This is a genomic window from Rheinheimera tangshanensis (genome assembly GCF_014645135.1).
GTDB classification, from domain to species: Bacteria; Pseudomonadota; Gammaproteobacteria; order Enterobacterales; family Alteromonadaceae; genus Pararheinheimera; species Pararheinheimera tangshanensis.
Genome location: NZ_BMLH01000001.1, coordinates 804,812 through 920,154 on the forward strand (window position 1 = coordinate 804,812; position 115,343 = coordinate 920,154).

Sequence of the window (115,343 nt, forward strand, 5' to 3'; positions counted from 1 at the left end):
ATGAAATAGGTAACTTGTCGTTATCAGGCCAGATGAAATTACTGCGTGTTTTACAAACCGGTGAGTTCGAACGTTTAGGCTCAAGCCAAACCCGCAAAGTGGATGTGCGTATTATCAGCGCCACCAATGCAGATTTAACCAAAGCCATCAGTCTTGGTCAGTTCCGGCAGGATTTGTATTACCGCATCAACGTAGTGCAATTGCATTTGCCATCGCTGAAAGACAGAGTGGATGACATAGTGCCTTTGGCACGGCATTTTTTAGCAGGACAAAAAAGCCTGACCAAAGCTGCAGAGCAGGCACTGCAAAGTTATCACTGGCCTGGCAATGTGCGTGAGCTGCAAAATTTATGTCAGCGCGCCTTATTACTGACTTTGGCTGATGAAATTGATGCGGCCGATTTAGCTTTGCCGCAAGAGCAATCTACAGCAAAAAAAGCTTTAGATGATTTGGACAAACAACAGATAGAACTGGCGTTGCAACAAGCTCAGGGCGTGGTTGCACGAGCCGCCAAACAATTGGGTATAAGCCGCCAGGCCTTGTACCGGCGGATGGAGTTTTATGGCATCGAACCTGCGTAAGAGCTTATGCAACTGATCCGGCATTTGTATCTATGGGTGCTGGCGTTGCTGATCCCCGCTTTTTTGCTATTGCGCTATCTGGATGCGCAGCCGCTCTGGTATGTGGTTTTTGTCGGCTTTGATGCTCTGGTGTTACTGGTGCTGCGCTTTATGTTAAGACCATTGCAGCAGGAAATTGAAGCGCTGAATTTACATGCTCAAAATTTGCAGGATGGCAGTTTTAATGTCGATGCCAACAGGCAACTGTTGCGGGAACTTAGGCCTTTAGCTGAAGTGTTGCAGCACATGTCGGCGCAATTAAGGCAAGAGCGTGCCACTTTGTATCAACGTGAATTACTGCTCGATACTGTGCTGCAATCCAGCCCAAGCGCTATGGTGTTAACGGATCAGACAGGTCGGGTGCTGATGACCAACCCGGCTGCCCGGGTTTTATTGCATCAGGGGCAGAAGTTTGAAGGACTGCTGTTTTCAGATTTAACGGCAAAACTACCTGAACTGTCCATGGCTATTCAAAGCGGACAACAAGGCTTACTGCATTTGGGTGAGCCAGTGTCGATTTGGCATTTGTCGGTGAGTTCATTTTCGCTGAATCAAAAACCACATCAGCTGTACTTACTTAAACCTATGACCCGCGAAATTCATCGCGAAGAAGTCAAAGCCTGGAAAAAACTGCTGCGGGTGATAGGGCATGAGCTGAATAATACGCTGGCACCTCTGTCCTCTTTGGCGTACTCAGGCCAGTTGGTAGCCACAGAGCTGCAGCATAAACAGCTGCAACAAATTTTTCAGACCATCAGTGAACGCCAACAGCATTTAAATCAGTTTTTACAGTCTTATATTCAGTTTGCCAAATTACCCAAACCTGCCTTAGCTCCTGTGCCGTGGGCGCGGTTGATTAATCAGCTACAGGATCAATACGACTTTGAACTGCTAGGCGATTTGCCGCGCCGAGTCTGGCAAGCCGACTCGCTGCAGCTATCGCAGTTGCTATTAAACCTGTTAAAAAACGCCCACGAATCCGGCTCTGCCCCGGAGTACATTCAGTTGAGTTTTAACGAATTGCCTGAGCACTTGCTTATTCGTTTGCAGGACGCTGGCGGTGGTATGAGTAGTGAAGCTTTAGCCCATGCCATGGTGCCTTTTTACACCAGCAAGGAAAATGGCTCTGGCATAGGTTTAACTTTATGCCGCGATATAGCCGAAGCGCATGGCGGCAGTTTAAGCCTGCAAAATCAGGGCGCCGGGCTTTTAGTCATCCTTACATTACCAGATGTAGATACTGGCAATTCTGTGGCTGAACAGGCATGATAAAGCCTGAACTAAAACAGGGTGTTATGGCTGTGTCGGCAACTGAAAAACCAAAAAAACTGAATTTAAAAACTGTCGCTTCCTACCTGGGGGTTTCAGTTGCTACCGTCTCCAATGCCTACAACAGACCCGATCAACTTTCCCCAGAATTACGCCAACGTATTTTGTTGCAATGCGCTGAGTTGGGTTATGACGGCCCAAACGCAGCTGCTCGTAGTTTGCGTACTGGCCGCTCCGGCATAGTGGCGGTGTTATTGTCGGACACTTTAGAGTATTCAGTCAGCGACCCTGTTGCCAACCAGTTTATTAAAGGTGTCGCCGAAGTGCTGCAGGAGCACGGCATGGATATGTTGTTGTTATCTGGCCGCCATAACACCAGCAGCAGCAGTGCTGAAGCTGTTCCGGATGCCTTTATCCTGTATGGTGCGCCCAGCAACCCTGAGCAGTTACAACGTATTATTAAAAGCGGTAAGCCGTTGATCACAGTGGATTGTAATCTGGATACTGTGATGTCGGTCAACGTCGATAACTACGCCGCAGCACAGCGTATTGCTGAACATGCCTTTAAAAAAATGCCGGGCAAAGTGGCAGTGCTGGGCTTGCGTTTAATTGAATCGGATAGGGTTTGCCGTATTCAGCCGCATGAGCTGTACAGCACAGAACAAGCTATTTCCCGTCGCCGTTTAGATGGTTATTTAGCCGCGGCGCAGGAGCAAGGCCGCGAGCTGCCAGCCAATGCGGTCTGGCATATTCCGCTGAATACCCATCATTTTGCTTTAGTGGCCGCCCGGGAAGCTCTGACTCAATACCCAAGACCCAGCGTGCTGCTGTGTATGAGTGACCGTATTGCTCTGGCCGCCATGGCGGTAGCGCGTGAACTAGGGATCAACATACCAGACGATTTAGTCGTAGTTGGCTTCGACGGTATTGAAGAAGCCGAACGTTTTTACCCCAGCCTGACGACTATTGCCCAACATAGTGATGAAAAAGGTCGCACTGCAGCCCGTATTTTATTATCGGGCGATTTAGGCACTGATTTGGTGATGCCTTCCGAATTAATAATCCGGCAAAGTTGTTAAGTTAACCTCGTCGCTTCTTTTCAATCGAACAGGCTAAGTTTATGAAATTTTTACTGATTATTTTGTCGTTGTCACTGTTGCCGCAACTGGCGTTTGCCGAATCACTCAAACTCATGAGCTATAACATTAGGTGTGGCTTCTGTGAAGCTGAAGGTACGCCGCAGTATTGGCCTGAGCGTAAGTTTCTGCTGGCGCATTTAATTCAAACCCAACAACCGGACTTAATTGGTTTACAGGAAGCCGAACTGTTTCAGGTGCATGATTTAGTGGCGATGTTGCCGCAGTATTTATGGTTTGGTGAAGGCCGTGATGATGGTAAAGCCAAAGGCGAAAGCACAGCCGTTTTGTATCGCAAAGACAAACTTCAGCTGTTGTCGGCCAAAACCTTATGGCTGTCAGAAACTCCGGAAAAAATATCCAAAGGCTGGGATGCAAACCTGAACCGCACTTTTACCAAAACCCAGTTTAAAGCGCTGAAATCCGGCCAAAGCTTTTACTTTTTTAATACCCATTTTGACCATATGGGCCAGCAAGCTCAGTTACAAAGTGCCTTGTTGCTAAAAGCTGAAGTGGAAACTTTACCTGAAAATGGTAAAGTGCTGCTGACTGGCGATTTTAATGTTGAGCCCAGCAGCGAGCCCTACAAGGCTTTGAGTAAAAGCTTAAACGACAGTGCCTTAGTGGCGGCACAGAAGCTTTCGCAAAACGCTGGTACTTTTAACGGTTTTGGTCGCGACCCCACTAGCCCAAGCCAAACCATTGATTTTATTTTTGTAAGTAAAAACCTGCAGGTCAGCAGTTATCAGGTGGATAACAGAAGATACAACGGCTTGTATCCTTCTGATCATGAAGCGCTGGTGGCTGTGGTGGAGCTAAACTGAAGGTGGACAATCCGGCACAGTATCTCTTAAAGACAGAGCATGCCGTTATCAATAGAGAAGGCAGAGTGAGCTATGAACAGAGCTTGGGTATTGGTGTTATTTTTGCTTTGCGGCGTTTTATCTTCAGCTCTTTATGCTCAAAGCCTGGATATTGAGCTACCTGATCAGAAGCTGAGCTGGACATCGGCCGAGATCAAACAGCAAGTACCAGTGCAGCGCATTAAGCTATTTGACCCAGTTTATAACAGTGAAAAAAGCTTTGAAGGCGTGTCTTTACTGCAGCTGTTAAAAGCTGCGGGTTATAAACCCGGTCAGGCAGCCGATGAAGTGGTGCTGACTGCCTCTGATGGCTATGCCCCCAGTATGCCGCTTGAGTATTTACTGGATGATCAGGCTGTACTGGTGTTTGCCGAAAGCGGCAAAAAGGATTTTGACTTTGAGCCAGTACAGCAAGGCAAAGCTATGGTATCGCCCGCACCATTTTATCTGGTGTGGAAACAAGGCAAAGCAGTCGAAAAAACCAGACCCTGGCCTTATCAGCTAGTAAAGCTGGAGCTGGTCAGTTTCCAGCAACGTTACCCCAAACTTTACCCAACCAATGCGCCACAAAACTCAGCTGCTTATCTGGGCTTTTTGCTGTTTAAACAAAGCTGCATCAGTTGTCATTCGATTAACCTGCAAGGCGGCGAACTAGGCCCTGAGCTGAACGCACCAAAAAACGTCACCGAATACTGGACAGAAGCTCATTTAAAAGCCTTTATCCCGAATGCCTCCGGCTACAGATACAAAAGCAAAATGCCCACTTTTCCGCAGTTTAGCGCTGAGGATATTGATCACTTAGTGACTTATTTAAAGCATATGAAGGAGTATAAAATTCAGGCGCCTTAGGGCGGGCCACAGAAGTTAAAGGACTAACCATAATGAAAATTCAACACCTGATAGCCTACATTGGCCTCATCTGCTTCATTAATGCTACCGCTCCACTGCAGGCGGCAGAACCTTTGAGGCATATGACGCTGCAGCAATTATGTCAGCCTTTGCCTGTGCAACCCACTTATGAACAATTTCAGGCTTATGAGCACTGCACAAAAGAGCAGGGGCCTGAACAAATAGCTCGCTATTTTGCGCAGATCTACCAAAAAAAACAGGGTAAAGCGATATTGGCTTACCTGGATGGCAGCGAGCTTAGGCTGCAAGACGTTATTGTGGATGACGCAGAGCATTATCAAAATTTCTTTTTGTGGGGTTGTGATCACAGCAAAAGGTACTGCGTGATCTTTAAAGCGGGTTGGGAATGGTGGAGTTATCTACTCATTGATCGTAAAACAAAACTCACCACAGAGTTAACTGGTGCTCCGGTGTTTTCACCCGATAGTCAGTTGGTGTTTGAATATCTGGACAGCCGGAACTCAGACACTTTTGATCGTAATATAGTAAAACTCTAACGTTTAAAGGATGACAAGATCACATTGTTATTGGAGAGGAATGACTCAGATTTTGGGGTTCATAGTGCAAAGTGGCTCGGTCCTTCAACCCTTGAAGCCAGCTTGCAGCACTTTGCGCCAGAGGATTATTCCCGGTATGTCGAAGTTGGACGGATGAGGTTGGTTGTCAGTGGGGATGAAGTGAACCTGATTATTGAAAAATAACAGCGATGCAGTAAGGCGGTTTAGGGCAGGTGCAAGAAATCAAACAACCAGAATAGATTAGTGCATCTGTAACGTTTAAGTTTTGTCTTGTTTTCCTGCATTTTTGTATAATAATATAGCAACTTAATTGATTCATCTTTATGTTAAGCGGTGCAGTTTTGCGGTAACAGCGCACTCTATTGTCATCCAAGAGTGTCTTGGGTATGAGGTGTGAAATAATCAATAGGGCATACTATGAATAAAAGTGGTTATTTAGCTCAGTACAAAAAAAAGCAGCAACCTTTTGTCTTTGGTCTGTGCTTTTTGTGTACCGGGTTCTTTGCTGTTCTGCCAGATCTTGCTTTCGCTCGTTTACAGAATGAAGCCGCATTAGAGTTGCTGCATCCTGATTACCGCAATCAGTTGACTGAAGTTTCGCAGCTCGTAGATAAAATTGGTTTTGCTGACATCACCGCTGAAAATTATAAAAAAGTGCGTATTGCTGAGGCTGCACAAATTAAAAAGCCAGCGCCAATTCCTGTTGTGAGTCAGAAAACCATCCCTGGTGCTGAAGGGGAACCTGATGTATCGATTCGCCTGATTAATTCCCTGGCTGGAGATGCTAAGCCCGTAATACTTTATATGCATGGCGGTGGTTTTGTCTTAGGTAGTGCGGCACTTTACCTGCCAAATATGCAGAAAATAGCAGAAAAGTATAACTGTACTGTTGTAATGGTCGAGTACCGTTTAGCTCCGGAAACTCCGTTTCCTGGTGCGCTCGAAGATAATTATGCGGCCCTCAAATACCTGTATAACAACGCAAGTGAGCTTGGGATTGATAAAGACCATATTGTACTGATGGGGCATAGTGCTGGAGGTGGTCATGCCGCTATGCTGGCTATTGCAGCCAGGGACAGAGCTGAAATCCCTGTAAAGCATCAAGTCCTGATCTTTCCTATGCTCGATGATCGGACTGGCAGTAGCAGGACAGTGCCTGCTCACATAGGTCAGTTGTTATGGACTCCGACTTCGAATGCGTTTGGATGGTCTGCTTTATTAGGGCAAAAAGCGGGTATGTCAGAAGTTCCTTATGGTTCAGTGCCTGCTCGTGTTACTGATTTATCGAAGTTACCTCCGACAGATATAGTGGTGGGCGCTATCGATCTTTTTGTCGAAGAGGATATGGAATACGCGAAAAGATTAATACTATCTGGCGTACCGACTGAGATCCATGTTTTACCAGGTATGTTCCATGCCTCCGAGACTATTTATCCTGATGCTGCTATATCAAAGCGATTTAGTGAATTAGAGAGCGAAGCTATAGCAAGGGCTCTGCGGAGATAACGCACTGATTTGTTGTGACTCCGTCTGCATAAGTGCCTAAACATCAGAGCCGAAAACCTGACAGCATAGCTAAGTGCTTTGTTGTTATTTATAGTGGGGTGAAACACAAAGCTCAGCCTGAGAGTGGGACTTATAAAAATGACCATCAGTACTGTAGTATCCCGCTTCTCGTCGCCCTGGTTTCTGCTGGCTGTAACAGCTTTGACTATGCTGGCTTTTGCGGCCAACTCCTTGTTAACCCGGATGGCATTGCTAGAAACCAGCATCGACCCCGCAAGTTTTAGCTCCATTAGGTTGATAGCGGGGGCTGTCACTTTAGCCTGTATTCTTGCAATCAAAGGTATTAAACCTTCAGTGACTCCAACGGGTTTATTGTCTGCAGCATTACTTTTTACCTACGCTGTTGCCTTTTCTTTTGCTTACCGCGGTCTGGATACAGGTGCCGGCGCTTTGGTTTTATTTGCTTCCTCGCAGTTATTGATGATGAGCTTTGGTCTTGTTCGTGGTGAAAAAACCAGCCTGTGGGGAATAGTGCTGGCGCTCGGCGGACTGATTGTATTTCTCCTGCCTTCAGATACGTCGGCTCCACTTCGTTACTCTGCCATGATGTTGGTCGCGGGTATCGCCTGGGGAAGCTTTTCATTGCTTGGCCGCGCCGGTGGTTCTGCGCTTAATAGTACTGCAAGCAGTTTTATCCTGGCCGTGCCCTTGAGCCTTGCATTGTTGTGGTTTCTGCGTGATCAGTTAGACATCAACCCTGTTGGAGCTTATTACGCTCTGTTATCCGGCTCTGTGACATCGGCTTTGGGTTATGTGGTGTGGTATTGGGTGCGCACCCAAATGGCGGCTATCACTGCAGGTACAGTGCAGCTGTCAGTTCCGGTGTTAAGTGCCATACTTGGCGTGTTACTGCTTGATGAGACATTATCTTTAAGAGATATTCTGGCTGCTGGCGTTGTGTTGCTGGGTGTTGCCTTAACCAGCTGGACCACTCGTATGGCAGACAAAGCCGCTAAATGATGCTCGTTCAATGGGTTTGCTTATCCCGGGTTCAGGTTATTTATAGAACAACCATTCTGTTGAAATAAATTTACTCTATAGATGAAGTTTTTTGTTGCCACTTAAACGATTAAGTTGTAGCTTTAAAGCATAATCAGATGCAAATAATCTGACCAACCGGATGCGTTGTTAGTGCCCTGGGGAGGGTGAACGCGCCGGATTTTATGGAGCTTGCTGCACAAACCGCTAAGGTAAGTGAAGATATCGCTCCTGATAAAACCAGCGCAGCCAAAAAGCGCACCTTGACAGGGTAGAACCATGCAACAAATTCACTCTTTAAATAGCAGTGCACCTGCCTCATCTGCAGCGCCACTGTCGTCCAGTGCTTTTACTCAGGTGAAGTGGATGACTTGCCTGATGTTTTTTGTCTTTGCTATGACCACAGACGCTGTGGGCGTGATTATTCCGCAAGTTGTAGCGCAGTTTCAGCTCAGCCTGACCGAAGCTGCCGCTTTTCACTACGTGCCAATGTTGTTTATTGGTTTATCCGGTTTGTTTTTGGGCCGTTATGCCGATAAGTTTGGCCGTAAAAAGGTGATACTGGCGGGTTTGGCTCTGTACGCCATAGCTTGTGTGGCTTTTATTTTTGGTGAAAGTTTTATCTTTTATCTGTTGCTGTTAGGTGTCAGTGGTTTAAGCATTGGTTTATTCAAAACCGGCGCTTTGGCTTTAGTGGGCGATGTCAGCCCTGATGCTGACAGCCACACCAGACTGATGAACAGAGTTGAAGGTTTTTTTGGTCTGGGCGCTATTTTTGGCCCGGCTTTAGTAGGTTTATTAATTGCTGCGTCGATCAACTGGACTCAGTTGTATTTATTAGCCGGGCTGATTTGTGCTGTGCTGTTGATTATGGCATCCCGACTGGATTACCCGGCTTATCAGCCACAACAACACACATCGGTCTGGCAAAGTCTGGCGCTGGTAAAAGATAAACATGCACTGGGATTTTCGCTGGCCATCGCCTGTTATGTGGCCACCGAAGTCGCGATTTTTGTTTGGTTGCCTACCTTACTGCAAAGTTACGATGGCAACTTCACTGTACTGGCCGCCCACGCTATTACAGTGTTTTTTATTCTGCGCACCGCAGGCCGCTTTTTAGCCGAGTGGTTACTGCTGCGTTTTAATTGGACTGCGTTATTGGCCTGGTTTGGCAGCGCTATTTTTATCTGTTTTGCGCTGAGCATGTATTTTGGTGTCGCGGCAGCTTTATGGCTGATGCCGCTGTCAGGCCTTTTTATGTCGATGATGTACCCCACGTTAAATTCCAAAGGCATCAGCTGTTTTCCACGTCAGCAGCATGGCGCAGCGGCTGGTCTAATTTTAGCTTTTACCGCCTTAGCAGCGGCTTTAGGGCCTTTACTGATGGGCCTGGTTGGTGATGCGATGGGAGATGTGCGTTATGGTTTTTATCTGGCAACAGGTTTTGCTTTGCTGCTGATGCTGGGGCTGTGGTGGAATCATTTTGTCCAACCTGCGGCCAGACGGCTTGCACTTGGGCATGATTAAGTTTTAGCTGGTTTTAAAACAAAGGCAGCCTTGGCTGCCTTTGTTGTTTTTAGTTTAAAGCGAAGCAGCTTTACAATGCTGGTCTATATACTGTTGATGGGTAGGCAAAGATAAAGCTGCAGCCTGCAGTGCCTGACTGAGTTTAGCCAAGCGCTCTGCGCCTTCAATGCTGCGATAGGCCAGCACAGCGTCGGTTTTTTGTGGCGTATTCAACTGGCCTATATGCACGGCTAGCCAACTGGTGTTGCCAAATAAATCCATTTCGCCCGGTATTAAGCGGCCCTGACGTTTAAATTGTTCTATCCGGTAAGTCAGTGGATCTGGTACTGGCATGGCGGCGCAGTAACGCCACATTTCGCTGTCATCCCGCTCTGTCAGTTTGTAATGCAGAATAATAAAATCGCGGATATTTTCTATTTCGCGAATGGCGACTCTGTTGTATTCCTCTGTCAGCAGCGGGTCAAAATCTCTATCCGGAAACAGCGCTAACAGCTTGGCTATACCGGCCTGAATTAAATGAATACTGGTAGATTCCAGCGGTTCTAAAAAGCCACTGGCAAGGCCTATAGCCACCACGTTTTTGTTCCAGAATAAGTTTCGTCGCCCTGTGACAAACTGCAACATACGGGGTTCTGCCAAAGCTTTGGCTCCGAGGTTTTGCAGCAGAACATCCTGCGCCTGTTGCTCGCTGATAAAGTGGTTACTAAAGACATGGCCATTGCCAGTGCGATGTTGCAGGGGGATGCGCCATTGCCAGCCTGCCTGATGAGCTGTGGATTTGGTGTATGGGGTAAATTCACCGCGTTCACTGGGCACAGCCCAGGCTCTGTTGCAGGGCAGCCAGTGTGACCAGTCCTGATAGCCGGTTTTTAATGTGTCTTCAATCAACAAACCGCGAAAGCCGGAGCAATCGATAAAAAGCTCGCCTTCCAGCAACTGACCATTATCCAGCTGCACAGCTTCAATAAAACCTGAAATAGAGTGTTGTTTTACCGCGCTGATTTTCCCTTCGATACGCAGCACGCCTTTGGCTTCGGAGTACTGGCGCAGATAGCTGGCATAAAGGCCTGCGTCAAAATGGTAGGCATAATCATGAGTCGATAATACATGGCGAGGATCTGTGACTGGTGGCGCAAAACGGCCTTGCTGTGCCGCTACCCAGGCCATGCAGTAGCTATCTAACGAGTCGGCTTTGCCTTGCGCTTTTGCGGCTAGCCAGTGATGGTGCAAGCTCACCAGGTCAAACTGACGGCCATAGCTGCCAAAAGGGTGAAAATAACTGTGGTTTTGCCGTCCCCAGTTGATGAATTCAATGCCCAGTTTAAAAGAGCCCTGAGTGGCGCGGATAAAGTCATTTTCGTTGATGCCAAGGCTTTGGTTAAATAAGCGGATCGGCGGTATAGTGGCTTCGCCCACTCCAACTGTGCCTATTTGCTCCGATTCAATCAGTGTAATATGACAGCCTTGTTGTAAGGCGTTGCTTAAGGCTGCAGCTGTCATCCAGCCTGCTGTGCCACCACCCACTATCACTATCTTTTTGATGCTATTGTTTGCTGCATAGCTCATCCAGGCTCTCCGCTAATAAAAGGCTGAGGTTCAATATCAAAGGCCAGAGTTAAACGTTCACCCGACTCAAAAGGCACAGTGTTGTGCCATAAAGTGGATGGAAATAACACCAGGGTACCAGCCTGGGGTTGATGCTGAAGTTGAGGATCTAATGGCAGCTGAAGCTCAGCCGGTGGCGCGCCAAATTGCAGCCAGCCGGCGGGTGCTCGCCCCAATTGTTCTGCCGCTGGGATCTCAAGGTGCAAAGCTGCGCTGAGCCAACCTGATGGATGGGTATGGCTGACATTAAAACCCTGAGTTTTCAGTAAAGTAGACCAACTACCGCTAAAACGACAGCGGCCTTGCAAAGCCCGGTCCCGTGTTCGCCCTAATAAGGGGTGCGCAGCGACTGCAGCTGGTAGTTGCTCGACATAACTTTTTACTGCAGTTTTTAATTTGTGTTTTAACTGCTGCAGCGGCTTTTCATGACGCAGCAGAATATGTTGATCGGTTTGAGTGCCTCCCCGCACCGATTGCTCGGCAAAAGGTGCTTTGGCTGTATGTAAAGAACGTATCACAGCGCATAACAGATTTAATTCGTTGCTACTTAACTGCAAATCAAAGGCTTTCACCTGCATAGATTCTGTGTCCAGCCACTTGGCTCTGCGATCCCCCAACAGACGCCAAATTAAACAAAGATAAGGCCAAAACACTGTGGCTGATGTAGTCTGAAGCCAGGGCAGGGCACTTTGCTCCGCCGCTTTTACATCGCCATGGCGCAGCTGAAACCGGGTGAGTGCCATAGCCCGCACCGGATCTTGTACCCTGGTTGTCTCTGTAAATAACAAGGCCGCTTTTGCATGGTCGCCTGATTCTGCAGCCACAAAAAGCCGGGCTAAGGTCAGTTGCAATTGCCCACCACAATGCTGTTCGGCTAACGCTAAAATGCGCTCACAGTGTGACCATTGTTTTAACTGAGCGTGGCAGCGAAACCAGTCCAGCCACAGCTTGAGATTTGTCGGTTGTTGTGCGCATGCCTGTTGATAGTTATCGGAAAAGTGGCTGCTATCCCCTGATGTAAAACGCATGCTGCTTAATAACTTGTGGCCGTCCAGCCACAGCGGATGAGCCGCCAGATTCTGCACTAATAGCTGCTCAGCCAGGCTGTATTCACCGTCAGCGGCTAAAGCCAAAGCTAAACCACGGTAGGCATTCAAATCGTCAGGAGTCAAAGTGGTGAGTTGATAAAACTGATCGACAGCAGAGTAACCTGCCAAAAAGCGGCTTTGCGCCAGTGCCATCAGGGTTGAGGCATCGGAGTCTTGCAGTACAAAAGCCTGACTAAAGGCATGCACAGCTTCCGTTTCATATTGTTCTTCATGCCAGGCAAAACCTGCTAGCTTCCAGGCCATGGCATCCTGCGGTGCCTGTTCAAGCTGTTGACGCAGCAGCGGGATCGCCAAATCGGCGCGGCCTTGTTGCAAATGCTGTTGTGCCAGCTGAACTCTGGTCATGCAGTGTCCTTGAAGCAATTACACCAATACGCATCAAACGGAAAAAGCTGGTAAAGCAGAGTGCACTTTACCAGCCTGTTTTTTCGCTATGCCTGAATGACAGTTTAGAACGTCACTGTCACTGAAGCTGTTGCTGTGCGGCCAATCACAGGATTTCCTGAAATTACGGTCGGCGTGACTGTGGCGTCTGCTAAACCGCCGCTGCCACGGATATCAAATTCATCCGTCAGGTTATACACCTGAAAGCCAAATTCCAGATTATCAGTTGGGCTGTATCTCAGGCTACCACCTAAGGTGTAGTTATCCGGATATTCATTGCCAGCACCGTCAATAGCTGCGGTCTGGCCTGTAATATTTAAGCCTGTTACCCATTGATCATTAATATGATAGTTGGACGACAGAGTGTAAATTAAATCCGGAATACCATCAGCGCGGGTCCAGTTGGTGGCTCCAGCTGATAGTTTTTCTGCATCTGAATAGGTAGCGTTACCCACCAGCGAGAAGTCGCCTATCCGCACTGTACCAAGAATTTCAGCACCCTGAGATTTGTATTCAGCGTCAATCACACAGCCACCAGCCACGCCACCACAACGGGTTGCAGATAACTCATAGGTGCTTTGTTTGAAGTCACCTTTGAGTAAGGTCAGTTCAAAAGTATAAAAACCATCCAGCACTTCACCACGGCGTTTCACCCCCAGCTCGTACTGATTAACAAAGTCGACGGCTGAAGTTAAGCCTTGCTGATTTAACGAACCATCGGCATTAATTTTACCGCTGACGGTTTGGCGGTCACCATTAAAACGGCCACCTTTAGAAGCCCGGGTAAAGAGGCTGGTGTCTTCGTTGAGTTTATACAAACCACCGACAGTCCAGGAGGTGTAGCTGACAGAGTAGTTCAGGTTTTCGCGCGCACCATTAGGGATCAGCGTTGGAATAGCTACGCCATCCACTACAGTGTTAAAGACTTCTCCACCAGCTGCAGTCCAACCTGAAGCATCCACAGTGTCACGACGTACACTGGCGTCCAGCGTAAACAGATCCGTATCAAAATCCAGCGCCAGGTAAGGGGCTGTATCTGTGTAGGCTAAATCATAATCACGGGCGTTACCTGCACCCCAGTTGTCATTAAAACCTGCAATACCGTTTGCAGTTAACTGGTTGCCTGCGTCATCAAATAAATCCAACATAGCCGGGTTATCGCCGCTGAGTTCAGAATAGGTTCTGTTGGTATGCCAGTCCGCTGCCACATTCTGGTTCATGTAAAAATAACCAGCGCGAGCGGTAAAAGTGTTGTCGTCTATAGCAAATTCTTTCGATACAGCTAAGTCGTTTACAAAGCTGCCAACGTCACGAATATTAGTATTCACGTTGGTGTTGTTATTCAGATAGGCAGAATCGTATAACTCACCGGCCTGAGGGCCATTGGCATAACGAATACTGTTTACTACAGCACCATTGACTGTTGAACCCAATACACTGGCTGTGGTGGCTGCATTGAAGAAGGGCGAAGTAAAGCCGCCGCTCATATCAGTCCAGCGCATTTTATTGTCCAGAACTATGTCGTTCTTGAATTCGTAATGCAGCTCGTTACCTAAAGAAAATGCTTCAGTGGTAATGCCTGACATCTCAACCCGCTCTGTTACACCTTCGCGGTTGACGATCAGAAACTCCTGATTATGGATAGAGTAGTTGGACTGATTACGGCCATCAAAACCAGGGTAAGGACGTAAATCGCTGAAACTGTTACCGTCGTAGTTAGCAAGAGCTGGCGCACCTGTATAGTTAGGTTCCTGAGTATCCGCTACTTTGACCAGTACGCGGAAATAACTGACATCGTCTGCAAGGAATTTGGTGACGTTGGCTTTTACCTGCGCGCTTTCGCTGACATTAAACGCAGCATCTAACGGGCCTTTACCTTGTTTGACATAACCACCGACATGGAAATTCACACTGTCGCTGGCCGAACCACCATAACGGAAATCAACTTTTTTCTCGTCATGACCAACACCAGTGTTCAGACGAAGTAAACCACCTTCAACTTCACCGTAGTTGCTGATGTAGTTGATAATAGCGCCAGGGGATTGAGAAGAGAAAGTTCCTGCTGTACCACCGCGAACACCTTCTACTCTGTCCACGCTTGAATCAAAACGGGTCCAGTAGTCGTTGTTACCAAACTGCAGATCACCAAATAATACCGTAGGTAAACCGTCTTCCTGAATTTGTACAAAAGGCGAGCCGCCAGTTGCCACAGGTAAACCCCTGACTGCAATATTGGAGTTACCGCCAGGACCTGCAGTACCTGCCACCTGAATGCCTGGTATCATACGAAACACTTCAGCTTCGGAGCTAGGCTGGAAATCTTTGATCATCTCTGCATCTACGCTGGTAACCGCAATAGCAGATTCAATCTGGGTACGGCCCGGCACACTGCCTGTAACCACTATAGTTTCAAAGGCTTCAGTTTCAGCTTTTTCTGTACTTGCTGCTTCTGTAGCTGCTGTGCTTTGCGCCCAGACAGGACCAGTTGCGATCAGTGTGGATGCGAATAAAACCTGCCGTACTGCGATTGAAACTTTCTGTTGCTTGAACATTGTATTTGCCCCCTGTCGGGTAGTTACTTAATCGATTAAGTTATTTTTTTATAAAAAAGCAACTGCCAGCTTTTTGCCATAGAGTCGCTTTATTGAATCATTGGATGAAGTTTTTTAATTCATCTCTTAATCGTTTTACTTCTGAATTTAACCGCTGTCAAGTCTGTCCAGAAAATAATCAATCCAAATGATGCTATCGCTGTGTAAATTTTAATCACTGAAAAAATAAGCCGGGCTAAAAAGTCCGGCTTATTTTTAAATGAATGATAGAGAAATCATTAGCTTAATAAACGACTTAATGCACTAAAACCCTGACGTATGGTTTCAACTCTGTTGTCGGTCTGATCGCGTTCAACAAAAGCATGATGTAAACCTGCGGCCTCTGCTTTGGCGAATATAGGTTTGAAATCTATCACCCCTTTGCCAACATCAGCAAAACCACCCGCTTTGTCCATGTCTTTCACGTGCCACAGTGGGAAACGACCTGGTTGGCGCGCGAATAATTCCAGCGGGCTCAAGCCTGCTTTGACCACCCAGTACAAGTCCAGCTCCATTTGTACCAGTTTGGCGTCCGTTTCATTCAACAGCACATCGTAAGGCACCTGGCCTGATAGCTTCACAAACTCAAAGTCGTGGTTGTGATACGCCAATTGCATGCCTGCAGAGTGAATTTTTTCGCCGGCTTTATTTAAAAACTCTGCCAGGGCTTTGTATTGATCAATAGTTTTACGGTCTGTGTCCATCAGATAGGGTAACACCAGGTATTTGTGGCCCACCACTACAGCTTGTTCAATGACTTTATCCAGATCCTTTTGCATCACATCCAGAGGGATGTGGGCAGATGGAGCGCTCAGACCTTCGCTGTCCATAATGTTCTTTAACGCGGCCGGACTTTGATCATAGTAACCGGCAAATTCAAGCTGGGTATAACCTACTCCAGCTACCAGTTTTAGGGTGTCGGCCACGCTTTGTGCCATCAGATCGCGTAGGGTATAAAGCTGTAAACCTGGTACCACTTTGGCTGTAGTGACCACAGTTTTGGTGTCTGCAGATAATGGCAGAGATGCTATACCTAAACCTGCAACACCTAAACCCAGAGCACTGAGTTTTAGAAATTGTCGACGTTGTTGATCCAGCAACTCCGGCTTTTGTTTCTTGGTCGAATGATCGTATGGCATGGTTTGCTCCTGCTATGGCTCGGTGATGAAGTCAGCCTAACCCTGCCGGAGCAGGACCTGTGCTGGCACGTTGAATAAGGTCAAAAGGTAAAATGACTTTAGGTGCTTTACCCAGACGACCTTCGATTAAATCTATGAGTAAACTGACCGCTGTGCTGCCAAATTCTTCCGCAGGCTGAGCTATAGTGGTCAGCGGTGGATCAGCAAAAGCGGCAAAAGAAATATCATCAAAACCAGCCACAGATATATCTCCTGGTACAGACCGACTAGCTTGTTTAATCCCTTGAATAGCACCTATGGCCATTTCGTCATTTTCGCAAAAGATGGCGGTAGGTGGATTGGGCAAAGCCAATAATTCGGTGGCGGCCTTGTGGCCAGACTGCAAGGTAAAATCACCCGGCAACAATAAACTTTCATCAAAAGCCACACCTGCTGCATTTAACGCATCTCTATAGCCCGCCACCCTGTCCCGGGTTAACGGACTACGTGCAGGGCCCTTGATCATCGCTATACGTCTATGACCCAGTTCCAGTAAATGTTCTGTCATAGCGCAGGCCGCTGCTCTGTTATCTAAAAGCACAGTAGGGCAGGCGATACGGTCTAACACCTCACAGGCATTGACCATAGGCAGCATAGAGTCTGATTTCATATCCAGCTGAGCAAAAGGATTGTGAGCGCGCAACTGGATTAAGCCATCGGCTTGAGAGGTATGCACCATACGGGCATAACTTTGTTCCATTTCCTCATCGGCCAGTGTGTTGCACAGTAGCAATGAATAGCCTTTATCATGCGCCGCTTGTTGCATACCACTGATCACCCGCGCAAAAAATACGTTGGCGACAGTAGGCACCAGTACCACCAGATTTCGGGTTTTACCTGAGCGAAATTTGACCGCCATTAGGTTTGGCTTGTAGCCAAGCTGTTTGACGGCAGTCAGTACTTTAGTTCGGGTCTTCAGTGACACCAAATCAGGTTGCTGCAAAGCACGCGAGACTGTGGCTACTGAGACTCCAGCTAGTTGTGCTACATCACGAATAGTGGACATGGGCTTGTTTCACTTTGAGAGTTTGCTCCGGATTTTATCTGGATATTCAATGCTATGCATCTGTTTAGTCCGGTATAAGCCCGCTAAACGCCATAGATGTAACCGATATCATTTATAAAGCACTTTTTTATAAATGGGAAGCGAGTTGTTTCGAAAGTCTTAGGCTTGATTAGTGCAAATGCTCTTATTTGGTGCGGCTTTTTTTCATCTTTGTACATTTAAAGTGCGTGATTTGCGACAAACAACGGATTTTCTATTGACGACACAAAATGTAATCCGTTACATTTTTTACAGTTTCAAAATTTGATCTACAGTCATGTTGCGTTTGTGTCTGTAAACCACAGGGAAAAAACCATGCAAGTCCCAGCTAAACAAAAAATTCGTATGGGTATGATAGGTGGCGGCGAAGGTGCTTTTATCGGCGCTGTGCATCGTCATGCTGCAGCTTTAGACGGTCAGATTGAATTAGTCTGCGGCGCTTTTAGCCGCGATGCTGGTAACAACCAGCGCACAGGGCAAGACTTGTGTCTTGAGCCAACCCGTCTGTACAGCAGTTGGCAGGAATTACTGCAAAAAGAAGCGGCGTTACCAGAAGACAAACGCATGCAGCTGTTAGTCATAGTCACACCTAATCAGCTGCATGTGCCTATCAGCCGCGCTGCCATCGCTGCAGGTTTTCATGTGTTTTGTGAAAAACCTGCTGGTGTCACGCTCGCTGAAACTCAGCAATTGGCTGTGGATCTGAAAGCCAGTAATAGCCTCTATGGCCTGGCTCACACTTATCTTGGTTATCCAATGGTATGGCAAGCCAAGGAGCTGGTGCAAAACGGTACTTTGGGTACTATCCGTAAAATCTTTGTTGAATACCCACAAGGCTGGCTGACTGAAGATTTAGAAAGCAGTCAAAACAAACAAGCCAGCTGGCGCACTGATCCGGCTCAGGCCGGTGCCAGTGGTTGTATGGCCGATATTGGTACTCATGCTTTTGGTATGGCTGAATTTATCAGCGGCCAGCAGATCACCGAACTTTGTGCCGAACTGAAAAGCCATGTCGCAGGCCGTCGTCTTGATGATGATGGTGCAGCTTTATTCCGCACCAACGGCGGTGCCAGCGGTGTGCTGATGGCAAGTCAGATTTGTGCCGGTGAAGAAAACGCGCTGAAAATCCGTATTTATGGCGATAAGGCGGGTCTGGAATGGCATCAGATGGAACCGAACACGCTCTTAGTGAAACCTCATGGTGCTCCTGTTCAGGTATTGCGGGCCGGTGCTGGTCAGGCTGGTTTAGGCGCTGAAGCCTCCCGTCGTTGTCGTTTGCCTGCAGGTCACCCGGAAGGTTATCTGGAAGCTATGGGGAATTTATACCGCGATTTTGCTGCGGCGATCCGCAAAGGCGAAAAAGGTACTCCCACTGGTGTACCAGGCATTAAAGCCGGGATGCGGGGTATGGCATTTATTGAAACTGTCAGCAGCAGTCAGCACAGCAATGAAAAATGGCTGTCTGTGCCTGCTGTTGAATAAAGCTGCGGCATTGAATTTTTTGATTAGCCAGAACGCTGGCTCAAGGATCACAGATGAGTAAAATCAAAGGGCCAGCCATATTTCTGGCTCAGTTTATGGGTGATGAAGCACCTTTTAACCACGTAGTCAGTATGGCCAAATGGGCGGCTGATTTAGGTTACAAAGGCATTCAGGTGCCCACCAACAATCCGGCTTTTTTTGATCTGGAATTAGCCGCAACCAGTCAGGCTTATTGTGATGACATACAGGCTAAATGCCGCGCTGCAGGTGTTGAAATCACCGAGCTGTCGACTCACTTGCAAGGCCAGCTTGTCGCTGTGCATCCAGCTTATGATGAGCTGTTTGATAACTTCGCTCCGGAGGCTTTACGGGGTAAACCAGCAGAGCGCACCGAATGGGCGATTAAGCAGTTAAAACTGGCCGCTAAAGCCAGTCAGAATTTGGGTTTAACAGCTCATGTGACTTTTTCCGGCGCTTTGCTGTGGCATTTAGTCTATCCGTGGCCACAACGCCCGGCAGGTTTAGTGGAGCAGGGCTTTGCTGAATTAGCTAAACGCTGGTTGCCAATTCTTGATGCCTTTGACGAAGCGGGAGTGGATTTGTGTTACGAAATCCATCCGGGCGAAGATTTACATGACGGCGCTACCTTTGAGCTGTTTTTAGAAGCTACCAATCACCATCCACGCGCCAATATTTTGTTTGACCCAAGTCACTTTGTGCTGCAACAGCTGGATTATTTAGATTTTATTGACCGCTACCACAGCAGAATCAAAATGTTTCATGTCAAAGATGCTGAGTTCCGGCCAAACGGTCGCAGTGGTGTCTATGGCGGTTATCAGAATTGGGTCCAAAGGCCAGGGCGTTTCCGTTCTTTAGGCGATGGTCAGGTTGATTTTAAAGGTATTTTCAGCAAGTTAACTCAGTACGACTTCGATGGCTGGGCCGTGCTGGAGTGGGAATGTTGTTTAAAAGATTCAAGCCAGGGCGCACGCGAGGGAGCTCCATTTATCGCGTCTCACCTGATTGAAAAAGCGGGCAGAGCCTTTGATGACTTTGCCGGAGCAAAAACAGACGAAGCGCGTAACCGCCGGATTTTGGGGTTAAAACCTTAGTCGCATAAAAATAATAGTTCAATTACCCACAATCATTGATGATGCAGGCAAGAACTGAGCAGCTTTAAGGATTAAGGGTAAAATCAACGGGGAATACGAATAGAATGAACAGCATAAAAATACGCTTATGCAGCATGATGTTTTTGCAGTTTTTTATCTGGGGTGGCTGGTTTGTCACTTTGGGGACTTTTTTAAGCCAGAACCTGCAGGCCACTGGCCCACAAACAGGCATGGCGTTTTCAACTCAATCCTGGGGCGCCATCATTGCGCCATTTATCGTCGGCTTAATAGCCGACCGTTTTTTTAACGCTGAACGTTTATTGGGTCTTTTGCATTTAGTGGGCGCTGTGCTGATGTACTTTATGTATCAGGCCACTGATTTTACTACCTTTTATCCGCTGGTTTTAGGCTACATGCTGGCTTATATGCCAACGCTGGCGTTGGTAAACTCTGTATCTTTTGGCCAGTTAAAACAACCAGAACTGGAGTTTGGTCAAATCCGGGTTTGGGGCACAATCGGCTGGATAGCTGCAGGTTTAGTCATCAGTTATGCCTTTGGTTGGGATGCGCAGCAGGCCATCGCAGATGGCGCGTTGAAAAATACTTTCCTGATGTGTGCTGCAGCCTCTCTGGCTTTAGGTGTATATAGCTTTACCTTACCTGCTACTCCTCCGGCTGGTCGTGGTCAGCAATTAAAATTAGGCGAGTTGCTGGGGCTGGACGCTTTAGCACTTTTGAAAGATCGTAACTTCGCTCTATTCTTTTTAGCTTCAGTGCTGATTTGTATTCCACTAGCCTTTTATTACCAGAATGCCAACCCTTTCCTGACCGGTATAGGTGTTGAAAATGCCACAGGAAAAATGACCTTAGGCCAGGTGTCTGAAGTGTTATTTATGCTGGCTTTACCGCTATTTCTGAATCGTTTTGGTATTCGCTGGACCTTGTTGTTAGGTATGGCCGCCTGGGTGTTACGTTATGTTCTGTTTGCCTACGGCGATGCAGGTCAGGGTTTGTGGTTACTGGTGATTGGTATAGCGCTGCACGGTATTTGTTATGACTTCTTCTTCGTGTCAGGTCAGATTTACACCAATAGCAAAGCTGGTGTGAAAATCCGCAGCGCTGCTCAGGGGCTGATCACGCTGGCCACTTACGGTATAGGTATGCTGATTGGATTTAGCGTAGCAGGCCAAATCACTCAGGCTTACAGCACAGCTGAAGCGACAGACTGGACATCGATCTGGTTATTCCCTGCGGTATTTGCTGGTGTTGTGCTGGTGCTGTTTGCCGTTATCTTTAAAAACGAGCCACTGCAACAAGCCGAGGACAAGCAGCCATGAGACAACAACTGCCCCGTCGTGAATTATTAAAGCAACTGGCCGCTGGCGCTATCGGTGCCTCGGTCTTGGGTTCAGGTTTATTGCTGTCAGGTGCGGCGTCTGCGGCACCATCAACTACTGGTGCACTCAAAGGTAATATCCGCCATTCGGTCAGTCGCTGGACTTATGGTGATTTATCCATGGAAGAGCTGTGCCTGTTGGTCAAATCATTAGGTTTCAGTGCCATCGACTTAGTGGGCCCTGAAGACTGGCCTGTACTGAAAAAGCATGGCGTGGATAGCTCTATGTGCAATGGCGCAGAACTGAATCTGACGGATGGCTGGTCTGATCCTAAGTTCCATCCAGAGCTGATAAAACGCTACTTACATCACATAGATTTAGTGGCAGAGGCTGGTTATAAAAACCTGATCTGTTTTAGCGGCAATGCCCGTGGTATGGACAGAGAAATAGCACTGCAAAATGCGGTGACTGGTTTGAAACAGATTTTGCCTCATGCCGAAAAACGAGGGGTGGTGCTGCAGATGGAGTTGTTTAACAGCAAAGTCGATCACCCGGATTATCTGGCCGATGGCTCTGCCTGGGCTATTGAGCTATGCAAGCGACTGAACTCGCAGAACTTTAAACTGTTATACGACATCTACCATATGCAGATTATGGAAGGTGACATTATTCGTACTATCAAAGACAACCATCAGTATTTTGGCCACTATCACACTGCAGGCGTGCCGGGCCGCCATGAAATTGATGACTCGCAGGAGCTGAACTACGCCGCTATAGCTAAAGCTATTCGAGATATAGGTTTTACCGGCTATCTGGCGCAGGAATTTGTACCAACACCCAAAACCAAAGAAGGCAGAGCGCAGTCATTGGCTCAGGCTATTCGTATTTGTGATGTTTAAACCGGGACAAAGCGGCCAGACTGCTTTGCCATACATAATGAAAACAGGGCATGTAGCCAAAGTCATTCCGATATGACTGGTACAAAACCCGCCCAACAGGGGACAACAAGATGACAGTTGCGCAGAATCATTACGACGCCATAGTGGTGGGGTCTGGCATCAGCGGTGGCTGGGCTGCTAAAGAGCTGACCGAAAAAGGCCTGAAAGTGCTGATGTTGGAACGAGGTCGGCCTATCGAACACATTAAAGATTATCCGAATGCTTTTAAAGAAGCCTGGGATTATCCACACCGCGACAAGCCAACCAATCAGATGAAAAAAGATTATCCGGTGTTGTCGCGCGATTATCCGTTAAATGAAAGCACTTTTGGTATGTGGGCCAATGAACAAGAGTCGCCTTACACCGAAGTCAAACGTTATGACTGGTTCCGTGGTTACCACTTAGGCGGGCGTTCCTTATTATGGGGACGTCAGAGCTACCGTTTTAACGAGCTGGATTTTGAAGCTAACCTCAAAGATGGTATTGCGGTCGATTGGCCTATCCGTTACAAGGATTTAGCCCCCTGGTACGATTATGCTGAGAGTTTTGCTGGTATTGCTGGTGTTCGCGATGGTCTGGATGTATTACCTGATGGCCAGTATTTACCTCCGGTGCCGCTGAATATTGTCGAGCAAAGTGTGGCGGCCCGGCTGAAAAAGGCCTTTGGTGGCAGTCGACACATGATCCATGGCCGTTGCGCCAATATCACACAACCTAAACCGGAGCAAAACCGGGTGGGTTGTCAGTACCGTAATAAGTGCTGGTTGGGCTGCCCTTTTGGTGGTTATTTCAGCACCCAGTCAGCCACTTTACCTGTGGCGATGAAAACCGGCAACTTAACGGTGCGGCCTTTTTCTATTGTTACCCAGGTGTTGTACGACAAAAACACTAAAAAAGCTCGTGGTGTCGAAGTACTGGATAGCGAAACCAACATGACCTATGAGTTCACAAGTAACATTGTGTTCCTCAACGCGTCGTCCTTTAACTCCACCTGGATTTTGATGAACTCCGCCACCGATATCTGGCAAGGTGGCTTAGGCAGCAGCAGCGGTGAACTTGGTCACAACGTGATGGACCACCACTTAGGCGTTGGCGCTTTTGGTGAAGTGGAAGGCTTTGATGACAAATACTATTTTGGCCGTCGTCCTTCTGGTTTCTATATTCCGCGTTTCCGCAACTGGGGTAGTGATAAGCGCGATTATCTGCGTGGTTTTGGTTACCAGGGGTCGGCCAGTCGTCAGGGCTGGAGCCGCGATGTGGCAGAACTGAGCATTGGAGCCGACTTTAAAGACGCCTTAACTCAGCCTGGTCCATGGAGCATAGGTATGGGCGGCTTTGGTGAAATACTGCCTGATCACAGCAACCGTATTTTCCTCGACAAAAACCGCAAAGATAAATGGGGTTTGCCTGTGCTGGCGATGGATGTCGAGCTCAAAGCCAATGAACTGAAAATGCGTGAAGACATGAAGCAGGACGCTATTGATATTCTGCAAGCCGCAGGCGTGAAAAATGTGCAGGGTTATGCCGGAGACTATGGTCCGGGTATGGGCATTCATGAAATGGGCACAGCCCGGATGGGGCGTGATCCGAAAACCTCAGTTCTGAACGGAAATAATCAGGTGTGGGATGCACCTAATGTGTTTGTAACCGATGGTGCTTGTATGACCTCCGCATCCTGCGTCAATCCGTCACTGACCTATATGGCACTAACAGCACGGGCCGCCAATTTCGCGGTTGAGCAGCTGAAAAAAGGGGAGCTGTAAGATGAACAGACGTGACCTGTTAAAGATGATTGCTGCGGCCACAGGGATGGCCATGGTGGGCGGAGAACTCTGGGCTGCAGGCATGAAGTCACCGGATGCCGGTAAAACCCTGTATACCGCTGACGACGTGGCGATGCTGGATGAAATTGCCGACACCATTCTGCCGCAAACCAGCAGCCCTGGTGCGAAAGCGGCAGGTTGTGGTGCTGTGATGGCCGTGCTGGTCAATGACTGCTATAGCCTGGAGCATCAGACCTTATTTTTTGCCGGTTTAAAGCACATCAAAAGCTTAAGTAAACAACAGTTTAAGCAAGATTTTATGGCCCTTAAACCTGAACAGAAGCTAGCGCTGTTGAGTCAGCTGGACCAGGAAGCCAAAAAAGGCGGCACCAGTGGTCTGGAAGGTAGCAGTTCTCTGGCCAGCTCCAAGTCGTCTGATCGTAAGGGCGAGTTGCATTACTTCACTTTATTAAAACAGCTGAGTTTATTCACTTTCTTCACCTCACAGGTGGGTGGCACTGAAGCACTGCGTTACGTAGCAGTGCCGGGTAAATACGATGGCGATCTTCCTTATAAAAAAGGTGATAAGGCCTGGGCCACCTAAGCTGGCTATTTTCATTAACAGGCGGCTCAGTCCGCCTTTTTTAAGGTATTTATAATGAACTATGTATGGATTGGCGTTGCGCTGTCATTCAGCGCTGCAGCTCTGGCCGCTACTGATATCAGCACATTAACTGATGCAGAGCGTCATGCCTTAGCGGCTAAGACTGAAGTCTGGACTCCGGTGCCGCCAGTGGTAACTGCAGTCAAAGGACAGGCGCCTTCAGATGCGATACAGCTATTGGACCAAAATCTGTCGCAGTGGACGTCGGTGAATACGGGCGCCGAAGCGCAGTGGACTATGAAAGATGCTGTACTGACGGTCAAACCTGGCACGGGCGATATCCGCAGTAAAGAGTCGTTTTGCGATATTCAGCTGCATCTGGAATGGCGTGTTGGTAAAGATCGAATGGATAAAGAAGGCCAGCTGCGTAACAACAGCGGCATCTTTTTACAGGACATGTACGAAATCCAGATTTTAGATTCGTACCAAAATAAGACCTATCCAAATGGTCAGGCTGGTGCTGTGTATAAACAGACTATTCCGCTGGCGAACGCAACCCGTCCGACAGGGGAGTGGCAAGAATACGACATCATCTACAAAGCGCCACGTTTTGACGGTGAAAAGCGCTTGTCGCCAGGTTATGTCACAGTGCTGCACAATGGTGTGTTGTTGCAAAACCATACTGAAATTGCTGGCACTACGGAATGGATAGGAGCACCTCAAGTGAAAGCGCACGGCTGCCTACCACTGAAATTACAGGATCACGGCGACAGCGTCAGTTTCCGCAATATCTGGGTTCGTAAGCTATAAAAAATTGGGGTCAGATCACACTAGTTATGCGTAACTAATGTGATCTGACCCCGTTTTTACTACTTCATCTCAGCAATAATGGCCTGTAAGCCTTTGAGCGAGGCTTCCACACTTTGCATTGGTGTCATACCAGCAGGGTAAGATTCCTGTTCTACCACCAGCCATTGCGTGCCGCCTATGGTTTTATTGGCGCTGATCAAGGCTTTCCAGTCGGTGGTGTCTTTACCAATAATAGGATCTTCAGTATTACCAGGCTCTGGCGCCGACGCTTTGTAGTGCGTGGTAATAGTGCGGCCCGGATACGCTTTAACAAAATCGACCGGATCTTTGCCCGCCACTTCAGTCCAGCCGACATCTTGCTGCAATATCACTTTGCTGTTGGTATTTTTACCTATCACATCCCATGGGGTTTTGCCCATTTCGCCCAGCATTTCTGGTTTGTGGTTGTGATAACCGACCTGCATACCTAAAGGGGTCAGTTTTTCTTGTACTGCGGCTAAATCAGCGGCTACGGCTTTTGCACCTTCAACGGTAAAAGCACGCTGATCCATTGGAATAATTAAATAATGGCAGTCTATCGCTTTATAAAAAGCGACTGTGGTTTCGAGTTGTTCAGGGCTAAGTTTCTCAAAAGGCACATGAGCACCTGAAGCTTTTAAACCAAGTTTATCTAAAAATGCTTTTAAACCAGCAGGGTCATTGGCGTAGTTGCCAAAAAATCCGGCAAACTCAATTCCATCAAAACCCATAGCGGCAAGTTTAGTGAGCGTGCCTTCAAAGTCGGCCTGCATCGCGTCTTTGACTGACCACAACTGCACACTCAATTGAGGTGTTGTCCCTGCAACTGCTGTTGTATCGGCATAGCTGAAACCAGCAGCAGTGCTGGCTAAAACCAGACTCAGTATTTGCGCAGTTTTTGTTAGTTTTTTCTTTAAAAAAAGCATAACCCTGTCCTTTTTGATGGTATTGAAAGCGGTTTCAGGGTGCTTTATTTTGGCTTACAGATCAATGCTAAATGCGTTAGTTGGCGGATTCTTGATGGATAAAGTAAGGTCAATACAGTGTCGGACTACTAAGCTTGCCTATTCTTTAAAAAATAGCCCCTTTGCAGGGGCTTCTAAAGTCAAACACCAGGGCTATCCACCACCTGGTGTTATCAGGGAAGAGGCTATCAAAGAGCCGGAGTTAACCACAGCACCTGATAAGGTAAAAGTTGTAATGGTCCAGCTGGCAGTTTCTGAGCTGTCAGTTCGTCGAACCATAATTGGCCAGATAAAGAATCGCAGTGCTGTGGGTGTTCAGAGAAGTTCACTACAGCCACCAGACGTTTGCCGTCCAGTTGGCGTTGGTATGAAAATAAATGTGGATTGTTATCCTGCAAAATCTCTGTCGTGCCTGAACCTAAGACAGGCAATAAGGCTCTGGTTTGGATCAACTGCTGTAACTGTTGGTAAATCTGGCCTGATAAGGTATCGGTGTTAGTCGCCTGCGCTAATTGTTTATCTGTCACTGCCACTCTGTTGACCCAGCGGCTGTCGTCTTTTTTCGCAGGGTCCAGCACATAGCTGTAATCATTTTTTAAACCCAGCTCGTCACCCATATAGAGCAGCGGCAAACCGCCAATACTTAATATGACAGCATTGAGCAGATAAATCCGCTGCAGTGCGTGCTGCAGATGTGTTGGATTTTTGTCGATTTCAGCTTTTTCTACCCCAGCCAAAGACGCCAACATGCCCGCTACACGGCAATCGCCTGTCACAGGGTTTTGCTGAAAGGGCACGCCAGAGGCAAAACTGCCTTCAAACTGCCCGGTATAAAACTGATTTAAGAACTGACGGTGATGGTCCGGATTCATGCCCAGTTGCCAGGCAATGTTGTCATCAAAAGTCCAACCAATATCGTCATGGCAACGGATGTAATTGACCCAGCTGCAGTGGGGGTTGATGGCAAAACGCTTACGCAAGGACTCGGTCAATAAACTGGTTTTACGGGTGGCTAAACTTTCCCACAGTAATGCCATCAACAGCGGGTTATAGGATAACTGGCATTCTTCCGGCGCTATGTATTTCACCACTTCATCCGGGTGCACTATAGCTTCTGATTTAAACTGCAAAGCCGGAGCCGCGATGCGGGCTACCGCATTAAAGGCTTTGATTAAAGTGTGCGCCTTGGGCAGATTTTCGCAGTTGGTTCCTGCTTGTTTCCAGACGAAAGCTAAAGCATCTAAACGCAGCACCGAAGCGCCCTGATTGGCCAAAAACAACATTTCTTCTGCCATGGCATTAAAGACAGCCGGATTGGCATAATTTAAGTCCCACTGGAAGCTGTTAAAGGTGGTCCAGATCCATAAACCTGAAGTGTTGTCCTGAGTAAAACAGCCACGGCGAATTTCCGGGAAAATCTCCCGCAGGCTGGGTGCAAACTGGTCACGCTCTTGTTCAGTCAGGAAAAAATAGAAGTCACGATACTCGGCATCACCTGCTTTGGCTTTTTCCGCCCAGCGGTGTTCGTCGGAGGTGTGGTTAAACACAAAATCCAGCACCGGCTTAATACCTTGTTGATGCAACTGCTGCATTAAATCGGCAAGCTGTTGCATGGAGCCCAGTTGTGGCATTGTGCTGCGATAATCAGAGACGGCATAACCACCATCGCTGTTTGGCTCTGGCGCTTTAAACAATGGCATCAGGTGCAGATAATTAATACCACTTTGTTTTAAGTAGGGAATGCGCTGTGCCAGGCCCTGAAAGTCTTTGGCAAACAGGTCGACATAACAGGCTGCACCCAAAGCATCGGGAGTTTTGTGCCAGTTTTGTGGCTTGTTATCTTGCTGACGTAAATAAGCTGGGCGCTGAGCAGAACTTCTTGCCAGTATTTTTAGCAACTGTTCCAGATGGTAATAGCAGTCATAATGATCGCCATACAAACTCAAATACAGCTCAAGCAGAACGGGTAACTGTTGCTCCAGCTTTAGCTGCAGCTCGTTCCAACTGTCTTTTGCTGTAGTTTTTAAAGATGAACTTAATCGTTTAAGTGTTTTTTGGCTTTCTACGCCTAACAGTTCTGGATTTTCCAGTAACTGTGTTGTGGTTTTCTGCATCTGCCCCGATCCGTGCCTGCACTATACTGTGCTTAATAGAACTTCATTTTCTCTGTTTTGGCAAGGCTTTTAATGATGAAATGTTTAAATAATACGCTGAATATTTACAGCTGGCCTTCAATTCGCTAAAGTGAATCTGAAACGTTTTAGTTCTGGTGCTGGTTTTAGCACCTCACTTCAGGAGAATACAATAAATGAATCCGACTCCGGTTTGCTGTTTTGGTGAGGTGTTGATTGATTTTCTGCAGGACAAAACACAGCCTGGGCTGTTTCAGCGTTTTGCCGGAGGTGCTCCTGCCAATGTGGCTGTGGCTGTTGCCCGGTTAGGTGGACAGAGCAAGTTTATTGGCATGTTGGGTAAAGACATGTTTGGTGATTTTTTACTGCAGGAATTACAAAGTTACGGTGTTGATTGCAGCGCTGTGCGTCAGACGCTGGATGCGAAAACCGCTCTTGCTTTTGTCGCGCTGAATGAAGAGGGCGACCGCAGTTTCTCTTTTTACCGGCCACCTGCTGCTGATCTGCTGTACAAAGCGGAGCATTGTCCGACTGAGCTTTGGCAACAAAAAGGTATTTTGCACTTATGCTCCAATAGCTTAACTGAGCCTGAGATAGCTCAAACCAGTTTTGCTTTAGTAAGGCTGGCGCAGCAACAGGGCTGGTTAGTGTCAGTGGATGCTAATTTACGTCATAACTTATGGAGTGAAGGCAAAGCCAGCAGAGAGTTAGTGATCCAGTTACTGGAAATGGCCGATTTGGTCAAACTCAGTGAAGACGAGCTGGATTATCTTGCAGATGGTCAAAGCTCAGCAAGTTGGTTGCAGCATATTCTTGCTTTCAGACCCGCCTGGCTGGTGGTCACAGCTGGTGCAGCACAAGTACAAAGTTATAGCAAAGCGGACTCGTTTTCTGTGCCAGTAACCGCCGTACCTGTTGTGGATACTACAGCGGCAGGTGACGCTTTTGTTGGAGCCTGGTTACATCAGATAGCACAGCAGTTAACCCAAGGAACTAGCTTTGCTGAGTTGTTGTCTGATCGAAGCGCCCAGCAGCAAATGATTGAAAAAGCTATAAAGGCGGGGTCGTTAACCTGTCAGAAATTTGGTGCTTTTGCAGCTTTACCCACAGCACAAGAGTGGGGCTAATCATGTGTCCTTCGAAAATAAAAAGGGCTAACTTGCGTTAGCCCTTTTTTACTTATACCGAGATGTCAATATTCTGACCCAGGTTGCCGACAGGAACCGGACTTGGCGACTGCAATGCCGAAGACGAATTTACAGCGCTTTCCAGCAACTGCAAGGTTTGTCTCCCTTCCTGTTTTTGCTGGGTTTTTGCCAGACTGGCACCCAACAGTTCATAGCTCTGGCTAACTGCAGCTGAGCCTACGGATTGTGTCATAGTCACTCCCATGCCATATTTCCAACCATCATATCGGCAAAAGGATCGCGGACTTTAGAATTATTTTCAGGATCTGGAAAAAAGTGAAGCCGCTCGTTGCAGCGAGCGGCTTCGGTCTTTAGGCGTGCGGAGTGACTTATGTTCCAAATGCCTGAAGCTGTTGAACTATTTCTAATAGTTCATAAATAAGTAGCAGATCTGCTAATGGATCATAGCCGTGGACTGAGAACGAATGCTGCGTTCCGGAATGATGCTGGGTAAAGCATTGGTCTGAACCGCTGGTTCCAGTGGGCGTATCGGCCGGGTAGGGCTTTTCTTCACTGTACCTTTTAACAAAGGCTCTGGCTTTAATGTATGTTGACCAATTTTAGCAGCTAAACCTTGTTGAATATCAGCGATAGTATAGCCAGTTTTGATTTTCATCCGTACATAAGGAATGCCTGCGGCTTCAAAAGCACCACTGACAAACCAGTCCGGTACAGCTTTATGGCCGTCTTTACTTGTGTTGTTGACCAGATCAACCACAGCAACAATGCTCATATCCGTCGGATCGCACAGAACAAAATCCAGATACTTGGCATTGAGTTTAACCGACGCTGCGATTCGTGATTTGGCATCTACATTGCTTTTTAATTCAAGAATGTCAGCCATTTTCACTCTGTTCATCACTTTGTACTTTCCTTTGACTGCCTGCTCCAGCATGTTCAGGTAAGAACGCTCGACCTGAGTAAAAAGACTGCTTTTCTTACTAAATGGAAAAGGATTGCCATGGCTCATAAAACGGCTGGCTAAAAAAGCTGCCACCACAACCAACACGGCTAATACTAAAATTAAAACTTCCATTAATGACCTCCGACAAACTTTTGACTCCGCAGCTTAAATAAGTTGGCTGCGCAGGGTATAAAGCATAAGGCGTGCCAATAAATTAGAATTAATGCTCTAATTTGTATAAGTTTGCTGAATGTCTGGCATATAGCCTATTGATGGCTGAAATGGTGGGGATCTGGCTGGGTTCGGCTTATAGTGAGGGGAACTCCTATTGCTACAGACAAGGATCACCAGAATGACAAGCAGCAACATTGCAGGATTAGAGATCAAAGGCCGCCTGCCGGCTGAATTTCAAAGCATATTAACGCCAGAGGCTTGCCGTCTGGTTGTTGAACTTACCCGCGAGTTTCGCGCGCCTTTAAAGCTATTATTGCAGCAACGCACTGTTGATCAGGCGCGTTATGACGCTGGCGCTTTGCCGGATTTTCGCGCTGAAACTGCGGATATTCGTTCTGGCGACTGGAAAGTAGCAGCTATTCCGGCTGATTTGCAGGACAGAAGAGTAGAAATTACTGGTCCAGTCGATCGAAAAATGATCATTAACGCCTTAAATGCTGATGTAAAAGTCTTTATGGCCGACTTTGAAGACTCGCAAGCGCCGAGCTGGGATGGCGTGATAGAAGGTCAGATCAACTTACGTGATGCCAATTTAGGCAGCATCAGCTACAGCGATCCCCAGTCCGGTAAACAATATGCGCTGCGCGACAAACAGGCCTTGTTAATAGCCCGGGTGCGGGGTTTACATCTGTGGGAGAAACATTTAGAAGTGGATGGCGAGGCAGTTCCTGGTTCACTGGTGGACTTTGCCTTGTACTTTTTCCATAACTACCAGACCCGTTTAGCTAAAGGCTCAGGTGTGTATTACTACCTGCCGAAGCTACAGAGCTATAAAGAAGCCGCCTGGTGGGACTCAGTGTTCCGCTTTACTCAAACCAGGTTTAACCAGCCAGTGGGCACCATTCGCGCTACTGTGTTGATTGAAACCTTGCCAGCAGTGTTTGAGATGGACGAAATTCTGCATGCACTGCGTGAGCATATAGTGGCGTTGAACTGTGGCCGTTGGGACTATATTTTCAGCTATATCAAAACCTTAAAGAACCATGCTGACCGTGTTTTACCAGACCGTCAGGTGGTGACTATGGATCAGCCGTTTTTGTCGGCTTACTCAAAGTTACTGATCAAAACCTGTCATAAACGCGGTGCTTTGGCGATGGGCGGCATGGCGGCTTTTATACCAGCCAAAGATCCAGTCGCCAATGAAGCGATCTTAACTAAAGTAACGGCAGATAAAGAACGTGAAGCCAGTAACGGTCACGACGGTACCTGGGTGGCGCACCCTGGTTTAGCCGCGACGGCCAATGCGGTATTTAACAACTACCTGAAAGATGGCAAAACCAATCAGCTGCATATCAGCCGCTCCGACGATGCGCCTGTCACTGCCGCCGATTTATTGGCACCAAGCGCTGGTGAGCGCACCGAAGCTGGCATGCGCATCAATATCCGCGTGGCTTTGCAATACATAGCGGCCTGGATCAGTGGCAAGGGCTGTGTGCCTATTTATGGTCTGATGGAAGATGCGGCTACAGCAGAAATCTGTCGTACCTCGATTTGGCAGTGGATTAAACACGGCAAGACTTTGAATAACGGCCAGTTGGTCACCAAAGAGCTATTTGCGCAGATGTTGCAGCAGGAAGCTGCTGTAGTGCGCGAAGAAGTAGGCGAAGAGTTGTGGCAACAGCAACAGTTTGAGCGTGCTCAGGCTCTGCTGCTGCAAATTACCACAGCGGATCAATTGGTCGATTTCCTGACCTTACCGGCTTACGAGCTGTTAACCGCCTAATAAAAATGGGGTCAGATCACATTAGTTATGCGTAACTAATGTGATCTGACCCCAATTTAAAGATGCAGCTCGTCTGCTACTTCTGTGATTAACCGCCGTAACCAGATATGACTGGCATCCTGATGCAATAACGGACTCCAGATCATTTTCAGCTCAATGGATGGAATAGGAAAAGGCGGATCCAGCACTTTCATCGTCGCGTCATTCTGATACAAAAGCGCAGCACGCAAAGGTAAAGTTGCAATCAAATCGGTTTCCACCGCCAAATGCATAGCCACATGATAGTTTCGGGTAAATACACTGATATTACGCTGTTTGCCAAACTTGGCTAAAGCTTCATCCACCCAACCGAGTTTTTGCACATCAGCCGGATCCATACCCACACCGACACCAAAACCAGTTTTACTGACCCAGATATGTTGGGCCTTTAAGTAAGAGTCTAAGTTAAAATTGCCAAGAATTGGGTTTAAGCTATTGACCAAACAGGCAAAACTGTCGCGCCAAATGGTCTTTTGATGAAATGACTGGGGTAATTGATCAAAGCGGTTAATCGCCATATCCACTTTGCCGTTTTCAACATCATGAAAGGTGACGTCGGACGGCGTCATAATATCCAGCGAAGTAGCTGGCGCCTGAGTCCTCAGCTTTTTCAGCAGCGCCGGAATAAGAGTGGAGGCCGCATAATCACTGGCCATAATACGAAATACTCTGTGGCTGTGCTCTGGTTCAAAATCTTTATTCGGTTGTAAGGTTTCTTCCAGGGTAAGCAAAATTCCCCGTACCACAGGTGCCAATTCCTTGGCGCGTTCTGTAGGCACCATACCGTCTGAGGTACGCACCAGAATAGGGTCGTTCAGCAAATCCCTCAATCGTTTCAGGCCATTACTCATGGCGGGCTGCGTGATATTCAGCCGATTGGCTGCACGGGTGACATTTTTTTCCCGCAGCAATACATCCAGATACACCAACAAATTCAGGTCAATTTTACTGATATTCATCTGCTTTCACTTCTTTATGATTATTTGCTGTCAATTTGATGCTTTGTATATTCACACAATGAATGATGGGAATCAAAAAAATCAGCTACATGAATTCGAATATTGAAACCTATAGTGGATGTCAACAGCGGCAACTACTAAATGCCGGTCAAACAAAAGACAACACCACAGAGGATGCACCATGTCAGCTTATCAACAGACGATTCAACAACTGGAACAAAGCTGCAAAGCACAAGGAACAGGCTGGGCCGCTATCAATGCCGAGTCTGCAGCCCGGATGCAGCTGCAAAACCGTTTTAAAACAGGTTTAGACATAGCGCAGTACACCGCCGACATTATGCGCGCAGATATGGCCGCTTATGATGCGGACAGCAGCCAGTACACTCAGTCTTTAGGCTGCTGGCATGGCTTTATCGGTCAACAAAAACTGATCGCTATCAAGAAACATTTCGGCACGACCAAACGTAAATACCTGTATTTATCAGGCTGGATGATTGCCGCACTGCGTTCTGAGTTTGGTCCTCAGCCTGATCAATCTATGCACGAAAAAACCGCTGTGCCTGCGTTAATCGAAGAGTTGTATACCTTCTTAAAGCAAGCCGATGCCCGCGAGTTGGGTGGTTTATTCCGTGAATTGGATGACGCCCGTGCTAAAGATGATCAAGCCAAAGCAGCCGAAGTGCTGGCTAAAATCGATAACTTCGAAACTCATGTCGTGCCTATTATTGCCGACATAGATGCGGGTTTTGGTAATGCCGAAGCTACTTACTTACTGGCAAAAAAAATGATCGAAGCCGGTGCCTGCGCCATTCAGATTGAAAATCAGGTGTCGGATGAAAAACAATGTGGTCACCAGGACGGTAAAGTCACAGTGCCCCACGCCGATTTCCTGGCCAAAATTAATGCGGTGCGTTACGCCTTTTTAGAATTAGGCATCGAAAACGGCATTATTGTCGCCCGCACTGACTCCTTAGGCGCTGGTTTAACTAAGCAAATTGCGGTGACCAACGAGCCAGGTGATCTGGGCGATTTATACAACAGCTTTTTAGACGGAGATTACATTCAAAGCGCCTCTGACATCCAAAACGGCGATGTAGTGGTCAAAGCCAATGGCAAGCTGTTAAAACCAAAACGTCTGCAAAGTGGCTTGTTCCAGTTTAAAGCAGGCAGCGGTGTGGATCGTGTGGTACTGGACTGTATTACGTCTTTGCAACACGGCGCAGATTTGCTGTGGATTGAAACCGAGAAACCTCATGTCGGCCAAATCGCTGAAATGGTCAATCGTATTCGTGAAGTCGTACCTAATGCCAAGCTGGTGTACAACAACAGCCCATCCTTTAACTGGACACTGAACTTCCGTCAGCAAGTGTTTGATGCATGGAAAACAGCAGGTAAAGATGTCTCTGCCTATGACAGAGCCAAGCTGATGAGTGCCGATTACGACACGACAGAGCTGGCGCAGGAAGCTGACAACCGTATTCAGACCTTCCAGGCGGATGCGGCACGTGAAGCAGGTATTTTCCACCACCTGATCACTTTACCTACTTACCACACAGCGGCCTTGTCGACTGACAATCTGGCGAAAGAGTACTTTGGTGCTGCAGGTATGCTGGGTTATGTGGCTGGCGTACAACGCAAAGAAATTCGTCAGGGCATCGCCTGTGTTAAGCACCAGAATATGTCTGGATCTGACATTGGTGATGATCACAAAGAGTATTTCTCTGGAGAAGCTGCGCTGAAGGCTTCAGGGAAAGACAACACCATGAATCAGTTCTCCTAACCTCTGGTTTATGGCTAAGTAATTGCTGAAAGACGGGTAGCTACTCAAAGTAATTGATGGTGCAGTCAACAACGCTGCAACTTCAAGTACGAAGAGTAAACTCAAAGTAATTGATGGTGCAGCCAGGCGACAAGTGCGGCATCCCCATGAGCATAGTTGTCCTATGTGATTGGGGTGAGCGCACGCAGTCAACAACGCTGCAACTTCAAGTACCAAGAGAAATTTGATTTACGTGGTCGGGTTACACTGACATTGGCAGCCGCGAGGCTGCCTTTTTTATGTACTTGGTGTTGTCATTGCCATGATTTAAAAAGACCAGACATCTTATCGTGGAACTCATTTAAAGCATAAGCCCTTTGCCGTACTAATCAGGGGGCGACGATATCAGAAATAGATACTTTACCTTTTGAGCGTTGCTCGTAGGGTTCCAACATGGCGACCACTTTATCCGCGTTGGCGCTTCGGGCGAAGTTGACTAAGGTTTTGCCATTACAGACGACTTTATCGACGGCATTCTGTTTAGATAAGCGATTAGCTCTGAGCGTTTTATTCAGGCTGAGGCGGTCGTCATTCTGAGCATGGGTGCAGCTTTCAATCAAGATATTCTTGATGAGCGGATCCATAGAATTCTGAGCACTGGCTGTGGTGGATAGAATTAAGGTTGCTACAGCAAAGATGAGTTTGGTGTTCATTTGATAGCCCTCTGTATTGATATATGGCTCTTGCCACCCCTGTATTCTGGCGCCCAAAGCCTTAATTTTCCTGCCTGCTGTGACTAAAGGATCAGCAAAGGTGACCAGAGGTAAGGTGTTACTTTTGCTTACGTTCGGCGTGAAAAAGACAAAAAAAAGCCCGGCAAGTTTTGACTTTTCCGGGCTTTCTGCCATCAGAAACAGGCTACTTTGTTGGTAGTAGTTGAGATGACCAATCGGCTTTAAAGCGTCTGGACGCTGCCACCGTCTGGCCGTTGGAAAGTAATAACTGATAGTCGTTATTATGAGGCTGCACTTTGTGTACATGGTGCAAATTCACTATGGTGGAGCGATGCACCTGAGCAAATTGCGCCGGCAGGCGCTGCATCAGCTCTTTTATTGTCTCGCGGATAATCAGGTTTTCACCCAAGGTGTAGACACACATATAATTGCCTGCCGCTTCAATCATCAGAATATCAATATCATCGAGCAGTAAAGTTGAAGCGCCGGTTTTAAAAGTGAGTTTGCTTTGGGCCGCGGCAACAGGCAGGTCCTGTTGTTTGTCCAGAGCTGTTTTGGCATCCAGCAGGGTTTGAGCCAGGCGTTGGCGTGATACAGGTTTGAGCAGGTAATCGAACGCAAAGTGCTCGTAGGCTGAAAAAGCATAATTGTCATAGGCGGTCACCAGAATAATCAACGGCGCTGCCATGGCTGAGGATTTATTCAGCTGCTTTAGCACCTCAATACCTTTAATTCCCGGCATCTGAATATCTAAAAACACCAGATCGACAGTGTTGTGCTGTAAATAAGCCAGAACCTCGTCACCGTTATCAAAACAAGCCTCGATCTGAATATTCGGATAAGTTGCCAGCTTGGCTTTTAAATTACTGATGGCTAACGGCTCATCGTCGGCTATGACAGTTTTAATCTGCTGCATGCAGTAACTCCAAAGGTAAAGAAATTTGTCCGGTAAATTTATGCTGTTCCTGATGGAAACTTAAGCTGGCTTTGCCATGAAACAGTAAGCTCAGGCGTTCAGCCAGATTATGCAGACTGCCAAAACTAGCCTGTTGTGGCCAACCTGCAGCGAGCAGAGTTCCGGGGCCATTGTCTGACAGTTTTAACACTAAAGCCGATGCCTGTTGGCTAACCTCTATATCTATACTGGCATGGCCTTTTAGCTCAGATACGGCATATTTAATAGCGTTCTCAGCCAAAGGTTGTAGTAGTAAAGGTGGCACTTTTTGCTGCAAGGCTTGCTCATCTAATTGCCAGTTAATCTCCAGACGCTCACCAAAACGAACTTGTTGAATGGCCAGATAAGCAGCCAAAGCGTCCAGCTCTTCTTTTAACGGTATTAAATGCTCCGTATGATTTTTTAGCGAATGGCGCAGAAAGCTGGACAGTTGCAGGATCAGATTTTCAGCGTCCAGACCTTTGTGCTGCACTATCAAAGAGTTCAGCGCATTGAGTGTATTAAACATAAAATGAGGGTTCAGTTGATACCTTAGTACTTTTAAGCGGGCAATGCGGGCCTGACGAGCCAGCTCCTGCTGTTGCCGGAATTCCGCTCTGTTAAACAGGTTGGCTTTGTAGACTAAAAACAGTGCAAACCAGCCTGCGATGGGCAATAACACCAGATTAAAAGCCAAAGCGTACTGTAGTATCGAATCAGTTTCAGAGGGCATCAGGGCATAATTCATCATCAGATACTGGCGCACAGGAGTTAACAGCAGCCAGAGTGGAATAAGCCAACGCGCCAGCCGCAAGGCTTGCTGTTTACTACTGATATTCCTCGCCAGCTCTTTTTGCCCCAGGTAACCTGTGACGATAAAGTTCACTGTGCTGATCAGGAAGTAAATCACCAGATAAGGGAAAACGTCTCTGTCATCCAGTGGAACCAACACCGCCAGATGGATAAATTTGATCAGCAGATAGCTTAACCAGAATACTAAATGCCAGTACCAGAACCTTTCTTTATTCACCTCAAAATTGACAGTCGCATTCATGTCGCCACTCCTTGCAGAGGCAGTTGAATGGACACCAGAAATCCCTGTTGTCTGGCCTGCACTACCAGACTTGCTGCCGTGCCAAAGTGTTGACTTAAACGGTTCTGAATATTGGTTAAACCCACGCCTGAACTTTGCCCCAGTTGTTTAACAGCCCGCTCACCGGGGCCATCATCTTCTACTTGCAGACAAAGTTGGCCATCCTGTTGCTGTCCGGCAATGGTAATAGTGGCCCCTTGTTGCTGGGTGGCGACGGCATATTTAATAGCGTTTTCAACCAGCGGTTGCAGTAGCAGGGCGGGGATCAGATGTTGACGCACATTCTGATCAATCCTCCAGTCGACTTTGAGTTTGTTGCCGAAGCGGGTTTTTTGTAAGGCCAGATAGGCTTCTATAGCGGCAAGCTCGTCGGCCAGTTTTACCAGACTATCGGGTGAGCTGCTTAAGGAATAGCGTAAAAAGGACGCCAGTTGTTCTGACATCAGCTCAGCGTCATCAAATCGTTCGGCTTCAATCAGCGCACAGACCGAGTTTAAGGCGTTAAAAGTAAAGTGTGGATTGAGTTGATGGCGCAAGGCCTGCAATTCAAGTTGTTGTATTTTCTGACTTAAACGTGCGGATTCTGCAAGGCGGAAATGACGTTGCTGGTTCAGAATATAAGCCAGATAAAGTGCGGTCCAGACAAAAAATGCCAGTGTATTGCTGTCGAGGTTACTTAATAAAAAACGCGGATCAAATTTGTCTTCTTTCATCGGGATCAGCCAAAAAGCATTTTCCGCAGGCACGTAGATACAGGTTAATAACAAAGCAGCCAGAACTAAGTGCCAGACCGCAAAATTATGCTGATTAATTTTGTACTGAGACCAGATCAGCAAAGCCCCTGTCACCAGCATAGCTGCAGCGTCACTGACAAAACTGATGGCTAAATACTGCAACGCTTCAGCTTTGTCCCACAGCAGATAATCCAGGCACCAGCTAAACACACTTAGGGTGAAAATAATGCTCCAGAACAGGCAGTGGTAGCGCAGTAAAGGTGTGAGTTCAGAATTAAACACCGGGTTATTCCTGTCAGGGTTGATGTAGCCAGTATAACCAAAGACTTACCGAAATCGACCAGTGCAATGGTTCACTGGACGTAAAGGTGTGACCAGCGGGTTTTGAGCCAAATTACTTTTTAATCTCTGGTTTTGTTGTCAGTGACTAGTGAAAAAATAACAATAGTAGTCCTCTGATAGCTGCGTTATGGTAGCCGCGTGCACTAAGTGCCGGATCTTGCTGTCATGACGCGACTTAACGCAGAAGTCAGGCAAATTATCCGGCTGCGTAGCTATTCTGCTTTTGATATGGCAAATTAGCGACGTTTGAAAAAATTAAGTTCAGAATAATTATAAGGAAGGGAAATGGAAGGCTTTATTAGTACGCTAAACAGCATAGTCTGGAGCCCGGCGCTGATTTACCTCTGTCTTGGTGCAGGGTTGTTTTACTCTCTACTCACCCGTTTTGCTCAGGTGCGTCATTTCAAAGAAATGTGCAAACTGATGCTCAATAACAGTGAATCCGAAAAAGGTATCTCGTCATTTCAGGCTTTGGCTGTGTCTTTATCCGGTCGGGTTGGGGTAGGTAACATCGCTGGTGTTGCCGCTGCTATAGGTTTTGGCGGACCAGGTGCTGTGTTTTGGATGTGGGTTGTGGCCTTTTTAGGTGCCAGCACCGCTTATGTTGAATCGACCTTAGGCCAAATTTATAAAGTCGAAGAAAATGGTCAATACCGCGGTGGTCCAGCTTATTATTTTGAGCGTTGTCTGGGCTGGCGCTGGTTAGGTATTCTGTTTGCTATTTCTGCCATTGTTGGCTGCGGTATCTTTTTACCCGGCGTGCAAGCCAATGCCGTTGGTAATGCGATCACCCAGGTTTTTGGTGAAGGCACAGCTGTGGTGACCAGCTTTGGTGAAGTGGGTAGTAACAAACTGATTGGCCTGGCTTTTATTCTGATTATTTTGGCCTTCATCATTTTTGGCGGTATTAAACGTATCGCAAACTTTACCCAAATCGTGGTGCCGTTTATGGCTTTGGGTTACATCATTCTTGCTTTGATCGTTGTGTTTTTAAATCTTGATAAAGTACCAGCTATTTTCAGCCTGATTTTCACTGATGCTTTTACGGCTCAGGCTGGTTTTGGTGCAGCTATAGGCTGGGGGGTGAAGCGTGGTATTTATTCCAATGAAGCAGGCCAGGGCACAGGTCCGCATGCGGCGGCCGCTGCAGAAGTTGAACACCCGGCTCAGCAAGGTTTAGTGCAGGCTTTTTCTGTGTATGTAGACACTTTATTTGTCTGTACCGCAACAGCTTTAATGATCCTGATCACCCAGCAATACAACGTGCAAACCGAAGACTTTAATGCTGTTGCTGGCACAGGCACTATGATAGTGCAGAATATTGATGCAGCGACTGAGGTTGCCTCTCCGGCCTTTACTCAGTTAGCTTTATTAAGTGTGTTTGGTCAGTTTGGTCAGGTGTTTGCCGGGCTTGCGATCTTCTTCTTTGCTTTTACTACAATTCTGGCCTATTACTACATCACTGAAACTAACGTCGCCTACTTAAATCGTATATTTAACAACAAGTTGCCAAGTCTTGTTTTCAAACTGTTATTAATGTTTATGGTCGCCTACGGCACAGTGAACAGCGCAGGTTACATCTGGAACATTGGTGATTTGGGAGTCGGCATCATGGCCTGGGTGAACGTTCTGGGTATTTTGCTGATTTTCTTTATGTACAAGCCAACCATGCGCTGCCTGCGTGATTACGAAGAGCAGAAAAAGAATGGTGGCCCTGTGACTTTTGACCCTGTGAAGTTAGGCATTAAAAACGCCACTTTCTGGGAAAAACGTCTGGAAAAACAGCAGCAAGAGAACAAGTAACTCTTGGATTATTCTGCAAAAGGAGCTGATCACCAGCTCCTTTTTTTATCAACACAGGAGTCTGGGGTGATTGCTAAAACCAACCGCTTAACTTTACGGGAACTTCAGCTTGCCGATGCTGCTTTTGCTTTGCGTTTATATAACGAGCCCAGCTTTTTACAGCATATAGGTGACAAAGGGGTTCGTACTCTGGCTGATGCCGAAAAGAACCTGCAGCAAGGCGCTATCGCCAGTTATGCACAGCATGGTTATGGTATGTGGCTGGTAGAAAATCAGCAGGGCCAGGCCATAGGATTATGTGGTCTGATAAAACGTGATTTTTTAACCGAAACTGACTTAGGTTATGCCTATCTGCCACAATATTTTGGTTTGGGATATGCGTATGAAGCGGCAAGCGCAGTATTGGCTTATGCCGCAGCGCAGACAGAGCTTAAAACACTGGTGGCTATAGTGTCACCGGCCAATCTGGCGTCTAAGGCTTTATTGCAGAAATTGGGATTTGTGCAGCATGGTCAGGTATTGGTGCCGGATAAAAATGAAATGGTTGATTTTTATCGTGTTCAGCTCGAAAAAAACTAACTGAGCCTGAACTCAATTGCTGTCCTGCTGCCTGGCCTTTTGTTGTTTCAGATAATCTTCATAGCTGCCATTTTGCCGCTCCAGACATTGAGCTTTTACCTGAGGTGGAAGCTGATTGCACTGGGCTCTGTGGTCACGCTGCATTCTGTTGAACCACCATTCATCTGAGCCGACTTTGCTATAAGCACAGGCACTTTGTAGTAATACCAGCAGCAGTACTAGGGCGCAACGCATATTTGTCTCCTTCTGTGGCTTACTAAAAGTATGCTCTGCAACAGTTTGTATTACCAGACTTTTATCCGGGTTTGTTCAGGCCATAGTTGTCACTAAAAGTTCATCAAAAAAAATCAAACAAGCAGTGCCTAAACTTTTATGCTGTTGAAAACTCAATTCACCGGCTGAGACTGTGCAAAGCAAACGATCCCGCCTGCTGTTACCTGAACTGATCCGCCTGGAAGCACTGATAGAGACTTTCCCCACCAGGGTAAAAGCGACGGAGCTGGCCCGTTTTCAGTCTGGAACTCATGCTTATCCCAGTTATTTAATTGAACTGGCAGAGTTTGATCCAGCTAAACCATCACTGCTGTTAACCGGAGGTGTGCACGGTCTGGAGCGTATTGGTTCAGCGGTGCTGATCGCGTTTTTAGAAAGTGTGCTACAACGGCTGGAGTGGGATCATGGTTTGCAGCACCAGTTAAGTCAGCTGAATCTTTTAGTTTTACCTATGGTAAACCCTGTCGGTATGGCCAATCACAGCAGAAGTAATGGTAATGGTGTGGATTTAATGCGCAATGCTCCTGTCAATTGCGAAGAGAAAGCCGCATTTTTAGTGGGGGGGCAAGGTTATTCACCGCGTTTACCCTGGTTCAGAGGCAACCCACAACAACCCGAAGCTGAAAGTCAGGTGCTGTTCGAACTGGTGCGGCAAAAGCTGTTTCAAAGCCCATTTAGTCTGGTGCTGGACTGCCATTCAGGGTTTGGGCAGGTCGACCGGATCTGGTTTCCTTATGCCAAAAGCCGCAAACCTGTGCCACATCTGGCCGAGCTATACCGGCTGCGCCAGTTGTTATTTGACTGCTATCCGCATCAGGCTTACGCCTTTGAACCTCAATCCTTACATTATTTATGTCATGGTGATGTCTGGGATTATCTGTATGACGAGTCGTTGCACGGCACTACGCTGTTTTTACCCCTGACTTTGGAGATGGGATCCTGGAACTGGGTGCGGAAAAATCCGTTTCAGTTGTTATCCAGTTTAGGTTTATTCCATCCGGTGAAACCTCACAGAGTCAAAAGGGTATTGCGCACTCATTTAACCCTGTTTCATTTTCTGATTGCAGCTACTGCCTCGCATCAGGAGTGGCGACGTGCACTTTACCCCCGTATGCTCAGGCAGGAGGCGATGGAGTTATGGTATTGAAACCGGAGCAAAAACCTGTGCTGTTATTGCGTGGTTTATTGCGTGAAAGCCGGCATTGGCTCGACTTTCCGTCTTTACTCAGTGCGAAGTTACAACGTCCTGTATTGACTTTGGATTTACCAGGCTGTGGTGCCTTGTATCAACAGTCATCAGCCAGCTCCATTCCGGCGTTGCGCTCGCAATTGCAACAACAATGGGCTGAACTTTACCCTGAGGAGCAAGGCAAAGCCTTCGATCTGGTTGCCATTTCTATGGGGGGAATGCTGGCGCTGGATTGGGCGCTGAACGCACCAGAGCGGGTGAAATCTGTGACCTTAATCAATAGCAGCAGTGCAGGGTTAAGCCCGTTTTGGCAGCGATTACACCCCCGTAACTACCTGAAAATATTACTCTGTGTCGTAGCAGGGCCATTAAAACGCGAAGAGCTGATCTGGCAAATGACAGTGAATTCGCCACTCCAATCTGATGTTTTAAAGTTGTGGCAGCACTGGGCCATTGAACATCCGGTTAGCCGCAGCAACGCGTTGCGCCAGCTTTGGGCCGCCAGCCGTTTTCAACTGACAGCGCGGCCTGCTTGTCCTGTCTTTGTGGTCTCTGGTTTGGCCGATCAACTGGTATCGCCGCTTTGCAGTCAGGCGCTGGCACATAAGCTAAATGCAGCTTTACTGACCCATGCAGAGGCAGGGCATGATCTACCGCTGGAAGCCGGGCCCTGGCTGGCCGATGTTATAGATCAAAATTTAAATGAGGTTTACCGGCAATATAGTTGCGTCTGAAGGTGGTGAAATAAGTGGCTAAATCAGCACTTGCCTGATGATCTCCGGCCATTTCCAGCACAGCTATACCCACTTCTGCAGTACAAAGCTGATGATCATGCGCAGCTTCACGCAGCTGATACAAAGAGCTCTTCTCCGGTTGAATACCCAGCACAGGAAAGCCATCTAAATAGGGGCTTTTACTGAACATCTTTTTTGCTTCACGCCAGGTGCCATCCAGCATGACAAACAGCGGGATTTTATCGCCTGTTTTTACTTCGTTGATACAACGTTCTGCTGCCGCGTATTGCTGCGGAAACACCACTATAGGGGCGTATTTGGGGTTTTTCAGTAAGGCTAAAAGCTGCGGATCAGGCATTGTTCTGTCCCAGACAAAAGCAAAGTTTTCCGGCGCCACATCGGCAATTAACCGCCCGGTATTGGTCGGTTTATAGGCTTCACCTTTATACATAACAAAACAAAAAGCGCTGCGGCTTGAGGCTTTAGGTTTAGCAGCACAAATACAGTCAGGCACAGGCAATAAACACAAAGGGCAGCGAATAACACGGCTACCGCGGGCATTAAAGACCCGGACTGTTTTTTGCAGTTCGCGCTCACGCAGCGCCATCACCGAATTGATATGAGACACACCACTTTTCCTTGATTGCCGCAAACACTATGTCTGCTCAGGCGGCGGCATTGTACTCAAGCTTAGCTTGCTTTGATACCGCTTAATCCATACCCTAAGTAATTTGAGTTGCAGCTAGGCGACAAGTGCTCAAGACCCCAGGAGCATAGTTAACCTATGTGACTGGGGCGAGGGCGCGCAGTCAACAACGCTGCGGCTTAAAGTACGACGGGTACAATGTGTGGAAGCGCTGGCTTTGAGGATAAGGAAACACATCTTCTACTATGCCATCACGAATGCGTTGCTGTTTTTGCTGCCAATACCCGGCGTCCATCAGTTCAGGATGGCTCTGAATAAGCATCTGGCGAATGTCGTTTTGTGCTGTGACATAAGTGGTAATTTGTTCCGGGAATACATCGCCGGGGCCGACTGAATACCAGGGCTCGTTACTTAACATATCGTCGTAGTTGTCGGTTTTTGGAATAAAGCGGAAATTCACATCTAAAAGGTACTGTACTTCGTCATAGTCATAAAAAATCACCCGGCCGTGGCGGGTTACACCAAAGTTTTTCAGCAGCATATCGCCGGGAAAAATATTGGCAGCAATCATATCTTTTAGCGCCTGACCATAATCGGCCATCATTTTTACTTTTTGCTCATAGCTTGCCTGCTCCAGATACAAGTTCAGCGGCAGCATGCGGCGCTCTATATACAAATGCTTGATAATCACCCTGTCATCTTCAATCTGCATCGAACCCGCTATGCTTTGTTGCAGCTCCTGCAGCAATTCGGGGCTGAACCTGTCAAGCGGCAAGGCAACATCTGAATACTCCATGGTATCTGCCATACGGCCCACCCTGTCATGTTTTTTCACCAACAGATAACGGGCTTTGACGGTATCGCGGCCAAATTCTTTGGTAGGGGCAAACTTATCGCGAATGACCTTAAACACATAAGGAAAAGAGGGCAGAGTAAACACCATCATCACCATACCGCGAATACCTGGTGCTGCGACAAACTGATCGCTGGATTTATCCAGATGAATGAGTAGCTCACGGTAAAACTCGGTTTTGCCTTGTTTGTGCAGGCCCACAGAGGAATACAGCTCGGCTAGCGTTTTATGCGGTAGCAACTCTTTTAGAAAATGCACCAAAGCCGAAGGTACTGTCATTTCCACCATAAAATAAGCGCGGGAAAAACCAAAAATAATGGTCATTTGTTGTGGATCAGTGATCAGCGTATCAACATAAATGCCTTGCTCCTCATCATGCAGCAGCGGAATAATAAAAGGCTGCTGACCGTCTGGCGTGACCACTCGCCCTACGATATAAGCCGCTTTGTTGCGGAAAAACAGCGATTTTAAAATATCAAAGCGCACCAGATGCACAGGAAAATGACCATGGCTGGACTGGCCGATAAAAGTGCGGACCAACAAGCGAATATCCCGCTCTAAATCGACAAAGGGCGCCTGCAGATGAAAACTGGCGACAATGGCTCTGATACTTTGTTTTAAACCATACTGGGCAGGGAAATAGCTTTCATACACCGAAGCCACAGGCGCAGGTAAACGTTGTTTACTTAAGGTGGACTCGACAAAAATATTCTGATTATGAAAATACTTACGCTCGTATAAACGGCAAAACACAGAATTATAAAAGGTTTCAGCCAGCTCAGCCTGAGGGTGAAATAACAGATACTGCTGGTATTGCTGCTTCACCTGTTGCCACAGGCATTCATTTAATTCTGTGCCTGTCAGCTTTTGTTGCAGCAAGGCCAGGGTTTCATTCACCCGCAAGTCGTAATAAGAAATCCGCTCCGAGCTGATGCGTTGCAATTCCAGCCAGTTTCTCTGCGCAAACCCCTGTTGTGCTAATGCGGTGATTTTTTGAAATAAAGCAAAATGGCGGCGAAAGCCTTTTAAAATCAGATCAGCTATTTCTGTAGCTTGCAGCATAACCACATACCCATGAAGAACCCTGTAGTTCAGAAATAACTGAAATCCGACCAGATATCAATTGTTGGTTGGGGAGGAGCCCTTGCCCCGCTCTTTGAGGGATAAACTTGTTAGCTGTTTTCTATAGTTTTTTTCTGTTGTTTTTCCATTAAACTCACTGAAATTAAATCAAAAAATTGCTTTGGGGCAATGGGCAAGACCTGAGCTCAAAGGTTTGTTTGTGGATCAGAAAGTTACGAATTTAGAAAATCAAGGGGGGACAGTAGTCCCTGATGGCTCAATTACAGGAAGTTGTGGCACCACTTGTAAGCCTGACATTTTCCATATCAGTCCCAATGGTCAGGTTGAGTTTATTGAGGTTAAAACAGGTAACGCGGGTTTAAGTGAGAACCAGGCTAAGGTATTTAGGCAAATTGGTGTTGATGCAAGTGGTCGACCACAGTACATTATCCCGCCTGATGCAGTACCTAGCGGTGATTTAATGAACGAGTTAAAAATGAAACCAGGCCAAACTTTGGCTGAGGCGGGTTACATTCATGGTATTCCTGTGAAAATTCAGCGAGAGCCTGGGGGGTGAGATTAGAGTATGAAAAAAGCAGAAATTATTAAGTATCTGAAAAGTAAATATAAAGCCCAGAAATTTGATAGTGCGTGGGAGTTTATTCTCAAAGATGATGATGAAGGTGAACTCGCCATTATACCGAACTTAAGCGGCACGCCTAAACGGCAACAACTGCTGGCTCTACCTTCTTTAAATTTACCGTGGCATAAACAACTGGACCTTCAGTTGTTTCAAGGTAAAGATGGGTTTGTCAGGCCGTTTTTTGTGGGAAAGCAGTATCGCTATTACTCAGAAAGCGGCATTGTGGAAGAAGAGCATATTGATATGATGATTGAGTACTGCTTCGAATGGTTTAAGCAGCAAATTCAGCCTGAACCTGTGGCTCTGGATATGAAAAAGCATTACGAACAGATCACAGGTTTTCCTCCGGCAGGTTGGCAACCCAAACATATTCTTGCCTGCGTCTTAAAAGGCGACGTAGAAAAACTACAAAGCTACCTTGATGCGTTTAAGCGAGGAGATCGGATGGAGTTTATTCCTATGATCCAGCAGGAGTATTTTGAGCGGGCGATTCCGCTGGCAGAGAAATACCGTTCAGGTGAGTTAGTATCACCAGTCCGTTTTTAATTGTGTTTAACTTAATGTCCCGTTCATACCGTTCACACGATCTGGGCTTTTAAATTCAACAGGTTTTTGTTTAAAACTTAGCCATAAACCTGTTGTAACTACTAAAGAATCCGGCCACTTCGCCGGATTTTTTTATGCCTGCTGCTTCTGGTTTGCCGCTTTTGTGTGTTTCATGCAGGGCAAGGCCGCATTCTGTATTAACGCTGTTTTTTCCTTGCCGAAAAAACCACCTTTGGGGTCAGGTCTTGCCCCTTGCCCCGTTCGTTGTGTTTGTCTTTTGTTAGGTGGAGGGTGAGGTTTAGCCTGCATCCTGCTTGCCATCATTGATAATGCAATTGCCTGCCTCCAAACCTCTTGCCCGAGCAAAGTAGGTTAACTATGGTTAATTGAAATGATCTGTTATGGGGGCAGGGATGAGCCGTCCACTGCGATTGGAGTTTGCCGGAGCTTTGTATCATGTGACATCGCGTGGTAATGAGCGAAAGGCTATTTATCTGAATGAAACGGATAGTCAGGCTTTTCTTGACCTGATAGCGCAGGTGTGTGAACGCTTTAATTGGGTTATTCACGCTTATTGCCTGATGACCAACCACTACCACCTTTTAGTTGAAACTCCTGATGCGAATTTAAGTGCTGGTATGCGCCAGTTGAATGGCGTGTATACCCAACTATTTAACCGGACCCATAAAAGAGTGGGACACCTGTTTCAGGGGCGTTATAAAGCGATACTGGTGCAAAAAGACAGTTATTTGCTGGAGGTTAGCCGTTACATTGTGTTGAACCCAGTGCGGGCAGCCATGGTAGACAGTTGCGAAGAATGGCCCTGGAGCAGTTATTGCTTTACTTGTCATCTTCAAAAACCGCCGCCATGGTTAGCTGTGGACCAATTATTGTCACTATTTGGTACTGAGCGCACGCAGGCGATTCTTGGTTATCAGGACTTTGTACTACGCGGTGTCGGAAAAAGCTTATGGCCAGATGTTAAACAGTTGATGTATTTAGGCTCAGATAGTTTTGTCAGCGAGATGCAAAGTAAGATATCGCATCCTGAGCTGTTATCTGAAGTACCTGCGAAGCAAAAACGCCTGCCAGCCAAGTCTCTGGAGTGGTATGTAAAGCAAGCTCTGGGAGATAGAAACAAAGCTATTCGGTTGGCTCACGCCAGCGGCGGGTATAATCAAGCAGAGCTAAGTCATTATTTTGGCTTACATTACGGCACAGTGAGTCGTATTATTTCGGGGAAAAGCCACAAAATCCAAACGGGGGCAAGGGGCAAGACCTGACCCTAAAGGCTCTGCTAATGTTGTGAGTGATGCGGTTAGTGCGATTAACCAAGGCAAGCTTAATTCTCAGCTTATCGCTGACGAGGTAACAAGCGGACATGCATTTACTAAGCATGTCCTGGAGCGCAAAGAATTCGCCGATTTAGGAATTGAAACTAAAGAACAGTTTTTTTCTTTTATAGAAAATATTGTTGCTAATCCAGCTGTTATTCGACGTGAAGCAACAGCATTTAGACCTGATCAAGGCGGTATTGGATGGGAGAATTATATTAAAACTCAAGTACCTAAGAACTGATGGATGAAATTATGAGTTCAAAAAAAATTAGTATCGAGTTAACGGAACAAGAATTAAGCTATTTAATTTCCTGTGGAGCTGCATTACTGCAGAATATTCCCGAAGAATCTCTACAAACATATTGTTCTTTCTCAAAAGAGCAAATTATTGAATTTATAGTTCGGCTTAGAGGGGTAGCTGAAGAACACGGCATGTAGTTGGACCAAAAAATAGGGTCAGGTCTTGCCCCTTGCCCCGATTTTAAGGGATAAACTTGTTAGCTGTTTTCTATAGTTTTTTTCTGTTGTTTTTCCATTAAACTCACTGAAATTAAATCAAAAAATTGCTTTGGGGCAAGGGGCAAGACCTGACCCCAAAGGCTCTACGCAGACTAACAATATAGAACCTTTACCTGAAGGCGTTAAAATCCATCAAGACCATATATACCCCAAAAATGCAATAGAAAAACTAGATGGTTTTGATATGTTAACTCCAGCACAGCAAAGATTGTTATTAAATGATCCTGAGAATTTACAACCTTTACCAGCATCATTAAACTGTTCAAAAGGTTGCACGATAGAAGGCACTGAAAAATCATGGAATCCTAGTGAAAAAGTCGCGCCTGATGGGTTAGATCCAAATCATAGAGAGTGGTTGAAATCGGAACAGGAATCGAATAGAGCCAGATTGCAGAAGAAAATCAATGATATGATGTATCGAAATGGTGGTGGGTGATGACGATTGATGATGTAAAAAACTATTCTGATTTTTTTGCAGAAAACATATCTGACTTGCCAGAAAATGTTTTTGGATTATTAGAAAATAGTAATAATGGAGTTTCCGACTATTTGACACCTATGGAGCTAGGCGCTCAATGGTTATTTGAATTTACGAAAGATTCTCAACCGTTAACTGGTTCTTTACTCCAATCCTCAGAATTATTTATTTATGGACGTCAGTCTGAACGTTGGGATGGAACAACCCCCAATAATGAGTATCACATACACTTGGGGGCTGAAATAAATAATCAGATTGTCATTATTGGTCGCAAATCTTTAGGGTGGAACCCAGATGATGGTACTTACTCAGAAACTATTGCTCGGATTAATGCTAATTTGACCAAAACCTGGGGTAGGCCAATCTCTAAAGTGGAAAGGCATTTAAGTCTTCCTACACCAATTTCTAAGGCGTATTATCATCGGTTAGATGGATTAGATATTCCATTGTCTCCTGCTGTTGGCATTTACTCGAGGCTTCTTCCTTTTCCGATTAATCGGCCTTGGGAGACAATAGACTCCTATTTGGCAAGTTTAAAATTAAAATCGAAACTTGATTTAATTCACGACTGGTTTCCTAGATGCAAACCAGAACGTAAATCGGCACCTTACACTAATCTGATGATATTTTTAGATACTCGTCCAGCTTTGAGTGGTAAAGAAGGCGATGTTTTCTTTGTAAAAAATCATATTCAGGATGGAACTATCTATTATATTCGCGATGGTAATATTGATAATTTAATGGTTTTAAATGAACCAGTCGAAGCTATTGATAAATATTGTCATCATGTACTGATGCGCGATGAAAGACGATTTGATTTTATGCCTTACGTCAGTAAGTTTTCAATCTAGGAATACGTAGTCCCGTTCATACCGTTCACACGATCTGGGCTCTTAAATTCAACAGGTTTTTGCTTAAAACTTAGCCATTAACCTGTTGTAACTACTAAAAAATCTGGCCACTTTGCCGGATTTTTTTATGCCTGTGAAAAAATAGGGTCAGGTCTTGCCCCTTGCCCCGATTTTAAGGGATAAACTTGTTAGCTGTTTTCTATAGTTTTTTTCTGTTGTTTTTCCATTAAACTCACTGAAATTAAATCAAAAAATTGCTTTGGGGCAAGGGGCAAGACCTGACCCCAAAGGCTATTCACCACCCAGCAAATATTGGATACATTACGTCATGCCAATATAGAAGGTGACAATGCATGGGTTGTGGATACAGCGCTAGCCTCTGCAGCGACTCTGCACAATATGGATGGTACTGAAGGACGATTAATAGTCACTCAGGATGAGCATGGTCAGGCGCGCTATATAGTACAAAACATGAGTCAAATCCCACTGAATGAGGATGCGAAGGCCTACATTCAGCAGCAAGGGCTGGGATATAGTTTTACGGAACAATACCAGTCGCAAGCTACGCAAGGCGGTTTTGGATATGACCTGTTCTCGGGCAAGCCTCTGGACGAAACTGGCCGTTATAGCGTTGGTTATATGGTAGAAGACAAAATATTCTCAGTGCCGCATTTTGCGTGTGGTACTGCAGAATGTGTGGCGCAAAAACAAAACATTGATTGGTCTGCACCTTCTGCGCAGGCTTATCATACGGCTCTGAGTGCTAAAGCCTTGGATGATACATCGACTATTGCTACGGGAGTGTCACTGTTTACCCCGCTAGGCATTCTGACTAAAGGGCTTCATTATTATTCTCTGGGTTCATCAATGACATCAGGTTATCTTAAAGATGAGTTCTTGAAAACTTCAGTCTCAGAAGCGTCATCTTACTTATACGGCAAAGGGTTGGAAGAGAAGTTCGGTAAGGGGCTCGGTGGGCATATTAATTCCGGACTGTCTCTTATTGGTGTTCATGATGGTATTGGTGGTTTTGTTTCGGATACATATAAAATTATTTCTGAGGAACCTAATAAAAATGTTGGAGAGTCAGATAATAGAGATGATAAATAAAATGATAGAAAAAATATTGTGGCCTACCGAAAGTTTTTCACGAAAAAGTCGTATTTATGTACTTGTATTTTTCGCTCTTTTTTTCGGTTTCTTATTTTTATTAAAGACCAGAGAGGTCGTTTGGGATCGCGATGTATCTTTGCATCTTTTTGTTCTAATTTATGCCACCGTGTCCTGCTATGGGTTTCTATTTGATAGTGATATACCAGCGCCACCATCGTCTGGTAGCTTTGATAGGTCGGATACGCCTTCACAGCGCCTTAGATTAATTGTGTTTTTATTTAGCAGCATATTGCTATGTTATTTGACATTTAGCGGGGGGTGGTTGACATCTCCAGATTAGATGTCGTTTTTTATTTGTCCTGTTGTGTCCCGTTCATACCGTTCACACGATCTGGGCTCTTAAATTCAACAGGTTTTTGTTTAAAATTTAGTCATTAACCTGTTGTAACTGCTAAAGAATCCGGCCACTTCGCCAGATTTTTTTATGCCTGTAGCTTTAGACTTTTAGCTTTTCTGTTTTTCAGGCAGGGCAAAGCTGCATTCTATGTGAACGCTGTTTTTTCCTTGCCGAAAAAACGACCTCCCAGTTATTCCGGAACATCATAGCCACCTACATGGGCGTAGACCCAACGCAGGCGAAAGTGCTGATGGCCAGTGATCCACAATTTGCCGGAGCCTATTCAAGAGATACCGGCATTATTTATGTCAACGATGCAGCGCATGACGATGCGACAGCGGCAGTGACCACAGTGGGGCATGAAACGCAGCATTATTTGGATAACCAACAAAACCCGGATGCAGTGCAGAGCCCGCAGTACCAAAGCAACAGGGAAGAGTATGCTGGTATTATGGGTAATGCTACGGCGGATTATCTGAACTTTAACTTTGCGCAGAATAACTATGCGTTGGCGGGAAGTAATACACATAGTATTGGGGGAACATCCTCAGAGATTGAGCGTAACCTGAATTTACTTTTGGATAATCGTGTCCTACTGGGGCAGGAAAATCCGGATTCGCTGGATTCATGCGGCCCGCTCTGCATAGCCAGATTACAAGCTGCGACGCCTGTAACGACGAGTCCAGCTATTCCGGGAGTGGGTCAAAACGATGCACTGAACCAGAACGAAGCTGCGGCACTTGCATTAGAGCGGGGGTTAAAAGACTTTGCCGGAACTTTAGGGAATTTAGGTTCAGGAGGCACTGCGGTTGCAACACTGACTGAGACGGAGGTGTTTGGTAAGCAACTGGACTCTTTTGAAGTCTTTGATATGTTGGAGGTTGGACAAGCCTATCAGATGCCTGATGGCAATGTTGTAGTCAAACGTGGCATCACCGATGTTTCTTTGGAGCAACCAGGTAGTGCGCTGCTCAATAGTTATGAGATGGTTACTCCAACGCAACTGGGGCAGCAGGGCGGTTTCCTTGCCCCGGATGAACCAGTCGTTACGGCATTACCTAATCCAGCCCCTATAAATCCGGGACTCATTGTTCTGGATAATACACCGCCTGAAATTCCGGGGCAGATAGGCGGTTTTGAAATCGGTGAAAGTTTACCGAGTCTGACGGGAACTCCGGTGCATGAAGGGCATTGGAGTGATAGTATTTATTTGAGTGAGAGTGGTAATTTTGATAGTAAGTTTAATAAAAATGATCTGACTTCTGCCGCAAATAAACCTATCAATGATCAAGGGCTATCTGAAGCTGCTCGAGCGTGGGAAAAACATGCGGGAAGAGCCGGTGGAGTATTCGAACCGTTGAAAGGAAATCCAGCTCAAAAAAATGAAGCTGCCAGTCAATTTGTTAATAAAGTCTTGAACAATACAAATACTGTCAGGACTAATCTTTCTAGAGGCGGAGTAGAATACCGTTTACCTGATGGTAGTGGTATTCGCTATGACTCAGATGGCTCATTCTCAGGTTTTCTAGATCCGAAGAGGTAAGATGTATGAAAAGTGATTTTAGTGTGGACTTTTTTAGTGACTCTCGTTACGAGCAGCTGACCGCAGAGATATCATATAAAGGGCAAATACTTTGTCAGCTTAATAAAGATAAAGGTGCTAATTTGGTTGAGGTTGATTTTTTTATTGATAGTCGATTATTGTCAGAGTCAGTAGAAATGAAATTCTCATTAGATGAATTTATAGCTATCTTGAATGAAACAAAATTAGAATTACTTGCTTGAATTGTCCCGTTCATACCGTTCATACCGTTCACACGATATGGGCTTATAAATTCAACAGGTTTTTGTTTGAAACTTAGCCATTAACCTGTTGGAACTACAAAAAATCTGGCGATTCTGCCAGATTTTTTTATGCCTGTAGCTTTAGATTTTCTGTCCCGTTCATACCGTTCACATGATTTGGGCTCTTAAATTCAACAGGTTTTTGTTCAAAACTTAGTCATCAACCTGTTGTAGCTACTAAAAAATCTGGCAACTTCGCCGGATTTTTTTATGCCTGTAGCTTTTAGTATTTTGCTTTTCTGTATTTCAGGCAGAGCAAAGCTGCATTCGGTGTGAACGCTGTTTTTGCCTTGCCGAAAAAACTACCTGCCAGCTATTCCGGAACATAATACCCACACAAAACCCCATGCCATGCGCTCACCCACTGCGCTTTTTCTGCGTTTTTGTTTTGTCTGCCACGCCAGGCTTCGGCTGGCGTTAGCTCGTCTAAATTCTGGTACGTACGGATGTGGTTGCAGGGCAAGGCTGTAACTTGAGTGCTAAATTGTTAATGGATTGAATATTGTTTTTAAATTAAAAGGAATATCCGTTAAGCTAAGCGGCAATTTAAATAGTAACTTCTTAAGGATAAGTGATGGTAGAAACGAATTTAATAGTCACTGCGGCATTGGTGTTGGCTGTGCTGATCCTGATTGGCAAAACCGTAGTGATAGTGCCACAGAATATGACCTACATAGTGGAGCGACTGGGCAAATACTACAACACCCAAACCGCGGGTTTGCAATTTGTGATCCCTTTTATTGACCGTATCGCCTACCGCGTGTCATTGAAAGAGAGCGCTATTGATATTCCCAGTCAGTCGGCTATTACCAAAGACAACATCAGCCTGACGATAGACGGTGTGTTGTATATCAAAGTGATGGAACCTTACAAAGCTTCTTATGGCATTGATAACTATGTGTATGCCGTGATCCAGCTGGCGCAAACCTCGATGCGTTCTGAAATTGGTAAGCTGGATTTAGATAAAACCTTTGAAGAACGTGACAGCCTGAATATAAAAATTATTCATGCCATTAATCAGGCCTCTGCCGCCTGGGGTGTGCAGGTGATGCGTTATGAAATTAAAGACATTAACCCGCCGGCTTCGGTGTTAGATGCGATGGAAAAACAGATGCGTGCCGAGCGGGAAAAACGCGCTTCTATTTTAGATTCCGAAGGTAAGCGTCAGGCTGCTATCAACATAGCCGAAGGTGATAAACAAGCTACTGTATTAGCGGCCGAAGCTGAGCGTGAGCAGCAGGTGCTGAAAGCTGAAGGTGAAGCCCGTTCTATTGAACTGGTGGCTGAAGCTAAGGCGAAGGCATTAACTATGATAGGTCAGGCGGCTGCTACCTCTGAAGGTCAGGCTGCTGTGTTACTGGACCTGGCGACTGAAGCTATAGCGGCGAAAAAAGCCATAGCCCGCGAGTCGACTGTGGTACTGATGGATAACGACAAATCCTCAGCGGGTAATACGGTAGCTGAAGCTTTGGGTGTAGTGGCGGCAATTCAAAAGTCAGGAACTTTATCCTAAGGAGTGTTGATGGAGCTGAATCTGCTATCAGGCTTGTTGTTATTGGCTTTGTTATGTCTGGCTATGCTGCCTTTTGCTATTCCTGGTGTATTGGAAGTGCTACTGGCTCTGGCTATAGGAGCTTTTGTTACTGCTGCTTTGATTTGGTTTGGCTGGTTGCCGGAGGACACCAGTCTGGTGCTGCTTAGCCTGGCGATGTTAACGGCCTTGTCGGCACTGCTGTTGTGGAAACCTTTACGTAAGCTGCAAAAAACCGGGATCCGTTTACAGGAAGACAGCGCTATTTCTGATTTCGTTGGTACTGAGCTGATATTGACTGAGCTGGCCAGCAAAGACAGTGATAGTCATATTCAGTTTTGTGGTCTGGAATGGCGGGTACGTTTAGATCCGACAGAAATGGCGACTACGATAGAGGCAGGGCAGGCTGTGCTGATAAGCTCTGCCAGCGTCGGTTTTTTACTGGTCAAACGTAAAAGCTTCTGAGGGCTGCAGGGTTTTTAGCTTAATCTGAAACCCTGTTGCTCAAAATCAGTCAGCCACTGGCTAAACCTGGCAAAAGGCATAGGTTTAGCCAATAGATATCCCTGCACCGCATCTGCGCCTAAACGCCGGACAAATTCCAGTTCTTTAACGGTTTCCACTCCTTCAATCACTGTATAGAGTTGCAGGGATCTGCCGAGCATCACCGCATAACGCAGCACTGTGTCGTCATTCAGTCGTATCGCCTGACACAGCAAATCCCGGTCTATTTTAAGTTCGCCCAAAGGTAAACCTTGCAGGCGGGCTAAAGAGGACTGGCCTACCCCAAAATCGTCCAGCGAAATACGGATATTGGAGCGTTCCAGTAGTTTGAGGGCTTGTTCTGAGTCTTTCACCAGGTCCACAAAAGCAGTTTCTGTCAGCTCCAGTTGCAGCGGCACTGTCGACTGACTGGTGCTTTTTACCGCTTCGATCACGCGGGATATTAAGGCGGTATTACGTAAATCCAGTGGCGATATATTCATAGACAAACGCAAATGAGCTCCGGTGTCAGCCAGTTGTTTTTGCAGTAGCAGCGTTTTATTCAGCACCCATTCTGTCACCTGACTGATCATGCCGGTTTGTTCAGCCAGAGGAATAAAATCTGTTGGTGAAATTTGGCCCATTTTGGGGTGATACCAGCGGATCAACAGCTCAGCTGCATGAATTTTTTGCTGCTTCATATCCAATATGGGCTGGACATAAAGCTCCAGTAAATCGTCCTGTAGCGCTATATTCAGTTCAGACAATAAGTGAATATGCTCGAGGTTCTGCTCCAGATATAAAGGCTCGTAAGGCAAATAGTCTCCGGCTCTGTCGGCATGTTCTATCGCCGCTAAGGCTAAGTCCAGTGTGTCAGTCGCTTTGGCGCAGTCCACCGGATAATGCACTGAGCTGTACACTGTGCCTAAATCCAGCTGTAAATTGTCGACCATCAGTAAAGCATCAAGCTGATAACGCAATTGCTCAAACTGGGAGCGGAAATCTGTCGGTGCGATCAGCACGGCATAACTGTCGCGCTCCAGCGCAAATAAGCTGGGGTAGTGCGCTTCTGTCTGGCGCTGTTGTTCGCCCCAGCGTTTGAGTAATTTGCTGCAACCTGTGATGGTGTGGTTGGCTTCTTCAACCCCTAAAGCGCGTTCGATCTGGCGAAAGCGTTGATGGACAATCATGACCAGATAAAAATTGCTGTCCCGCTGTTCATCCAATTGCTCAAGACGATTGAGCAAGGCTGTTTTATTGGGTAAACCTGAAATATGCTCGGTCAGCGCTTGTTGTAATGCTTTGTGCTGCATGCTTTGAATATGCTGTTGTTGATCAAGAATTTGCTGCTGAAAAGCGATTTTTTTGTTCTTTTCCAGATGCAGGTTTTGCAACATCGCAAAGACAAAAAATAAGGCCGATAACGCATTGCCTATTTCCATCGCTGAATTAGTCAGCATCACAGCGGGGAGATAGCCTTTGCTGCGTAAGATCATCACCGCTATACCTGTCAACATAGTGAGCAGAGCCAGAGCAAAAAATACCGCATTGGCGTGGCGTTTATGCAGCAGCCAAAAGCTGGCTAACAGCATCAGGCAACCTGTCAGTGCTGTCAGTTCAACCCCGGACTTTTTCAGCCAGTAAGCGCCAAGCCAGGGGCTCGCCAGCATTAAGAGCACAGCAAAAGCTGCTATCAGTTGGAAAGGCCACATCAGCCATTTTGGGGTATCGGCGCCACGGAAAAATGACAACATAAAACCTGAAGCAAACAAGGAACCAAAAACAGCACCGTATTCAATCACTACATTGTAATCCGGTGATTGCGGCCAGACGTAAGCAAATAATAAGCCGTTGATCTCGAGCTGAATTAACACCAGCGTTAAAAACATGCCGGAGAAGGCTAAAAAATAACTATGGCGGTAAATCAGATAAAAACCGGCAGAAAGGGCAATCAGGCATAAAAAAATACCACTGAACAAACTATGGATAAACACAGCCAGATGCTCCTGTTGCTCCATTTCCATTGTGCTGCTGCGCTGCAGCGGCAGCATATTGGCACCCTGATTACTGACTTTGGCATAGAGCCATAGGTCTTCTGAGCTGGCAGGTAACAGAATGACGAAATTCAGTGTCGGTAAAGGCCGCAGGCTGTACAACTGCTGGTCGCCCAACTGATGACTTTGTAAAACCTGCAGTTGATTATCCAGTACATAGAGCTCGAGCCTGTCAATGAAGGGGGCTAATACAGACAAAGCTGTTGTTGTGCTGCTGGCACTCAGGCGGGTTTTATACCAAAAATCGCTTTGCTGATAACCCAGGCTGGAGGTTGTATCTGGTAACAGTTGCCACTGATCGGCGGGTTGGAACAGCAGTTGCTGCAAAGTTGAAGTTTGTTCAGTCGCAGGAAAATAGTACAGCTCATTGATGGGTTTAAGCGCTTGCTGCGGCACCAGATGAAACAGTACCAGAGCGCCCAGTACCAGAGCACATAAAGTTGAAACAATTAAAGTTTTGAACAAAGGGCTTTGCTGGAAGGTCATAACGGCTCAGTGAAAAGGCACCTGTTTTAACCTTAGCTGGCAGGCTCTCAGATGCAATGCGTAAATTGATAAATTCATTCATTTTTTGATATGGATTAGGTTTTAGCCAGCAGATGTGCAGTGCTCGCTTCAGGTTGGCTTGCTCTGTTCGAAATTATTGAACAGCCTTATCAGTTTTTATTGCTTTTTATTTAAGCTGAACCCGGGATAATAGGGGGCGAACACTTTAGGTATTAACTAAGTAAATCAAATAGATAAGTTGTTTTTCGAGACTTCTGGGTTTTTACCGACCGAATGCGCAGAGACTTGCACTACTGCCAGACGAGTACAACCAGAGCCTTGTTCATTTTTTCTGTATGAAGAGAAAATCAGGCCGCGTTGATTTTTAATGAAGGAATAGCGTTATGCGAACCAGTACCACCATCAAAACTTTAGCTGCAGGCAGCCTTATCGGCCTTTTGCTGGTCTCTTTAACTGGTTGTTCGCAAAAGCAGGCGTTAAATTCTGTGGTTTGGCAGCAGCAGCTGAATTTACCTTCAGTACAACATTCGGCAGAAGTTGCTCAGAGTCTGACATCGAATATTGAAGAGATCAGCTTTGATTGGTTTGATGAGGCAAGGCAGCGGGTGGTACCGGCTTTGTTGTTTAAACCTGCACATCAGCAAAAAGCCAAGGCGTTAATTGTGTTTTCTCATGGTTTAGGTGGCTCAAAAGAACGCTACGCTTATCTGGGACAATATTGGGCCAGTCAGGGCTATGCCAGTTTGCATGTGCAGCATGACGGCAGCGATCGTAAAGTGTGGCGCGGCAGCAGACTATTGTTACCCTTTCGTTTGATGGATGCGGCAGATGAAACTGAGGCTTTGGCCAGGGTACAGGATGTGAAGTTTGCGCTGGACCGGATCTTAGCTTCAGAATATGCCGCCAACTTTGATCCTCAACATATTCTGATGGCTGGCCATTCCTACGGCGCTAATACTTCTATGTTGTTAAGTGGCGCGCAGGTAGAGCAGGACGGTAAGTTGGTTAGCCTGAAAGATGAGCGAATAAAAGCCGCCATTCTAATTTCTGCACCACCTTTTTATAACGATCAGCCTTTGGATCAGGTGTTAGCTGGCGTCACTATTCCCACTTTGCATATTACGACCACTGAAGATGAAATTAAGGTGCCGGGGTATTACTCAGCTCCGGCGGACAGATTTGAGCTGTATTACGCTATGGCCAGCAGCTACAAAGTGTTGGCGGTGTTTAGCGCCGGCAGCCATAACATTTTTTCTGGCTGGCGGCGTGATTCTGATTCGGCACCGCAGCAACTGGTGATTAAGGCGGCCACTCAGGCATTATCCAGTGCTTTTATCGAGCAAGTGACCACAGGTGATGGTCGCGCTATGAGCCTGTGGGCGCAACAACATCAACCTGTGTTATCGGATTTTATTCGCTCAGATTTAGTAGCGGTGTTGAACTAGAGGTTTTGGCTGCTGAGTTGGTCTCCTAACAATTCAGCGCCTAAATGTCCCACTTTGACGTAAATCAATGCGCCTTCACTGCCGGTAAAAGGCTGGTGTTTGCTCCAGCGTGGGCTGCGTAACCAACTGCCTTTGGGGTAACTGCCAAACTCGTCCTGAAACAACCCTTCGAGTACATAAATTTCTTCTCCTCCTGCATGCACATGAGGTTGGAATCTGGTGTTTGGAGCCCAGCGCACTAAAGCAGTGTTGATGCCATCGAACTGATGCAAAGGCAACACCTGCAAACCAGGCACCAAACCAGGTTGCCAGTGCTGCTGTTCTGGCCGGATACAAAGCTGTTCTGTATCGCCTTCACTGAATTGCCACAGCTTGACCAGTAATAAACAGCCCTCTTTGGAAAAAGGTGCGTGTGAAGTGCCGGGTGGGTTACGTAAGTAAGTACCCACTGGGTAGTCGCCGTGTTCGTCGGAAAAAGTGCCTTCGAGCACCAGAATTTCCTCTCCACCGCCATGTTGATGACTGGCAAACTGACTGCCAGGCAAATAGCGCACTATGCTGGTAGCCTTGGCGACTTCGGCGCCTGTTCTGTCCAAAGGTCTTCTGTGAATGTCGTTGGCAGGAGACTCATACCACAGCGCCTGTTCCGGCGTTTGCACTATGCGCTGGTTTAGATCGGTATTCATTTCGGCGCTCATCTGAGCCCAGGGTAATAAAGTCATGGTCGTGATTTATCTCTTGTACTGGCTATCTCTTATACTGGGTAGGGCAATAGCCACGGCTAATGTCAGGCGATCTTAACTTTAAATGCTTCGTCGTGCGGCCCGTCGTGCGTTTACGCCATAACTCAAAGCTGCTGCGTTTTAGCTCTTTACGCATCAACTCAATGAGTTGGTGCTGGTTCAGGCCATATAGATGTTCTATGGCTTCAAAAGGGGTTCTGTCTTCCCAGGCCATTTCAATAATGCGGGATAAGTCTTCGGGAGTATAACGGCTCACTTGGTGTTACTTCGTCTGTTTGCTTCTGTTTTTTTTACGTCAGCTGTCGTCATCCAGACCAATACAAAGTCAGAAATTACCACCTGGCATAATGATCCTCTGCCAGCCCTTTGACCGCACTAAGCTGTAACTTTGTGCCATTGTGCAGCACTACAAGGCCGCTATAAAGCCCGACATACTGGCGAAAGTTGCTGGCGAGCAGGCCAATATTGACCTTTTCCTGACGGCAATACAAAGGGGTAAATTCAAGCTGAACTTCGCCGCAAAGACTACTGATGTGCCATGGCGCTTTATCATTTTTACGATCAAATTCAAAACAGGCAGGGCTGAGATGCTGGATTTGACCGTCCCACCACAAGGCATTTTCGCAAAGCCCGGTTTCATTGACACCAGCTGCCATATTCAGACCAAAAGCCTGGCCTTCGACCAGAGCGTTGATACTGCTCCAGCGCCAACTGGTCTGACGGCGCATAAAACCTGCCGAGAAATCATAACCCGCTAAAGCCTGGGTTAAATCTAGCGACTTGCCCTGAAGTTCAAGCTTGCCTGATACCTTTAAAGCATTGGATTTTTCTGTGTATGTAAAGCCGTTATAGCCTGTGGGTGCACATAAAGCCAAAGGTATTTGTTCAGCTTTTGTCAGGGTTAAATCGGCCTTGAACACTTTGGTGTCTATCTGCAACTGCCAGTCGGTTGGGGTGGTTTTTATTGCAACTTTATAGCGGTTAAACTGCTGCCTGGCTTCACCTTTCGATGGTGAGTCACTCATCTGGCAGCCCAAAGCACCGGGCAATAGCACGCCTTTGCTGATAGCCTGGTTAGTGTCAAAGCTATATAAATAGGCAAAGCCTGAATTGGCATAACGGATATCGGCAATAGCTACAGCCAGTAACCAGTCAGGGCCCGTGATACAAATAAACTGAAACTGTTTGTAGTGAAAATAACGGGCCAGCGCATTGGCCTTTTTGTCCATCAGGTTGTGATAAACAAAATTCTGCAGATTAAAGTGAGCTACTGAACCATCAAACAAGCCAAAGGCCGGTTGGCCATTGGCTTGGATCAGGTCAGTTGGTGCTTTGCTAAGTGTTGGCTGGTAACTGCTCATCATGCTGTGCATTAAAGGATTTGTTTTACTCTACTGCAAAGCTATTGCTCTTTACCAATTAAATCCTTCTGCTGCATCAGTTCGGCTAATTCAGGCAAACAGGCCGGGTCGTCTATAGTGGACGGCACAGAATAGTCGCTGCCGGTGGCGATTTGCCTTAACAGTTTACGTAAAATTTTGCCTGAGCGGGTTTTAGGTAAACGTTTGACGATAATAGCTTTTTTAAAGCAAGCCAAAGCGCCTATTTCTTGCCGTACCATGGCCACAAGTTCTGCTTCCAGCTGGCTTTCACTGATATCTACGCCATTTTTCACCAACACCATAGCCAAAGGTTGTTGGCCTTTAATGGCTTCATAAATACCTATAACACAACATTCGGCCACAGCAGGATGGCTGGCAACTATCTGCTCCATTTCACCTGTGGATAAACGATGGCCTGCGACGTTAATTACATCATCAGTGCGGCCCATCACAAATAAATAGCCATCTTCATCTATATAACCGCCATCGCCACTGGCGTAGTAACCTGGGAAAGTGGATAAATACCCATCAACAAAATGTTCGTCATTGCCCCAGATACTGCTTAAACAGCCTGGTGGTAATGGCAGTTGCAGCGCTATATAACCTTGCTGATTGGCAGGCACAGGTAAGCCACTTTCATCCAGAATTTCTACATGAAAACCTGGCACTGGTACAGTCGAGGAACCTGCTTTGGCAGGCATTAATTCAAGCCCGGCTGGATTGGCGCTGATAGGCCAGCCGGTTTCAGTTTGCCACCAGTGATCGATCACTGGCTTGCCTATTTTATCGACCACCCAATGGTAAGTGGCGGGGTCCAGCCGCTCGCCAGCCATAAAAATATACTTCAGTGCTGATAAATCATAAGTTTGTAATGCGGCGTCTGGATCTTCCTTGCGAATAGCACGAAAGGCCGTTGGCGCTGCAAAAAGCACATTGACTTTATGCTCGGCGCAGACTCGCCAGAATGCACTGGCGTCCGGCGTAAACACTGGTTTTCCTTCGTACAACACTGTAGTACAGCCCGCAAGTAGTGGGGCATACACAATATAAGAGTGACCCACCACCCAGCCGACATCCGAGGCAGCCCAGAATACATCGCCTGGTTTGGTGTCATACACAGCCTGCATACTGTAGTGCAGCGCCACCGCATGACCGCCATTGTCGCGCACTACGCCTTTGGGTTTGCCGGTCGTGCCTGAGGTATACAGAATATAGAGCGGATCTGTCGCAAGTACGGGCACGCAGGCAGCAGGTTCAGCCGATTGCATTTGCTGTTGCCAGTCTAAATCACGACCTGCCACTAATGCACAAGGCTGCTGCTCACGCTGATAGACAATGCTGCAATGCACCTTATGACTGGCTTTTTGCAAGGCTTCATCCAACAAAGGTTTGTAGGCAATAATGCGGTTAATTTCGATACCACAGGACGCGCTGATAATAAGTTTTGGTGCTGCATCATCAATACGCATCGCCAGTTCATGCGAAGAAAAACCACCAAATACCACAGAGTGCACAGCGCCTAAACGAGCTACTGCCAGCATAGCTATGGCCGCTTCCGGGATCATCGGCATATAAATGACGGCCCGATCACCTTTTTCCAGACCATTGGCTTTAAGCACACCCGCAAAAAGTGCCACTTGATCCCAAAGCTGCAAGTAACTGTATTTTTTGCTGGTGCCGGTAACCGGAGAGTCGTAAATCAGTGCTGTTTGATTGCCACGGCCTTGCTCAATCTGATGATCCAGCGCCATATAGCAGGTATTCATTACACCATCGCTAAACCATTGGTAATGATGTTGATCCAGCTTTTTTAACAGGCTTGCTGGCTTTTGATACCAGGCCAGTTTGTTGGCTTGTTCTCCCCAAAACTGCTCCGGGTTATCTTTTGCCATCTGCTTATGCTGCTGATACGGCGATGTAGTGTTTGTCATAGAGGTACCCTGTTCGTTTTAGCTGTGCTTTTGTTATCGCTTTACTTTAGCGAATTATGATGCAAAGCGAACTTAGACTTAAGGTGCATAGACTTTAGGTGTAGCCCAGTTAAACAGAGCATAAAACAAAAAGGGCATCAGTGTTAGCTGATGCCCTTTTTTAAGTTATTCTCAAAACTCTTAGCCAAAGTAATTGATGTTGCAGCTAGGCGACAAGTGCGCCAGACCCCAGGAGCATAGTTGTACTATGTGACTGGGGCTGGTGTGCGCAGTCAACAACGCTGCGGCTTCAAGTACGAAGGCTTAAACCTGAAGATAATCCAATATCCCCTCAGCTGCCTTACGGCCCTGAGCTATGGCTGTCACTACTAAGTCAGAGCCTAATACCATATCGCCACCTGCAAAGATTTTTTGCTGGTTAGTCTGAAGTGGGTAAGTGCTTTTTTCGCTGGCGACTACGCGGCCTTTGTCATCAAGCTCTACACCCATATCTTTTAACCACTGTGGCGGGCTTGGCTGGAAACCAAAAGCGACAATCACTGCGTCTGCTTCTAATACCTGCTCTGAGCCTGGTACTGCTTCGGCATTACGACGGCCTTTGGCATCGGCTGCACCCATAGCAGTGGTCACCACTTCAACACCACAAGCATGGCCTTCGTTATTCAACTTGATGCCAAGTGGCTGCAGGTTAAACATAAATTCCACACCTTCTTCGCGGGCATTTTGCACTTCTTTGCGCGAGCCCGGCATGCTGGCTTCGTCGCGTCTATAGGCTAAGGTGACTTTGCTGGCACCCTGACGAATAGCAGTACGCACGCAGTCCATTGAGGTGTCACCACCGCCTAATACCACTACTTTTTTACCGGCAAGGTTCACATAGGGATGTTCTGTCTGCCAGCCCATCAGATTATTAATATTACCAATCAGATAAGGCAGGGCCTCAAAAACGCCAGGGGCTTTTTCGTTCACCAGACCACCTTGCATTGGGGTGTAAGTACCCAAGGCCAGAAAGACGGAATCGTATTCCTCAAGCAGGCTGTCAAAGCTGACATCGACGCCCACTGTGGTATTTAAGCGGAATTCAATACCCATAGCAGTGAAGATTTCGCGGCGTAATTTCAGTACATCTTTTTCCAGTTTAAAAGGCGGAATACCAAAGGTGAGTAAGCCACCAATTTCCGGATAACGGTCAAATACCACTGGGGTCACGCCGTTACGAATTAGCACGTCAGCACAAGCTAAACCAGCAGGGCCTGCGCCTATTACCGCGACTTTTAAACCGGTTTTGACCACTGCTGATAAATCCGGCCGCCAGCCCATTTCAAAGGCTTTGTCGTTAATGTACTTTTCAATAGAACCTATGGTGACTGCACCAAAACCTTCGTTTAAGGTACAGGCGCCTTCGCATAACCTGTCCTGTGGGCAAACCCGGCCACAGACTTCAGGTAAGCTATTGGTTTTATGCGACAATTCAGCCGCTTCAATAATCTTGCCTTCGTTCGCCAGCTTCAGCCACTGCGGAATATAGTTATGCACCGGGCATTTCCATTCGCAGTAAGGGTTACCACAGTCCAGACAACGGTCAGCCTGACCTGAAGCTTGTGTGTCTGTCATAGGCTGATAAATTTCTACGAACTCAATGGTCCGCTCACGGTGTGACTTCTTTGGTGGGTCAACCCGCTTTACGTCGATAAATTGATAAACATTCTGTGCCATAGTTGCCTCCCTTACATCGCCTGAACCCGCAGCTCATCGGAAGAGCGTGCGCGGTGACCAAGCAAGGTATTGACGTCACTTGTTTTGGGTTTAACCAGTTTGAACTTGCTTAAGTAGTTGTTGAAATCCGTCAGGATCCGGTGCGCTTTTTCGCTGCCGGTAGCCTCGACGTGTTGATGCAACAAGCTTCGTAAGTGTTCCTGCAGAATTGGTGTGCTGACATCCAGCGCTTCCACCAGTTCAGGGTTCACCCGCAGGCATAAGTCATCCTGTTCATCTAATAAATAAGCAAAACCGCCTGTCATACCGGCACCAAAGTTGACGCCGGTTTGACCTAATACCATCACTACACCACCTGTCATATATTCACAGCAGTTATCGCCTGTGCCTTCTACAACGACAATGGCGCCAGAGTTACGTACGGCAAAACGCTCACCGGCGCGGCCAGCAGCGTAGAAACGGCCGCCTGTTGCACCATATAAACAGGTGTTGCCTGCAATAGTGGCGTCGTCTTTGGCGTAGCTGACTCCCTTAGGCGGGAATATAGCAATTTGGCCACCAGTCATGCCTTTACCTACGTAGTCGTTGGCATCACCTTGCAGGGATAAATGCAAACCACCAGCGTTCCATACACCAAAACTCTGGCCTGCAGTACCTACGCAGTTGACCACTATAGGGTCGGTCGCCATGCCCTGATTACCATGATGACGGGCAATAAAACCAGACAAAGCAGCGCCCACAGAACGGTCGGTATTGCGGATAGGCACAGTTAAGCGGCCACCGGTTTTATGCACAACCATATCTTTGCAGCGTTTCACCAGTTCCTGGTTTAAATCGCCATTGTCAAACGGGTCATTGTTTTGTACACAGAACAAGGGTTTATCTGATTTGACACCTGAGGCCAATAAAATTGGGCTTAAGTCCAACTTCAATTGTTTTTGCGTCTCGGCGTCGCGCACAGAGAGTAAATCTGTACGACCAATCAGCTGCTCTAATGAAGTGACTCCCAGTTCTGCCATCAGCTCACGCACTTCATGCGATAAGAACTTAAAGTAGTTCATTACCATTTCTGGTAAGCCGTTAAAGTGATCGCGGCGTAAAGTCGCATCCTGAGTGGCTACACCTGTCGCGCAGTTGTTCAGGTGGCAAATCCGTAAGAATTTGCAGCCTAAAGCCACCATAGGGCCAGTACCAAAACCGAAACTTTCAGCACCTAAAATAGCGGCTTTCACTACGTCTAAACCAGTTTTTAAGCCACCGTCCACTTGCAGCCGAACCCGATCACGTAAACCGTTTTCAACCAAGGCCTGATGCACTTCAGCTAAACCCAGCTCCCATGGCGAGCCTGCGTATTTAACTGAGGTCAGCGGGCTTGCTCCTGTGCCACCGTCATAACCTGAGACGGTAATTAAATCGGCATAAGCTTTAGCCACACCAGTCGCAATAGTACCGACGCCTGGTTCTGATACCAGTTTCACGGAGATCAGAGCTTCAGGGTTAACTTGTTTTAAGTCAAAAATCAGCTGAGCCAAATCTTCAATCGAATAAATATCGTGATGCGGTGGTGGTGAAATCAGCGTCACACCAGGCACCGAATAACGTAAACGAGCAATTTCAGCTGTAACTTTTTCACCAGGTAACTGACCACCTTCACCCGGCTTAGCGCCTTGGGCTACTTTGATCTGAATTACTTCAGCGTTTACCAGATAATGAGGTGTCACACCAAAACGACCCGAAGCCACCTGTTTGATTTTGCTGTTTTTCTCAGTACCAAAACGGCGTGGATCTTCACCACCTTCCCCTGAGTTAGAACGGCCACCTAAACGGTTCATGGCTATAGCCAAAGCTTCATGCGCTTCAGGGCTTAACGCACCAATAGACATAGCTGCGCTGTCAAAACGCGGATACAGCTGCTCAGCAGCCTGCACTTGCTCCAAATCGACCGGAGTAGCATTGGCTTTGTTTAAGCTGAATAAGTCGCGTAAATGCGCTACAGGGCGCTGATTGACGAAGTCGGAATAGACTTTGTAATCGGCATATTTGCCACTGCGTACAGCTTTTTGCAGGCTTTGCACTACATCAGGGTTATAAGCGTGGTATTCGCCATCATGTACGTATTTGAGCTGGCCACCGTGATTCAGAGGTTTACGTTTTAACCAGGCACTGTTGGCGCGGATTTGCACGTCTTGCTGGAAGTCAGCAAAGTCAGCCCCCTGAATACGCGAAGGTAAATCAGGGAAACACAGCTTCATCACGTTCTGGTTAATACCCACAGCCTCAAACAGGTTCGAACAGCGATAGCTCGCTACAGTCGAAATCCCCATTTTTGACATGATTTTGTACAGGCCTTTGTTAATACCTTTACGATAATTCAGCACGGCCTGACGGGCGGTCATATTCAGACTGCCTTTCTCCACCAACTGCTCGATAGTCTCATAAGCCAGGAATGGATAAATACCTGTAGCGCCTAAACCGACCAGCACAGCAAAGTGATGTGGGTCACGGGTGGTTGCAGTTTCGATAATAATGTTTGAATCACAGCGCAGTTGGTTATCCACTAAAGCATGATGCACAGCGCCCACTGCCATAGCTGCAGGAATAGGGATCAGGCCTTGTTCGATACGGCGGTCAGTTAAGATCACCAGCACCACTTTGTCTTCACGCACCACACGCACAGCTTCAGCGCAAACACGGCGCACTGCGGTCTCCAGATCTTCGTCGTTAGGATCGAAGTTCAAAGAAATAATATGGTGTTTGTAGTATTTCTCGTCAGCCGCTTTTAACTGTTTTAAATCGCTGTACATCATCACAGGCGATTCAAATTGAATACGGCGGGCATAACCTGCAGTTTCACTAAAGACGTTGTGTTCGCGGCCTATGCTGGTTGCCAGTGACATCACATGAGCTTCACGTAATGGATCTATAGGTGGGTTGGTGACCTGCGCAAACAACTGACGGAAGTAGTCGTAGAAAGTCCGGGTTTTTTGCGACAATACTGCCATTGGCGTATCATCCCCCATAGAACCTACAGCTTCCTGACCGTCTTTTGCCAGTACAGTCACTACCTGTTCGATTTCTTCATAGCTGTAGTTAAACAGCTTATGGAACACCATCATCTGATCGTCAGTGAAAACCCGTTTGCCTATTAAGTCAGTTTCAAACTGCTCGTACGGCACCAAACGTTGTACGTTGGTCGACAACCATTTGCGGTAAGGGTGGCGAACCATTAAATCCTGGTCAATTTCTTCTGAGCGCCAGATTTTTCCTGTCTGCGTATCCACAGCCAGCATTTCGCCCGGGCCAACGCGGCCTTTTTCCTGCACTTCATCAGGTGTGTAATCCCAGATGCCAACTTCAGAAGCCAGCGTAATTAATTTATCTTTGGTAATAACAAAGCGGGCAGGGCGCAAGCCGTTGCGGTCTAAGTTACAGGCCACATGCTGACCATTGGTCATTACAATACCGGCAGGACCATCCCAGGGCTCCATATGCATGGAGTTAAACTCGTAGAAGGCCTTTAAGTTGTCGTCCATCACTTTGTTGCCTTGCCAAGCTGGCGGCACCAGCAAACGCATAGCACGGAATAAATCCATACCGCCTGCTAACAGCAATTCCAGCATATTATCTAACGAGCTGGAGTCTGAACCCGACTGGCTGACAAAAGGTGCAGCAGTGGGCAAATCTGGTAACAAAGGCGAGGCAAACTTGTACTGACGGGCTCTAGCCCACTGTCTGTTGCCAGTAATGGTATTAATTTCGCCGTTATGCGCTAAAAAGCGGAATGGCTGAGCCAAAGCCCAACGTGGCATAGTGTTAGTTGAGAAGCGTTGGTGGAATACGCAAATGGCGGTTTCCATCCGAACGTCTGCTAGGTCCAGATAAAAGCGCGGCAAGTCTGCCGGCATCATCAGGCCTTTAAATACGGTCACCAGACAAGAAAAGCTTGGGATATAAAAATCTGCATCGTCAGTCAGCTGCTTTTCGATACGGCGTCTGACCATATAAAGCCTGCGCTCTAAATCGTGTTCGCTCCAGCCTGGCTGGGCACTGACAAAGGCCTGTTTAATCTGAGGCATAGAAGAGAGTGCTAAATCACCCAGCACTGACGAGTCTGTTGGCATATCACGCCAGCCGACCAGGGTCAGTGTCTCACGGGTAATTTCTTGTTCAATAATAGCGCGAGCCAGTTCGGCTTTGACCGGATCCTGACTGAAGAAGAAGATGCCCACCCCATACTTTTTGCCCAAAACCCAGCCTTTTTCCTCTGCAATAGCACGGAAAAAACTATCGGGTTTTTGCATTAACAGGCCACAACCATCACCTGTTTTCCCATCCGCTGAAATTCCACCTCTGTGCTGCATGCGGTCTAAACCGCTGATAGCAGTGCGCACAATACGGTGGCTGGCGACGCCTTCTAAATGAGCGATCAGACCAAAGCCACAGTTCTCTCTTGCCTGACTGTGGTGATACAACGCCATGACTCTTCCTCCAACTTGTCCTGAAAAATATCCCTGCTCAGTTGAAGCCACAGCTATATAGTGTGCTGCAATCTCAATTTGAGTGGGTAAAAATGTTAATTTATTGAATTATTATTCTTTTATTTGGCGTTTTTATCCCTGAAAGAAAACAACAGCTCTGCTTTCAGTCAGTTAGGTGGTCCGCATAGTTGTTTTTATGGCGTTTAGACGTCTATCCATAAATAGACGATTAGATATACCCAGTTCGGACGGAAATTGCAAGACCAGTCTGACGCATTTAACGGACTATTTTGCCGAAGGCTGTTATGAAGTGGTTTTGTAATTAAATTACAGAAACAAGGCTTTTTTCTGGCTTTTAGAGGGCTGTTCAGAAAAAAAAGGCCGCATAAGCGGCCTTTTTTTGTAATTTAAACGATATTTTTATGCGAAACTTATGCGTGATAACCGTTCGCAATACCTTTGACTGTGACTGCGACTGCATCATGAGCATGTAGTGACTCATAATGGTTGACGCGCAACCAAAAATCGTCAAATTCAGACAACTGGTTCAGGCTGTGTTTTAAACGACGGGCTGCATCTTCACAGAACATCAGGTTTTGTCCGTTTAAGCGGGCAAACTCCTGCTCGTCGGCGCGTTTGACGGCGGCCTGCACCGGAGTTTGCAGCGCATCCTCAATTGCATCAATTAATGCAATCACCGGGAAGTCCGTGACTTTATGGTTCAGCTGTACTTTTATTTCAGCAATAGAACGCTGACTGTGCGGTGTAGCCACTATGCCCTGAGTGGTGCCTAACCAGTCTTTCACTTGTTCCGCATTGACCTGAGCGTGGCCTGCGAATTTAGCCACAAAAGCTTCCTGAATAAGCTGACGTGCTAGGGCGGCTGAACAAGGACAAGTGGAAGAGTAAGGCACGTCAACTTTCATTTCTACGCCTAACTTGCCATCTTTTAATTGGCCTGTGATAGTCACAGGGTAAGCTTTCCAGCCTTGTTTTTCAGTGATCAGTGCTTTGCGGCGCAAATGCAGTTCGAAATCAAACTTCACAAAAGCATGAGTACTTAATTCTTCATGGCTGCTGATAAAGCCGTGCAATAGTTCGCTTAAGCTGGCAAAACTTAAACTGGATTCGGTCGATAGCTGATCCAACAGCAGATAAAGCCGTGACATGTGAATGCCTTTAGCTTTTGGATCTTTTAAGTTTACAAAAGCTTCAACTTTGGCGCTGACCTGGCGTGGTGCTTCGCCTGCAACACTAAACATCAGTGGCAGTTCTATATTGCTCATGCCAACCCATTCCAACACACCTTCAGTGGTGGCGGATGAATGGTTAGCTACATCTGGCATAGTGGTCGGCATGAATACTCCAATGTCCATCAAATGCATAGATCATGCGCAGCATGATCTGGCTGAAAATTTGGCGCACTTTATACCATATTTTGCCGCCGGGGCCGGTATAAAATCTGTGCACTATAAGCTGATTTTTTTCGAACAGCTTAAACTAAAAAAGCGAATACCCGACTAAATCTGTCGGATATTCGCTAGATTGGGATGGTGGAACAGAAATTCAACTCTTTGTTTTTAAACCTACTGCTCAAAAGTGCCTTTAACTATGGCCTGACCGTTTTGAACTAATTGACGGCCTTTGGCAAAGACATCACGGATAGTTAAATCAGTTTTATGCAAAAGCACTAAGTCAGCATCCATTCCTGCGGCAACACGCCCCTTGTGTTTTAATCCAAGTACGGCGGCTGGTGCGGCCGTAATAGCAGTGATGGCAGCAGTTAAAGGCACTTTATATTCAAGTACAGCCTGACGTGCGACTTGATACAAGCTTTGTACCTTACCAACCTCAAGCCCAACCAGCTCTCCATTGTCGTTATAAATAGGCAAGCTGGCATTACCGTCAGAGCTTAATGTTAAGTTCATTGTCGGTACTCCGGCTTGTAAGGCGCGGGCTAAAGCTTCTGCTGCTGCAACTTCACCATGTTGTAGATCATAAGCCGTGGTGCTGGTGGTAAAATCAATAACACCACCGGCTTTGGCAAACTCAATACCAGCCTGGAACAGCGCCTCGTTGCGGTTCATATGAGTAGGGTAGAACTGAGATAATTTAAGTTCTGAGCCTGCTACTGCTTGCCACAACGGCTGTAGTAATGACTCACCACTGCCCACATGCACACTGACGACACCAGCTTTACCTGACAAAATGCCACCGACTTTAGCAGCAGCCGCCACTTTACGTATTTCTTCAACAGTCGGCTGAGAGGAGCGGAAATCACTGATAGCAATTTCGCCCACCCCAATAAACTTGTCGATCAGGATCAGGTCATCCGTGATACTGCCCATTAAAGTACGGCATGGAATTTGGTAAGAGCCTGTATGGCAATAGGTAGTAATGCCTTCGCTCTCCAGCGCATGTGCTTTAGCCAACAGATTGGTTAAAGTCCGGGTCGTTGCATCAGTGCCAAGCACACCAATAGCTGTAGTGACTCCGCCTAAAGTGGCATGGGTGAGTTGCATTTCTGGAGTGCGGCTGGCAAAACCACCTTCGCCACCACCGCCAATAAAATGCACTAACGAATCGACAAAACCCGGTACTAAATAACAGTCACTGGCGTCTATCACTTCAACAGGTAGGTTTGAATTGCCAATGTCTAATTTCTCACCCAAAGCCGCGATCTGCTGGCCAGCGACCAGCAGATCCAACACACCTGTATCTTGTGGGTTTAAAATATGGGCATTCTTAAAAAGTTTGATGTTGCTCATTGATAGTCCTTTGTAATTCTTATTGGTAGCCAATAGCAACTGCCACTAAAACAGCGAGACTTGCCAGGGCAAAAAGCCAAAGCTGTAGACGCCAGGCAAATTTTGCCCATAACATCCAGTCCACCCGCACTACACCTAAGCAACCAATCAGAGATGCTGAAGTTGGGACTATGCAGTTAGTTAAGCCATCCCCTAATTGGAAAGCTAAAACTGCAATTTGACGGGATACTCCAACCAAATCGGACAAAGGCGCGACTAAAGGCATAGTTAAAGCGGCCTGGCCTGAACCTGAGGTGACAAAGAAGTTAAACACCGACTGAAATATCAGCATAAACCAGGCTGATACATAAGTGGAAAAGCCATCAAAGCTACTGCCTGCATAATGCAATACGGTATTAAGCACTGATGGCTCTGTGGCTTTATCGCCGCCTAACAGCAGTACTATGCCTTTGGCCATACCCACTATCATGGCGGCTGGCAGCAACTCAGCTGCACCTTGTTTAAAGGCGTCCGCTGATTCATTCACCGTGATACGTTTTCCTGCAATCGCCAACATAGCAGTGGCTATACCTAAAGCGAAAAACTGTGTGGCAATCTCTGGTATGTAGTAACCACGAGCGACCACTCCCCAAATCACCCAAACAATACCGGCGACAAACAGCAATAAAATAGCGCCATCCAACTTGCCAAAAGAACTGCTTTGTTGTTCTTGCTGCTGGGCGCGTAGTTTTTGATCTGAAGTAAAACTGACAGAAAGCTGTGGGTTCTTTTTAATTTTCGCCGCATAACGCATGGTAAAAACAATACCAAATAAGGTGAACAGCAGCCAAAGCACAATACGGTAATCGGCTCCTGACATCAGAGGTAAACCCGCTATACCCTGAGCTATAGCCACACTAAAAGGGTTCATCCAGGAGGTCGCAAAACCAATCTGAGTGGCAATGTACGTCACCAGCACAGTAGTGATAGCGTCGTAGCCTAAGGCCAGCATTAATGGCAGCAGCACTATACAAAAGGCGATGGCTTCTTCACCCATGCCAAAAACGGCGCCGCCCAAAGAAAACAGCAGAAACATCAGCGGGATAAATAAAAAGTCGATGTCTTTGGTTTTAGCTATTAACGCCAGAATGCCGTTATTAACAGCACCTGTTTTCATAATGATGCCAAAGGCACCGCCTGTCAGCAGAATAAAGGCAATCACGCCAATGGCGGCACCCATTTTGTCGCCGGATACCATACCTTCAAAGGCATAGTTTAAAAAGCCAACCTGGCCGCCTTCACCAAACAAGGGCACCGCTTTATTTTGTTCCGTTGCGAGCTGAAAGCTGTTTGGATCAATACGGGCTTTGACTGTTTCGCCAGCGGCATTAACAGTTTCCGGTAACATCTGAAAATAACCGGCCGGAATAAGATGAGATGCAATAGCTGCAGCTATCATCACAAAAAAAAGTATGACAAAAGCATCCGGCATGCTGACCGGTTTTTTAGTTGTAACTTGCATGAGAATCTACCTGTTGAGTTGATATAACAGTGCCAACTTTGACTGGAAACCTGGGGTGTAACTCCGGTTTGTGCTGAAAAAGTTCGGCGTAAATAACCAGAACCAGCAATGAACTGGTGGTTTGGCTACTCGTTAAACCACTCCGAAAGGTAGTAAGGCGAGTAGTAATATGTAGTCAGCGACAACGCATTCTTTAGCATATTACAGGTCAGGTTTAAAAAGCTAAGGGGCTTTAGAATGAACCTTTTAGTTAATTACTGTCAATCGAAGTTGTATTAGATTTCGCCTTTGTGGTTGAAAAGTGAGCGCTTCACCTGGTTTCACGCTGATTTTGGTTGGCGGCTTACGAAAATTTACAGGACAAGCGCCAAGCGGATCTGGCAGACTTGATATTCTCTATTTAGTGTTTTTGCGCTCAGCTCTTTTAGCAGGCATTTAATGCAACAAAACGTTCATCCTTTAGTCAGGCGTCTGGCCGGGTTTTTAAAGCAATGGGGCTGGTTACAGTGTTTTTGCTTGTGTTTTATCCTGTTACAGGCTTTAACAGGGGTGATGACCGGCTTATACAGCTTGTTGCTGCATGATATGGTGCTTTGGTCCATGGTATTGGGCGCCTTATTGTTCTCCGCTTCTATCACACCGTTTTTTTTACTTTCTGGTTTTTACTTAGTTCGTCATTTAGATGAGGCCTTGTTTTATCTGCAGGATTCGATACGGCAAGAGAAGTTGCTGAATCAGAATATGCAGGAAACTATTCGCCAGCTGAACTTTGAAATTGAAGAGCGGAAAAAAGCCTTTCAGGCTAAACGCCGCGCTGTGGATGAATTACGTCGTGAAATTACTGAACGCCGTAAAACCCAGCAGGAGCTGGAAGAACAAAGTTTGTTAATCCGCTCTATAGTCGACAGTTCGCCTGACTTATTCTACTACCGTGATGAGACTGGCCGTTTTGTCAGTTGCAATAAAATGTTTGAAGTCATTATGGGTAAATCGGCGAAAGAGCTGATAGGACATTATCCGGCTGAGCTTTATGACGCTGAATCTACTCCTATTGCTATTCTGACCGATCAGGAAATCTCCGCCAGCCGTGAAGAACTCACCTTAGATGTGGATTATCAAACGCCGGATGGCCGCATGTTATGGTTTGAAATGCGTAAAGTGCCATTTTTCGATAAACAGGGCCGTTATATTGGTTTATTAGGTTTTGGTCGGGACATTACCTCGAGGAAACTGGCTGAGCAGGCACTGGAAAAAGCCTATCAGGACAAAGGTAAGTTTATTGCTACTTTAAGCCACGAACTGCGTACGCCGTTAAACGGTATTGTAGGTTTAACCCGTCGTTTGTTGGAAAGTCCTTTATCGGCTGAGCAGCGCAGTTGGAGCAATACTATTTTCAGCAGTGCTGAGACTTTAGGTAATATTTTTAACGATATTATCGACTTAGATAAAATCGACCGGCAGGATTTAGACATAGTTTATCAATCAGTCCAGCTCAGTGATTTTGTGCATGATATCTGCAACTTTGCCCACTTAATTTGCCAGCAAAAAGGTTTGAACTTTATTGAGCCTGAAGCTGTAGCAGGCCAGTTGTATGTGCGGTTGGATCCAACCCGGGTGCGACAGGTATTGTGGAACCTGATTAATAATGCGGTGAAATTCACCGCCCGAGGTTCAGTACAGCTTGCAGTGTCTTTAAGTGCAGATGATCCGGCCGAACTTTGTTTTAGTGTGACTGATACAGGCATAGGTATTGTCGAGTCTGAGCAGCAACGTATCTTTGATATGTACTATAAATCCAGTGATGGCAGGCGTTTAAGCATAGTTGGATCAGGTATTGGTTTGTCGGTATCACGGGCTTTAGTGGAGGCTATGTCTGGTCAGATCCGACTGGAAAGTACAGTAGGCAAGGGTAGTACTTTTATAGTTTCTTTACCCGCTGAACTTACATCAGCACCTGTAATAGTGCCACAGGCTCAATATCCGGCTTTAACTATCTTGTTGATAGAGGACGTACCGTTAAATGCTGAGATAGCGACCAACTTACTGGAGCAACGTGGCCATCAGGTGATTCTGGCGGAAACAGGTGAAGATGCTTTAGCTTTGCTGGAAACTGAAGATGACATCGATCTGGTGCTGTTGGATATGCAGTTGCCCGATATGTCGGGTGATCAGGTGGCGCGTTTTATTCGCGCTGAGCCTTCGTTAAGCAAGTTACCTGTAGTGGTATTAAGTGCCAATGTACGCAAAGCTGAGCAGCAGTTAAATGATGTGCGGGTCGATGGTGCTTTAGCAAAACCCATCAATACCAATAAGTTGGATCAGATTTTACATCAACTCTTTGGCGCTCCTGCGCCAAAAGAAATCAATGCCGGAACTGCTCAGGATCAGCAAATCCTGGATCAGCAAACATTGGATGATTACCTGCAGTCTTTAGGCAAAACCACTATGTTACGCAGTGTGCAATTATTTGTGCAGTTGCTACCGGGTTATATCAATAAGATGATGGAAACCGCGGTGCAGCAGGATGTGACTGAGTTTCAGGAAGCCGCACACAAGCTCAAAGGCGCAGCTGCTTCTGTAGGCTTGTTGTGGGTGCAGCATCAGGCGAAATTAATGGAGCAAAGTACTGAGCTGATGGGGATGGAAAAACAGCTGATTAATTTCCACATAACAATAGAGCGACACTTAGCAGCTCTGGAGGAATATATCGAAGCCTGGGTTTGACCCGTCGTGATTAAAGCTAAAGCTTGGTTGACTGCGCTAGCTGCTTGATAGCTGTTTAGATAAACAAAGGGCGGGTAAAGAACCCGCCCTTGTAGATTACTTCTCTAATTTACCAACGAAGCGATACCCTTCGCCGTGGATAGTGCTGATCAGCTCAGGGCTATCTACATCAGACTCAAAATGCTTACGGATACGGCGAATAGTGACATCCACAGTTCTATCATTGGCTCTGAGTTCACGGCCCGTCATATGACGGATCAGTTGTTCACGGGTGAATATTTTGCCCGGGCTGTCCAGCATTAAGCGTAAAGCACGGTATTCACCTTTAGGTAAACGGCGTGATACACCTTCTGGCGAGGTCAGGTTGCGGCTGTTTTCATCCAATACCCAACCATTAAATTTCACCACACTTTTATGCTCTTCCACTACAGGTTGAGACACAGTGCGGTTTAACAGGTTACGGGCACGAATAGTCAGTTCACGTGGGTTAAAAGGTTTAGTCAGGTAATCGTCAGCGCCAATTTCCAGACCTAAAATGCGATCGACTTCACTGTCACGTCCGGTCAGAAAAATCAGACCCACGTTTTCTTTCTGGCGTAATTCACGGGCCAGGATCAGGCCGTTTTTACCAGGCAGATTGATATCCATAACAATCAAATTGACTTTGTGTTCAGCCAGTTTCTGGTTCATTTCTTCGCCATTCACTGCTTCAACCACATCATAGCCTTCGCCTTCGAACAGGCTGACCAGATTCAGTCGTGTTACTTCTTCATCTTCAACAATCAGAATAACAGGGGTCTGCATTATGCTTAAACCTTATGTGAACGTAATTAAGTATTTGATTTATATATTTTTAGAATGAGAGTGACCCATGGTCAATGTCTGCTCAATTATATAGATGGCAGAATTTGTTAACAAGTGCATTTGTTAACAATTAGAACGGGTTAGTGCAAGCTATTGAAAAGTATCACTTTGTTCAGTTTTTATCTTATTTAGGGATCACAGGAAAGTCGATCTGAATGTCGATACCGTGGTCCAACGAACTTTCCAGCTGTATTTTACCGTTTAAAGCCTGAGTTACTAAGTTATAGACTAAATGCATACCTAAACCACTACCGCCTTCGCCTCTTTTGGTGGTGACAAAGGGATCAAAAATACGTTTTTTAATATTCTCAGGCACACCTGCACCATTGTCCTGATAACGAAGGTAACAGCGGCTATCTGACAAAGTCACGCTAATAGTCATAGTGCCTTGTTCTTTATGGTCAAAAGCATGGATAAGACTGTTCATAATCAGGTTGATTAAAATCTGGCTGATAGGGCCTGGTTTACTCTCCAGCTCAAGTGCTTCGTCACAATTGATGATCACCTGATGCTGCGTTTTTTTCAGGTTTGGACGTAGTGATAACAATACTTCATTCAGTAACTGGTACATATTGAAGTATCTTCTGTTGTCGTTGGATTGATCCACTGCCACTTGTTTAAAGCTACGGATCAGATTGGCTGCACGCTCGAGGTTACGATAAATAATTCCAAGGTTTTCAGCGCTGTCGCTGAGGAATTTTGCCAGCTGACTTGAAGTTAACTTCTTGTCATCAAAAGCTTTTTGTATGTCTGCCAGCTTGTCCTGCATTAAAGTTGAAGCCGTAACACCAAGACCTATAGGTGTATTTACTTCATGAGCAACCCCGGCCACCATCTGACCTAAGCTGGCCATTTTTTCAGTCTCAACAATCTGATTCTGATATTGGTGCAAAGTGGATAAAGTGTTCAATAAGTCTTGATTTGAGGTTTTCAGCGCCAGTGTTCTGTCGTTGATTTTTTGCTCTAAGTCCTGGTTTAGCTGACGTATTTCACTTTCTGCTCCGCGCAGTTTTGTGATTTGTTGTTCGGTTCTGTCCAGCATGGTATTGACCGCCCGGCCTAAATTATGAAACTCCGAGATTTCCATGGCAGGAACACGAATTTGATAGTCCTTTTCTTTTGATACTTTTTGCACCAGAGTCAGCAGGCTGTAAAGGGGCTGAGTAAAACGCCGTTGTAATCTGTTGGCGATAATAAAAGCACCAATGAGAGAGCAGAGCGCAATTAAAATATCGAACAAGACTCTGTTTTGCACATAACGACTCAGTTCATCAAGACTGGCACGTATGTATACATAACCTATTAATTTACCGTCAGATTCTATTTTCTGTGTCAGCTCCATTACGCCATCCCCTATGGTGGCATTCTGATACTGCTCAACTTTATTAAATTGGGTCGGATAGGGGCCAACATCTCGTCTGTTGTAACTGGCAAAAAAACTCAGCTCGCCGTTTTCCTGCAACTTATAAATATGGATATTGTGCAAACGTGATTCTGCGGCAAAAGAAGCCAGACGTCTGTCTTCTACTTCTGAATCATCTATTTCGATGGAGCCTACGGCATTAAAAGCGATAATGGCGGCATAAGAGTGCAGCTGTTCAGACAGGTTTTTCTTTTCAGCTTTAATGTCTTGCAAAGTGGCTATGGTGAGAGATACGCAAAGGGTGATGCTACAAATTAGCATGACCACCCAGATCAATGCGCCTTTGATGGAACTCGCTTTTAACGCTGGACCCATTAATACTTCCGCCATCCGTCAATCTGTTATCGAAGCTATAATATTGAAGTTACACGCATTTGCAAATTTTCACCAGTAAGCACACTGACAAAAAAATAAAACGGGTATATAGTTGTCGCACTTGTGGTCGTGAGGACAAACCATGGACTTATGGGATAACTACAAAACGAGTGTTTTTTTGTGCCATCAACCTCTTGGCGATCAAATTAACTTTGCAATTATCAGCGCTCAAAACCCTTGTGGTCATGTCCAAACCCCCTCCAGAAACTTATTACTCGATAACCACTTTGCCAATACCCTGGACAGGCTTAACGTACCTTATCGCGAAATCGTCGGTTGCTCACCGGATTTGAGATTTCAGGAAAAGAGCTGGGCTGTGCTTTGTGATAAATCTAAAGCCATAAAGCTGGCTATTATGTTTGAGCAACATGCGATTTATTGGGTAGAGCAGGGCAAGTTGTTTTTAGTACCTGCTTTATTGCAGCAAAAGGAAGAGTATTTAGGGGAATTTCACCCGCGCCAGATTGTAGTGGGTTGAGGGCATAGCAGTAGTTTAGTGCTTTAACACCTGCAATATAGGCTCAATTTTTTGACCTAAGGCGTATTCAAGCTTCAGGCGTTTCAATTTTTGTTTATGAGCTTCCTCTTCATCTGCGGGCACTATTAAAAATTCTTTAAAATCAGCAACGCAGATACATAACATGGCAGGTTTTGCCATGTTTTCCAATTGACCAAGCCGGTAGATCTGATGAGGACAGGCCTGAGTTCTCTCCGGCGACTGAATACAGTCAGCCACAGCTGAAGCACTGAAAATTAATCCAGCCAGCACAACCAAAACCAGTCTCATCAGCAGATCCTTTTATTTGCGGTCTTTTCTACAATAATAAACCACAAAACCGTCGCGACGACCAAGCTCTTTTACCTGACCAAAAATTTCAGTTAATTGAGCCACATAAGGCAAGTGCACGTTAGCCACTAAAGTTAAAGTGCCACCAGGCTTTAACTCATTAAAAGCATCACGGAAAAACTGTTCACTGATATTGTAGTCAGTTTTTAAACCTGTATGAAAAGGCGGATTGCTGACGATATGGTCATAAGCAGCGCTGCGGGACGGAATACCATCCGCTGCTATAGTTTCACCTGGCAGCTTATTCGCTTTTAAAGTGGCAGCTGTAGAGCTGACAGCTAAAGTGCTGATATCAGAGGCTGTTAGTTTAATTTCCGGATGTCTTTTTACTAAAAAGGCGCCGATAAAACCTGCACCACAAGCAAAATCCAATACTTTACCTTGCTGAATATGGCCTAGATGTTCCAGCAGTAAGTTAGTGCCTAAATCCAGTTTGCCATGGTTAAATACACCGGGCAGTGAACACAGCTTTAAGCTGATACCGGCTTTTTCGATACTAAACTGATGAAAGTCTGCGGTCTTTAACTCGCTTTGTAACAACCCATCCAGTTCAAACCACAAACAGTGTTTGGCATTGTCGTGTTTAAAGGCTTTTAACCCCAGTTTTTCAGCCTGGTTGCCAAGGCTTTTAATGCCACCTTTGTTATCGCCAACCAGATAGACTTCGGTTTTATCATTCAGTACTGTTTTAATTTGAGCTAAAGAGCTTTGCAGCTGGTCTTTGCTCTTCGGATAAAACAGCACCACTTTGTCGACTGTTAAATCGGCTGGCAAGGCATCTCCCAAATAACATGGGCTTTTGCTCTGCTGCTGCCAGTTGTTAGCAACAGCAATGTTTGAGGTTAAGCAAAACAGCTCCAGCTCTGGTGCTTGTTGTTTTAATTCAGCGGCCAGACGGTCGGCCATAGGTTCTACCAGCAGCACTTTGCCTGATAAAAAATCAATATTACGCAGCAGCAGCTGACTGGTATTGTCGAGCATCTTAGTTTTCCTTCCTGAACATCAGATCCCAAACACCATGGCCTAAATTCACACCACGGTTTTCGAATTTAGTTAAAGGCCGATGCTCAGGACGCGGTACATAGTCATTGGTTTGTGACAGGTTGCTGTAACCTTCGGCTACTTTCATCACTTCCAGCATATGTTCAGCGTAGTTTTCCCAGTCGGTGGCCATATGAAATACACCACCGATCTTTAACTTACGGCGTAATAACTGGGCAAACTCGGCCTGTACTATACGTCTTTTATGGTGACGCTTTTTATGCCATGGATCAGGGAAAAACAGCTGCACAGTGCTTAAGCTGTTATCGGCAATGGAGTCGTTTAAAATTTCGATGGCATCGTGCTCAAACACCCGCAGGTTTTTAACGCCTTCAGTTTCGGCTTCACCTAAACATGCGCCAACACCAGGTTTATGTACTTCGATGCCAATAAAGTCTTTTTCAGGCGCAGCTTTGGCCATTTGCACCAAAGATTTGCCCATACCAAAACCAATTTCCAGCACTAAGTCAGCTTCGCGGCCGAATACAGCTTGCATATCGTAAGGTGTGGTTTGGTATTCCAGGCCCATAGTAGGCCAGAATAAATCTAAGCTGCGCTGCTGGCCTTTGGTCAGACGACCTTCCCTTAAAACAAAGCTACGAATACGGCGCAGGTATTTGTTTTCCTGAAGCTCTTCGTTTTGAGGCTCTGTGTTTGGTTGTTCCGGGTGGGTCATCTTGGTCTCCAAAAAATGTGATGCAGCCTGTTGTTATACTGCTGCGAATGCGGCGCGTATTATCCTTGTTCTGCAGCTAATGCTCAACCGCTAATCTTGATTCAACAAAAACAGCAAAAATGCTAGGCTATGTATCGTTTTGAATTATTGAGCCTGAGTAGTGATAGCTGTGCTGACTTCTGAGTATTTAACCTGCCCTGAATTATTTGCCGATACAGTAGTCGACTGGCAAAAAACCGATGGCCGTAACGCCTTGCCATGGCAACAAGACCCAAGCCCTTACAGAGTGATGGTCAGCGAACTGATGTTGCAGCAAACTCAGGTCACGACAGTGATCCCTTATTTTCAGCGCTGGATGCAAAAGCTGCCTGATATTCATGCCTTGGCAACCGCAGATACCGACACTGTAATGGCGTTATGGCAGGGCTTAGGTTATTACGCCAGAGCCCGCAATTTACACAAAGCAGCTAAATACATAGTTCATGGTTTAGGTGAGTTTCCTTTTGAATTAAACGACTTATTAACTATTCCTGGTATAGGTCGTTATACAGCAGGGGCTATCCGCTCTTTTGCTTATGATGCTTATGGCCCGATAGTGGACGGCAACGTCAGACGTTTATTTTGCCGCTTATTTGGTATCGAAGGTGTGCCAACCAGTTCTGCTGTAGATAAAAAACTCTGGGCTTTGGCCGATTTGTTAACGCCAAAACAAAACAACAGACGTTTTGCGCAAGCCTTACTGGATTTAGGTGCTACGGTTTGCAAACCCAAGCAAGCGGACTGTTTAAGTTGTCCGCTTAAAACTCAGTGTGTAGCTTTTAATACAGGCCGGGTCGCAGAGTTACCCACAGCTAAACCTAAAAAAACTACTCCAACCAAAGCAGGGCATTTTTTATGGATAGAGCAGGGCGAGAAGCTTCTGCTGCAAAAAAGACCGGATTCTGGTATCTGGGCTGATTTATGGTCTTTGCCACAAGTGGATGAAAGCGAACAAGTACTGCAGCAAGCCAAACTACAAGGCCAGTTTCAGCATGTGTTTTCACATTACAAATTAGATGCTTCGGTTTGGCATCCGGTATCTGGAGTGGCAGAACCCGCTGGCAGCTGTTGGTATAGCAAAGAGCAAGTCATGGAAATTGGCTTACCTGCACCTATCCGTAGTTGGATTGAAAAAAACTGGCTGAATAAAAACTAACAGGCCGTGTTGAAGTCGTTTACAATATTGGCCTTTTTAAAAGCTAAGTGTTGAGGTGAAGCATGTCCCGTCAGGTATTTTGTGTGTATTTGCAAAAAGAAGCAGCAGGTTTAGATTTTCAGCTGTACCCGGGGGAGCTTGGCAAAAAAATCTTCGATAGCATCAGCAAAGAAGCCTGGGCTTTATGGCAAGCCAAACAAATTATGTTGATCAACGAAAAAAAGCTCAACATGATGAATCTGGAACACCGCAAATTGCTGGAAGAACAGATGCAGCAGTTTTTATTTGAAGGTAAAGAAGTTCAGATCGAAGGTTACGTACCTAAAGCCAATTAAATCTTCCAGATAGAGTGAACTGCTTCTGGTGCAGTTCACTGCCTTTCTTTATAATTCGCATTAGAAAAATTAATTCAATAACTGTCCTTTCTGAGGTTGCAGACTATGGCTCGGCGCTTACCCCCACTGAATGCGTTAAAGGCTTTTGAAACTGCTGCCCGTCATCTTAGTTTTACTAAAGCGGCTGAAGAGATGTTTGTCACTCAGGCTGCTATTAGTCACCAGATCAAAGCGCTGGAAGACCATCTAGGTTTAAAGCTGTTTATGCGGAAAAACCGCTCTTTGCTGTTAACGGAAGAAGGCCAGAGCTTCTTTTTAGATATTAAAGAAATTTTCCTGCAACTGCATGAAGCCACGGAAAAGTTATTAGCACGTGGCGCCAAAGGCTCTTTAACTGTCAGTTTACAGCCAAGTTTTGCTATTCAGTGGCTGGTGCCGCGTTTAAGTTTATTTAGTGAAGAGCATTCTGATATAGATGTGCGGATCAAAGCGGTCGACTCAGACGAAGGCTCGTTAACTGATGATGTCGATGTGGCTATTTATTATGGCCGTGGCAGCTGGCGTAATTTGCATGCAGATAAATTGCATACAGAATACTTGCTGCCGGTCTGTTCGCCTTTGTTATTAAACGGCATCAAGCCTTTAAAAGACGTCGCTGATTTACGGCATCACACCTTGTTGCATGACGGTTCGCGCCAGGCCTGGAAAGACTGGTTTGTCAGTCAGGGTATTAAAAACTTTAATGTGAACCAGGGGCCGATTTTTTCGCATACAGCTATGGTGTTGCAGGCCGCTATTCATGGGCAGGGTGTGGCGCTCGCGCACAATGTTATGGCCAGACCTGATATTAACTCTGGCCGCTTAATAGTGCCGTTTCACCATGTACTGCTGAGTAAAGACTCGCATTATCTGGTCTGTCGTGAAAATCAGACTGAACTTGGCAAAATTGTCGCCTTCAGGCAGTGGATGGCGAAACAAGTTGAGTTGGATCAGCAGGATTTTGCCGAGCAACACTTTAATAATTCGACACCGGATTAATGCATGCCAGAGCAGTTAGCCTTATATCTTCTTGTTGAAGCAGAAAAGCCTGTCGCCAGATTGCTGTTATCTCATGGCGCAGGAGCGCCAGTGCAATCAGAGTTTTGTCAGCTTTTGGCAGAGCAACTGGCAAAACAGCATATTGAAGTCTGGGGTTTTAATTTTGCTTATATGCAAAAGACGCTGGCAGGTTCCAGACAGCTACCGGCAAAAATGCCGGTGTTAATGGCTGAGCTGCTTGAACAGATACAGCAAATACCAACGGACTTACCTTTGGTTATTGCAGGTAAGTCGATGGGCGGACGGGTTGCCACTCTGCTTGCTGCGTCTGATTTGTTACCGGCAGTAGTAAGAGGGGTGATAGCTTTTGGTTATCCTTTTCATCCGCCGAAAAAAGATAACTGGCGGACCGAACATTTTATCGATTTAAAAAGATCTGTTTTGGTGTTGCAAGGTGAGCGGGATCCTTTTGGTAGCAGTGAAGAGCTGGCCGGTAAAAGCTGGCCTGCAATAGATCTAAAGTGGTTACAAAGTGGCGACCATGATTTTGTGCCGTTAAAAAAATCAGGTTTAACCCAACAACAGCTTATCAGGCAGGCTGCTGTGATAAGCCGGAGCTTTATTAATGAATGTATTCTGGAAAATTAACACCAGTCTTGCCGCTTTTTATGGTGCTGTGACTGTAGGTTCTGCTGCAGCTCTTATGCATTTATTGCGTGGCTCTATAGCTACAGAGCAACTGGCTGTGCTGTTAAGCGCGGGTTTTATTTTAGCTTTTCATGTTGTGGTTTTATTGGCTTTATCGGCCTTTGACAAGCTACAGCAACAAAGCCCATGGCTAAGCCGCATTTGTGCTTGCGCCATGCACATAGGGCTTTGGTTATTTGTTTATACTCTGGTAGCTGGTGTATTTAAGCTGCCTTTACATTTTTCAGCTCTGGCACCTTTAGGTGGGCAGTTGCTAATTTTAAGCTGGTTGGCCTTGGCTATCAGCCCTTGGATCAGGAAATAAGATGAAGATGAAAAATTGGCAGGATAGACAATTTTCACAGACGCAGGCTGCCCGTCAGGGTGCTGCACATGGAGGTGCCGTATGAAAAATTGGCAGGATAGACAATTTTCACAGCCGCATGCTGCCCGTCAGGGTGCGGCACATGGAGGTGCCTTATGAAAAATTGGCAGGATAGACAATTTTCACAGCCGCATGCTGCCCGTCAGGGTGCGGCACATGGAGGTGCCGTATGAACCAACTTTTGCTGTATTGCCGTTCAGGTTTTGAGAAAGAATGTGCCGGCGAAATTCAGGATAAAGCGTCGCAGCAAGGGGTATTTGGTTTTTGCAAACTGAGCAAAGACGCAGCTTTTGTCATTTTTGAAGCTTACGAAAGTGAAGCTTTAGCTACTTTTTACCGTGACTATGATTTCACCAACTTAATCTTTGCCCGTCAGTGGTTTTTACTGGTAGATGATTTGCTGCAGTTAAACCCGGCTGACCGCATCAGTACTGTAGTGGAAACTGCATTGGCAGCCGAGTTGTCGGCTTTTGGCGAGCTGCGGGTGGAATACCCTGAAACTAATGACGGCAAAACCTTGTCGACTTTAGCTCGTAAACTGACAGTGCCTTTGCGTCAGTCGTTACGTAAAGCTGGTGTATTGCTGCAAAAGGAAAACTCCCGCGCTGCTGTGCTGCACTTATTTATGTTATCCGGCAGCAGTGCTTATTTAGGTATTTCTTACCCTGAAAACAACAGCCCGCTGGAAAACGGCATTATGCGGCTGAAATTTCCAGCTGATGCGCCAAGCCGCAGTACTTTAAAACTGGAAGAAGCTTTCCTGCAGTTTATTCCAAAAGATGAATGGGACACCCGTTTAACTTCCGGTATGAGAGCTGTCGACTTAGGGGCTTGCCCTGGTGGCTGGACTTATCAGTTGGTGAAACGCAGCATGATGGTTACGGCGATAGACAACGGCATGATGGCGCAGTCTTTAATGGACACAGGCCAGGTGAAGCACTTTCAGGTCGATGGTTTTAAATTCAGCCCGGATAAGAAAAACGTGTATTGGCTGGTTTGCGACATGATTGAAAAACCACAAAGGGTAGGCCAGTTAGTCTGTGACTGGTTGATTAATGAGTGGTGTCAGGAAAGTATTTTTAACCTGAAATTACCTATGAAAAAACGCTACGAAACTGTGGTTGAAGTTCTGGACATGATGCGGCAAAAACTGGACGAAGCTGGGCTGGACGTTGAATTTCAGGCGAAACATTTGTATCACGACCGCGAGGAAGTGACAGTGCATGTGCGGAAGTTTTAATACTACAGATTGAAGTTCAAATCACAGAGAGCAGCGCTAACACTGCTCTCTGAGCTAGCTCAACCCCTTTTAAACATAAGGCTTTACTAAGCCATCATAATCCATCACTTTTTGCACCGCAGGGCGAGCCAATACCTTTTGTACCCAGAGTGCGATAAAAGGGTAATCCCGGGCTTTTTTGTCATCGAAGTGACGGGTCCAGCGGCATAACATCATGGCGTAAATATCTATTAGTGAAAACTCTTCGCCTAAAAACCATGGGCTGCAGTGGCTGGCTAAATGTTTGTCCATTTGCTCCAGCAGGCCTTGAGCTTTTTGCTGAGCGTGGCGTTTCACATCCGCTGCATTTTGCTCACCGCTTGCCCAGCGCTCAGGGTAAAAATACACCACTAAAGTGCTTTGCAAGGTGGCTGACAACCAAATTAGCCATTTGTAGGCTTCAGCCCGTTTCAGGCTGCCTGGCGCTGGGAATAAATTCTTTTCCGGATGACTGTCGACCAAATGCAGGCAAATAGCCGCCGTTTCAAAAATTACCTGACCACGGTCAAGCAGGGTTGGAATAGTGCCGTTAGGATTCAGCGCCAGATATTCAGCTTTTTTATGTGAGCCTGTGGCTGTGTCTGTAAGTACCAGCTCATAGGGCACGGCCAGTTCTTCCAGTAGAATATGCGGAGCCATACTGGCGGTGCTGGGTGAATAGTACAACTGATACATTGAATAACTCCCCTAAGTTTAAAAGTTTTAATCACAAAATTTAAGCTGAATACTCTGCGCTATTTTCTAAATTGAGCCAGTCGCAGCTATAAAAAAACCGCCCTGAGGCGGTTTTCAACGTGCTTATAAGCGTTCCAGCATGGCTGCAGTAAAGTCTGTAGTACCGTGGCTACCACCTAAATCGCGGGTAGTGCGGTCACCTGATGCAATCACATCAGTTAAAGCGGCCAGAATTTTTTCTGCTTTATCTTTCATGCCCAAATATTCCAGCATCTGGATAGAAGCTAAAATCACTGAGCTTGGGTTAGCCAGGTTTTTACCTGCGATATCCGGAGCACTGCCGTGTACTGCTTCAAAAATAGCACAGTCTTTACCGATATTGGCACCTGGTGCCATACCTAAACCACCAACTAAACCAGCACATAAGTCAGATAAAATGTCGCCAAACAGGTTGGTGGTAACAATGACATCAAACTGTTGTGGGTTCATCACCAGTTGCATACAAGCGTTATCAACGATCATCTCGCTGGCCTGAATATCCGGGTAACGTAATGCTACTTCACGGGCAGTTTTTAAGAACAGGCCAGAGGTAGATTTCAGGATATTCGCTTTGTGAACAATAGTTACTTTTTTGCGTTTTTCGCGACGAGCCAGTTCAAAGGCGAACTCAACAATACGTTCAGAACCTTCGCGGGTGACGACGCTCATCGCCTCAGCCAGCTCGCCCTCGTTTTTAACGATTTGGCCAGCGCCTGAGTACATACCTTCAGTGTTTTCACGCACTGTGATGATGTCGATATTTTCGTAGCGTGCTTTGGTGCCTTTAAACGAAATCACCGGACGTACGTTCGAGTACAAATTGAATTTCTTACGTAAAGTCACGTTAATTGAAGTGAAGCCTTCGCCTACTGGCGTAGTTAACGGGCCTTTTAAAGTGATTTTGTTGCGAGCAATAGCGTCCAGCGTGTTCTGCGGCAGCAATTCACCTGTAGTTTCTAAAGCAGTTAAACCTGCTTCAACATATTCATAGTTAAAGTTACAGCCTACTTTATCCAGAACCTGGATCGCGGCTTCTACTATGCTTGGACCTATGCCATCACCTTTGATGACCGTAATAGTTTGTGAACTCATAACGTTCCTTAAGTAACTGATTCTTATCGGGACTGGTTGTAATAAACACAAAGCTGGAGCTGGTTTATTTTTCTTATTGCTGCTGTTGTGTCAGAGCTTGCTGAAATTCGGCGAAAATATACCAGTTTTGGTGCTTATTTTCCAGTTTATGCCGACATCTGCGACAAATCTGTAGCTTCTTGCGGCGTAACTTTAAAAAATGGAGAAATAAAACTACAACTGGCGATAAGTTGGGTGACTGGCTGGCTTTGTTCCACCAGCAGCATTTGCCATTCTGCTGCGCTGCAAAGATGTGCTGCAAGCTGGTTTTCTACAAATTTATAACTATGCTTCAGCCTGTCGTTATCATCGCTGTCCGAAAACACCGAAGCGGTCAGATCAAAGGCAAAAGCTAAAACAAAAGCCATGGCATGGGAATGGCCTGAGGTAGGTAAAGCTCTGTAATGCAGGCAGGCATCCTGCCAGCTTTGATTAAACTGCAAATGTTTCAGAGTTTTAACTGCCAATTGTTGATAATGCTCACTTTGCCATAACTGCTGTTTTAACCAGTGGCTGATCAGGCTTCCAGCCTGAGTTGGATGAGATAAAGCCATAAAACGCAAGTCCGATTGTTGCCATAAAGGCCAGCATAAACACCAGGCCAGAAGCTCTGCCTGTTGTACTGTTAATGCATAAAACTTTATCGGTTGTGTCAGCAGATACAAAGCTTTAGCTAACACGCGCCTGAACTCCAGCAGCCAGTCATGCAAAGGCTGATGTTGTTGCTGGCAATGCTGTTCAAGCCAGGCCTGTTTTAACAACGGCAGCAATTGTTCCTGCCCCAGCATAGCAATAGCATGTTGGGTTGAGTGGATTTTTTGTTGTTGCCTGCTTTGTGCTGAGGCTTTTTGCTGTAGTTGCTGCATCAGCCATGGATGCTGTTCAATTAACTCTGCTTGCTGACTGACTTTCGCGGCCTGGCTCAGTTGCTGCAGCCAGCTTAACGCAGGTAGATTGGTTGGCTCAGGCCAGAGTGGCAAATACTTATTCTCTTGTTGCCAGCCACTTAACCAGTTGTCCTGACTGTATTGCCTTGGGTTTAACAAGTGCCAGTCCGTAGCTGGCAGTATTCGTTGTGGTAACAGTTGTTTAGTGCTTTTGTCATAAGGCTGGACTAACAGTTGGATTTGCTCTGAGCTATGCATTTCGCAAAGCAGCAACGCCAGGTTGGCCTCAGAGTCGCGAATAAAACGTCCAGTGCTGTAACTGCAGCTATGTAAACAAGACAGAGCCTGCCAGAACTGCAGCTCAATGACTGTGGCTTGCGGCACCAGTTGAACCGATATTTTCTCAAGTGCTATCAAGCTGCCGGCTCCCGGTAACATCAGCCGGGTTACTTGCCAACAAAAACTGATCAGTTGGCTGAAGTAGGGGCTTTGCCAGATGGCCAAACCTCTGTTTTTGCCATAACATTGGTGCAGCAGGTTCAGTACTCCGGCTTTTTCCACCAGTTCTTTATGCTGTTTAATAGTGAGTACCGCAGGAAACTTCAACTGCTGTTGCTCCAAAGCACTAAGTTCTTCTGCTTTTGCTGATTTTTCTATTAAGGAGCTGACCGCTAAAGGCTGTAATAAACAAGATTTTAGTAACTGAAACAGTAAGTCTTCAGGCCAGCGACTCGCCAGAGCGATCACTGTTAATAAAGCAGCCTGTTTAATAAATAGTTTGCTTGAAACCAACCCTGAGGCTGGGGTAAGAGAGAGCTGGGATATCAGCAGAAAAGGAGTATTCACCGCCAATTGCACTGTTTGCTGGCAGATCCTTTGCAGCAATTCCTGTTGCTGTGTCACGGATAACTGCTGTTTCTCCATGTAAAACACATCACAGTCCTGATAAAGCTCGGTCAAAGATCCCAAAGTTGCCATCTCAATCCAATTGGTTGTATTGCTCTACTGCGGTTTCACCTATAGCTATCAGTTGCTGATTCTTAAATAAAATAGCTGTGCATTCGTCACGTGTGGTAATGCCGTCAGTTTTAGTTCTGTGAGTGCGATAATACAGAACCTGATAAATCTGCTGCTGTTGGTTTTTAGCTTCAGTAATATCCGGTCCACCCAAATAATCAATCACCTGATCTCTGCTGATGGCTTTAGTTAAATCCAGTTTATAAATATATTTGGTGTTAAAAGCTTCTCTGTCCTGCCAGTTCATCTGATCAGGATCATCTTTGTAAAACAGCAAGGTAATACAGGTTAAACCTACATACAGCAATAGTCCTGCCAGTAGGAAGGCTATAGTTTTTACTTTCATCATCTGCCTCAGCATGCTGTAAAACGTACTTGCTGTAAATTCAGCCCCAACTGCAAATCAGTTTTCAGGCTTAAGATCTGCATAAATAACTGCAGTTCAGCACGAGACGCCATAATCTTATCTTTTAGTTTGGCCGGACAATCCGGATGCGCCAGCGCAGTTTTAATATCTGGCCCAAGTTTTAACAGTTCAGTCGCAGTTTTTGGTCCTATACCTGTCAGGCCACTAATGTTATTCGTTTTATCCCCGACCAGGCTCCAATATCGGACTAACTGCTCTGGTAATACGCCAAACTTCTGCTGCACCGTATTCTGGCTGTGTTGCTGGCGATTAAAATGGTCATACACTGCCACACCTTCAGCAAGCAAGGGCAGATAGCCTTTATCTGTCGAGACTATGGTGACTTGCTGCTGATGTTGGCGCATCGTCATCGCCAGGCTTGCTATCACATCATCAGCTTCCTGATCCGGCATTTGAAAGCTTTGGATACCTATGTCAGCTAGTTTTTGCTTTAGCACAGGCAAAGCGATTTGCAGATGCTCTGGCATAGGTAAACGATCTGCTTTATAAGCAGGGTAGAGTTTAGTGCGCCAGTTCAGATGAGTGACTTCAAATACTGCCACAGCATGACTGGGCTTAAATTGTCGGGTCAGTTTCACAGCAATTTGTTGCAGCTGCTCTGCTGTATTATGCAGCAGTTGCTGGCCTGTGGCGTCGCTGTAGGGGGCAGGGGAGTTATGGAATGGCCTTTCCTGTGCTGCGTATAAACGACGGACTAAATTTAGTCCGTCGAGTAATAACAAATGTGCCATATCAGTTCAGAATTTGATAACAGGGCTCATACTTCGAACCTGGTAACTTCATCCGGCCTTGGGCAACAAAAGCCTGCAGCAACGTATCCATCAGATTCATTAATACAGGTTCGCCCGATAGCTTAAATGGACCATGTTGTTTGATAGCTCTAATGCCTTCATCTTTGACATTACCAGCCACTATGCCGGAAAACGCACGGCGCAGGTGAGCGGCCAGTTTGGCTTTATCTTGCTCCAGATGCAGATCCAAAGAAGCCATATTCTGGTGAGTAGGAGCAAATGGATGCTGGAAATCCGGGTCTATGTGTAAGGTCCAGTTAAAGTGATAAGCGTCACCACAGCTCTTACGGTATTGACGTACTTCTGCACAACCTTGTTTCAGACGTCGCGCTACTTCGGCTGGATCATCGATAATGATTTCAATCAAATCCAGCGCTTCTTTTCCTAAAGTTTGTTCAATAAAACTGGCCAGTTCAGCAAAATAAGCCGCGCTTTGTTGTGGCCCGGTCAGGATCACTGGTAGTTTCTGATCTTTGTTTTTTTCGTGCAGCATAATGCCAAGTAAATACAGCAACTCCTCTGCCGTACCTGCGCCACCTGGGAAAATAATAATGCCATGAGCAACACGGATAAAAGCTTCCAGTCGTTTTTCGATATCAGGCAGAATCACCAGTTCGTTGACTATAGGGTTTGGTGGCTCTGCGGCGATAATACTTGGTTCTGTTAAGCCTAAATAACGGCCTTTGGTATTACGTTGTTTAGCATGACCAATAGTGGCGCCTTTCATTGGGCCTTTCATGGCGCCAGGGCCGCAGCCAGTACAGATATCCAGGCCACGTAAACCTAACTGATAACCTACTTCTTTAGTGTATTTGTATTCGGCTTCGTTAATCGAATGACCGCCCCAACAAACAATCATATTAGGTTCTACAGCCGAATCTATCACGCGGGCGTTACGTAAAATGTCGTACACCGTATGAGTGATGTGATCGCTGTTTTGTAAATCCAGACGGTTAGCGTGGGTCAGCTGAGTGTGGAAAAACAGAATGTCTCTAAGTACAGCAAATAAATGTTCATGAATACCACGGATGATCTGACCATCAACAAAAGCGCTCTCTGGTGGATTAAACAGCTCAATTTTAATGCCACGTTCGCGAGCTAATAAGTTTACATCGAAGTCTTTAAACTGATCGTAAATTTCGCTGGAGCTATCGGTGTGGCTGCCAACGTTTAATACTGCAAGGCAACAATTGCGAAACAAGGTAAAGGCATCTGAGCTGGTATTGTTTTTCAGGCGGTCAACTTCAAGTTGGGATAAAAGCGCCATAGCGCCTAGAGGATTCAGTTGTACATGCATAGATTACTTCCTTATGACCTGGCCTTATGGCCGAAGCTTAACCTGAACCAGGGCTGATGAGTGACAAACACTCTATATTTAACCCGATAAATCAGATAGATAAACCAATTTATTCAAGCTGCTTATTCCAATTTCAGGTCAGTTAGCTTTTCAGTACGACTAAATCCCTGCCTGCACGTTTAGCTTCGTATAAAGCTTCGTCTGCACGGTCAAAAGCTGCTCTGTTATTGTCAGTACTTTTGAGTTCTGTCGCACCAAAAGAAATTGAAATAGGAACATTTTTGTCTTTGAATTTGAAGGGGATTTTTTTGATCCTGTCTTTCAGATTGTTCAAGGGCAATTTAAGTTCAGATAAATGTGTTTCCGGGAACAAAATAATAAACTCTTCGCCACCATAACGGGCAATAAAGTCAGTTTCACGCAAGCTTTGTTTTAACGCCTGAGCTATCACCTTTAAAGTTTTATCACCTGCGCTGTGGCCATAGTTGTCGTTAATCTGCTTAAAGTGATCAACATCTGCCAGGGCGATAGAAAGAGGCTTGCCATAACGTTGGGAACGACGTATTTCCAGCTCAAAGCGCTCATCAAAAGCAGCTCTGTTTGGCAGTTCTGTTAAGGCATCCTGTAAGCTTCTGAATTTTTGCTCGGCCAGGCGTTTTTTAAATTGGGCGGCTTCCTGATCCAACTCTGCCAGACGGGATTCCATATGGCGTAAGGTGGTCAGCATCAGTTCACGCTCGTCTTTTTCTAACTGCTCTTTTTCCCGCAAAGAGCAGGTGATTGCACCAAGTTTGGTGCCAACCAAAGACTGCAATTGTTCCAGTGAGGTGGCTGATTTGGTATCCGCTGTTAGGTTAGAAATTTGCTGCTCTATCTGCTGATTTAACAGCAGCATTTTTTCTTTGATGTTGTTTGAGGTATTTAAAGAAGAAACAACAGCTTGCTGCACCCCAGTCAGAGCTTCGTTGAGTTTAAGCAGGAAATGTTGCGCCGACTGACGCTCGTCTGTTACCGAGGCAATAATAATTTCTATAGTGCGCAAACAAGATTGCAACAGGGCTTCAATGCTGACATCAGATAACAAAGTTAAACGGATTTTTTCTATATCCTGACCATATTTTCCTTCAAAGGCCAACTCACTGAGCAGGTTCGTCAGTTCAATAGATATTTGTTTACAAATGGCCTGATACTTGTCGTCATCCGCTGTATCACTTTGCTCATTCTGCTGTTTAGTCGCTAAAGCTGCCTGGTAGAGCTCTGTTAGATGAGTCAGATGAGGTAAAAACGCTTGTACTGTAGCTGATGGCTCTTCTACTTTGGTTAATAAGTCCCGCAGATCCCGTCTTAATTGGTCCGGTAAACCACGTTGCTTTTGGAGTAATTTCCCCGCATCAGTTAAGGTGTTTTGAGCTTTTTTCAGATCAGAGAGCTGGCGCGATTCAAGAGCTTTTAGTGCTTCGACAGCGCTTTCTACTAAAGGCAGGATTTTTTCCAGATCGGTACCTTTGGCAAATTCCTGACGCAGGCGGGCCAGCTTGTTATCCAGATCAATATCTATACCTTTGCAGGCTAAAGACAGTCGGGAAACAAATTGAGACAGGATTTTAAACTGACTTTCGTAGGTATCTTCCAGCTGTTTACGCGCTTTTACAGCGTTTGCCAGCTGCTGTTTTACATCATTTTGCTGTTCAGCCACCAGAATTAGTCCCCAGGAAAAAAACCGTTCGGTTTGAGCTAAGTATATCTGCAATAATGATAAAAGCGACAGCATAATCTGGTTGGAAATGAAAAAAGCGGACTAAAAAGTCCGCTTTAGATCAGCAATTATGTAGGGTATTTTTTTGTGGTTACTTTTTGGTTAAGTAGTAAGGTAACCAGCTTTGTTCTTCAGCAGAGGTCAGATAGTTCATCTTTGTTCACTTTAGGTCTGAAGTTAATAAGAGTGTCCCTGTCAGGACGCTATGCATTAGAACAGAATTTGATTTGAAAGTAAAAGTCAAAATGTAATAGTACGAAGTGGGTTACATAAATGTGGTCGCTTAAATTTAGCAGTTAGTAGAGTTTTATTCGCTATTTTATTGAATTTATGGTTGTTTTTGTTTTTTGTCTTTGGAGGTTATAGCGTGAGATTTCTGAAAGTTTTTTTTGCATTGATCATAATGATCAATTCTGCATCCAGTTGGGCACAAGTGAACTACCAGATTAGTATCACTGAACCTGCGCATCACGTGGCGCAAGTTCGTGCTGAGTTTGAGGTTACAGAGGCAAAAGCTTTGACTTTAATGTTGCCAGCCTGGCGCAGCGGTAAATATCAAATTCTGGATTTAGCCAAAGGCGTGACGGCTTTTAGTGCTGTGGATGCTCAGGGGAAAGCTGTGCAGTGGCAAAAAACTGAAAAAAGCAGCTGGACTTTAGAGCCTGCAGCATCGGGCAAAGTGACAGTGCAATACAGTGTCTATGCCAACGAGCTGGGAGAACGCACCCGTCATATTGATGAAACTCATGCTTATATCAACTCCAGCGCCTTTTTAATGTTTAGCAACGAGCAAAAATCTGAAGCAGTGTCTGTGCAGTTGAACGTGCCACAAGGCTGGCGTTCATTCTCCGGTATGGCAAAAGGTGATAACGAACATCAATTTGTTGCCCCAAACTACGATGTGCTGGCGGACTCACCGATCGAGACTGGTATCAATCAGCATTTAACTTTTAGCGCTGATGGCCGTGATTATGACTTGGTGATTTGGGGCGAAGGCAATTATAACGCCGCTCAGATGCAAAAAGACTTAGCAAAACTAGTACAACAAACAGATGCTATCTGGCAGGGCTATCCTTATCAGCGTTACGTCTTTATTGTGCACGCCACTGATGGCGCCCGCGGTGCGACTGAGCACTTAAATTCAACAGTGATCCAAAGAGACAGATTCACCTTCGGTAAAAGAGAAGATTATCTGGCGTTTTTAAGCACAGCCTCACACGAGCTGGTGCATACCTGGAACGTAAAAGCCTACCGTCCTGCCGAATTAGTGCCTTATGACTACCTGAACCCTAACTACAGTAAATTGTTATGGATTTCAGAAGGTTCCACCAGTTATTTTCAGAATCAGCTGTTGTTGCGTGCAGGCCTGATGACTAAAGAGGAGTTTTACGCTGATCTTGCAAAACGGTTGGATAAGTTTGTGCATACACCGGGCCGTTTGGTGCAGTCTGTGTCAGAGAGCAGTTTTGATAGCTGGATCAGTTTAGGCGGCGATCATGGGACTAATTTTGGTGTGAATATTTACTCAGAGGGCTATATCGCCAGTTGGCTGATGGACGAGCTGATATTAAAACAGTCAGGCCGCAAAGCCAGCTACCGTGAACTGCATAATCAGCTGTATCAGCGTTTTGGTAAAACTACAGCTTTTACTGCCAAAGACGTGATAGCTATAGCATCTGAGCTGACCGGTGAAGATCAGAACCCATGGTGGCAACAGCAAGTAGAAAAACCACTGAACTTTGAGATCGATAAGCTGTTGGCCAGTTTTGGTTTGCAGTGGCAACAAAATAAAGAACGTGAAATTTTCTCTGGTGTAACAGCTGAAAACAAAGCAGGTTTTGCGCTAGTGAAAAAGGTCGAACGCGACAGCCCAGCCTGGAAAGCAGGTTTTACTACCGAAGATTTGATAGTGTCAGTCAACGGCTTACAACTCAAAGCCGATTTGGCTGAGCGCTTAAAAGATTTCAAAGCAGGCAATAAAGTACAAATCAGCTACTTCCGGCAGGGCCGTTTACAGCATCAAGTATTGGTGCTGGCCGATCAACCCAAAGGCGCAGGTAAGGTGGTGCCATTGTCTAAACCAAGTCGGCAACAAAAGGCGATGCATCAGGCATGGTTGGGTGTAGAACTGTAGCTGTTGTTGTAAATCAGTTCTAACAGCGGACCTTAACTGTTTTGCCCTGATAAACAGTTGTCTTGGCAAAAGGACCCGGTCTAATCCCAGATGCTGTCACAGACTTTTTTATCGTCAGGTTTTTTAATTTCAGTAGTCCCTTGTACTTATCAAGCAATGAGGAAAACAAGGGACTTACGCAGATCCTTCCCTGCTGTAGTTAACCCCTTGGCTGCAGATTTTTGCTCGGTGAATAATTAAAAATCAAATAGTGAATCAAAGTCACAAAAATCTCTATTACCCAAAAGTCATGGATACAATGATTCTTGCACGAAGCGTCTTAGATTGGGCATTCCTAGCGCTGTTGAGTGAAAACGATAGAGTGTTTTCACTGGTGATGCTGAGTAAATCGATGGCTCATCACTTTTCTCTGATCTTTTGTCAGATATAACCGTACTAGCTAGCGTTTTAAATGCGAACTATTGGTGTTAATATCTCGAAAGTATTTTTTGGAGTTTTGTCGATGAGAATAAATGTTCGTTTAACAAAAATTGCGGTATCTGTGGCATTAATGACAACTGCCTCGACTGTTCTGGCAGAAGATGTCCGGATTGAACACATAGAAGTGAAAGGTGAAAAGCTGAATTATAAAGTTCAGACTACGACAACCGCGACTAAAACCAACACGTTACTACGAGATATCCCTCAGTCTATTACTGTTCTTACAGAACAACAGATCGCTGACCAAAGTATGCAAAGCATGGCAGACGTCGTTCGTTATGTACCTGGTGTACAAATGTCGCAGGGAGAGGGGCATCGTGATGCACCTATTTTCCGTGGAAATATCTCTACTGCAGATTTTTTTGTCAACGGTGTTCGTGACGATGTTCAGTATCTGCGTGATTTGTACAACGCAGAACGAATCGAAGTCCTGAAGGGGCCTTCAGGCATGATTTTCGGACGTGGTGGTGCTGGGGGGGTAATCAACAGGGTCAGTAAGCAAGCGAACTGGTTAGCTACAGGTGGACTTGATTTGTCTTATTCTGCGCAGCAACAAGGCCGTTTGGCTGCGGATTATAATCATGCAGTAAATGAAGACCTGGCTGTCCGTTTGACAGGCGTCTATGAAGACTCGGATAGTTTTCGCGATTATTTTTATGCGAAACGTAGTGGCCTAAATCCGACATTAACTTACAAACTAACTGAGCAAACAAGCTTAGCATTGAGTTATGAATATTTTGATGATGAGCGACTGACCGATCGAGGCGTGCCATCTGATCCGCGTACCAACAAACCACTTCAGACCAGACGCAGTTTGTATATAGGTAGTCCGGATAACAGTATTTCTACCGTAACAGTGGACGCATTTTCAGCTACATTAAGCCATGAATTTGATAACGGTGCCACGCTGATCAACCAGACGCGTTATGCCGACTATGATAAATACTACGATAACGTATTCGCAGGAGCCTACAACCCTGAGACAGACTTGGTTTCTATCTCGTCTTACAACAGTGCTACAGCACGTAAAAACCTGATTAATCAAACGGATTTAACATTCGAAATTAAAACGGGGAGTATCAACCACAAACTGTTGACTGGTGTTGAATACAGCGAGCAGGATACTGACAATAGACGTCTGACTGGCTATTTTAGCGATATTGGTGTGGGTACCAGCAACACCCTGGTTCCACTTAATAATCCGGTTTATAACGGTGTTATAACTTATCGTGCTGCAGGTAATGATGCAGACAACCATAGCGACGCTGTGGCAAAAGCAGTTTATGTACAAGATCAGATGGAATTGTCTGAACAATGGGTTGCTGTGATGGGCGTCCGTTATGATCAGTTCTCAGTTGATCTTTATAACAACAGAACAAACGTCGAGTTATCCAGTGATGATGATCTGTTATCTCCACGCGCTGGACTGATTTATAAACCTGTCACTGACGTCTCAGTTTACGTGAACTACAGTAAGTCCTACGTACCACGCGCAGGAGAACAACTGGCTGGTCTATCTGCAACTACCGCAGCTTTGGAGCCTGAGGCCTTTGTTAATCGTGAGTTAGGTTTGAAATGGGATCTCAATGATAATTTAGCTTTAACCACTGCTGTGTACAAGCTTGAGCGGACCAACGTTGCGGTCACAGATCCTGCTGACCCAACAGCCCTGCTATTGGTTGATGGACAGAATGTCAAAGGTGCTGAATTTGAGCTCAACGGTCAGTTTATGACAGGTTGGGATTACATATTTGGCTACTCTCATCAGGATAGCGAAATTGAAGCTCCGGCTGCGAGTCGCGGTAAGGTCTTGGCGCAAGTACCACGTAATAAAGTATCCATATGGAATAAATATCAGTTTAATGAAATGTGGGGAGTGGGTCTTGGTTTCGTTGCGCAATCTGATAGTTATATTGCAACCGACAATCTGGTGACCTTGCCGGGTTTTGGCCGCATTGACGCTGCTATTTTTGTCAACCCTGCAGATAAATTGCGGCTGCAATTAAATGTGGAAAACCTGACAGATAAGCGTTACTCAGCTTCAGCACATAACAATAACAATATTATGCCAGGTAGCCCGGTAAATGCCCGCCTGAGTATGAGTTATAAGTTCTGATCTAAGGTGCGTAGACTGTAAGTCTTAGCAGTGTTACGAGGAGATAAAGGGTTAAGTGGAAGTCATCCGCTTAACCCTGCTATTTTTTGGGCTCAGTTTATACATCTGAGTAAGCCTTACTGCCGAGTTAACCTTAAATTAGGCTGGTCGCAAGCTTCGCTGCTGCGCATTGGATTGATATCCAGGCCGCCTCTTCTGGTGTAGCGGGCGTAGACCATTAAAAACTCTGGTTCGCACAGCTTCCACAAATCCAGATAAATTCGCTCTACACATTGCTCGTGAAATTCATTGTGGCTTCTGAAACTGATCAAATACTTCAGCAAAGAGGCATGATCAATCGCCTTACCTTTGTAATGAATATACACACTGGCCCAGTCGGGCTGTGAGGTGATTAAGCAGTTGGATTTTAGTAAATGTGAATGCAGCTTTTCGTCTACCAAAGCCCCTGTTGGTTTTAATTGCAGCAGCTCAGGCTTGTAGTCGTAGTGCTCAACTTCAATATCCAAATCGTCAATACAGCGGCCAGGTAACCAGGTCGGCTGAAAAGCGGTCAGTTCATTGACGTTGTGCAAAGTCACTTGCACAGGGCCACCAGCACAGGCCGATAAATCAGCTTTCATAGTGCGATACAGCTGACTGATATCGGCAAATTTGCTCTGATTTAAGCTATTTAAATACAGCTTAAACGACTTGGACTCGATCAGGTTTGGTGTATCAAAAGGCACCACAAAAGTAGCAAGTGCTACCATAGGTTTACCTTTAGGTGTCAGCCATGACAGTTCGTATCCATGCCAGGTGTCCTGACCAACAAAAGGCAATTCAGCGCCTAAACCTATAGCCTGACGGCCCAAAGTGCGTGGCACAGCCTGCAATAATTCAGGGCTGTAGTGATCAATATAAGCGGTAGCCTGGCCTAATGTCAGCCCTGCTAATTGCTCTGTCTGTATTTTTGTCATAGAGCCTTCTTACGGGAAGCTATAGCGATATTGATTGCAGTTTGTCACGCCAACGGCTTGGGAATACAAGCGCAACCAAGTTAGAATGATGGCAATTTTAGCACAGAAGCGAAGTATCATGCCGGGCCAATTCCATCAACAATTTACACAATTTGTCACCTCCTATTACGAACAACAGCCAAAACTGATCAGTTGGGCTGATCCTGAAATGGCTTCACCTTGTCAGTATGGCGATGTAATGGATGGAGAAGTGCACTGGCGCCCGATCAAAGCTGAAGCTGTATTGGATTTATCTAAAACCCAGCAGGCATTGGAGCTGGAATTTCCAGCTGAGCTGATAACCTTTTACACCAGTTTTTTTGGTGGTGGTTTAAAGGTAAAACACGAAAAAGGGGAGCTGGAGCTGCTAATGAGCTGGCATCAGGCGGATTTTGAGCGGCTGCAGCAAAATATCATTGCGCATATTCTGATGAAAAGACGGTTAAAACAGTGCGAGACAGTCTTTATTGCCGCTACTGATCATGACGATTATTTGATTTCAGTGTTAGTGGCTACAGGTGAGGTTTACTTAGAGAAAGTGGGCATGGAGGTGAAGGATTTACTTGCCCCGGACTTAGCTACTTTTTTAACTCAGCTTAGTTTTTGACCTTAATTTAAGACTGACAATCAAAGGCGATATTCGACAGCAGCTGGCAAGGCTGACAGCAAAAATCAAACAGACCATGCCAGCTTTCAGCAAGTTTCCAGTCGGAGCCACAAGAGGGGCATTTTTTCTCGGTTTCCAAACGACAATCTGCGCTGCTGCCACTGTAAAGATAATAATAAACTGGCTTACTCAACTCTTTACTCAGTGTTTTGGCCTGTTGATAACCTTGCTGGTTTAACTCGCTGTAAAAGCCCTGCACACTTTGTTCGGCGCTTTTAAACAGCACTCTTTTTTCCTGCATCTGAATTTCATCCAGTGCCTGATATTGCAACTGCCAGCGCACCAAAGATTCAAAATCTTCACCACTTGTTCTTCCTACTTTATACAAAGGCACAGGAGCAAAGTGCTCAGCACAGTAAAGCACTGAGTTGGTAGCAGAAAAACTACAAAATAAAATAATGGCAGCATGACTGGGGCAGGGGTCGGTATGATTTGACATCAAATCATCACCCAGAATTGTAAGTTTTGGGTAACTTAAACCCACTAGCTGTAATTGCTCTAGCGCTTGAAGGCCTGCGCTGCTATGTGATTTTTTGTCCAGTGCGTCAGATTGCGGCAGAACCACTCGGCTGAAAAAACTATCTTTGGCCTGATAAGTCGGGAATTCGCGGCCTAAAATTTGCCCTTGGAAAATCAGCTTCTCCAGATAATGGCGAATACCTTGTTCCGCTTCAGCAAAGCTGGTGTCGGCAATAATTTTAAATTCCAGCTCTGCAACTAACATCAGATCCCCAGCTTTTTGATAATCAGATCAAGCTTGGCCTCAATACGAGCCAAATCAGCTTTGATGTCCTTGGGCAATTCGGCTTCAGTTTGCGCTTGTACTGCTGGTGCTGACTCTGGCAGCAGGGATACTGCTCCAGTGCGCCAAGCCTGATAAGCCTGCAATAAAGCCGGACTCATAGTGGCTGTGCCTAAACGAGCCTTAATCAAAGCCAGACTGGGTTCTTTACCTTCTTGCTGCAGTTGTGAGGCTATTTTTGCGATTTGCTGGCTGAGTTGTTCCATGGCTTTCACTAGTTTCACTAAAATGTAGTGAAATTTACCACTTAAGTTACTGGTGTCACTAGTGTGATTTCATAAGTTGTTGTTATTCAAAGGAATTAAAGTTGGCCCCGGTTTTGCTTTTGATAATCAACAAATTAAAACTAACAAGATAGAACGGTAAGGGAAAAATAATGAATTATTTAAAGGTATTAACAGTCGCAACAGCCATGATGGCGTTATCTGGTTGTGTAGTCGCTATAGGTGATAAAGGTGAAAGTGACAGCGGCAATAACTCGTCATGGAAAAAAGCGCAAAAGTTAAATAATCAGGTGATCAGCCAGTTAAATCTGGGCGCAGAATTAGCCTCGGTGCGCGGCCAGTTGGGGACACCGGATTTCAGTGAATCGTTTCGTGACGCAGGCAATGAAACCGTAGTGCTATTTTACCGCACCCATCATGAACACAGTGACGGCGAAACCAGTAAAGACGAATGTACTCCGTTGGTATTTAAAAACGGTGTATTAACTGGCTGGGGCGAAAAAGCCTATCGCCAGCTGTAACAATCCCCGGACCAGGGAAGTGCTACCTTTGGTGGCGCTTCCCTTTATTGCTGCTGTTTATCTCAACATGACATTTAATTGGTCGATCACTTCGCTCCAATCTGCATCCTGTTTTAAATTTTCTGCTAAAAAACTAGCCTGAGCATCGGTCCAGAAGGACGCCTGGGCTAACGACAAGTCTGCCGGAATTTTATGGCTGGCAATGAAGGCTTTAATCGCTGAAGGACTGTTATCCAAACCCAGCTGAGCAAATAAAGTGGGTATATCATGTGTGGTCATATCCATTTTAAGATCCCTTGATTACGAAGAGTGATGTCAAGTGTAGTCGTCTGAGAGGGCTGGTGCATTGGCAATCTGCCGCCCTGCTGCTATGTTGATAGTCAAACTACAATATAGAACAGGAACTTACCATGCCAAATCAACCCGCTCTTGATTTGAACCAGCTTAAAGCACAGTTGTTAACTCCTGATGAACTGAAATTAGCAGCGTCCTTGTTATACCAGTCTTATCATGATGATCCAGTGTTTATGGATATTTTCCAGTCTGAAAAAACAGATTATGAACAAAGGCTAAGGGCTGCAATACGGGAAGAGCTGAATGTGTTCTGGCAGGAAGAACAGCCTGTCATAGGAATTTTTATTGAGCAACAGCTGTTAGGTGTTGCTTGCGTTACCGAGCCAGGCTCTAAATTGAGTGGCGATAGATTCTGGCATTGGCGCTTAAAAATGTTACTGACCGCAGGTTATGTTTCTACAAAACAATTATTGGAAAAAGAGCAACGTATTCATGCGGCTATGCCGGTACAGCATTATCATATGTTGGCTTTTATCGCTATTTCGCCACAGTATCAACACTTGGGATTAGGGCATTATTTAATGCATGCGGTGGATTCAATTGTTGAACAAAGTCCTGCGTCTTTGGGCATTGGTGTTTTTGTGACACTGGAAAAAAATAAAGCTTTTTTTAGTGCCGATCATTATCAGCAAGTGACAGAGTTGAGTTTTAGCAAGGTCAAAGGTACGTTAATGTTCAGATCAAGACAAAGCAGTCCTTTAACCCTGGTGGAGTAACAGATGTCCGGCTTTCGCAGTTTTTCCGAGTTTTACCCTTATTACTTATCAGAGCATAAAGATCCTGTTTGTCGCCGCCTGCATTACATCGGCTCCACTTTGGTACTGGCTATTCTGGCCACTTTGGTTGTCACAGGTTTATGGAGTTACTGGTGGCTGATGTTAGTAGCAGGTTATGGTTTTGCCTGGGTAGGGCACTTTAAATTTGAACACAACAAACCTGCCACCTTTAAATATCCGTTTTATAGTCTGGCGGCAGATTGGGTGATGTACAAAGATTTTTTGACCGGACAGTTGGAGCCGAAATTACAAAAACTGCCTTAAATTCTATAGGGCGGTAACTGAAAGCTTAAATAACGCAGGCCGGATAAACGCAGTTCGGCCTGATAACGGCTCTCACCATCACCACTAAAATCGACCTGATAGCTGGTAAACCAGCGCCATCTGTTGTCCAGTTTAGCAAACTGATGTTTGCCTCTGGCACATTCCAAAAACTGCAATTGCTGCTGTTTACACAAATGTTTGGCCAGCTTAATGGCTGTTTCATCCTGCTTACGCTGTAATAAGAATGCATAAACAAATGCCATACCTAACAATAATAACCAGACAAAATCCATTACTTCTCCTTTGTTTTGAATAAGCATAATGGCGATGCACTAGTGTTTTTGCAAGGCAGCTAAGGCCCATGCTGTGATAAAATCTGTGCAAGAAAGGGGAGGAGCCAAACAAGCATGTACCTAAAAGTCACGGAGTTATTAAATCAGATTGAAAGCGAATTAAAAGTGGCAAAGCTCTGGACTGTAATAGCTCCAAGTGAAGAGGCGATGCAGAGTACGGCCCCTTTTTTTTGCGATACCATGCCTTTGGAAAATTGGCTGCAGTTTGTGTTTTTACCGCGCATGCGTGCTTTGGTGGAGGGCCGCTTGCCGTTACCGCAGCAAATTGCGGTGTGCCCTATAGCCGAAGAGGCGTTTAAGCATTTAGGAAGTCACACTTTGTTGCTGATTAATCGTATTGCGGATTTGGATGAATTATTAAGTGGTCAACGTGAGCAAAGTGTTGAACGAGCCTGAATTGAATGAAGCGCCGGTACTTGAGATTTTGTATCAGGACGAGTTTCTGGTGGCTATAGATAAACCTGCAGGCATGCTGGTGCATCGCTCCTTTTTAGACAGGCACGAAACTGTGTTTGTAATGCAAACCCTGCGTAACCAGCTTGGGCAACATGTGTTTCCGGTGCACAGACTCGACAGACCCACCTCTGGTGTCTTGTTATTTGCTTTATCTGCTGATGTTGCGCGCTTATTGACAGAGCAGTTAACAAGGCAGCACTGGCGTAAGTTTTATCTGGCGGTTTGTCGTGGTTTTGTTAAACACCCAGGTATTCTGGATTATCCGCTGAAAGAGCAACTGGATAAGATTGCCGACAAACAGGCAGGTCAGGACAAAGACAAGCAGGAAGCTATAACAGCCCTATGGCCTTTGGCACAGATCGAATTGCCACTTGCGGTAGGTAAATATCCGGTGGCCCGTTACTCGCTGGTGGCTTTACAGCCTTTAACGGGTCGTAAGCACCAGCTGCGCCGACACTTATCGCATTTACGTCATCCCATAGTGGGCGACACTACGCATGGCGAAGGTAAACATAACCGATTGTTTGCTGAGCATTTGAATAGCCATAGGTTGTTGTTAATCGCCAAACGACTCGAGTTAATACATCCGGTGAGTGGTGCAGACTTAGTGATCGAAGCACCACTTGGCGAAGTAAAAGAGTTGTTTAAAGTATTCAGCTGGCCCACAGACGAGAGCTGGTATAACAGTTTTTTTGAGCGCTCAGAGTTAGCAGGCCTAATCTCTTTATAAAACGATAGTTATAACGTAGGGGTTTTATGAAAAAAGTATCTATTCTGGTCGGCACTGTCTACGGCGGTGCGCAGTTTGTCGCCGAAGAGGCTGAAAAAATTTTGCAAGCCAAGGGCTATCTGACTCAGTTGAATCTGGAGCCAAAACTGAATGACGTATTAGCGTTCTCAGCGGATATCTGGTTGGTGATTACTTCCACTACAGGTCAGGGCGATATTCCGGACAACTTGCTGCCATTTTTTGTAGATGTAAAAGACCGATTCCCGCTGTTAACAGGTAAAAGTTACGCTGTGATTTCTCTCGGAGACAGTGGGTATGGCGATACCTTTTGTGGTGCTGGTAAACAGTTCTCTGAGTTACTCTCTGAATTACAAGGCACAGCTATGGCACCGACTTTAGAGATAGATGCAGGCGAGACCTTGCAAGCTGAAGATCTGGCTTTACCCTGGATAGAACAGCTGTTTTAATAGTTTCTTTGGTGTCCGTCCATGCAAATTCTAAGTAATTGGAGTTGCAGCAAGGCGACAAACGAGCGAGACCCCAGGAGCATAGCGTACTATGCGACTGGGGCGAGAATCTTTCCTTAAAATCACTCGGTCAACAAAGCTGCAGCTTCAAGTACGACGGATTTAGTCGATGCTACGCAGCAGAGCGTTAATACCCACTTTAGCGCGGGTCTGGGCATCTACTTTTTTGACGATAATAGCGGCGTACAAGCTATGTGTACCATCTTTAGATGGAATAGAACCTGGTACTACTACTGCACCTGAAGGTACACGGCCATAACTGATTTCGCCGGTTTCGCGGTCATAAATACGGGTTGACTGGCTGATATAGACACCCATAGAAAGCACTGCGCCTTCTTCGATGATGACACCTTCCACTACTTCAGAACGGGCGCCGATAAAGCAGTTGTCTTCAATAATAGTTGGGTTAGCCTGCAGCGGCTCTAATACACCACCAATGCCTACGCCACCGGATAAGTGGACGTTTTTACCAATTTGAGCACAGGAGCCCACAGTGGCCCAGGTGTCCACCATAGTGCCTTCACCGACATAAGCGCCGATATTGACGTAGGATGGCATCAGCACCACGTTTTTATCGATAAAACTGCCTTTACGCACTGCTGCAGGAGGCACAACACGCACACCTTCAGCGACAAAACGCTCGTGTGTGTAGTCAGCAAATTTCATCGGTACTTTATCGAAGAAACGGTTTTCAGCGCCGTCCATCACCTGATTGTCATTGATACGAAAAGACAATAACACCGCCTTTTTCAGCCATTGGTGAGTGACCCATTCGCCAGCGATTTTTTCCGCAACACGGGCTTTTCCGCTGTCCAGAAGTTCAATAGCGGCAGTGACGGCAGCTTTGACTTCAGCAGTTACAGTGGCTGGAGTAATGGACGCACGTTGTTCAAACGCGGCTTCGATAACGGATTTTAAATCTGACAAAACTTTATCCCTCTGTCACATGAGTTAATTGTTCGACAAGAACACGACGCAGCTGTGATTGTTGATCAGCATCCAGCGCCTGATCTTGTCTCGTAGAAATCATAAAAAAGTCTTCGGCTTTCTCGCCTATGGTGGTGATTTTTGCGGCGTGGATACTGATCTCGCATTGCTGGAATACCGAACCTATATCAGCCAGTAAACCCGGCATATCCAGCGCAGTAATTTCCACCATAGTGCGGTGTTTATTGGCGCCCGGAATAAACACTACTTTCGGCGCTATATTAAAGGGGCGCATCTGGCGGGATAAACGTTGTTTACCGCGCGACAGATCTGGTTTGCCGCTAATATAAGTTTCCAGCGCACGTTTCAGGCTCTGTAGACGGGAGGGCGAGGTGACTGGTTCGCCGTTTTGCTCCAATACTACAAAGGTATCCATGGCATAACCGTCTTTGTTGGTCATGATCTGGGCATCAAAAATATTGACCTTTTTGCTATCGAGCGCAGCCACCAAATGGGCAAATAAGTTGTCCTGATCTGGTGTATAGATAAAGACCTGAGTACTGCCGCGGTAAGGGGTTTTATCCACCAGCACCAAAGGCTCATTGGGGTCTTTGTGACGCAAAATATGTTCGCAGTGCCAGACGATTTGCTTTGGGTTGTAGCGGGCGAAATAATCTGCTTTGATCCGCCCCCACAACTGCAACACTTCGTGTTCGGTAAATCCTTGTTTTTGTAATAACTTCATGGCTTCGGCCTGATTTTCGCGAATGAGATCTCGTAGATCCATTGGCTTCTCAAGGCCACGGCGGAAGGCTTTTTGGGTGCCTAAATACAGCTCCCGTAATAACGAGCCTTTCCAGTCATTCCATAAATTGTCGTTGGTGGCGCGAATATCGGCCAGCGTCAGGCAATATAGGTAGTTGAGCCGGGTTTCGTCGCGCACTTTGTCAGCAAATTCAGCAATCACAGCCGGGTCGTGAATATCGCGACGCTGCGCCGTGACCGACATCAATAAATGACTTTCGACTAACCAGGCCAGCAATTTGCTGTCAAAGTCACTTAACTTATGCAGTTTGCCAAATTCACGTGCATCCAGCGAACCCAGCTCTGAGTGATCGCCACCTCTGCCTTTGGCGATGTCATGGAAAATACCGGCCAGATATAAAATCTCCGGTTTTTCCATACGTTTGACTATGTCAGTGCAAAGCGGAAACTCGTTCTCAAAACCTGCCTGTGAGTAGCGGTATAAGTTTTTCAGCACACGGTGAGTATGTTCATCCACAGTGTAAGCATGGAATAAGTCAAACTGCATCTGACCGACAATATTACGCCAGGCCGGCAGATAAGAGGCTAAGATGCCGTGGCGGTGCATTAACGTTATAGCTCTGTCCATACCGCGCGGGTGACGCATAATACTCATAAAAAGCTGACGGCAGGCTTCATAATCCTGCAAGTCGCCCATCAGACGACGCCGAACCAAACGTAATAGACGAATGGTGTCGGAGTGAATGCCAGTGATATTGGAATTATTGGCGATATGCCAGAACAGCCGCAGAATATTTTCACGTCGGGCAAAGACTGCATTATCGGTAGCGCGAATTAAATGACCGGTCAGTTCAAAAAAATCATCCAGCTTTTGCTGTTTCAGTTTGCTTTGGCTATTCAGAATACTGCCGTCAAAATGCTGCAGCAGCATATCGTTCAGCTCAGCCACCCGTTGCACCGTCTGGAAAAACCGTTTCATCATACGTTCAACGGACGCTTTGCCATCATCGCCAAAACCCAGTCGTTTGGCGACAGCAGGCTGATAGTCAAACAAAATACGGTTTTCGTTACGGCCAGATTCGACATGCAGGGCAAAACGCATTTGCCATAAATAAGCCTCACACTCCATCAGCTCCTGATATTCATCTTCCGTCAGGTACTGATAAGCCACCAGTTCACGCATAGTTCTGGTATTAAAGTGCTTTTTCGCCACCCAGCCTATGGTCTGAATATCCCGCAGACCACCGGGGTTGGCTTTTAAATTCGGCTCTAAGTTGTAGGCTGTGCCGTGATACTGGGCATGACGCTGTTGTTGTTCATCCCTTTTGGCCTGGAAAAATGCCTGAGAAGTCCAGAAGTTATCTTTACAGACCTGAGCCTGTAACTCATCAAACAACTCTTTGCTGCCAGTCAGCAAGCGCATTTCCATCAGGTTAGTGGCAATGGTGATGTCTTCTTTGCCGAGCGTGACAGACTCTTTGACGCTGCGCACACTGTGACCGACCTCTAAACGTAAATCCCACAGCAGGGTAATAAATTGACTGATTTGTTCTTTTTGCTGGGCGTCGAGTTTGCTGTCAGTTAATAACAATAAATCGATGTCGGAGCAGGGGTGTAATTCACCCCGGCCATAGCCACCGACCGCTATCAGACTGATTTTTTTGTGTGTATGCAGGTCAAAATGTTGCCATAAAGACACCAGCACTTCGTCAATAAAACGAGCGCGGGCTTTGACTAAATTGCCAACAGTTTGATGTTCAAAAGCATTTTTCAGCCAGTCATTAAACTCAGCAAAATATTTTTTGTAACTATCCAGAGTGCATAAACCAGGTAAAGACTTATTAAACGCCAGCGCCATGTTCATTTGCTTTACCTCAGGTCTTAGGCGGCCGCCTTCAGTCTGGTTTCGACTCAGTCGGCCGTGACTATTCGTTCTATGGTGTCGTCAGATCGTAACGTTAAAATTTCGCAGCCTGTGTCTGTCACAACAATAGTGTGTTCAAACTGCGCTGATAAACTACGATCTTTAGTCACAACCGTCCAGCCGTCTTTTAACAATTTACTGTGACGCTCTCCTGCGTTGATCATCGGTTCTATCGTCAAACACATACCGGTTTTTAAGGTATCGCCAGTGCCAGGGCGGCCATAATGCAAAACTTGCGGGTCTTCGTGGAAGACCTGGCCTATGCCATGACCACAGTATTCACGCACTACTGAGTAGCTGTGCTGCTCTGCGTATTGCTGGATCACAAAACCTATATCCCCTAAACGGGCACCGTTTTTCACTTTACGGATACCTTTGTACAGACATTCCTGAGTCACACGTATTAAACGCTCAGCCATAATGCTGGGTTTGCCAATGACAAACATTTTTGACGTATCGCCGTGAAAACCATCTTTAATCACAGTGATGTCGATATTGATAATGTCGCCGTCTTTGAGTTTTTTCTCCGCTGACGGAATACCATGGCAAATCACCTGATTGACTGATGTACAAATGGATTTTGGAAAGCCGTGGTAATTCAAAGGGGCAGGGATAGCCTGCTGCACATCGACAATATAATTATGGCAAATGGTATTGAGCTCTTCGGTGGTGACACCGGCTTTGACGTATGGCTCAATCATCTCTAATACTTCGGCAGCCAACTTACCTGCTACACGCATTTTTTCGATCTGATCTGCTGTTTTAATAATCGCGGCCATGCCATCTCTCTCTGCTGTAAAAATACACATTTCATTGTGTTTCAAGGGTGCTTATGGTATAAAGCGCGCCGCGATTTGGCAAATCAGATTCTGCTAAAAACGCAAAACGCAGATTAAAACTGCAATTAACTAAACAACACACATACATCGACACATAAGCCGGGGTGCTGCAACTCATTGAGTTACAGTCGGTTTTATGGGGTGTATGGAGGCCCAACCCCATTACTAAGGAATATTTATAATGGCAAAAGTTTCTATGCGCGATATGCTCCAGGCGGGCGTACATTTCGGTCACCAAACACGTTACTGGAACCCAAAAATGAAGCCATTCATTTTCGGCGCTCGTAACCGTGTTCATATCATCAACCTGGAACAAACTGTTCCAATGATGAACGATGCTTTAGCTTTCATTCAGTCTGTTGCTGCTAAAAAAGGCAAAATCCTGTTTGTTGGTACTAAGCGCGCTGCCTCTGAAGCAATCAAAGAAGCTGCTTTGCAAGTTGACCAGTACTATGTAAACCACCGTTGGTTAGGTGGCATGCTGACTAACTGGAAAACTGTTCGCCAGTCTATCAAGCGTTTAAAAGATCTGGAATCTCAAAGCCAGGACGGTACTTTCGACAAGCTGACTAAAAAAGAAGCTTTAGACCGTACCCGTGAAATGGACAAGCTGGAAAAAAGCTTAGGCGGTATCAAAGACATGGGCGGCTTGCCTGATGTTCTGTTTGTGATCGACGCCGACCACGAACACATTGCAATTAAAGAAGCCAACAACCTGGGTATCCCAGTTGTATCTATCGTTGATACTAACTCAGATCCTAAAGGTGTTGACTTTGTGATCCCTGGTAACGATGACGCTATCCGCGCTATCCAGTTATACCTGGGCGCAGTCAATCAGGCCATCACTGAAGGCCGCAGCAAAAACATCGAAGTTCAGGCTGAATCTGAAAACTTCGTCGCTGCTGAGTAATTGCATTGTCTCTGTAGCCTTGTAACCAAGGCTACATAAAGCAAGTTTAAACTTACAGGGGCAGTTTAATTGCCCCTGTTTGTCCACGAAAAAATTTTGCGAGGAACTCCCCATGGCTGTAACTGCTGGTATGGTAAAAGAATTACGCGAGCGCACTGGCGCTGGCATGATGGACTGCAAAAAAGCTTTAGAAGAAACTGCAGGTGACATCGAAGGCGCAATCGAATTAATGCGTAAAAATGGTCAGGCTAAAGCTGCTAAGAAAGCTGGCCGTATTGCTGCTGAAGGTACTGTGATCACTCGCGTTGGTAACGGTTACGCTGTTGCAATCGAATTTAACTGTGAAACAGATTTCGTAGGTCGTGACGCTAGCTTCCTGGCTTTCTCTAACGCTGCTGCTGACCTGGCTCATGCCAACAAGCTGTTCACTGTTGAAGAATTGTCTGCTGCCAAGCTGGGCGACGCTACAGTTGAAGAAGCCCGCGCCACACTGGTCACTAAAATCGGTGAAAATATCGCAATCCGTCGTATCTCTGTAGTACAGGGTGACGTGATTGGTCAGTACACTCACTCAGGCCGTATCGGTGTGTTAGTGGTACTGGAAGGCGGTAACGAAGATATCGCTAAAGACGTTGCTATGCACGTTGCTGCTAACAACCCTTCATTCCTGACTCCAGAGTCAGTGCCAGCTGAAGTTGTTGCTAAAGAGCAGGAAATCCAGATCGAAATCGCTATCAACAGCGGCAAGCCAAAAGAAATCGCTGAGAAAATGGTTGCTGGTCGTATGACCAAGTTCACTGGCGAAGTTTCTTTAACTGGCCAACCTTTCGTGAAAGATCCTTCAATCACGACTGGTGACTTCCTGAAACAAAACGGTGCTAAAGCTGTTAGCTTCATCCGTTTAGAAGTAGGTGAAGGCATCGAAAAAGCAGAAACTGATTTCGCTGCTGAAGTTGCTGCTCAAATCGCTGCTGCTAAGAAGTAATTTACGCTTTAGCAATGCTTTGAAACCAGCTAGAATAACCGCGACCTGACCTTCGTCTGTCGCGGTTTTTTTATGTGCAGGATGTACGGTACGTCGAAAATGCAGGAGCAACTTTTCGACGATGTACAAAATTAACCCACAGCAAGGTTATACCCAAAGTAATTGGAGTTGCAGCGCGGCGACAAGTGAGCGAGCCCCCTGGAGCATAGGTCACTATGTGACAGGGGCGAGTGAGCGTAGTCAACAAAGCTGCAGCTTCAAGTAAGAAGGGTATATAACTTCCAGATAAAAGAGGACCAAATGAGCAATCCAAAACTCGCCTACAGAAGAATTTTATTAAAACTCAGTGGTGAAGCCCTGATGGGTGAAGAAGGCTTTGGTATAGACCCCAAAGTGTTGGATCGGATGGCTCAGGAAATCAAAGAGCTGGTTGAATTAGGTATTCAGGTTGCGATTGTGATTGGTGGCGGCAATATTTTTCGTGGCGAAGGCTTAGCCAAAGCTGGTATGAACCGTGTGGTCGGTGACCATATGGGTATGTTAGCCACAGTGATGAATGGTCTGGCGATGCGTGACGCGCTGCACCGTGCTTTTGTCAATGCCCGCCTGATGTCCGCCATTCCATTAAACGGCGTCTGTGATAATTACAGCTGGGCAGAAGCTATTAGCCTGTTAAAATCTGGCCGTGTAGTGATTTTCTCTGCCGGTACTGGTAATCCATTTTTTACCACAGATTCAGCAGCCTGTTTACGTGGTATTGAAATTGAAGCCGATGCGGTACTAAAAGCCACTAAAGTAGATGGTGTCTATTCTGCCGATCCGGTCAAAGACCCAACAGCCACTCTGTACAGCAAATTAAGCTACACAGAAGTGCTGGAAAAAGAATTAAAAGTGATGGATTTAGCGGCCTTTACTTTGGCCCGTGATCATAATATGCAAATTCGTGTCTTTAATATGAATACGCCTGGTGCACTGAAACGTGTAGTGCTGGGTGAAGAAGAAGGCACATTGATCGACCACGCCGAAAAATTACAGTAAACTAACTGCCACTTTTTTGGTGTAGCAAAAAAAAGGAATAGCCAAAGTGATTAACGATATTCTTAAAGACAGTAAAACCCGGATGGAAAAGAGCGTTGAAGCGCTGAAAAGCCAATTGTCAAAAATCCGTACCGGCCGTGCTCACCCAAGTTTATTAGACGGTATTCAGGTGTCTTATTATGGTGCCAATACACCATTACGTCAGGTTGCCAACGTGTCGGTAGAAGATGCCCGCACTCTGACCATCAGCGTATTTGATAAAACTCTGATCCAGCCTGTAGAAAAAGCTATTTTGCAATCAGATTTGGGCTTAAACCCAATGAGCGCAGGTACTACTATTCGTGTGCCGTTACCTCCGCTAACTGAAGAACGTCGTCGTGATTTAGTAAAAGTTGTTCGTAACGAAGCTGAAGGTGCCCGTGTTGCTGTGCGTAACATACGTCGTGACGCAAACGCTGATCTGAAGACTTTATTAAAAGATAAAGAAATTGGTGAAGACGACGAGCGTAAAGCGGCAGACGAAGTTCAGAAGCTGACCGATGCCTTTGTAAAGAAGGTGGATGAGGTTTTAGCGGACAAAGAAAAAGAGTTGATGGAAGTCTAGGGCGTGTTCACGTTTCGAGATTGAATTTTGTCCGCTCTGGCGACGCTTTGATCGCGAAACGAGGAGCGAAGTTTAGTGAATCTAAATGAGCGACGAGAGACAAGGAGCAAGGCGCCGCCAGACGAACCCGAAGGGCAGCGTCTGGCCGGCCTTTCTGCCGCGTTAGAGCCTGCTGATGTAGAATAACTACACTACGCAGTCTCTGCCTTGCATAAAAACCGGCCAAACTGCTGCAAAAACAACCCTGAAACGTAAACACGCCCTAACACCCCAACCCTGATTAGGGAAATAGCGCCGTGTAGGGTATACTTCGCGGCGTTTTTTATTATTGTGACAAGGTCAGATTCAGATGACAGAAGTGCAAACCGCGTTACAAAACGCGTTGCCACAACATGTCGCCATTATCATGGACGGCAACGGACGCTGGGCTGAACGGCAGGGCAGACCTCGGGTATGGGGTCATAAAAAAGGTGTCGATGCAGTGCGTCGCGCCGTGAGCTTTTGCCGTAAATTAGGCATCCAGTCTCTTACCTTATTTGCCTTTAGCAGTGAAAA

At 46.1% G+C, this 115,343-nt stretch carries 105 protein-coding genes (2 of these 105 running past the window's edge); 58 read left to right on the plus strand and 47 right to left on the minus strand.

The features are described 5' to 3' along the window. From IEW88_RS03615 to IEW88_RS03655, 9 genes are all read left to right on the plus strand, one after another. On the plus strand, positions 1 to 581 hold the final stretch of the coding sequence (locus IEW88_RS03615; protein WP_147902712.1) for a sigma-54-dependent transcriptional regulator. 754 nt of this gene lie to the left of the window's left edge; only the last 581 of its 1,335 coding nucleotides appear in the window; the start codon falls outside the window, past its left edge; its stop codon occupies positions 579 to 581. A 6-nt stretch (positions 582 to 587) separates the two neighbouring features. Further along, positions 588 to 1,889, plus strand: a complete 1,302-nt coding sequence (locus IEW88_RS03620) for a sensor histidine kinase (RefSeq protein ID WP_147902711.1) — start codon at positions 588 to 590, stop codon at positions 1,887 to 1,889. 26 nt (positions 1,890 to 1,915) lie between these two features. Further along, complete coding sequence (locus IEW88_RS03625) at positions 1,916 to 2,968, plus strand: LacI family DNA-binding transcriptional regulator (protein WP_229670267.1); 1,053 nt, start codon at positions 1,916 to 1,918, stop codon at positions 2,966 to 2,968. Between the two features lie 41 nt (positions 2,969 to 3,009). Beyond that, a complete protein-coding gene (locus tag IEW88_RS03630; RefSeq protein ID WP_147902709.1) occupies positions 3,010 to 3,849 on the plus strand; it encodes an endonuclease/exonuclease/phosphatase family protein in 840 nt (279 codons plus the stop codon). Between the two features lie 72 nt (positions 3,850 to 3,921). Next, positions 3,922 to 4,737, plus strand: a complete 816-nt coding sequence (locus IEW88_RS03635; RefSeq protein WP_147902708.1) for a c-type cytochrome — start codon at positions 3,922 to 3,924, stop codon at positions 4,735 to 4,737. Between the two features lie 32 nt (positions 4,738 to 4,769). Beyond that, the gene (locus IEW88_RS03640) at positions 4,770 to 5,294 is read left to right on the plus strand and encodes a hypothetical protein (RefSeq protein WP_147902707.1); all 525 of its coding nucleotides are present in this window, start codon (positions 4,770 to 4,772) and stop codon (positions 5,292 to 5,294) included. Positions 5,295 to 5,732: 438 nt separating this feature from the next. After that, on the plus strand, positions 5,733 to 6,821 hold the full coding sequence (locus tag IEW88_RS03645; protein ID WP_147902706.1) for an alpha/beta hydrolase: 1,089 nt from the start codon (positions 5,733 to 5,735) through the stop codon (positions 6,819 to 6,821). A gap of 138 nt (positions 6,822 to 6,959) precedes the next feature. Next, the gene (locus IEW88_RS03650) at positions 6,960 to 7,841 is read left to right on the plus strand and encodes a DMT family transporter (protein WP_221411335.1); all 882 of its coding nucleotides are present in this window, start codon (positions 6,960 to 6,962) and stop codon (positions 7,839 to 7,841) included. 297 nt (positions 7,842 to 8,138) lie between these two features. After that, complete coding sequence (locus IEW88_RS03655) at positions 8,139 to 9,386, plus strand: MFS transporter (RefSeq protein ID WP_147902705.1); 1,248 nt, start codon at positions 8,139 to 8,141, stop codon at positions 9,384 to 9,386. 54 nt (positions 9,387 to 9,440) lie between these two features. Here IEW88_RS03655 and IEW88_RS03660 read toward each other — a convergent pair whose 3' ends face one another. The 5 genes from IEW88_RS03660 to IEW88_RS03680 all read right to left on the minus strand — a co-directional run bounded on the left by IEW88_RS03660 (position 9,441) and on the right by IEW88_RS03680 (position 17,259). After that, the gene (locus IEW88_RS03660) at positions 9,441 to 10,952 is read right to left on the minus strand and encodes a tryptophan halogenase family protein (protein WP_147902704.1); all 1,512 of its coding nucleotides are present in this window, start codon (positions 10,950 to 10,952) and stop codon (positions 9,441 to 9,443) included. Beyond that, complete coding sequence (locus tag IEW88_RS03665; protein ID WP_147902703.1) at positions 10,949 to 12,445, minus strand: 2OG-Fe(II) oxygenase family protein; 1,497 nt, start codon at positions 12,443 to 12,445, stop codon at positions 10,949 to 10,951. The genes IEW88_RS03660 and IEW88_RS03665 overlap by 4 nt, the downstream gene beginning before the upstream one ends. A gap of 104 nt (positions 12,446 to 12,549) precedes the next feature. Next, positions 12,550 to 15,036: a TonB-dependent receptor domain-containing protein gene (locus tag IEW88_RS03670; RefSeq protein ID WP_147902702.1), complete on the minus strand. Its 2,487-nt coding sequence runs from the start codon at positions 15,034 to 15,036 to the stop codon at positions 12,550 to 12,552. A gap of 278 nt (positions 15,037 to 15,314) precedes the next feature. Then, positions 15,315 to 16,214 (minus strand): sugar phosphate isomerase/epimerase family protein, encoded by a 900-nt coding sequence (locus tag IEW88_RS03675; RefSeq protein WP_147902701.1) that lies wholly within the window; start codon positions 16,212 to 16,214, stop codon positions 15,315 to 15,317. A 31-nt stretch (positions 16,215 to 16,245) separates the two neighbouring features. Beyond that, positions 16,246 to 17,259, minus strand: coding sequence for a LacI family DNA-binding transcriptional regulator (locus IEW88_RS03680; RefSeq protein ID WP_147902700.1), 1,014 nt, complete (start codon positions 17,257 to 17,259; stop codon positions 16,246 to 16,248). A 354-nt stretch (positions 17,260 to 17,613) separates the two neighbouring features. Here IEW88_RS03680 and IEW88_RS03685 point away from each other — a divergent pair, with 354 nt between their 5' ends. From IEW88_RS03685 to IEW88_RS03715, 7 genes are all read left to right on the plus strand, one after another. Beyond that, the gene (locus tag IEW88_RS03685) at positions 17,614 to 18,780 is read left to right on the plus strand and encodes a Gfo/Idh/MocA family protein (protein WP_147902699.1); all 1,167 of its coding nucleotides are present in this window, start codon (positions 17,614 to 17,616) and stop codon (positions 18,778 to 18,780) included. Between the two features lie 53 nt (positions 18,781 to 18,833). Continuing rightward, entirely contained in the window at positions 18,834 to 19,892 is a 1,059-nt protein-coding gene (locus IEW88_RS03690; protein ID WP_053425418.1) for a sugar phosphate isomerase/epimerase family protein, read from the plus strand. 104 nt (positions 19,893 to 19,996) lie between these two features. Then, complete coding sequence (locus IEW88_RS03695; protein ID WP_147902698.1) at positions 19,997 to 21,229, plus strand: nucleoside permease; 1,233 nt, start codon at positions 19,997 to 19,999, stop codon at positions 21,227 to 21,229. Then, positions 21,226 to 22,128, plus strand: coding sequence for a hydroxypyruvate isomerase family protein (locus tag IEW88_RS03700; protein WP_053425419.1), 903 nt, complete (start codon positions 21,226 to 21,228; stop codon positions 22,126 to 22,128). Before IEW88_RS03695 ends, IEW88_RS03700 begins: the two co-directional genes overlap by 4 nt. Positions 22,129 to 22,238: 110 nt before the next feature. Then, a complete protein-coding gene (locus tag IEW88_RS03705) occupies positions 22,239 to 23,930 on the plus strand; it encodes a GMC oxidoreductase (RefSeq protein ID WP_147902697.1) in 1,692 nt (563 codons plus the stop codon). A 1-nt stretch (position 23,931) separates the two neighbouring features. Then, positions 23,932 to 24,534: a gluconate 2-dehydrogenase subunit 3 family protein gene (locus IEW88_RS03710; RefSeq protein ID WP_147902696.1), complete on the plus strand. Its 603-nt coding sequence runs from the start codon at positions 23,932 to 23,934 to the stop codon at positions 24,532 to 24,534. Positions 24,535 to 24,588: 54 nt separating this feature from the next. Then, the gene (locus IEW88_RS03715; protein ID WP_147902695.1) at positions 24,589 to 25,344 is read left to right on the plus strand and encodes a 3-keto-disaccharide hydrolase; all 756 of its coding nucleotides are present in this window, start codon (positions 24,589 to 24,591) and stop codon (positions 25,342 to 25,344) included. A gap of 59 nt (positions 25,345 to 25,403) precedes the next feature. Here IEW88_RS03715 and IEW88_RS03720 read toward each other — a convergent pair whose 3' ends face one another. Further along, positions 25,404 to 26,288 carry a sugar phosphate isomerase/epimerase family protein gene (locus tag IEW88_RS03720; RefSeq protein WP_147902694.1) on the minus strand — a complete coding sequence of 295 codons (885 nt, stop codon included), beginning with the start codon at positions 26,286 to 26,288 and terminating at the stop codon, positions 25,404 to 25,406. Positions 26,289 to 26,515: 227 nt separating this feature from the next. Beyond that, on the minus strand, positions 26,516 to 28,441 hold the full coding sequence (locus IEW88_RS03725; RefSeq protein ID WP_147902693.1) for an alpha-amylase family protein: 1,926 nt from the start codon (positions 28,439 to 28,441) through the stop codon (positions 26,516 to 26,518). Positions 28,442 to 28,635: 194 nt separating this feature from the next. On the opposite strand from IEW88_RS03725, the gene IEW88_RS03730 reads away from it, so the two are divergent. After that, on the plus strand, positions 28,636 to 29,586 hold the full coding sequence (locus IEW88_RS03730) for a carbohydrate kinase family protein (RefSeq protein WP_147902692.1): 951 nt from the start codon (positions 28,636 to 28,638) through the stop codon (positions 29,584 to 29,586). Positions 29,587 to 29,638: 52 nt separating this feature from the next. Here the strand turns inward: IEW88_RS03730 and IEW88_RS03735 are convergent, their stop codons facing one another. Beyond that, positions 29,639 to 29,839: a hypothetical protein gene (locus IEW88_RS03735; RefSeq protein WP_053425425.1), complete on the minus strand. Its 201-nt coding sequence runs from the start codon at positions 29,837 to 29,839 to the stop codon at positions 29,639 to 29,641. A gap of 201 nt (positions 29,840 to 30,040) precedes the next feature. After that, positions 30,041 to 30,682 carry a DUF2726 domain-containing protein gene (locus tag IEW88_RS03740; protein ID WP_053425426.1) on the minus strand — a complete coding sequence of 214 codons (642 nt, stop codon included), beginning with the start codon at positions 30,680 to 30,682 and terminating at the stop codon, positions 30,041 to 30,043. A 220-nt stretch (positions 30,683 to 30,902) separates the two neighbouring features. On the opposite strand from IEW88_RS03740, the gene aceB reads away from it, so the two are divergent. Then, positions 30,903 to 32,507 (plus strand): malate synthase A, encoded by a 1,605-nt coding sequence (gene aceB, locus IEW88_RS03745; RefSeq protein WP_147902691.1) that lies wholly within the window; start codon positions 30,903 to 30,905, stop codon positions 32,505 to 32,507. 56 nt (positions 32,508 to 32,563) lie between these two features. Here aceB and IEW88_RS03750 read toward each other — a convergent pair whose 3' ends face one another. Further along, positions 32,564 to 33,505, minus strand: a complete 942-nt coding sequence (locus tag IEW88_RS03750; RefSeq protein WP_147902690.1) for a LysR family transcriptional regulator — start codon at positions 33,503 to 33,505, stop codon at positions 32,564 to 32,566. Between the two features lie 181 nt (positions 33,506 to 33,686). Between IEW88_RS03750 and IEW88_RS03755 the strand changes: the two genes are divergently transcribed. Beyond that, positions 33,687 to 35,285: an isocitrate lyase gene (locus IEW88_RS03755; RefSeq protein WP_147902689.1), complete on the plus strand. Its 1,599-nt coding sequence runs from the start codon at positions 33,687 to 33,689 to the stop codon at positions 35,283 to 35,285. Positions 35,286 to 35,653: 368 nt separating this feature from the next. On the opposite strand, the gene IEW88_RS18630 is transcribed toward IEW88_RS03755, so the two are convergent. Genes IEW88_RS18630 through IEW88_RS03775 form a run of 4 tightly spaced genes read right to left on the minus strand, consistent with a single transcriptional unit; the run spans position 35,654 to position 39,041 of the window. Further along, positions 35,654 to 36,172, minus strand: coding sequence for a DUF3718 domain-containing protein (locus IEW88_RS18630; RefSeq protein WP_229670269.1), 519 nt, complete (start codon positions 36,170 to 36,172; stop codon positions 35,654 to 35,656). Between the two features lie 10 nt (positions 36,173 to 36,182). Next, on the minus strand, positions 36,183 to 36,914 hold the full coding sequence (locus tag IEW88_RS03765) for a LytR/AlgR family response regulator transcription factor (RefSeq protein ID WP_147902688.1): 732 nt from the start codon (positions 36,912 to 36,914) through the stop codon (positions 36,183 to 36,185). Then, the gene (locus IEW88_RS03770; protein WP_147902687.1) at positions 36,901 to 37,986 is read right to left on the minus strand and encodes a sensor histidine kinase; all 1,086 of its coding nucleotides are present in this window, start codon (positions 37,984 to 37,986) and stop codon (positions 36,901 to 36,903) included. The genes IEW88_RS03765 and IEW88_RS03770 overlap by 14 nt, the downstream gene beginning before the upstream one ends. Continuing rightward, positions 37,983 to 39,041 carry a sensor histidine kinase gene (locus IEW88_RS03775; protein ID WP_147902686.1) on the minus strand — a complete coding sequence of 353 codons (1,059 nt, stop codon included), beginning with the start codon at positions 39,039 to 39,041 and terminating at the stop codon, positions 37,983 to 37,985. The genes IEW88_RS03770 and IEW88_RS03775 overlap by 4 nt, the downstream gene beginning before the upstream one ends. A 345-nt stretch (positions 39,042 to 39,386) precedes the next feature. On the opposite strand from IEW88_RS03775, the gene IEW88_RS03780 reads away from it, so the two are divergent. Both IEW88_RS03780 and IEW88_RS03785 read left to right on the plus strand, forming a co-directional pair. Then, the gene (locus IEW88_RS03780) at positions 39,387 to 40,904 is read left to right on the plus strand and encodes an alanine/glycine:cation symporter family protein (RefSeq protein ID WP_053425433.1); all 1,518 of its coding nucleotides are present in this window, start codon (positions 39,387 to 39,389) and stop codon (positions 40,902 to 40,904) included. 66 nt (positions 40,905 to 40,970) lie between these two features. Then, positions 40,971 to 41,483: a GNAT family N-acetyltransferase gene (locus tag IEW88_RS03785; protein WP_147902685.1), complete on the plus strand. Its 513-nt coding sequence runs from the start codon at positions 40,971 to 40,973 to the stop codon at positions 41,481 to 41,483. Between the two features lie 12 nt (positions 41,484 to 41,495). Here the strand turns inward: IEW88_RS03785 and IEW88_RS03790 are convergent, their stop codons facing one another. Further along, entirely contained in the window at positions 41,496 to 41,717 is a 222-nt protein-coding gene (locus IEW88_RS03790) for a hypothetical protein (RefSeq protein WP_147902684.1), read from the minus strand. A 172-nt stretch (positions 41,718 to 41,889) separates the two neighbouring features. Here IEW88_RS03790 and IEW88_RS03795 point away from each other — a divergent pair, with 172 nt between their 5' ends. Continuing rightward, positions 41,890 to 42,903 (plus strand): DUF2817 domain-containing protein, encoded by a 1,014-nt coding sequence (locus tag IEW88_RS03795; protein ID WP_147902683.1) that lies wholly within the window; start codon positions 41,890 to 41,892, stop codon positions 42,901 to 42,903. Next, the gene (locus IEW88_RS03800; RefSeq protein WP_147902682.1) at positions 42,894 to 43,679 is read left to right on the plus strand and encodes an alpha/beta fold hydrolase; all 786 of its coding nucleotides are present in this window, start codon (positions 42,894 to 42,896) and stop codon (positions 43,677 to 43,679) included. The genes IEW88_RS03795 and IEW88_RS03800 overlap by 10 nt, the downstream gene beginning before the upstream one ends. Here the strand turns inward: IEW88_RS03800 and IEW88_RS03805 are convergent. Both IEW88_RS03805 and aceK read right to left on the minus strand, forming a co-directional pair. Next, on the minus strand, positions 43,630 to 44,307 hold the full coding sequence (locus IEW88_RS03805) for a tRNA-uridine aminocarboxypropyltransferase (RefSeq protein WP_229670271.1): 678 nt from the start codon (positions 44,305 to 44,307) through the stop codon (positions 43,630 to 43,632). The genes IEW88_RS03800 and IEW88_RS03805 overlap by 50 nt on opposite strands. Positions 44,308 to 44,488: 181 nt before the next feature. Further along, positions 44,489 to 46,240, minus strand: coding sequence for a bifunctional isocitrate dehydrogenase kinase/phosphatase (gene aceK / locus IEW88_RS03810; protein ID WP_147902681.1), 1,752 nt, complete (start codon positions 46,238 to 46,240; stop codon positions 44,489 to 44,491). 220 nt (positions 46,241 to 46,460) lie between these two features. Between aceK and IEW88_RS03815 the strand changes: the two genes are divergently transcribed. From IEW88_RS03815 to IEW88_RS03870, 12 genes are all read left to right on the plus strand, one after another. Next, positions 46,461 to 46,817 (plus strand): hypothetical protein, encoded by a 357-nt coding sequence (locus tag IEW88_RS03815; protein ID WP_147905569.1) that lies wholly within the window; start codon positions 46,461 to 46,463, stop codon positions 46,815 to 46,817. Positions 46,818 to 46,826: 9 nt separating this feature from the next. Continuing rightward, on the plus strand, positions 46,827 to 47,429 hold the full coding sequence (locus tag IEW88_RS03820) for a DUF6990 domain-containing protein (protein WP_147905568.1): 603 nt from the start codon (positions 46,827 to 46,829) through the stop codon (positions 47,427 to 47,429). Between the two features lie 413 nt (positions 47,430 to 47,842). Continuing rightward, on the plus strand, positions 47,843 to 48,712 hold the full coding sequence (locus tag IEW88_RS03825) for an REP-associated tyrosine transposase (protein WP_147905567.1): 870 nt from the start codon (positions 47,843 to 47,845) through the stop codon (positions 48,710 to 48,712). Positions 48,713 to 48,734: 22 nt separating this feature from the next. Next, the gene (locus IEW88_RS03830) at positions 48,735 to 49,007 is read left to right on the plus strand and encodes a hypothetical protein (protein ID WP_147905566.1); all 273 of its coding nucleotides are present in this window, start codon (positions 48,735 to 48,737) and stop codon (positions 49,005 to 49,007) included. Between the two features lie 11 nt (positions 49,008 to 49,018). Continuing rightward, on the plus strand, positions 49,019 to 49,204 hold the full coding sequence (locus IEW88_RS03835; protein WP_147905565.1) for a hypothetical protein: 186 nt from the start codon (positions 49,019 to 49,021) through the stop codon (positions 49,202 to 49,204). Positions 49,205 to 49,334: 130 nt separating this feature from the next. Then, positions 49,335 to 49,721 carry a hypothetical protein gene (locus IEW88_RS03840; RefSeq protein WP_188713503.1) on the plus strand — a complete coding sequence of 129 codons (387 nt, stop codon included), beginning with the start codon at positions 49,335 to 49,337 and terminating at the stop codon, positions 49,719 to 49,721. Continuing rightward, positions 49,721 to 50,614 (plus strand): hypothetical protein, encoded by an 894-nt coding sequence (locus IEW88_RS03845; RefSeq protein WP_147905578.1) that lies wholly within the window; start codon positions 49,721 to 49,723, stop codon positions 50,612 to 50,614. The genes IEW88_RS03840 and IEW88_RS03845 overlap by 1 nt, the downstream gene beginning before the upstream one ends. Positions 50,615 to 50,926: 312 nt before the next feature. Next, on the plus strand, positions 50,927 to 51,724 hold the full coding sequence (locus IEW88_RS03850; protein ID WP_147904968.1) for a hypothetical protein: 798 nt from the start codon (positions 50,927 to 50,929) through the stop codon (positions 51,722 to 51,724). Between the two features lie 650 nt (positions 51,725 to 52,374). Beyond that, positions 52,375 to 53,667 (plus strand): tRNase toxin domain-containing protein, encoded by a 1,293-nt coding sequence (locus IEW88_RS18635; RefSeq protein WP_221411441.1) that lies wholly within the window; start codon positions 52,375 to 52,377, stop codon positions 53,665 to 53,667. A gap of 5 nt (positions 53,668 to 53,672) precedes the next feature. After that, the gene (locus IEW88_RS03860) at positions 53,673 to 53,909 is read left to right on the plus strand and encodes a hypothetical protein (protein ID WP_147904967.1); all 237 of its coding nucleotides are present in this window, start codon (positions 53,673 to 53,675) and stop codon (positions 53,907 to 53,909) included. A gap of 634 nt (positions 53,910 to 54,543) precedes the next feature. Then, positions 54,544 to 55,482 carry an SPFH domain-containing protein gene (locus IEW88_RS03865; RefSeq protein WP_053425446.1) on the plus strand — a complete coding sequence of 313 codons (939 nt, stop codon included), beginning with the start codon at positions 54,544 to 54,546 and terminating at the stop codon, positions 55,480 to 55,482. Positions 55,483 to 55,491: 9 nt separating this feature from the next. Then, a complete protein-coding gene (locus IEW88_RS03870) occupies positions 55,492 to 55,965 on the plus strand; it encodes an NfeD family protein (RefSeq protein WP_147904966.1) in 474 nt (157 codons plus the stop codon). Between the two features lie 14 nt (positions 55,966 to 55,979). Here IEW88_RS03870 and IEW88_RS03875 read toward each other — a convergent pair whose 3' ends face one another. Continuing rightward, the gene (locus tag IEW88_RS03875; protein ID WP_147904965.1) at positions 55,980 to 58,523 is read right to left on the minus strand and encodes an EAL domain-containing protein; all 2,544 of its coding nucleotides are present in this window, start codon (positions 58,521 to 58,523) and stop codon (positions 55,980 to 55,982) included. Positions 58,524 to 58,927: 404 nt separating this feature from the next. Here IEW88_RS03875 and IEW88_RS03880 point away from each other — a divergent pair, with 404 nt between their 5' ends. After that, positions 58,928 to 59,989 (plus strand): alpha/beta hydrolase family protein, encoded by a 1,062-nt coding sequence (locus tag IEW88_RS03880; protein WP_147904964.1) that lies wholly within the window; start codon positions 58,928 to 58,930, stop codon positions 59,987 to 59,989. Here IEW88_RS03880 and IEW88_RS03885 read toward each other — a convergent pair. The 9 genes from IEW88_RS03885 to yfcC all read right to left on the minus strand — a co-directional run bounded on the left by IEW88_RS03885 (position 59,986) and on the right by yfcC (position 74,508). Next, positions 59,986 to 60,687 carry a cupin domain-containing protein gene (locus IEW88_RS03885; protein WP_147904974.1) on the minus strand — a complete coding sequence of 234 codons (702 nt, stop codon included), beginning with the start codon at positions 60,685 to 60,687 and terminating at the stop codon, positions 59,986 to 59,988. The two genes, IEW88_RS03880 and IEW88_RS03885, sit on opposite strands and share 4 nt — an antisense overlap. Positions 60,688 to 60,736: 49 nt before the next feature. After that, positions 60,737 to 60,988, minus strand: a complete 252-nt coding sequence (locus IEW88_RS03890; RefSeq protein ID WP_229670275.1) for a TIGR03643 family protein — start codon at positions 60,986 to 60,988, stop codon at positions 60,737 to 60,739. A gap of 76 nt (positions 60,989 to 61,064) precedes the next feature. Continuing rightward, a complete protein-coding gene (locus IEW88_RS03895) occupies positions 61,065 to 62,105 on the minus strand; it encodes a DUF2804 domain-containing protein (RefSeq protein ID WP_229670277.1) in 1,041 nt (346 codons plus the stop codon). 29 nt (positions 62,106 to 62,134) lie between these two features. Next, the gene (locus IEW88_RS03900) at positions 62,135 to 64,045 is read right to left on the minus strand and encodes a propionyl-CoA synthetase (RefSeq protein ID WP_147904963.1); all 1,911 of its coding nucleotides are present in this window, start codon (positions 64,043 to 64,045) and stop codon (positions 62,135 to 62,137) included. A gap of 303 nt (positions 64,046 to 64,348) precedes the next feature. Then, a complete protein-coding gene (locus IEW88_RS03905) occupies positions 64,349 to 65,761 on the minus strand; it encodes a glutamate synthase small subunit GltD family protein (RefSeq protein WP_147904962.1) in 1,413 nt (470 codons plus the stop codon). An 11-nt stretch (positions 65,762 to 65,772) separates the two neighbouring features. Beyond that, positions 65,773 to 70,239: a glutamate synthase large subunit gene (gene gltB / locus IEW88_RS03910; RefSeq protein ID WP_147904961.1), complete on the minus strand. Its 4,467-nt coding sequence runs from the start codon at positions 70,237 to 70,239 to the stop codon at positions 65,773 to 65,775. Between the two features lie 431 nt (positions 70,240 to 70,670). Further along, a complete protein-coding gene (gene folE2 / locus IEW88_RS03915; protein ID WP_053425454.1) occupies positions 70,671 to 71,597 on the minus strand; it encodes a GTP cyclohydrolase FolE2 in 927 nt (308 codons plus the stop codon). 228 nt (positions 71,598 to 71,825) lie between these two features. Next, entirely contained in the window at positions 71,826 to 73,007 is a 1,182-nt protein-coding gene (gene iadA, locus IEW88_RS03920) for a beta-aspartyl-peptidase (RefSeq protein ID WP_147904960.1), read from the minus strand. A gap of 19 nt (positions 73,008 to 73,026) precedes the next feature. After that, positions 73,027 to 74,508, minus strand: a complete 1,482-nt coding sequence (gene yfcC, locus IEW88_RS03925; RefSeq protein WP_147904959.1) for a putative basic amino acid antiporter YfcC — start codon at positions 74,506 to 74,508, stop codon at positions 73,027 to 73,029. 438 nt (positions 74,509 to 74,946) lie between these two features. On the opposite strand from yfcC, the gene IEW88_RS03930 reads away from it, so the two are divergent. Next, positions 74,947 to 77,232 carry an ATP-binding protein gene (locus tag IEW88_RS03930; protein ID WP_147904958.1) on the plus strand — a complete coding sequence of 762 codons (2,286 nt, stop codon included), beginning with the start codon at positions 74,947 to 74,949 and terminating at the stop codon, positions 77,230 to 77,232. Between the two features lie 96 nt (positions 77,233 to 77,328). Here the strand turns inward: IEW88_RS03930 and arcA are convergent, their stop codons facing one another. Then, the gene (arcA, locus tag IEW88_RS03935; protein WP_053425457.1) at positions 77,329 to 78,036 is read right to left on the minus strand and encodes a two-component system response regulator ArcA; all 708 of its coding nucleotides are present in this window, start codon (positions 78,034 to 78,036) and stop codon (positions 77,329 to 77,331) included. A 184-nt stretch (positions 78,037 to 78,220) separates the two neighbouring features. After that, positions 78,221 to 79,849, minus strand: coding sequence for an ATP-binding protein (locus tag IEW88_RS03940; RefSeq protein WP_229670279.1), 1,629 nt, complete (start codon positions 79,847 to 79,849; stop codon positions 78,221 to 78,223). Positions 79,850 to 79,976: 127 nt separating this feature from the next. Between IEW88_RS03940 and IEW88_RS03945 the strand changes: the two genes are divergently transcribed. After that, the gene (locus IEW88_RS03945; protein WP_053425458.1) at positions 79,977 to 80,372 is read left to right on the plus strand and encodes a DUF3293 domain-containing protein; all 396 of its coding nucleotides are present in this window, start codon (positions 79,977 to 79,979) and stop codon (positions 80,370 to 80,372) included. Between the two features lie 15 nt (positions 80,373 to 80,387). Here the strand turns inward: IEW88_RS03945 and IEW88_RS03950 are convergent, their stop codons facing one another. Genes IEW88_RS03950 through trmB form a run of 3 tightly spaced genes read right to left on the minus strand, consistent with a single transcriptional unit; the run spans position 80,388 to position 82,458 of the window. After that, positions 80,388 to 80,681, minus strand: a complete 294-nt coding sequence (locus IEW88_RS03950; protein ID WP_147904957.1) for a hypothetical protein — start codon at positions 80,679 to 80,681, stop codon at positions 80,388 to 80,390. Between the two features lie 12 nt (positions 80,682 to 80,693). Continuing rightward, the gene (locus IEW88_RS03955; protein ID WP_147904956.1) at positions 80,694 to 81,722 is read right to left on the minus strand and encodes a class I SAM-dependent methyltransferase; all 1,029 of its coding nucleotides are present in this window, start codon (positions 81,720 to 81,722) and stop codon (positions 80,694 to 80,696) included. Between the two features lies 1 nt (position 81,723). After that, positions 81,724 to 82,458, minus strand: a complete 735-nt coding sequence (gene trmB / locus IEW88_RS03960; protein WP_053425461.1) for a tRNA (guanosine(46)-N7)-methyltransferase TrmB — start codon at positions 82,456 to 82,458, stop codon at positions 81,724 to 81,726. A gap of 169 nt (positions 82,459 to 82,627) precedes the next feature. Here trmB and mutY point away from each other — a divergent pair, with 169 nt between their 5' ends. From mutY to rlmM, 6 genes are all read left to right on the plus strand, one after another. Then, positions 82,628 to 83,653: an A/G-specific adenine glycosylase gene (mutY, locus tag IEW88_RS03965; protein ID WP_185148633.1), complete on the plus strand. Its 1,026-nt coding sequence runs from the start codon at positions 82,628 to 82,630 to the stop codon at positions 83,651 to 83,653. 62 nt (positions 83,654 to 83,715) lie between these two features. Beyond that, complete coding sequence (locus tag IEW88_RS03970) at positions 83,716 to 83,988, plus strand: oxidative damage protection protein (RefSeq protein WP_053425462.1); 273 nt, start codon at positions 83,716 to 83,718, stop codon at positions 83,986 to 83,988. Between the two features lie 105 nt (positions 83,989 to 84,093). Beyond that, on the plus strand, positions 84,094 to 85,026 hold the full coding sequence (locus IEW88_RS03975; protein WP_053425463.1) for a transcriptional regulator GcvA: 933 nt from the start codon (positions 84,094 to 84,096) through the stop codon (positions 85,024 to 85,026). Positions 85,027 to 85,029: 3 nt separating this feature from the next. Next, positions 85,030 to 85,674, plus strand: coding sequence for an alpha/beta fold hydrolase (locus IEW88_RS03980; RefSeq protein WP_147904955.1), 645 nt, complete (start codon positions 85,030 to 85,032; stop codon positions 85,672 to 85,674). After that, positions 85,652 to 86,038: a DUF423 domain-containing protein gene (locus IEW88_RS03985; RefSeq protein WP_147904954.1), complete on the plus strand. Its 387-nt coding sequence runs from the start codon at positions 85,652 to 85,654 to the stop codon at positions 86,036 to 86,038. The genes IEW88_RS03980 and IEW88_RS03985 overlap by 23 nt, the downstream gene beginning before the upstream one ends. Positions 86,039 to 86,267: 229 nt before the next feature. After that, on the plus strand, positions 86,268 to 87,338 hold the full coding sequence (gene rlmM, locus IEW88_RS03990; protein ID WP_147904953.1) for a 23S rRNA (cytidine(2498)-2'-O)-methyltransferase RlmM: 1,071 nt from the start codon (positions 86,268 to 86,270) through the stop codon (positions 87,336 to 87,338). A 69-nt stretch (positions 87,339 to 87,407) separates the two neighbouring features. Here the strand turns inward: rlmM and IEW88_RS03995 are convergent, their stop codons facing one another. The 7 genes from IEW88_RS03995 to IEW88_RS04025 all read right to left on the minus strand — a co-directional run bounded on the left by IEW88_RS03995 (position 87,408) and on the right by IEW88_RS04025 (position 95,337). Then, a complete protein-coding gene (locus IEW88_RS03995; protein ID WP_147904952.1) occupies positions 87,408 to 88,052 on the minus strand; it encodes a glutathione S-transferase family protein in 645 nt (214 codons plus the stop codon). A 123-nt stretch (positions 88,053 to 88,175) separates the two neighbouring features. Continuing rightward, positions 88,176 to 89,183 (minus strand): isocitrate dehydrogenase, encoded by a 1,008-nt coding sequence (locus IEW88_RS04000; RefSeq protein WP_053425468.1) that lies wholly within the window; start codon positions 89,181 to 89,183, stop codon positions 88,176 to 88,178. 146 nt (positions 89,184 to 89,329) lie between these two features. Beyond that, complete coding sequence (locus IEW88_RS04005; protein ID WP_147904951.1) at positions 89,330 to 91,087, minus strand: hypothetical protein; 1,758 nt, start codon at positions 91,085 to 91,087, stop codon at positions 89,330 to 89,332. 1 nt (position 91,088) lies between these two features. After that, positions 91,089 to 91,475 (minus strand): DUF3192 domain-containing protein, encoded by a 387-nt coding sequence (locus IEW88_RS04010; protein WP_229670287.1) that lies wholly within the window; start codon positions 91,473 to 91,475, stop codon positions 91,089 to 91,091. Positions 91,476 to 91,480: 5 nt separating this feature from the next. Continuing rightward, entirely contained in the window at positions 91,481 to 92,284 is an 804-nt protein-coding gene (xni, locus tag IEW88_RS04015) for a flap endonuclease Xni (RefSeq protein WP_053425470.1), read from the minus strand. A gap of 1 nt (position 92,285) precedes the next feature. Next, positions 92,286 to 93,641 carry a nucleotide 5'-monophosphate nucleosidase PpnN gene (ppnN, locus tag IEW88_RS04020; RefSeq protein ID WP_147904950.1) on the minus strand — a complete coding sequence of 452 codons (1,356 nt, stop codon included), beginning with the start codon at positions 93,639 to 93,641 and terminating at the stop codon, positions 92,286 to 92,288. Between the two features lie 142 nt (positions 93,642 to 93,783). Then, positions 93,784 to 95,337 carry a GGDEF domain-containing protein gene (locus IEW88_RS04025; protein ID WP_147904949.1) on the minus strand — a complete coding sequence of 518 codons (1,554 nt, stop codon included), beginning with the start codon at positions 95,335 to 95,337 and terminating at the stop codon, positions 93,784 to 93,786. Between the two features lie 463 nt (positions 95,338 to 95,800). Here IEW88_RS04025 and IEW88_RS04030 point away from each other — a divergent pair, with 463 nt between their 5' ends. Both IEW88_RS04030 and IEW88_RS04035 read left to right on the plus strand, forming a co-directional pair. After that, positions 95,801 to 97,531, plus strand: coding sequence for a M61 family metallopeptidase (locus IEW88_RS04030; protein WP_185148632.1), 1,731 nt, complete (start codon positions 95,801 to 95,803; stop codon positions 97,529 to 97,531). A 502-nt stretch (positions 97,532 to 98,033) separates the two neighbouring features. Next, positions 98,034 to 100,127, plus strand: a complete 2,094-nt coding sequence (locus tag IEW88_RS04035) for a TonB-dependent receptor (protein WP_147904947.1) — start codon at positions 98,034 to 98,036, stop codon at positions 100,125 to 100,127. Positions 100,128 to 100,243: 116 nt separating this feature from the next. Here the strand turns inward: IEW88_RS04035 and queF are convergent, their stop codons facing one another. Then, entirely contained in the window at positions 100,244 to 101,083 is an 840-nt protein-coding gene (queF, locus tag IEW88_RS04040; protein ID WP_147904946.1) for an NADPH-dependent 7-cyano-7-deazaguanine reductase QueF, read from the minus strand. Positions 101,084 to 101,201: 118 nt separating this feature from the next. Between queF and syd the strand changes: the two genes are divergently transcribed. Then, on the plus strand, positions 101,202 to 101,729 hold the full coding sequence (gene syd / locus IEW88_RS04045; protein ID WP_147904945.1) for a SecY-interacting protein: 528 nt from the start codon (positions 101,202 to 101,204) through the stop codon (positions 101,727 to 101,729). Positions 101,730 to 101,736: 7 nt separating this feature from the next. On the opposite strand, the gene IEW88_RS04050 is transcribed toward syd, so the two are convergent. Further along, on the minus strand, positions 101,737 to 102,513 hold the full coding sequence (locus tag IEW88_RS04050; protein ID WP_147904944.1) for a Zn-ribbon-containing protein: 777 nt from the start codon (positions 102,511 to 102,513) through the stop codon (positions 101,737 to 101,739). Then, positions 102,513 to 102,797, minus strand: coding sequence for a hypothetical protein (locus IEW88_RS04055; protein WP_147904943.1), 285 nt, complete (start codon positions 102,795 to 102,797; stop codon positions 102,513 to 102,515). The genes IEW88_RS04050 and IEW88_RS04055 overlap by 1 nt, the downstream gene beginning before the upstream one ends. Before the next feature lie 170 nt (positions 102,798 to 102,967). Here IEW88_RS04055 and IEW88_RS04060 point away from each other — a divergent pair, with 170 nt between their 5' ends. Continuing rightward, the gene (locus IEW88_RS04060) at positions 102,968 to 103,336 is read left to right on the plus strand and encodes a DUF3192 domain-containing protein (RefSeq protein ID WP_147904942.1); all 369 of its coding nucleotides are present in this window, start codon (positions 102,968 to 102,970) and stop codon (positions 103,334 to 103,336) included. A 57-nt stretch (positions 103,337 to 103,393) separates the two neighbouring features. Here IEW88_RS04060 and IEW88_RS04065 read toward each other — a convergent pair whose 3' ends face one another. Next, on the minus strand, positions 103,394 to 103,621 hold the full coding sequence (locus tag IEW88_RS04065) for a DUF2789 domain-containing protein (RefSeq protein WP_147904941.1): 228 nt from the start codon (positions 103,619 to 103,621) through the stop codon (positions 103,394 to 103,396). A gap of 125 nt (positions 103,622 to 103,746) precedes the next feature. Between IEW88_RS04065 and IEW88_RS04070 the strand changes: the two genes are divergently transcribed. Further along, positions 103,747 to 104,406: a GNAT family N-acetyltransferase gene (locus IEW88_RS04070; RefSeq protein ID WP_053425479.1), complete on the plus strand. Its 660-nt coding sequence runs from the start codon at positions 103,747 to 103,749 to the stop codon at positions 104,404 to 104,406. A 3-nt stretch (positions 104,407 to 104,409) separates the two neighbouring features. Further along, a complete protein-coding gene (locus IEW88_RS04075; protein WP_147904940.1) occupies positions 104,410 to 104,730 on the plus strand; it encodes an Mpo1-like protein in 321 nt (106 codons plus the stop codon). Here IEW88_RS04075 and IEW88_RS04080 read toward each other — a convergent pair. Next, positions 104,727 to 105,023 carry a DUF3301 domain-containing protein gene (locus IEW88_RS04080; protein ID WP_053425481.1) on the minus strand — a complete coding sequence of 99 codons (297 nt, stop codon included), beginning with the start codon at positions 105,021 to 105,023 and terminating at the stop codon, positions 104,727 to 104,729. The two genes, IEW88_RS04075 and IEW88_RS04080, sit on opposite strands and share 4 nt — an antisense overlap. Before the next feature lie 114 nt (positions 105,024 to 105,137). Here IEW88_RS04080 and IEW88_RS04085 point away from each other — a divergent pair, with 114 nt between their 5' ends. The 3 genes from IEW88_RS04085 to IEW88_RS04095 are packed head-to-tail and all read left to right on the plus strand — an operon-like array spanning position 105,138 to position 106,736. Continuing rightward, the gene (locus IEW88_RS04085; RefSeq protein ID WP_147904939.1) at positions 105,138 to 105,479 is read left to right on the plus strand and encodes a YqcC family protein; all 342 of its coding nucleotides are present in this window, start codon (positions 105,138 to 105,140) and stop codon (positions 105,477 to 105,479) included. Beyond that, entirely contained in the window at positions 105,454 to 106,269 is an 816-nt protein-coding gene (gene truC / locus IEW88_RS04090) for a tRNA pseudouridine(65) synthase TruC (protein ID WP_229670289.1), read from the plus strand. The genes IEW88_RS04085 and truC overlap by 26 nt, the downstream gene beginning before the upstream one ends. Before the next feature lie 26 nt (positions 106,270 to 106,295). Then, a complete protein-coding gene (locus IEW88_RS04095; RefSeq protein ID WP_147904937.1) occupies positions 106,296 to 106,736 on the plus strand; it encodes a flavodoxin in 441 nt (146 codons plus the stop codon). Between the two features lie 162 nt (positions 106,737 to 106,898). Here IEW88_RS04095 and dapD read toward each other — a convergent pair whose 3' ends face one another. Genes dapD through map form a run of 3 tightly spaced genes read right to left on the minus strand, consistent with a single transcriptional unit; the run spans position 106,899 to position 111,191 of the window. Continuing rightward, complete coding sequence (gene dapD / locus IEW88_RS04100) at positions 106,899 to 107,723, minus strand: 2,3,4,5-tetrahydropyridine-2,6-dicarboxylate N-succinyltransferase (protein ID WP_147904936.1); 825 nt, start codon at positions 107,721 to 107,723, stop codon at positions 106,899 to 106,901. Positions 107,724 to 107,727: 4 nt separating this feature from the next. Continuing rightward, positions 107,728 to 110,352 carry a [protein-PII] uridylyltransferase gene (gene glnD / locus IEW88_RS04105; protein ID WP_147904935.1) on the minus strand — a complete coding sequence of 875 codons (2,625 nt, stop codon included), beginning with the start codon at positions 110,350 to 110,352 and terminating at the stop codon, positions 107,728 to 107,730. Positions 110,353 to 110,399: 47 nt separating this feature from the next. Beyond that, on the minus strand, positions 110,400 to 111,191 hold the full coding sequence (gene map, locus IEW88_RS04110) for a type I methionyl aminopeptidase (RefSeq protein ID WP_147904934.1): 792 nt from the start codon (positions 111,189 to 111,191) through the stop codon (positions 110,400 to 110,402). Positions 111,192 to 111,432: 241 nt separating this feature from the next. Here map and rpsB point away from each other — a divergent pair, with 241 nt between their 5' ends. From rpsB to uppS, 5 genes are all read left to right on the plus strand, one after another. Beyond that, on the plus strand, positions 111,433 to 112,161 hold the full coding sequence (gene rpsB, locus IEW88_RS04115; RefSeq protein ID WP_046519525.1) for a 30S ribosomal protein S2: 729 nt from the start codon (positions 111,433 to 111,435) through the stop codon (positions 112,159 to 112,161). Positions 112,162 to 112,273: 112 nt separating this feature from the next. Further along, complete coding sequence (gene tsf, locus IEW88_RS04120) at positions 112,274 to 113,146, plus strand: translation elongation factor Ts (protein ID WP_053425486.1); 873 nt, start codon at positions 112,274 to 112,276, stop codon at positions 113,144 to 113,146. Between the two features lie 300 nt (positions 113,147 to 113,446). Then, positions 113,447 to 114,184: a UMP kinase gene (pyrH, locus tag IEW88_RS04125; protein WP_147904933.1), complete on the plus strand. Its 738-nt coding sequence runs from the start codon at positions 113,447 to 113,449 to the stop codon at positions 114,182 to 114,184. Between the two features lie 46 nt (positions 114,185 to 114,230). Further along, a complete protein-coding gene (gene frr, locus IEW88_RS04130) occupies positions 114,231 to 114,788 on the plus strand; it encodes a ribosome recycling factor (RefSeq protein ID WP_053425487.1) in 558 nt (185 codons plus the stop codon). Positions 114,789 to 115,137: 349 nt separating this feature from the next. Further along, a protein-coding gene (uppS, locus tag IEW88_RS04135) for a polyprenyl diphosphate synthase (protein WP_008900627.1) crosses the window boundary here: on the plus strand, positions 115,138 to 115,343 show its 5' portion. Its footprint extends 562 nt past the window's final position; the window shows 206 of its 768 coding nt (coding positions 1–206); it begins with the start codon at positions 115,138 to 115,140; the stop codon falls past the right edge of the window.

Coding starts and splice junctions, on each gene's coding strand:
- IEW88_RS03620 (WP_147902711.1), top strand. CDS start 588: ATGCAACTGATCCGGCATTTGTATCTATGGGTGCTGGCGTTGCTGATC.
- IEW88_RS03625 (WP_229670267.1), top strand. CDS start 1,916: ATGGCTGTGTCGGCAACTGAAAAACCAAAAAAACTGAATTTAAAAACT.
- IEW88_RS03630 (WP_147902709.1), top strand. CDS start 3,010: ATGAAATTTTTACTGATTATTTTGTCGTTGTCACTGTTGCCGCAACTG.
- IEW88_RS03635 (WP_147902708.1), top strand. CDS start 3,922: ATGAACAGAGCTTGGGTATTGGTGTTATTTTTGCTTTGCGGCGTTTTA.
- IEW88_RS03640 (WP_147902707.1), top strand. CDS start 4,770: ATGAAAATTCAACACCTGATAGCCTACATTGGCCTCATCTGCTTCATT.
- IEW88_RS03645 (WP_147902706.1), top strand. CDS start 5,733: ATGAATAAAAGTGGTTATTTAGCTCAGTACAAAAAAAAGCAGCAACCT.
- IEW88_RS03650 (WP_221411335.1), top strand. CDS start 6,960: ATGACCATCAGTACTGTAGTATCCCGCTTCTCGTCGCCCTGGTTTCTG.
- IEW88_RS03655 (WP_147902705.1), top strand. CDS start 8,139: ATGCAACAAATTCACTCTTTAAATAGCAGTGCACCTGCCTCATCTGCA.
- IEW88_RS03660 (WP_147902704.1), bottom strand. CDS start 10,952: ATGAGCTATGCAGCAAACAATAGCATCAAAAAGATAGTGATAGTGGGT.
- IEW88_RS03665 (WP_147902703.1), bottom strand. CDS start 12,445: ATGACCAGAGTTCAGCTGGCACAACAGCATTTGCAACAAGGCCGCGCC.
- IEW88_RS03670 (WP_147902702.1), bottom strand. CDS start 15,036: ATGTTCAAGCAACAGAAAGTTTCAATCGCAGTACGGCAGGTTTTATTC.
- IEW88_RS03675 (WP_147902701.1), bottom strand. CDS start 16,214: ATGCCATACGATCATTCGACCAAGAAACAAAAGCCGGAGTTGCTGGAT.
- IEW88_RS03680 (WP_147902700.1), bottom strand. CDS start 17,259: ATGTCCACTATTCGTGATGTAGCACAACTAGCTGGAGTCTCAGTAGCC.
- IEW88_RS03685 (WP_147902699.1), top strand. CDS start 17,614: ATGCAAGTCCCAGCTAAACAAAAAATTCGTATGGGTATGATAGGTGGC.
- IEW88_RS03690 (WP_053425418.1), top strand. CDS start 18,834: ATGAGTAAAATCAAAGGGCCAGCCATATTTCTGGCTCAGTTTATGGGT.
- IEW88_RS03695 (WP_147902698.1), top strand. CDS start 19,997: ATGAACAGCATAAAAATACGCTTATGCAGCATGATGTTTTTGCAGTTT.
- IEW88_RS03700 (WP_053425419.1), top strand. CDS start 21,226: ATGAGACAACAACTGCCCCGTCGTGAATTATTAAAGCAACTGGCCGCT.
- IEW88_RS03705 (WP_147902697.1), top strand. CDS start 22,239: ATGACAGTTGCGCAGAATCATTACGACGCCATAGTGGTGGGGTCTGGC.
- IEW88_RS03710 (WP_147902696.1), top strand. CDS start 23,932: ATGAACAGACGTGACCTGTTAAAGATGATTGCTGCGGCCACAGGGATG.
- IEW88_RS03715 (WP_147902695.1), top strand. CDS start 24,589: ATGAACTATGTATGGATTGGCGTTGCGCTGTCATTCAGCGCTGCAGCT.
- IEW88_RS03720 (WP_147902694.1), bottom strand. CDS start 26,288: ATGCTTTTTTTAAAGAAAAAACTAACAAAAACTGCGCAAATACTGAGT.
- IEW88_RS03725 (WP_147902693.1), bottom strand. CDS start 28,441: ATGCAGAAAACCACAACACAGTTACTGGAAAATCCAGAACTGTTAGGC.
- IEW88_RS03730 (WP_147902692.1), top strand. CDS start 28,636: ATGAATCCGACTCCGGTTTGCTGTTTTGGTGAGGTGTTGATTGATTTT.
- IEW88_RS03735 (WP_053425425.1), bottom strand. CDS start 29,839: ATGACACAATCCGTAGGCTCAGCTGCAGTTAGCCAGAGCTATGAACTG.
- IEW88_RS03740 (WP_053425426.1), bottom strand. CDS start 30,682: ATGGAAGTTTTAATTTTAGTATTAGCCGTGTTGGTTGTGGTGGCAGCT.
- aceB (WP_147902691.1), top strand. CDS start 30,903: ATGACAAGCAGCAACATTGCAGGATTAGAGATCAAAGGCCGCCTGCCG.
- IEW88_RS03750 (WP_147902690.1), bottom strand. CDS start 33,505: ATGAATATCAGTAAAATTGACCTGAATTTGTTGGTGTATCTGGATGTA.
- IEW88_RS03755 (WP_147902689.1), top strand. CDS start 33,687: ATGTCAGCTTATCAACAGACGATTCAACAACTGGAACAAAGCTGCAAA.
- IEW88_RS18630 (WP_229670269.1), bottom strand. CDS start 36,172: ATGGCAGAAAGCCCGGAAAAGTCAAAACTTGCCGGGCTTTTTTTTGTC.
- IEW88_RS03765 (WP_147902688.1), bottom strand. CDS start 36,914: ATGCAGCAGATTAAAACTGTCATAGCCGACGATGAGCCGTTAGCCATC.
- IEW88_RS03770 (WP_147902687.1), bottom strand. CDS start 37,986: ATGAATGCGACTGTCAATTTTGAGGTGAATAAAGAAAGGTTCTGGTAC.
- IEW88_RS03780 (WP_053425433.1), top strand. CDS start 39,387: ATGGAAGGCTTTATTAGTACGCTAAACAGCATAGTCTGGAGCCCGGCG.
- IEW88_RS03790 (WP_147902684.1), bottom strand. CDS start 41,717: ATGCGTTGCGCCCTAGTACTGCTGCTGGTATTACTACAAAGTGCCTGT.
- IEW88_RS03800 (WP_147902682.1), top strand. CDS start 42,894: ATGGTATTGAAACCGGAGCAAAAACCTGTGCTGTTATTGCGTGGTTTA.
- aceK (WP_147902681.1), bottom strand. CDS start 46,240: ATGCTGCAAGCTACAGAAATAGCTGATCTGATTTTAAAAGGCTTTCGC.
- IEW88_RS03820 (WP_147905568.1), top strand. CDS start 46,827: ATGAAAAAAGCAGAAATTATTAAGTATCTGAAAAGTAAATATAAAGCC.
- IEW88_RS03825 (WP_147905567.1), top strand. CDS start 47,843: ATGAGCCGTCCACTGCGATTGGAGTTTGCCGGAGCTTTGTATCATGTG.
- IEW88_RS03835 (WP_147905565.1), top strand. CDS start 49,019: ATGAGTTCAAAAAAAATTAGTATCGAGTTAACGGAACAAGAATTAAGC.
- IEW88_RS03845 (WP_147905578.1), top strand. CDS start 49,721: ATGACGATTGATGATGTAAAAAACTATTCTGATTTTTTTGCAGAAAAC.
- IEW88_RS18635 (WP_221411441.1), top strand. CDS start 52,375: ATGGCCAGTGATCCACAATTTGCCGGAGCCTATTCAAGAGATACCGGC.
- IEW88_RS03860 (WP_147904967.1), top strand. CDS start 53,673: ATGAAAAGTGATTTTAGTGTGGACTTTTTTAGTGACTCTCGTTACGAG.
- IEW88_RS03865 (WP_053425446.1), top strand. CDS start 54,544: ATGGTAGAAACGAATTTAATAGTCACTGCGGCATTGGTGTTGGCTGTG.
- IEW88_RS03870 (WP_147904966.1), top strand. CDS start 55,492: ATGGAGCTGAATCTGCTATCAGGCTTGTTGTTATTGGCTTTGTTATGT.
- IEW88_RS03875 (WP_147904965.1), bottom strand. CDS start 58,523: ATGACCTTCCAGCAAAGCCCTTTGTTCAAAACTTTAATTGTTTCAACT.
- IEW88_RS03880 (WP_147904964.1), top strand. CDS start 58,928: ATGCGAACCAGTACCACCATCAAAACTTTAGCTGCAGGCAGCCTTATC.
- IEW88_RS03885 (WP_147904974.1), bottom strand. CDS start 60,687: ATGAGCGCCGAAATGAATACCGATCTAAACCAGCGCATAGTGCAAACG.
- IEW88_RS03895 (WP_229670277.1), bottom strand. CDS start 62,105: ATGCACAGCATGATGAGCAGTTACCAGCCAACACTTAGCAAAGCACCA.
- IEW88_RS03900 (WP_147904963.1), bottom strand. CDS start 64,045: ATGACAAACACTACATCGCCGTATCAGCAGCATAAGCAGATGGCAAAA.
- IEW88_RS03905 (WP_147904962.1), bottom strand. CDS start 65,761: ATGGCACAGAATGTTTATCAATTTATCGACGTAAAGCGGGTTGACCCA.
- gltB (WP_147904961.1), bottom strand. CDS start 70,239: ATGGCGTTGTATCACCACAGTCAGGCAAGAGAGAACTGTGGCTTTGGT.
- folE2 (WP_053425454.1), bottom strand. CDS start 71,597: ATGCCGACCACTATGCCAGATGTAGCTAACCATTCATCCGCCACCACT.
- iadA (WP_147904960.1), bottom strand. CDS start 73,007: ATGAGCAACATCAAACTTTTTAAGAATGCCCATATTTTAAACCCACAA.
- yfcC (WP_147904959.1), bottom strand. CDS start 74,508: ATGCAAGTTACAACTAAAAAACCGGTCAGCATGCCGGATGCTTTTGTC.
- IEW88_RS03930 (WP_147904958.1), top strand. CDS start 74,947: ATGCAACAAAACGTTCATCCTTTAGTCAGGCGTCTGGCCGGGTTTTTA.
- arcA (WP_053425457.1), bottom strand. CDS start 78,036: ATGCAGACCCCTGTTATTCTGATTGTTGAAGATGAAGAAGTAACACGA.
- IEW88_RS03940 (WP_229670279.1), bottom strand. CDS start 79,849: ATGGCGGAAGTATTAATGGGTCCAGCGTTAAAAGCGAGTTCCATCAAA.
- IEW88_RS03945 (WP_053425458.1), top strand. CDS start 79,977: ATGGACTTATGGGATAACTACAAAACGAGTGTTTTTTTGTGCCATCAA.
- IEW88_RS03950 (WP_147904957.1), bottom strand. CDS start 80,681: ATGAGACTGGTTTTGGTTGTGCTGGCTGGATTAATTTTCAGTGCTTCA.
- IEW88_RS03955 (WP_147904956.1), bottom strand. CDS start 81,722: ATGCTCGACAATACCAGTCAGCTGCTGCTGCGTAATATTGATTTTTTA.
- trmB (WP_053425461.1), bottom strand. CDS start 82,458: ATGACCCACCCGGAACAACCAAACACAGAGCCTCAAAACGAAGAGCTT.
- IEW88_RS03970 (WP_053425462.1), top strand. CDS start 83,716: ATGTCCCGTCAGGTATTTTGTGTGTATTTGCAAAAAGAAGCAGCAGGT.
- IEW88_RS03975 (WP_053425463.1), top strand. CDS start 84,094: ATGGCTCGGCGCTTACCCCCACTGAATGCGTTAAAGGCTTTTGAAACT.
- IEW88_RS03980 (WP_147904955.1), top strand. CDS start 85,030: ATGCCAGAGCAGTTAGCCTTATATCTTCTTGTTGAAGCAGAAAAGCCT.
- IEW88_RS03985 (WP_147904954.1), top strand. CDS start 85,652: ATGAATGTATTCTGGAAAATTAACACCAGTCTTGCCGCTTTTTATGGT.
- rlmM (WP_147904953.1), top strand. CDS start 86,268: ATGAACCAACTTTTGCTGTATTGCCGTTCAGGTTTTGAGAAAGAATGT.
- IEW88_RS03995 (WP_147904952.1), bottom strand. CDS start 88,052: ATGTATCAGTTGTACTATTCACCCAGCACCGCCAGTATGGCTCCGCAT.
- IEW88_RS04000 (WP_053425468.1), bottom strand. CDS start 89,183: ATGAGTTCACAAACTATTACGGTCATCAAAGGTGATGGCATAGGTCCA.
- IEW88_RS04005 (WP_147904951.1), bottom strand. CDS start 91,087: ATGGCAACTTTGGGATCTTTGACCGAGCTTTATCAGGACTGTGATGTG.
- IEW88_RS04010 (WP_229670287.1), bottom strand. CDS start 91,475: ATGATGAAAGTAAAAACTATAGCCTTCCTACTGGCAGGACTATTGCTG.
- xni (WP_053425470.1), bottom strand. CDS start 92,284: ATGGCACATTTGTTATTACTCGACGGACTAAATTTAGTCCGTCGTTTA.
- ppnN (WP_147904950.1), bottom strand. CDS start 93,641: ATGCATGTACAACTGAATCCTCTAGGCGCTATGGCGCTTTTATCCCAA.
- IEW88_RS04030 (WP_185148632.1), top strand. CDS start 95,801: ATGATCAATTCTGCATCCAGTTGGGCACAAGTGAACTACCAGATTAGT.
- IEW88_RS04035 (WP_147904947.1), top strand. CDS start 98,034: ATGAGAATAAATGTTCGTTTAACAAAAATTGCGGTATCTGTGGCATTA.
- queF (WP_147904946.1), bottom strand. CDS start 101,083: ATGACAAAAATACAGACAGAGCAATTAGCAGGGCTGACATTAGGCCAG.
- syd (WP_147904945.1), top strand. CDS start 101,202: ATGCCGGGCCAATTCCATCAACAATTTACACAATTTGTCACCTCCTAT.
- IEW88_RS04050 (WP_147904944.1), bottom strand. CDS start 102,513: ATGTTAGTTGCAGAGCTGGAATTTAAAATTATTGCCGACACCAGCTTT.
- IEW88_RS04055 (WP_147904943.1), bottom strand. CDS start 102,797: ATGGAACAACTCAGCCAGCAAATCGCAAAAATAGCCTCACAACTGCAG.
- IEW88_RS04060 (WP_147904942.1), top strand. CDS start 102,968: ATGAATTATTTAAAGGTATTAACAGTCGCAACAGCCATGATGGCGTTA.
- IEW88_RS04065 (WP_147904941.1), bottom strand. CDS start 103,621: ATGGATATGACCACACATGATATACCCACTTTATTTGCTCAGCTGGGT.
- IEW88_RS04070 (WP_053425479.1), top strand. CDS start 103,747: ATGCCAAATCAACCCGCTCTTGATTTGAACCAGCTTAAAGCACAGTTG.
- IEW88_RS04075 (WP_147904940.1), top strand. CDS start 104,410: ATGTCCGGCTTTCGCAGTTTTTCCGAGTTTTACCCTTATTACTTATCA.
- IEW88_RS04080 (WP_053425481.1), bottom strand. CDS start 105,023: ATGGATTTTGTCTGGTTATTATTGTTAGGTATGGCATTTGTTTATGCA.
- IEW88_RS04085 (WP_147904939.1), top strand. CDS start 105,138: ATGTACCTAAAAGTCACGGAGTTATTAAATCAGATTGAAAGCGAATTA.
- IEW88_RS04095 (WP_147904937.1), top strand. CDS start 106,296: ATGAAAAAAGTATCTATTCTGGTCGGCACTGTCTACGGCGGTGCGCAG.
- glnD (WP_147904935.1), bottom strand. CDS start 110,352: ATGAACATGGCGCTGGCGTTTAATAAGTCTTTACCTGGTTTATGCACT.
- map (WP_147904934.1), bottom strand. CDS start 111,191: ATGGCCGCGATTATTAAAACAGCAGATCAGATCGAAAAAATGCGTGTA.
- rpsB (WP_046519525.1), top strand. CDS start 111,433: ATGGCAAAAGTTTCTATGCGCGATATGCTCCAGGCGGGCGTACATTTC.
- tsf (WP_053425486.1), top strand. CDS start 112,274: ATGGCTGTAACTGCTGGTATGGTAAAAGAATTACGCGAGCGCACTGGC.
- pyrH (WP_147904933.1), top strand. CDS start 113,447: ATGAGCAATCCAAAACTCGCCTACAGAAGAATTTTATTAAAACTCAGT.